Origin of the sequence: Photobacterium sagamiensis (assembly GCF_050337085.1) — a bacterium.
GTDB lineage: Bacteria > Pseudomonadota > Gammaproteobacteria > Enterobacterales > Vibrionaceae > Photobacterium > Photobacterium sagamiensis.
Genome location: NZ_JAKJSP010000016.1, coordinates 1 through 115,343 on the forward strand (window position 1 = coordinate 1; position 115,343 = coordinate 115,343).

At 46.1% G+C, this 115,343-nt stretch carries 108 protein-coding genes, 1 tRNA gene and 1 pseudogene (1 of these 110 running past the window's edge); 67 read left to right on the forward strand and 43 right to left on the reverse strand.

The genetic code is table 11. The features are described 5' to 3' along the window. Window positions 1-285 precede the first annotated feature (285 nt). The gene (locus tag L4D76_RS06610) at window positions 286-1,782 is read right to left on the reverse strand and encodes a tyrosine-type recombinase/integrase (protein ID WP_428440125.1); all 1,497 of its coding nucleotides are present in this window, start codon (window positions 1,780-1,782) and stop codon (window positions 286-288) included. A gap of 139 nt (window positions 1,783-1,921) precedes the next feature. Between L4D76_RS06610 and L4D76_RS06615 the strand changes: the two genes are divergently transcribed. Continuing rightward, complete coding sequence (locus L4D76_RS06615; RefSeq protein ID WP_428440126.1) at window positions 1,922-2,479, forward strand: 3'-5' exonuclease; 558 nt, start codon at window positions 1,922-1,924, stop codon at window positions 2,477-2,479. 55 nt (window positions 2,480-2,534) lie between these two features. Here L4D76_RS06615 and L4D76_RS06620 read toward each other — a convergent pair whose 3' ends face one another. After that, window positions 2,535-2,990, reverse strand: coding sequence for a hotdog fold domain-containing protein (locus L4D76_RS06620; RefSeq protein WP_428440127.1), 456 nt, complete (start codon window positions 2,988-2,990; stop codon window positions 2,535-2,537). A 346-nt stretch (window positions 2,991-3,336) separates the two neighbouring features. Between L4D76_RS06620 and L4D76_RS06625 the strand changes: the two genes are divergently transcribed. Beyond that, on the forward strand, window positions 3,337-4,224 hold the full coding sequence (locus L4D76_RS06625) for a DMT family transporter (protein ID WP_428440128.1): 888 nt from the start codon (window positions 3,337-3,339) through the stop codon (window positions 4,222-4,224). A gap of 399 nt (window positions 4,225-4,623) precedes the next feature. Here L4D76_RS06625 and L4D76_RS06630 read toward each other — a convergent pair whose 3' ends face one another. Beyond that, window positions 4,624-6,204: a DHA2 family efflux MFS transporter permease subunit gene (locus tag L4D76_RS06630; RefSeq protein WP_428440129.1), complete on the reverse strand. Its 1,581-nt coding sequence runs from the start codon at window positions 6,202-6,204 to the stop codon at window positions 4,624-4,626. A 3-nt stretch (window positions 6,205-6,207) separates the two neighbouring features. Next, entirely contained in the window at window positions 6,208-7,251 is a 1,044-nt protein-coding gene (locus L4D76_RS06635) for an HlyD family secretion protein (RefSeq protein ID WP_428440130.1), read from the reverse strand. Between the two features lie 127 nt (window positions 7,252-7,378). On the opposite strand from L4D76_RS06635, the gene L4D76_RS06640 reads away from it, so the two are divergent. After that, a complete protein-coding gene (locus L4D76_RS06640) occupies window positions 7,379-8,299 on the forward strand; it encodes a LysR family transcriptional regulator (RefSeq protein ID WP_428440131.1) in 921 nt (306 codons plus the stop codon). 98 nt (window positions 8,300-8,397) lie between these two features. Here the strand turns inward: L4D76_RS06640 and L4D76_RS06645 are convergent, their stop codons facing one another. Further along, complete coding sequence (locus L4D76_RS06645) at window positions 8,398-9,378, reverse strand: DUF3187 family protein (protein ID WP_428440132.1); 981 nt, start codon at window positions 9,376-9,378, stop codon at window positions 8,398-8,400. 847 nt (window positions 9,379-10,225) lie between these two features. On the opposite strand from L4D76_RS06645, the gene L4D76_RS06650 reads away from it, so the two are divergent. Continuing rightward, window positions 10,226-11,110: a radical SAM protein gene (locus L4D76_RS06650; RefSeq protein ID WP_428440133.1), complete on the forward strand. Its 885-nt coding sequence runs from the start codon at window positions 10,226-10,228 to the stop codon at window positions 11,108-11,110. 51 nt (window positions 11,111-11,161) lie between these two features. Here the strand turns inward: L4D76_RS06650 and L4D76_RS06655 are convergent, their stop codons facing one another. Further along, window positions 11,162-12,325 (reverse strand): glutathionylspermidine synthase family protein, encoded by a 1,164-nt coding sequence (locus tag L4D76_RS06655; protein WP_428440134.1) that lies wholly within the window; start codon window positions 12,323-12,325, stop codon window positions 11,162-11,164. Between the two features lie 102 nt (window positions 12,326-12,427). Next, on the reverse strand, window positions 12,428-13,033 hold the full coding sequence (locus L4D76_RS06660; protein WP_428440135.1) for a TetR/AcrR family transcriptional regulator: 606 nt from the start codon (window positions 13,031-13,033) through the stop codon (window positions 12,428-12,430). A 109-nt stretch (window positions 13,034-13,142) separates the two neighbouring features. Here L4D76_RS06660 and L4D76_RS06665 point away from each other — a divergent pair, with 109 nt between their 5' ends. Beyond that, entirely contained in the window at window positions 13,143-14,312 is a 1,170-nt protein-coding gene (locus L4D76_RS06665; RefSeq protein ID WP_428440136.1) for an MBL fold metallo-hydrolase, read from the forward strand. A gap of 97 nt (window positions 14,313-14,409) precedes the next feature. On the opposite strand, the gene L4D76_RS06670 is transcribed toward L4D76_RS06665, so the two are convergent. Then, window positions 14,410-15,315, reverse strand: a complete 906-nt coding sequence (locus L4D76_RS06670) for a LysR family transcriptional regulator (RefSeq protein ID WP_428440137.1) — start codon at window positions 15,313-15,315, stop codon at window positions 14,410-14,412. A 96-nt stretch (window positions 15,316-15,411) separates the two neighbouring features. On the opposite strand from L4D76_RS06670, the gene L4D76_RS06675 reads away from it, so the two are divergent. Together L4D76_RS06675 and vcdP are read left to right on the forward strand one after the other, a co-directional pair. Beyond that, window positions 15,412-16,011 carry a short chain dehydrogenase gene (locus L4D76_RS06675; protein ID WP_428440138.1) on the forward strand — a complete coding sequence of 200 codons (600 nt, stop codon included), beginning with the start codon at window positions 15,412-15,414 and terminating at the stop codon, window positions 16,009-16,011. A gap of 440 nt (window positions 16,012-16,451) precedes the next feature. Continuing rightward, window positions 16,452-16,538 (forward strand): small protein VcdP, encoded by an 87-nt coding sequence (vcdP, locus tag L4D76_RS28935; protein ID WP_483875141.1) that lies wholly within the window; start codon window positions 16,452-16,454, stop codon window positions 16,536-16,538. 96 nt (window positions 16,539-16,634) lie between these two features. Here the strand turns inward: vcdP and L4D76_RS06680 are convergent, their stop codons facing one another. Continuing rightward, window positions 16,635-16,967, reverse strand: coding sequence for a hypothetical protein (locus L4D76_RS06680; RefSeq protein ID WP_428440139.1), 333 nt, complete (start codon window positions 16,965-16,967; stop codon window positions 16,635-16,637). A 142-nt stretch (window positions 16,968-17,109) separates the two neighbouring features. Between L4D76_RS06680 and L4D76_RS06685 the strand changes: the two genes are divergently transcribed. After that, entirely contained in the window at window positions 17,110-17,667 is a 558-nt protein-coding gene (locus L4D76_RS06685; protein WP_428440140.1) for a TetR/AcrR family transcriptional regulator, read from the forward strand. A 94-nt stretch (window positions 17,668-17,761) separates the two neighbouring features. Here L4D76_RS06685 and L4D76_RS06690 read toward each other — a convergent pair whose 3' ends face one another. After that, window positions 17,762-19,882 (reverse strand): pyridoxamine 5'-phosphate oxidase family protein, encoded by a 2,121-nt coding sequence (locus L4D76_RS06690; protein ID WP_428440141.1) that lies wholly within the window; start codon window positions 19,880-19,882, stop codon window positions 17,762-17,764. 85 nt (window positions 19,883-19,967) lie between these two features. Beyond that, complete coding sequence (locus L4D76_RS06695) at window positions 19,968-20,591, reverse strand: glutathione S-transferase family protein (RefSeq protein WP_428440142.1); 624 nt, start codon at window positions 20,589-20,591, stop codon at window positions 19,968-19,970. Window positions 20,592-20,733: 142 nt separating this feature from the next. Between L4D76_RS06695 and L4D76_RS06700 the strand changes: the two genes are divergently transcribed. Then, window positions 20,734-21,603 (forward strand): LysR family transcriptional regulator, encoded by an 870-nt coding sequence (locus L4D76_RS06700; protein ID WP_428440143.1) that lies wholly within the window; start codon window positions 20,734-20,736, stop codon window positions 21,601-21,603. A 177-nt stretch (window positions 21,604-21,780) separates the two neighbouring features. After that, on the forward strand, window positions 21,781-22,437 hold the full coding sequence (locus L4D76_RS06705) for a cupin domain-containing protein (protein ID WP_428440144.1): 657 nt from the start codon (window positions 21,781-21,783) through the stop codon (window positions 22,435-22,437). 115 nt (window positions 22,438-22,552) lie between these two features. On the opposite strand, the gene L4D76_RS06710 is transcribed toward L4D76_RS06705, so the two are convergent. Further along, window positions 22,553-23,596, reverse strand: a complete 1,044-nt coding sequence (locus L4D76_RS06710; protein ID WP_428440145.1) for an alkene reductase — start codon at window positions 23,594-23,596, stop codon at window positions 22,553-22,555. 130 nt (window positions 23,597-23,726) lie between these two features. Between L4D76_RS06710 and L4D76_RS06715 the strand changes: the two genes are divergently transcribed. Both L4D76_RS06715 and L4D76_RS06720 read left to right on the forward strand, forming a co-directional pair. After that, window positions 23,727-24,308, forward strand: a complete 582-nt coding sequence (locus tag L4D76_RS06715) for a TetR/AcrR family transcriptional regulator (RefSeq protein ID WP_428440146.1) — start codon at window positions 23,727-23,729, stop codon at window positions 24,306-24,308. A gap of 125 nt (window positions 24,309-24,433) precedes the next feature. Next, window positions 24,434-25,054, forward strand: coding sequence for a LysE family translocator (locus L4D76_RS06720; RefSeq protein WP_428440147.1), 621 nt, complete (start codon window positions 24,434-24,436; stop codon window positions 25,052-25,054). A gap of 135 nt (window positions 25,055-25,189) precedes the next feature. Here the strand turns inward: L4D76_RS06720 and L4D76_RS06725 are convergent, their stop codons facing one another. Next, a complete protein-coding gene (locus L4D76_RS06725) occupies window positions 25,190-25,630 on the reverse strand; it encodes a hypothetical protein (protein ID WP_428440148.1) in 441 nt (146 codons plus the stop codon). 405 nt (window positions 25,631-26,035) lie between these two features. On the opposite strand from L4D76_RS06725, the gene yhfZ (L4D76_RS06730) reads away from it, so the two are divergent. From yhfZ (L4D76_RS06730) to L4D76_RS06770, 9 genes are all read left to right on the forward strand, one after another. After that, window positions 26,036-26,932: a GntR family transcriptional regulator YhfZ gene (gene yhfZ / locus L4D76_RS06730; protein ID WP_428440149.1), complete on the forward strand. Its 897-nt coding sequence runs from the start codon at window positions 26,036-26,038 to the stop codon at window positions 26,930-26,932. Between the two features lie 18 nt (window positions 26,933-26,950). Then, window positions 26,951-27,307 carry a hypothetical protein gene (locus L4D76_RS06735; protein WP_428440150.1) on the forward strand — a complete coding sequence of 119 codons (357 nt, stop codon included), beginning with the start codon at window positions 26,951-26,953 and terminating at the stop codon, window positions 27,305-27,307. Between the two features lie 24 nt (window positions 27,308-27,331). Continuing rightward, entirely contained in the window at window positions 27,332-28,207 is an 876-nt protein-coding gene (locus L4D76_RS06740) for a phosphotriesterase family protein (RefSeq protein ID WP_428440151.1), read from the forward strand. A 16-nt stretch (window positions 28,208-28,223) separates the two neighbouring features. Continuing rightward, on the forward strand, window positions 28,224-28,583 hold the full coding sequence (locus tag L4D76_RS06745) for a DUF2620 domain-containing protein (RefSeq protein ID WP_428440152.1): 360 nt from the start codon (window positions 28,224-28,226) through the stop codon (window positions 28,581-28,583). A 9-nt stretch (window positions 28,584-28,592) separates the two neighbouring features. Further along, window positions 28,593-29,894, forward strand: coding sequence for a YhfT family protein (locus L4D76_RS06750; RefSeq protein WP_428440153.1), 1,302 nt, complete (start codon window positions 28,593-28,595; stop codon window positions 29,892-29,894). 76 nt (window positions 29,895-29,970) lie between these two features. Next, the gene (locus tag L4D76_RS06755; RefSeq protein WP_428440154.1) at window positions 29,971-31,152 is read left to right on the forward strand and encodes a YhfX family PLP-dependent enzyme; all 1,182 of its coding nucleotides are present in this window, start codon (window positions 29,971-29,973) and stop codon (window positions 31,150-31,152) included. Further along, window positions 31,145-32,371: a phosphopentomutase gene (locus L4D76_RS06760; protein WP_428440155.1), complete on the forward strand. Its 1,227-nt coding sequence runs from the start codon at window positions 31,145-31,147 to the stop codon at window positions 32,369-32,371. Before L4D76_RS06755 ends, L4D76_RS06760 begins: the two co-directional genes overlap by 8 nt. 161 nt (window positions 32,372-32,532) lie before the next feature. Further along, complete coding sequence (locus tag L4D76_RS06765; RefSeq protein WP_428440156.1) at window positions 32,533-34,728, forward strand: carbohydrate-binding protein; 2,196 nt, start codon at window positions 32,533-32,535, stop codon at window positions 34,726-34,728. Between the two features lie 639 nt (window positions 34,729-35,367). Then, the gene (locus L4D76_RS06770) at window positions 35,368-35,562 is read left to right on the forward strand and encodes a YwbE family protein (protein WP_428440157.1); all 195 of its coding nucleotides are present in this window, start codon (window positions 35,368-35,370) and stop codon (window positions 35,560-35,562) included. Between the two features lie 181 nt (window positions 35,563-35,743). Here the strand turns inward: L4D76_RS06770 and L4D76_RS06775 are convergent, their stop codons facing one another. From L4D76_RS06775 to L4D76_RS06785, 3 genes are read right to left on the reverse strand one after another with little or no spacing between them, the layout of a single operon-like run. Then, window positions 35,744-36,082, reverse strand: coding sequence for a PTS lactose/cellobiose transporter subunit IIA (locus tag L4D76_RS06775; protein WP_428440158.1), 339 nt, complete (start codon window positions 36,080-36,082; stop codon window positions 35,744-35,746). Window positions 36,083-36,084: 2 nt separating this feature from the next. Further along, window positions 36,085-37,410: a PTS sugar transporter subunit IIC gene (locus L4D76_RS06780; protein ID WP_428440159.1), complete on the reverse strand. Its 1,326-nt coding sequence runs from the start codon at window positions 37,408-37,410 to the stop codon at window positions 36,085-36,087. A 14-nt stretch (window positions 37,411-37,424) separates the two neighbouring features. Then, window positions 37,425-37,742 (reverse strand): PTS sugar transporter subunit IIB, encoded by a 318-nt coding sequence (locus tag L4D76_RS06785; RefSeq protein WP_428440160.1) that lies wholly within the window; start codon window positions 37,740-37,742, stop codon window positions 37,425-37,427. A gap of 569 nt (window positions 37,743-38,311) precedes the next feature. On the opposite strand from L4D76_RS06785, the gene yhfZ (L4D76_RS06790) reads away from it, so the two are divergent. From yhfZ (L4D76_RS06790) to L4D76_RS06815, 6 genes are all read left to right on the forward strand, one after another. After that, window positions 38,312-39,208, forward strand: coding sequence for a GntR family transcriptional regulator YhfZ (yhfZ, locus tag L4D76_RS06790; RefSeq protein WP_428440161.1), 897 nt, complete (start codon window positions 38,312-38,314; stop codon window positions 39,206-39,208). A gap of 32 nt (window positions 39,209-39,240) precedes the next feature. Continuing rightward, entirely contained in the window at window positions 39,241-40,116 is an 876-nt protein-coding gene (locus L4D76_RS06795) for a phosphotriesterase family protein (protein ID WP_428440162.1), read from the forward strand. 17 nt (window positions 40,117-40,133) lie between these two features. Further along, on the forward strand, window positions 40,134-40,493 hold the full coding sequence (locus L4D76_RS06800) for a DUF2620 domain-containing protein (protein ID WP_428440163.1): 360 nt from the start codon (window positions 40,134-40,136) through the stop codon (window positions 40,491-40,493). 9 nt (window positions 40,494-40,502) lie between these two features. Beyond that, window positions 40,503-41,804 (forward strand): YhfT family protein, encoded by a 1,302-nt coding sequence (locus L4D76_RS06805; RefSeq protein ID WP_428440164.1) that lies wholly within the window; start codon window positions 40,503-40,505, stop codon window positions 41,802-41,804. A 132-nt stretch (window positions 41,805-41,936) separates the two neighbouring features. Beyond that, window positions 41,937-42,017: transfer RNA gene (locus tag L4D76_RS06810), tRNA-OTHER, on the forward strand. 143 nt (window positions 42,018-42,160) lie between these two features. Next, a complete protein-coding gene (locus tag L4D76_RS06815) occupies window positions 42,161-42,718 on the forward strand; it encodes an NnrU family protein (protein WP_428440165.1) in 558 nt (185 codons plus the stop codon). 70 nt (window positions 42,719-42,788) lie between these two features. On the opposite strand, the gene L4D76_RS06820 is transcribed toward L4D76_RS06815, so the two are convergent. After that, on the reverse strand, window positions 42,789-44,048 hold the full coding sequence (locus L4D76_RS06820) for a sensor domain-containing diguanylate cyclase (protein ID WP_428440166.1): 1,260 nt from the start codon (window positions 44,046-44,048) through the stop codon (window positions 42,789-42,791). Window positions 44,049-44,558: 510 nt separating this feature from the next. Here L4D76_RS06820 and L4D76_RS06825 point away from each other — a divergent pair. Both L4D76_RS06825 and L4D76_RS06830 read left to right on the forward strand, forming a co-directional pair. Then, window positions 44,559-44,747, forward strand: coding sequence for a hypothetical protein (locus L4D76_RS06825; protein WP_428440167.1), 189 nt, complete (start codon window positions 44,559-44,561; stop codon window positions 44,745-44,747). Between the two features lie 398 nt (window positions 44,748-45,145). Then, on the forward strand, window positions 45,146-45,925 hold the full coding sequence (locus L4D76_RS06830) for a TIGR01458 family HAD-type hydrolase (protein WP_428440168.1): 780 nt from the start codon (window positions 45,146-45,148) through the stop codon (window positions 45,923-45,925). A gap of 140 nt (window positions 45,926-46,065) precedes the next feature. On the opposite strand, the gene L4D76_RS06835 is transcribed toward L4D76_RS06830, so the two are convergent. From L4D76_RS06835 to L4D76_RS06860, 6 genes are read right to left on the reverse strand one after another with little or no spacing between them, the layout of a single operon-like run. Beyond that, complete coding sequence (locus L4D76_RS06835; protein ID WP_428440169.1) at window positions 46,066-46,689, reverse strand: DUF1190 family protein; 624 nt, start codon at window positions 46,687-46,689, stop codon at window positions 46,066-46,068. A gap of 11 nt (window positions 46,690-46,700) precedes the next feature. After that, complete coding sequence (locus L4D76_RS06840) at window positions 46,701-47,117, reverse strand: DUF350 domain-containing protein (RefSeq protein WP_428440170.1); 417 nt, start codon at window positions 47,115-47,117, stop codon at window positions 46,701-46,703. A gap of 30 nt (window positions 47,118-47,147) precedes the next feature. Then, window positions 47,148-47,783: a YjfK family protein gene (locus L4D76_RS06845; RefSeq protein ID WP_428440171.1), complete on the reverse strand. Its 636-nt coding sequence runs from the start codon at window positions 47,781-47,783 to the stop codon at window positions 47,148-47,150. A gap of 54 nt (window positions 47,784-47,837) precedes the next feature. Then, complete coding sequence (locus tag L4D76_RS06850) at window positions 47,838-48,860, reverse strand: potassium channel family protein (RefSeq protein WP_428440172.1); 1,023 nt, start codon at window positions 48,858-48,860, stop codon at window positions 47,838-47,840. A gap of 26 nt (window positions 48,861-48,886) precedes the next feature. Further along, window positions 48,887-49,573, reverse strand: a complete 687-nt coding sequence (locus L4D76_RS06855; protein WP_428440173.1) for a PspA/IM30 family protein — start codon at window positions 49,571-49,573, stop codon at window positions 48,887-48,889. Beyond that, entirely contained in the window at window positions 49,573-49,971 is a 399-nt protein-coding gene (locus L4D76_RS06860) for a DUF2170 family protein (protein ID WP_428440174.1), read from the reverse strand. Before L4D76_RS06860 ends, L4D76_RS06855 begins: the two co-directional genes overlap by 1 nt. A 306-nt stretch (window positions 49,972-50,277) precedes the next feature. Between L4D76_RS06860 and L4D76_RS06865 the strand changes: the two genes are divergently transcribed. Beyond that, window positions 50,278-50,475, forward strand: coding sequence for a DUF3734 domain-containing protein (locus L4D76_RS06865; protein ID WP_428440175.1), 198 nt, complete (start codon window positions 50,278-50,280; stop codon window positions 50,473-50,475). Window positions 50,476-50,548: 73 nt separating this feature from the next. On the opposite strand, the gene tkt is transcribed toward L4D76_RS06865, so the two are convergent. The 7 genes from tkt to L4D76_RS06900 form a co-directional block, all read right to left on the reverse strand. Then, the gene (gene tkt, locus L4D76_RS06870; RefSeq protein WP_428440176.1) at window positions 50,549-52,543 is read right to left on the reverse strand and encodes a transketolase; all 1,995 of its coding nucleotides are present in this window, start codon (window positions 52,541-52,543) and stop codon (window positions 50,549-50,551) included. A gap of 79 nt (window positions 52,544-52,622) precedes the next feature. After that, window positions 52,623-53,573 carry a transaldolase gene (gene tal / locus L4D76_RS06875; protein ID WP_428440177.1) on the reverse strand — a complete coding sequence of 317 codons (951 nt, stop codon included), beginning with the start codon at window positions 53,571-53,573 and terminating at the stop codon, window positions 52,623-52,625. A 312-nt stretch (window positions 53,574-53,885) separates the two neighbouring features. After that, complete coding sequence (locus L4D76_RS06880; RefSeq protein WP_428440178.1) at window positions 53,886-56,786, reverse strand: hybrid sensor histidine kinase/response regulator; 2,901 nt, start codon at window positions 56,784-56,786, stop codon at window positions 53,886-53,888. 301 nt (window positions 56,787-57,087) lie between these two features. Further along, window positions 57,088-58,578, reverse strand: a complete 1,491-nt coding sequence (locus L4D76_RS06885) for a transposase (protein WP_428440179.1) — start codon at window positions 58,576-58,578, stop codon at window positions 57,088-57,090. 437 nt (window positions 58,579-59,015) lie between these two features. Then, window positions 59,016-59,726 carry a purine-nucleoside phosphorylase gene (gene deoD, locus L4D76_RS06890; RefSeq protein WP_428440180.1) on the reverse strand — a complete coding sequence of 237 codons (711 nt, stop codon included), beginning with the start codon at window positions 59,724-59,726 and terminating at the stop codon, window positions 59,016-59,018. A gap of 41 nt (window positions 59,727-59,767) precedes the next feature. Continuing rightward, window positions 59,768-59,938: a XapX domain-containing protein gene (locus L4D76_RS06895; protein WP_107283883.1), complete on the reverse strand. Its 171-nt coding sequence runs from the start codon at window positions 59,936-59,938 to the stop codon at window positions 59,768-59,770. Between the two features lie 4 nt (window positions 59,939-59,942). Beyond that, on the reverse strand, window positions 59,943-60,140 hold the full coding sequence (locus tag L4D76_RS06900) for a hypothetical protein (protein WP_428440181.1): 198 nt from the start codon (window positions 60,138-60,140) through the stop codon (window positions 59,943-59,945). Window positions 60,141-60,728: 588 nt separating this feature from the next. Here L4D76_RS06900 and L4D76_RS06905 point away from each other — a divergent pair. The 5 genes and pseudogenes from L4D76_RS06905 to L4D76_RS06925 all read left to right on the forward strand — a co-directional run. Next, window positions 60,729-61,244, forward strand: coding sequence for a porin family protein (locus L4D76_RS06905; RefSeq protein WP_428440182.1), 516 nt, complete (start codon window positions 60,729-60,731; stop codon window positions 61,242-61,244). A 175-nt stretch (window positions 61,245-61,419) separates the two neighbouring features. After that, on the forward strand, window positions 61,420-62,202 hold the full coding sequence (locus tag L4D76_RS06910; RefSeq protein WP_428440183.1) for a hypothetical protein: 783 nt from the start codon (window positions 61,420-61,422) through the stop codon (window positions 62,200-62,202). Window positions 62,203-62,341: 139 nt separating this feature from the next. Beyond that, entirely contained in the window at window positions 62,342-62,548 is a 207-nt protein-coding gene (locus L4D76_RS06915) for a DUF3283 family protein (RefSeq protein WP_428440184.1), read from the forward strand. Between the two features lie 51 nt (window positions 62,549-62,599). Beyond that, window positions 62,600-65,443: a hypothetical protein gene (locus L4D76_RS06920; RefSeq protein WP_428440185.1), complete on the forward strand. Its 2,844-nt coding sequence runs from the start codon at window positions 62,600-62,602 to the stop codon at window positions 65,441-65,443. A 37-nt stretch (window positions 65,444-65,480) separates the two neighbouring features. Continuing rightward, a pseudogene (locus L4D76_RS06925) lies at window positions 65,481-65,591 on the forward strand (LpxL/LpxP family acyltransferase); the annotation flags it as partial. A 760-nt stretch (window positions 65,592-66,351) separates the two neighbouring features. Here the strand turns inward: L4D76_RS06925 and L4D76_RS06930 are convergent. Both L4D76_RS06930 and L4D76_RS06935 read right to left on the reverse strand, forming a co-directional pair. After that, the gene (locus L4D76_RS06930) at window positions 66,352-66,810 is read right to left on the reverse strand and encodes a tetratricopeptide repeat protein (RefSeq protein ID WP_428440186.1); all 459 of its coding nucleotides are present in this window, start codon (window positions 66,808-66,810) and stop codon (window positions 66,352-66,354) included. Window positions 66,811-67,167: 357 nt separating this feature from the next. Continuing rightward, entirely contained in the window at window positions 67,168-68,436 is a 1,269-nt protein-coding gene (locus L4D76_RS06935) for an O-acetylhomoserine aminocarboxypropyltransferase/cysteine synthase family protein (RefSeq protein WP_428440187.1), read from the reverse strand. Between the two features lie 441 nt (window positions 68,437-68,877). Here L4D76_RS06935 and L4D76_RS06940 point away from each other — a divergent pair, with 441 nt between their 5' ends. From L4D76_RS06940 to L4D76_RS06950, 3 genes are all read left to right on the forward strand, one after another. Next, window positions 68,878-69,228: a MerR family transcriptional regulator gene (locus tag L4D76_RS06940; RefSeq protein ID WP_428440188.1), complete on the forward strand. Its 351-nt coding sequence runs from the start codon at window positions 68,878-68,880 to the stop codon at window positions 69,226-69,228. Between the two features lie 54 nt (window positions 69,229-69,282). After that, on the forward strand, window positions 69,283-69,855 hold the full coding sequence (locus L4D76_RS06945) for an NAD(P)H-dependent oxidoreductase (protein WP_428440189.1): 573 nt from the start codon (window positions 69,283-69,285) through the stop codon (window positions 69,853-69,855). Window positions 69,856-69,956: 101 nt separating this feature from the next. After that, window positions 69,957-70,247, forward strand: a complete 291-nt coding sequence (locus L4D76_RS06950) for a YkgJ family cysteine cluster protein (RefSeq protein WP_428440190.1) — start codon at window positions 69,957-69,959, stop codon at window positions 70,245-70,247. 96 nt (window positions 70,248-70,343) lie between these two features. Here L4D76_RS06950 and L4D76_RS06955 read toward each other — a convergent pair whose 3' ends face one another. Beyond that, window positions 70,344-70,910 (reverse strand): hypothetical protein, encoded by a 567-nt coding sequence (locus tag L4D76_RS06955; RefSeq protein WP_428440191.1) that lies wholly within the window; start codon window positions 70,908-70,910, stop codon window positions 70,344-70,346. Window positions 70,911-71,095: 185 nt separating this feature from the next. On the opposite strand from L4D76_RS06955, the gene L4D76_RS06960 reads away from it, so the two are divergent. The 3 genes from L4D76_RS06960 to L4D76_RS06970 all read left to right on the forward strand — a co-directional run bounded on the left by L4D76_RS06960 (window position 71,096) and on the right by L4D76_RS06970 (window position 73,039). After that, window positions 71,096-71,878, forward strand: a complete 783-nt coding sequence (locus tag L4D76_RS06960; protein ID WP_428440192.1) for a Mut7-C RNAse domain-containing protein — start codon at window positions 71,096-71,098, stop codon at window positions 71,876-71,878. A 144-nt stretch (window positions 71,879-72,022) separates the two neighbouring features. Then, complete coding sequence (locus L4D76_RS06965; RefSeq protein WP_428440193.1) at window positions 72,023-72,688, forward strand: SDR family NAD(P)-dependent oxidoreductase; 666 nt, start codon at window positions 72,023-72,025, stop codon at window positions 72,686-72,688. A gap of 84 nt (window positions 72,689-72,772) precedes the next feature. Further along, a complete protein-coding gene (locus L4D76_RS06970) occupies window positions 72,773-73,039 on the forward strand; it encodes a hypothetical protein (RefSeq protein WP_428440194.1) in 267 nt (88 codons plus the stop codon). Window positions 73,040-73,137: 98 nt separating this feature from the next. On the opposite strand, the gene L4D76_RS06975 is transcribed toward L4D76_RS06970, so the two are convergent. Next, complete coding sequence (locus L4D76_RS06975; protein ID WP_428440195.1) at window positions 73,138-74,523, reverse strand: carbohydrate porin; 1,386 nt, start codon at window positions 74,521-74,523, stop codon at window positions 73,138-73,140. Between the two features lie 483 nt (window positions 74,524-75,006). On the opposite strand from L4D76_RS06975, the gene treB reads away from it, so the two are divergent. Next, window positions 75,007-76,437: a PTS trehalose transporter subunit IIBC gene (gene treB, locus L4D76_RS06980; protein ID WP_428440196.1), complete on the forward strand. Its 1,431-nt coding sequence runs from the start codon at window positions 75,007-75,009 to the stop codon at window positions 76,435-76,437. A gap of 100 nt (window positions 76,438-76,537) precedes the next feature. Continuing rightward, entirely contained in the window at window positions 76,538-77,446 is a 909-nt protein-coding gene (gene nagK, locus L4D76_RS06985; protein WP_428440197.1) for an N-acetylglucosamine kinase, read from the forward strand. Window positions 77,447-77,581: 135 nt separating this feature from the next. On the opposite strand, the gene L4D76_RS06990 is transcribed toward nagK, so the two are convergent. Next, on the reverse strand, window positions 77,582-78,463 hold the full coding sequence (locus tag L4D76_RS06990) for an AEC family transporter (RefSeq protein WP_428440198.1): 882 nt from the start codon (window positions 78,461-78,463) through the stop codon (window positions 77,582-77,584). Between the two features lie 228 nt (window positions 78,464-78,691). Here L4D76_RS06990 and L4D76_RS06995 point away from each other — a divergent pair, with 228 nt between their 5' ends. The 4 genes from L4D76_RS06995 to L4D76_RS07010 all read left to right on the forward strand — a co-directional run bounded on the left by L4D76_RS06995 (window position 78,692) and on the right by L4D76_RS07010 (window position 82,700). Further along, window positions 78,692-79,117 (forward strand): potassium channel family protein, encoded by a 426-nt coding sequence (locus L4D76_RS06995; protein ID WP_428440199.1) that lies wholly within the window; start codon window positions 78,692-78,694, stop codon window positions 79,115-79,117. 318 nt (window positions 79,118-79,435) lie between these two features. Beyond that, window positions 79,436-79,996, forward strand: a complete 561-nt coding sequence (locus L4D76_RS07000) for a DUF4136 domain-containing protein (RefSeq protein WP_428440200.1) — start codon at window positions 79,436-79,438, stop codon at window positions 79,994-79,996. 332 nt (window positions 79,997-80,328) lie between these two features. Then, window positions 80,329-81,267, forward strand: coding sequence for a LysR family transcriptional regulator (locus L4D76_RS07005; RefSeq protein ID WP_428440272.1), 939 nt, complete (start codon window positions 80,329-80,331; stop codon window positions 81,265-81,267). A gap of 227 nt (window positions 81,268-81,494) precedes the next feature. Next, window positions 81,495-82,700 (forward strand): NupC/NupG family nucleoside CNT transporter, encoded by a 1,206-nt coding sequence (locus L4D76_RS07010; protein WP_428440201.1) that lies wholly within the window; start codon window positions 81,495-81,497, stop codon window positions 82,698-82,700. Window positions 82,701-82,780: 80 nt separating this feature from the next. On the opposite strand, the gene L4D76_RS07015 is transcribed toward L4D76_RS07010, so the two are convergent. From L4D76_RS07015 to L4D76_RS07030, 4 genes are all read right to left on the reverse strand, one after another. After that, window positions 82,781-84,082: a GMC family oxidoreductase N-terminal domain-containing protein gene (locus L4D76_RS07015; protein WP_428440202.1), complete on the reverse strand. Its 1,302-nt coding sequence runs from the start codon at window positions 84,080-84,082 to the stop codon at window positions 82,781-82,783. A 76-nt stretch (window positions 84,083-84,158) separates the two neighbouring features. Next, window positions 84,159-84,464, reverse strand: a complete 306-nt coding sequence (locus tag L4D76_RS07020) for an AzlD domain-containing protein (protein WP_428440203.1) — start codon at window positions 84,462-84,464, stop codon at window positions 84,159-84,161. Next, window positions 84,461-85,192: an AzlC family ABC transporter permease gene (locus L4D76_RS07025; RefSeq protein WP_428440204.1), complete on the reverse strand. Its 732-nt coding sequence runs from the start codon at window positions 85,190-85,192 to the stop codon at window positions 84,461-84,463. Before L4D76_RS07025 ends, L4D76_RS07020 begins: the two co-directional genes overlap by 4 nt. A gap of 120 nt (window positions 85,193-85,312) precedes the next feature. Continuing rightward, the gene (locus L4D76_RS07030) at window positions 85,313-86,185 is read right to left on the reverse strand and encodes an AraC family transcriptional regulator (protein ID WP_428440205.1); all 873 of its coding nucleotides are present in this window, start codon (window positions 86,183-86,185) and stop codon (window positions 85,313-85,315) included. Between the two features lie 584 nt (window positions 86,186-86,769). On the opposite strand from L4D76_RS07030, the gene L4D76_RS07035 reads away from it, so the two are divergent. After that, window positions 86,770-89,877, forward strand: a complete 3,108-nt coding sequence (locus L4D76_RS07035) for a cadherin repeat domain-containing protein (RefSeq protein ID WP_428440206.1) — start codon at window positions 86,770-86,772, stop codon at window positions 89,875-89,877. A 357-nt stretch (window positions 89,878-90,234) separates the two neighbouring features. On the opposite strand, the gene L4D76_RS07040 is transcribed toward L4D76_RS07035, so the two are convergent. Further along, the gene (locus tag L4D76_RS07040) at window positions 90,235-90,435 is read right to left on the reverse strand and encodes a hypothetical protein (protein ID WP_428440207.1); all 201 of its coding nucleotides are present in this window, start codon (window positions 90,433-90,435) and stop codon (window positions 90,235-90,237) included. A gap of 779 nt (window positions 90,436-91,214) precedes the next feature. Here L4D76_RS07040 and L4D76_RS07045 point away from each other — a divergent pair. The 7 genes from L4D76_RS07045 (at window position 91,215) to L4D76_RS07075 (ending at window position 100,186) form a co-directional block, all read left to right on the forward strand. After that, a complete protein-coding gene (locus L4D76_RS07045) occupies window positions 91,215-91,910 on the forward strand; it encodes a DUF4336 domain-containing protein (RefSeq protein WP_428440208.1) in 696 nt (231 codons plus the stop codon). Between the two features lie 192 nt (window positions 91,911-92,102). Beyond that, on the forward strand, window positions 92,103-94,235 hold the full coding sequence (nosR, locus tag L4D76_RS07050; protein ID WP_428440209.1) for a transcriptional regulator NosR: 2,133 nt from the start codon (window positions 92,103-92,105) through the stop codon (window positions 94,233-94,235). 120 nt (window positions 94,236-94,355) lie between these two features. After that, window positions 94,356-96,260, forward strand: a complete 1,905-nt coding sequence (gene nosZ / locus L4D76_RS07055) for a TAT-dependent nitrous-oxide reductase (protein WP_428440210.1) — start codon at window positions 94,356-94,358, stop codon at window positions 96,258-96,260. 199 nt (window positions 96,261-96,459) lie between these two features. Continuing rightward, complete coding sequence (locus tag L4D76_RS07060; protein ID WP_428440211.1) at window positions 96,460-97,779, forward strand: nitrous oxide reductase family maturation protein NosD; 1,320 nt, start codon at window positions 96,460-96,462, stop codon at window positions 97,777-97,779. A 10-nt stretch (window positions 97,780-97,789) separates the two neighbouring features. Next, complete coding sequence (locus tag L4D76_RS07065) at window positions 97,790-98,809, forward strand: ABC transporter ATP-binding protein (protein WP_428440212.1); 1,020 nt, start codon at window positions 97,790-97,792, stop codon at window positions 98,807-98,809. Beyond that, on the forward strand, window positions 98,806-99,624 hold the full coding sequence (locus tag L4D76_RS07070) for an ABC transporter permease (protein ID WP_428440213.1): 819 nt from the start codon (window positions 98,806-98,808) through the stop codon (window positions 99,622-99,624). Before L4D76_RS07065 ends, L4D76_RS07070 begins: the two co-directional genes overlap by 4 nt. 64 nt (window positions 99,625-99,688) lie before the next feature. Next, complete coding sequence (locus L4D76_RS07075) at window positions 99,689-100,186, forward strand: nitrous oxide reductase accessory protein NosL (RefSeq protein WP_428440214.1); 498 nt, start codon at window positions 99,689-99,691, stop codon at window positions 100,184-100,186. Window positions 100,187-100,299: 113 nt separating this feature from the next. Here L4D76_RS07075 and L4D76_RS07080 read toward each other — a convergent pair whose 3' ends face one another. Further along, window positions 100,300-100,548 (reverse strand): hypothetical protein, encoded by a 249-nt coding sequence (locus tag L4D76_RS07080; RefSeq protein WP_428440215.1) that lies wholly within the window; start codon window positions 100,546-100,548, stop codon window positions 100,300-100,302. Window positions 100,549-101,308: 760 nt separating this feature from the next. On the opposite strand from L4D76_RS07080, the gene L4D76_RS07085 reads away from it, so the two are divergent. The 6 genes from L4D76_RS07085 to L4D76_RS07110 all read left to right on the forward strand — a co-directional run bounded on the left by L4D76_RS07085 (window position 101,309) and on the right by L4D76_RS07110 (window position 106,911). Next, a complete protein-coding gene (locus tag L4D76_RS07085; protein ID WP_428440216.1) occupies window positions 101,309-102,460 on the forward strand; it encodes a 4Fe-4S dicluster domain-containing protein in 1,152 nt (383 codons plus the stop codon). Next, window positions 102,457-103,275, forward strand: coding sequence for an FAD/NAD(P)-binding protein (locus L4D76_RS07090; protein ID WP_428440217.1), 819 nt, complete (start codon window positions 102,457-102,459; stop codon window positions 103,273-103,275). The genes L4D76_RS07085 and L4D76_RS07090 overlap by 4 nt, the downstream gene beginning before the upstream one ends. A 1-nt stretch (window position 103,276) precedes the next feature. Further along, window positions 103,277-104,074, forward strand: a complete 798-nt coding sequence (locus tag L4D76_RS07095) for an NADH-quinone oxidoreductase subunit B family protein (protein WP_428440218.1) — start codon at window positions 103,277-103,279, stop codon at window positions 104,072-104,074. A 9-nt stretch (window positions 104,075-104,083) separates the two neighbouring features. Then, window positions 104,084-105,379 carry a Ni/Fe hydrogenase subunit alpha gene (locus L4D76_RS07100; RefSeq protein WP_428440219.1) on the forward strand — a complete coding sequence of 432 codons (1,296 nt, stop codon included), beginning with the start codon at window positions 104,084-104,086 and terminating at the stop codon, window positions 105,377-105,379. Window positions 105,380-105,715: 336 nt separating this feature from the next. Further along, on the forward strand, window positions 105,716-106,216 hold the full coding sequence (locus L4D76_RS07105) for a hydrogenase maturation protease (RefSeq protein WP_428440220.1): 501 nt from the start codon (window positions 105,716-105,718) through the stop codon (window positions 106,214-106,216). Between the two features lie 200 nt (window positions 106,217-106,416). Beyond that, window positions 106,417-106,911, forward strand: a complete 495-nt coding sequence (locus L4D76_RS07110) for a GNAT family N-acetyltransferase (protein ID WP_428440221.1) — start codon at window positions 106,417-106,419, stop codon at window positions 106,909-106,911. A gap of 223 nt (window positions 106,912-107,134) precedes the next feature. Here the strand turns inward: L4D76_RS07110 and L4D76_RS07115 are convergent, their stop codons facing one another. Beyond that, window positions 107,135-108,715: a BCCT family transporter gene (locus L4D76_RS07115; RefSeq protein WP_428440222.1), complete on the reverse strand. Its 1,581-nt coding sequence runs from the start codon at window positions 108,713-108,715 to the stop codon at window positions 107,135-107,137. 371 nt (window positions 108,716-109,086) lie between these two features. Here L4D76_RS07115 and L4D76_RS07120 point away from each other — a divergent pair, with 371 nt between their 5' ends. Next, window positions 109,087-109,710 carry a DUF502 domain-containing protein gene (locus L4D76_RS07120; RefSeq protein WP_428440223.1) on the forward strand — a complete coding sequence of 208 codons (624 nt, stop codon included), beginning with the start codon at window positions 109,087-109,089 and terminating at the stop codon, window positions 109,708-109,710. Between the two features lie 77 nt (window positions 109,711-109,787). On the opposite strand, the gene L4D76_RS07125 is transcribed toward L4D76_RS07120, so the two are convergent. Then, window positions 109,788-110,108: a c-type cytochrome gene (locus L4D76_RS07125; RefSeq protein ID WP_428440224.1), complete on the reverse strand. Its 321-nt coding sequence runs from the start codon at window positions 110,106-110,108 to the stop codon at window positions 109,788-109,790. Between the two features lie 205 nt (window positions 110,109-110,313). Here L4D76_RS07125 and L4D76_RS07130 point away from each other — a divergent pair, with 205 nt between their 5' ends. The 5 genes from L4D76_RS07130 to L4D76_RS07150 form a co-directional block, all read left to right on the forward strand. After that, window positions 110,314-110,661, forward strand: a complete 348-nt coding sequence (locus L4D76_RS07130) for a RidA family protein (RefSeq protein WP_428440225.1) — start codon at window positions 110,314-110,316, stop codon at window positions 110,659-110,661. Window positions 110,662-111,220: 559 nt separating this feature from the next. Beyond that, window positions 111,221-111,856 carry a DUF3157 family protein gene (locus L4D76_RS07135; protein WP_428440226.1) on the forward strand — a complete coding sequence of 212 codons (636 nt, stop codon included), beginning with the start codon at window positions 111,221-111,223 and terminating at the stop codon, window positions 111,854-111,856. 689 nt (window positions 111,857-112,545) lie between these two features. Next, window positions 112,546-113,271, forward strand: a complete 726-nt coding sequence (locus L4D76_RS07140) for a response regulator (protein WP_428440227.1) — start codon at window positions 112,546-112,548, stop codon at window positions 113,269-113,271. A 21-nt stretch (window positions 113,272-113,292) separates the two neighbouring features. After that, window positions 113,293-114,738 (forward strand): ATP-binding protein, encoded by a 1,446-nt coding sequence (locus L4D76_RS07145; protein ID WP_428440228.1) that lies wholly within the window; start codon window positions 113,293-113,295, stop codon window positions 114,736-114,738. A 30-nt stretch (window positions 114,739-114,768) separates the two neighbouring features. Continuing rightward, window positions 114,769-115,343 carry the 5' portion of an ABC transporter substrate-binding protein gene (locus L4D76_RS07150; protein ID WP_428440273.1) on the forward strand. It continues 688 nt past the right edge of the window, so the window shows 575 of its 1,263 coding nt (coding positions 1-575); its start codon is at window positions 114,769-114,771; the stop codon falls past the right edge of the window.

The following is a 115,343-nucleotide window of genomic DNA, read 5'->3' on the forward strand; positions in this document are numbered from 1 at the left end:
TCATATGTGTACAGGTTTTTGGGGCAGCTCAAACTTCCGCTAATCAAGGTGTAATAAGTAGTACAAATCAACGTTTCCGATTCTTAAAATGACTGACGTTTCCGAGGCGGATTTGGTGAAGGAGCTGGGGGGGCTTTTGTCAGGGACATGCCCCGCATACCAAGAATCCGATAAATTAAGCATTACTTATCAAAGTTTCGGACTTTGAAAATCAGTTACGTCTTTGATGGACATATGTGAATGGGGGGAGGGGGTATTTTGCTGTGGTCCAGTCCCCCCCTAAGCCTAACAACTATTCATTTGGAACACTTTGCTTACTAGTTCTTCATGAAGTACGTCGACACTAACCCCTGCCGCACCATATAAACCATAAGTAATAGTTCCCCCCGCATGACCAAGAACAAGCTTGGTAAACGCTTCAGGCATACCTTTGTTGAGGCACAAGGTGCTGAGCGAGTGTCTGAACGAATGGAAGGATATCGAGTTGGTCAGTTTGCCTTTGAAGTGCTTCATAGCCAGGCTAAACCAGTTGCTCAGCGTGTTTCTTGCTTTTCCTTTGGTTCGGAACAAGTGATCCATACCATTATCAAGCGTCCCAACTACCTCAGAGATAAATGCCTTCAGGTAGAATCCGTAAGCACCGTCTACAAGCGGAGCATCTCGTATAGAATTCGAGTTTTTGACTGAGTTGCCCTCGAACTCTTCATGGATTGAGATATACCAGTTCCCAGCGTCAGTTTGCTTTACATCTGCCTTTCGTAGCTGGGTTAACTCTGCAATGCGACAACCCGTAATTGCAGCGACACGGGCTATCCAGCCCAGATAAGGTGAATGTGGCTTCTGTACTCTGCGACTCGAAGCAAATTCTTCAATGTGAGTTAGCAAAGCGGGGATGCTTTCTGTTGGTATCGATTTAGCATGTTCCTTTTTGTTTATTGGCTTATTTTCCCGAACTTTAAGCTTAATAGCGGGTGATTTCTCTATAAATTCGTTGATTTCCGCAAACTCGAACAGCGATACAAAGTCACCCATCCGAAGGTTGACGGTCGAAGCCTTGAAGCCATCATCAAGCATTGCCTGTCTTATTTGAATTAAGTCGTCGCGTTTAAAATCATTAAGCGGCTTATCCTGTAAGTTCAATTGCTTGATGAACTTTTCAAGTGTTGTGAATGAAGCTTTGCGGCAGTATTCGGTTGATGGTTTCCATGAACGGGATGAAACCTTATCTTCAATGAACTGTTCAATCAGCGGGCTGATTGTCATTAGTGGCCCACTTACAATCGATTCTACAGCCTGTGGCATTAACGGTGTGTGTTGGCGTGGTGATTCCATTTCGTTGCTATTATGGCGCACTGGCACAACTCGACGAACAATCTGGCGGCTATCTGTCGTGAACCAGTCAATCTGCTCACGTTGCAGCTCAGATTGCGCAATGGCTTTTGAAGCAAAACGGATATCCTCAAAATCACCGTAGTTACCTATTCCCTCCATGAGCCGCTGTTTCAGGTAATCGGCATTCCCAACCGCTCGATAACGCTGACTCGTTCTTAGTGACACCGTCACCGATTGTCGTTTCGGATCACCAGTGTAGTGAAGAATACGAAGATAGAAGGTATTAGCTTTTTTCAGTATAGAGAAATGCAGGGTGTCTTTTGATCCCTTTGGTGGACTTGTTGCATGACCTGTGTGATCGACCTCTTGAGTGACCTTATGTGTCACTTTATAACCATTCTGGATTGCAGTCTGAATCGGCGAGCCTGTTGAATCACCTTGCATGCGCATGGTGACAACTCCAATTTATTCAGCGAGTTATCTCTTTGTCATCAAACCTTATTCCATATCTCCCCACCATGAGCCTTTGGCGATAAGGGGGCAAAATGCTATGATGCCAGGCTGTTTTTGCGTCGTGCCCGGAAAGGTAATGAATTTTAATCGAATAGTCTGTTTTGATCTCGAAATGTGTTGTTGGAATGATGGCCGGGAACCGAATACCGGCGAAATAATAGAAATAGGATTGGCAGAGCTTGATTTAGAGACTGGTGAGATCATTCGTCGCGCCCAGCATTATGTGAAACCTGAGCATGATGAGGTTTCCCAGTTTTGCACCGAGCTGACAGGCATCAAGCCGGAAGTCATTGAGAAAAACGGTAAGCCGCTGGCTACAATTCTGAAATCGATCGAGCAGAAATTCGGTGGTCGCCATAAAATCTATGCTGCCTGGGGCCGCGATGATCTGATTTTGCGGGCAGAATGCAAAGCGAAAGGCTTAAAAGTGCCGTTTAACGAATATCTGAATCTGGCAACCATATTCAGGCTGCAACGCCATGTTACCAAGAAGCGTTGTGGACAGAGAACTGCGATGGAAATTGCCGGGATCGAGTGGGAAGGGCGACAACATTCGGGTTATGTTGATGCGTATAATCTGGCTCGCTTAGCCACAACGTTATTTTGTGATGCTAAGGATGACTTAAAAGAGTAAGAATCCCTGTCGGGAAAATAGCCGCAACATGCGGCTTTTTCCCGTGTGGTATCAATCAGCTCAGCCGCACATTCATGGTGATTTCAGCCGAAAACACCACATTGCCTTCAGTATCAGTGACTTCGACCGGGACTAATTTATCCCCTTCCGTATCCCATTCAATATTCTTTCCATTTGCGACGGCGACTAAATCGGTTTTTGCTTTTTTTAAGTACTGCACCGTCATGCCTGTTGGTAACCATTTGCTTTTCACCGGCACTGATACGTCTGTCATCATCCCTGCGGCCAGCTCTGCCATATTGCACATGGCGATGGCATGCACCGTGTTGATGTGGTTGTGAACCCTGCGTCGCTTCTTAATGCTGACTTCGGCATAACCGGGTTTCAGTTCGGTGATGAGGGGGTTGATGGAGGAAAAATAAGGAGCAACACGACAGACTATCAGGGAAAACAATTTATGGCCGAAAGGCAGCTTTATTAAGCGGCGATAGGTTTTGAGATTCTTACGCATTGGAAATTCCTTTTTCGAATTTATCCTGGTCAGACCACGCTACATTCTGTTCGATTAAAAATCAATCACCGAATATGTTCATTCCTCAATGATTTTACACTGTTTCTTATTAGGAAATATTACAGCTGCAATGTTTAAAGTTAAGTAATTTGCTTTCATATCAGTGGTTTGGGTTTGTCATCATTCTCTCTTTAGAAGCGAAACATCCTCAGCTAAGTGAATAAAAAGCTAAATGTCTGACAATAGAGTCACTATGTCTGATTAGAGATATTTATATCTTAAATGACCTGCCAGAATAGTTAAAAAGACAAACAGCCTATTCCTATAAACCGATGCAAGGAAAACAATGTTCTACTTATTTCCCTTATTAACCGTTTCTATCTGGGCAGGGAATGCCATCGTCAACAAACTTTCGTATAGCGTGATTGATCCGGGTGCGATCTCATTTTACCGCTGGTTATTTGCCATGCTGGTGCTAACACCTTTTGTTGCAAAATCCGTCTGGCGCCACAGAAAAACCATTCAGCCCCACTTGTCTAAACTGGCATTTCTGGCTTTACTGGGCATGGTACTGAACCAGTCATTGGGCTATTTCGCCGCGGTGACCACCACAGCAACCAATATGGCGTTAATTATCTCGCTGGTCCCGCTGATCAGTATGTTCATGAGCGTGCCTCTGTTAGGACAACGCTTATCCCCCCTTGCCATCGTGGGGGCGGTATTGTCTCTTGGCGGACTTGTGTTGATGTTGAGCCATGGTGATGTCCACATGCTGGCAGCACAAGGTATTACTCAGGGTGATGGTCTGTTATTGATCGCTGCATTTGTTTATGCGTTGTATTGTGTGTTGCTTAAACGCTGGCAGATGCCATTAACTAACTGGCAGTCTGTGTATGTGCAAGGTGTCTTTGCGGTAATGATGCTAACGCCATTGCTGTTAAGCAGCGAACGTATTGCGATCACGTCTGAGGTGTTGCCGCTAATTATGTATGCTGCGATCCCCGCTTCGGTAATTGCCCCATGGTGCTGGTTACAGGGTATTCAGCGTTTAGGAGCAGATCGTACCGCGATGTTTATGAACTTAATGCCGGTGATGACCGCTGCAATTGCCAGTGTGATCTTAAATGAGCAGTTAGCGTCTTATCACTATATTGGTGGTTTGATGGTATTGAGCGGCGTGGTGCTGGCGCAGATGAAAATCAAAGCACGCCAGCAGAACCTGGCGACGGCCTAATTCATTTTCCGTCATTGACTTTAAATCGAATCCAACAAAAAACGGCAATAACAGAAGTTATTGCCGTTTTTTTATATGCGTATCTAGTACCTTGACTCATTAATTATGATTGATTGAGCATATTAATTCTTTATCGATGAAGCCAAACAGTCGTCATCCTTGCTCTTTGTCATCCATTGAAGCGCTTAATGTTGATCTTTTCATTATCGATTGGATTTACAATAGCGATTATCGGGGATCCACAGTCCACTGAACCTTCCGTGCATGATGGATCCCTGATAACCGCCAGGTGAGTTTTGAGAAAGCCTGCAAGTTCAGTGTTTGACGGTTTCTGGGATGACGGACTTCGACTGTTTTAATCAATCATCTTCACTGTGTTTAGGTACTAGTTACTATCCTTTACTCCGTCCGGCTCGATAGCATCAATAATGCGGCGATACCCAAGAAAATGGTCATTACTAAAAACACATCGTTATAGGCCATGATGGCTGCATCGCGTTGCATGGTTGCCATGAGTGAGGCTTGTGCTTGTACCATAGCGGTGCCACTGTCACTGCCCGACTGGATAAAAAATCCGGCCTGTTGTTTGAGCTGATACCAGGCATCGCTACTGACACTCGGTAAACTGGCTTTTATGTGGGCCAGGTGCTCCCGGGTCTTGTTATCAAGCATGGTCGCGATAATCGCAATGCTGAATGCTCCGCCTAGGTTACGCATTACATTCGTCAGCGTCGATGCATCAGGGGTTTGCTGCTTGCTGATCCCCTGCATGGCCACCAATGAGAGCGGCACCATGATAAACGGGCTGCCGATAGCGCGTAACAGCATGGAAAATATCAGCTGCTGTCCGCCAAAATCGATGCTCATGTGGGTATTCACATAACAGCTCAAACCAAACATGGCAAAACCAAAGGTCACCAGATATTTAGGTTTGATAATCCGGGTCAGCTTGGGCACTAACGGGAAGATAAGCAGCTGGGGAAAGCCCATCCACATCAGTACTCCACCGATCTCCATCGCATTGTATTGCTGGATCTGGGCCAGATATAATGGCAGCACATAAATCGACCCCAGCAGTGCCATACCTAATATCAGATACGCTAAGCAAGATATCGCAAAGTGGCGATTTCCCAATAGCCGTAAGTTGACTAACGGGGTTTTGTGCTGCAGCTCGTTGATCACAAAATAAATAAGGCTGGCTGCAGAGATAGCCATCAGGGTGATAATAAAGTCAGAGCTGAACCACTCTTCCCGGCTCCCTTCTTCCAGTACCACTTCCAGGCACCCTAAGCCCACCGCCATTGTCACAATACCAAGCCAGTCAGCTTTAAGCAGGCTATTAATATTTAACGGCTCGTCATCTAAGCCATAGCGAACCATCATGATGAGCAAAATGGCGGGCGGCACATTGATATAGAAAATGTAGTGCCAGGATAAGTTCTCGGTCAGCCAGCCGCCAAAAGTTGGGCCAATTGAAGGCGCAAAGGTAGCAGTAATTCCAAACATTGCCATACCGACAGCCCGTTTGTTAATCGGGAGTAGCTGTACCACCAATGAGAAGGCCAGCGGAATTAATGCTCCCCCGCTGAAACCCTGCAGGGCACGGAACACGATCATCGATGTCATGTTCCACGATGTAGAACAGAGTAACGATGACACCGTGAAGAGCACTGTGGTCCAGGTTAGATAGCGGCGTTTGCCCAGAGCGACGGATAACCATCCGCTCAGCGGGATCGCAATCATTTCTGCGACCAGATATGAGGTCGAGATCCAGGAGCTTTCGTCTAATGTTGCAGACAACGCCCCCTGAATATCTTTCAGCGAAGAGTTGGTGATCTGAATATCTAAGATCGCCATGAATGCCCCAATCAGCCCCCCGATCAAGGCAATCCAGTGGCGGCGGGGGACTTCATTGTTGTGTTCTGTTGCTGTAGCTTGTTTTGATGCCAAATGGGTGTTGGTAATAGCTTGCTCACTCATGGCTTAGCCCCGGGTATCAACAGTCGCAATGACTGACAGCCCCGGGATCAGTTGCCCGGTTAATTGCTCCGGATGAGGGAGCACAATTTTCACAGGGACACGCTGGACAATTTTGGTGAAGTTACCGGTCGCATTTTCAGGCGGCAGCAAAGCAAACTTAGCGCCAGTCGCCGGAGAGAAACTGTCGACGATACCGTCAAGGGGTTGATCCGGAAAGGCATCCAGTTCAACGGTTACTTTTTGTCCGGGATGGATTTTAGCCAGCTGGGTTTCCTTGAAGTTTGCTTCTATCCAAACCGCTTTGGTCGGAACCAGGCTCATCAGGGGCATCCCCGGTTGTACATAGAGTCCGACGCGTAAGCTGCGCTTGCCAACAATGCCATCAACCGGAGCATAAATGTTGGTATAGCTCAGATTCAGATCGGCTTGTTCTAAGTGGGCTTTTGCTTCTGTGATTGCTGCCTGAGCCTGTGCGATTTGGCTGTTAATGACATTAAGCTGATCTTTAGATGCCTGAGAACGGGCGTTGGCTTCGTCTAATTGTGCTTTAGTCACTTTAAGATGTGAGGCTGCATCATCGACTTCATCTTGTGACGAGTAATTGCGTTTTAACAGGCTATGGGTACGGCTCATCTGTTGTTGGGCGCGTTCATGTTCAGCCTGTGCAGAAGCAATCTGGCTCTTTGCCTGGCGGATTAATGTTTGTTGCAGTTGATACTGAGCGTCCAGGTTATCAATGGCGGCAGCACTGACGGCCAGATTCGCATTGGCCTGATTTTTGGCTGTGGTGTAATCGCGATCATCAATTTTAGCCAGTAATTGTCCGGCTTTAACGTGTTGGTTATCGTCTACATAAGATTGAATGATATAGCCAGAGACTTTTGGGCTGATATTGGTGATATCACCTTGCAGGTAGGCATTATCGGTTGATTGAAAATACTGGCCGTGACCAAACCAGTAACCACCGGCAGCGATACCGAACGAAAGCATGATCAAGGTGGCAATGAGCGGGGCTTTTTTATTATTGGATTTTTTGGTTTCAGCCATAGTGTTCTCTTTTATCACGTTACTAAGTCAATAAATTTTGTGTTGCGAAGTGTAAAAGAAAAAGATTGGTTGATTGGATAGGAAAAAAGGGAAACACTGTTGCAGGAAAGATAATAATAGGCGCCTTATGGATCTGAATACGATAGCAATGTTTACCCAAGTGGTTGAATGTGGGAGCTTTACTCATGCTGCCGAGATGTTAGATCTCACGAAATCAACGATTAGCCGTAAAATTGCCGAGCTGGAATCTCACCTTGGTGTGCGTTTGCTCACACGTTCGACGCGTAATTTAGTTCTGACCCAGGAAGGGGAAGTGTTTTATCAGTCTTGTGTGCAGATGCTTGAAATTATGGAGCAGGCGGAGCTGGAAGTAACAGCCAATCAGGATTTGATCCGTGGTCGTCTGAATGTTGTCATGCCGGTGGAATTGGGCCACCTAGTACTGGGACAATATATTAATGATTTTTTGAAGCTGTATCCGAATGTCACTATTCATTTAGAGCTGACAAATCGTGAAGTCGACATTATCGGGGAAGGCATTGATTTATATGCTCAGATAGGCGATATCACCGATTCAAGCATGGTCGCGAGACCTTTCCATTCATCACAACGCGTGCTGGTGGCCTGTCCTGAGTACCTGTCCCAATACGGAGAGATCCACAGTCCCGCAGATCTCAAGCCGCCGCATCACCAAATTAAGATCTACAACGCCGCTGTGAAGATACCCAACTGGCATCTGAAGCAAGCCGATGAAGACGTACATGTCGATCTGCCGTATAGATTACGGGTAAATACAATAACGTCTTCATTAATGGCTTGTCTGGATGGGTTGGGTATTGCGATTTTGCCGGAATTTATCTGTCGGGAACATCTGGCAGAAGGGCGCTTGGTCGCCCTGCTACCTGATTGGAATATGTCTAACGCACCTGTGAGTTTTGTTTACCCGCAGCGTAAGTTGATGCCGAAAAGGTTACGGGTGTTTATTGATTATATGATCGAGCGTTTTGAACAGCGTGACAGGGCAATTAAAAAGAACATGTCTCCCTGAGCCCACGGGTATTGGCAAATCTTGCCGGTCATTTTACATTGTAAATTATACCAATCGGGATAAGTATCTGGTCATATACTTTTCCCGATTGGCATTATCTAGAAGCGGTGACGGTAGCCTAAAGTAAAGGCAATATCGGCACTGTTATCCATGTTAACGACATTTTCAATCATAGAGACTTCCAGCGCACCGTGGTTGAGGTGGTAGCGGTAGCCCAACAGCACCTCATTTGAGGGCTCTGACAGGTCTGAATTCGCATCGGATGCACCTTCATAGATGTGGTATTCCAATAACAAACGGTGCCGTTCGGTTATAATGAACTGATACCCCATTGCCGCCATAAAGGCGACTTTCTTATAGGGAAGATCAGCGAGTGCTTCGTCATCACGGCGATGTGATAGCCCCAATGTCGTATAGATTCGATGCCTGCCGGCGCGGTAACCATAGTTAGCTTGCAGTGATTGTTCAAAGCTGCTGTTTGCAAAAGGGCCGCTGGACACATAGTTATAATATAGCGATCCCCCCACCGATAGACCGTGCTGCCGAGTCTCAAATACCTGATAACCGGTATATAACGTGATGGCACTACTTAGGGTTTCTCCACTGAAATCATGGATTTCAACTCCATGTTCCGGATCTGAAATATCAAACGAATGATCATCAACACCCTCTCTGCCGTTCTGGCCGATACCAAACGCATCATGGAAATTCTTGGTTAAGTTATCCAGATGGTTATTCGCGGCAAAATGCCAGGTGTAATCGAGATCGAGTGTCCACCTTTCATTCACCTGCCACTGCCCGCCGACGGTCAGGGCATTCTGATAATAGTCGGCGGTGTAATCTTCAGTCTCGGCCCAGACACTGGCAATGGTGCCAGTAGCATATAGCTCGACTGATCCCGCTCTGTTACTGAAACCGGAACGTAATAGCGGGGTTAGGCTATTTGACTGAAGGGGTGACTGGGCATAGGTTTTCAGCGGACCATAATCGTCAAAGCTGGCCTTCGCACCAGCGGCGGTTGTTACCAAAGCGCCGAGTAAACTGGTTGTGATTAATGTTTTTGCTTTGCTGATTGTCATTCCGGTGCCACTTAATCCCGTCAGGTTAGATAGTAATGTGTTTATCTTTTTGCTGTGCCGCTATCTCAAATGTTTATGTGATGCGCTTGTTGCATATGCTTTATGTATGCATTTGAGGTGGAGTTTATAGCGCATGCAAGCTTTCTAAAGTCTGAATGAGATTGATATAGCGACCGGGTGAGCCGGTTACTTGCAAAGATGATATTCCTCCCGAGTATGTTGTCAGTATAGGAAAATATGTGAAGACACACGACTTAGACTTCGTGCAGTGTATTAATTTAAAGGCTCACAGAGTGTTATTGGAAAGCTGACGATAGGGGATGCCAAGAGCCGGTGATTGCTATTTCCCTGCTCGTGGCTCTATTTTTATGGGATGGCTAAGATTGGTATCAGGACTCAGGAACAGCGCTTCTAACATAGCTGCGTCATCAAAATGCCTTTCGCCAATAAAGCCAAAATACGCATAAAATGGATCCACAGAGTTATATACCCAAAGCACCTCAAGAGCTGAATCTCGTATCTTGAGGTGGTTTGGGTATATCTGTATTAGTTTAGACGTGATGTAGGGTTAGTTGGCTGAACTTAACCTTGAACGGCCTTCAGTGTTATTGGCGATGGGGTCGATTTCAAAACTAAATGTATATTTATTACCAGCTCGAACTGTATTGCAGAAGAGTAAGCTATATTGCGAATAGTGATAAGGCAGAAATAAAAAAACAGTGACCCAGGAAGCCACTGTATATTTTATAGGGAGAGAGGCCTTTAACTAGATGCGGTTGCTTGACTTCCTGATGAGAAAAATAGGATAACATTCAGGCAGAAATGGCCAACAACTGGGAGTGTCTTCATGCTCGACTATATAGAACCTGTATTTCGCCCGCCTTCGGAGTGGAAATCGCTTATTTTGCAAGTGACCAATGGGTGTAGTCATAACCGTTGCACTTTCTGTGACATGTACACCCAGCCACAGAAGAAGTTCCGCCCGAAAAAGCCGGATGTTATCGAACAGGAACTGCAAGCTATCGCGGAGTCTGGAGCGCGCGTGCATCGGGTTTTCCTTGCCGATGGTGATGCAATGACACTGCCTTTTCACCGCCTGAAACAAATTTGTGAGTTAATCAACCAGTACCTGCCCGGCGTACAGCGGATTTCCAGTTACTGCCTGCCGCGTAACCTGACCAATAAAACCACTGAGCAATTGGCTGAGCTTCGTCAATTGGGACTCAGCCTGATGTATGTCGGTTGTGAAAGCGGTGATGATGAGGTGCTGGCGAGGGTAGAGAAGGGCGAGACTTTTGAGTCTTCGCTGGTAGCCCTGAATAAGATCAAAGCGGCTGGTATGAAAAGCTCGGTAATGATCCTCAATGGTCTTGGCGGACCGACGCTAAGCCGGCAGCATGCACTGAACTCGGCAAAGTTGATGAATGCCGCACAGCCCGACTATCTATCGACGCTGGTGGTGTCGTTTCCGCTTGGAGAAGAGCGTTTTGCTGCGGGGTTCGACGGCCAGTTTCGTCAGTTGACGCAGCCGGAGCTGTTCCAGGAAATGCAGTGGTTGCTAGAACATCTAGAGCTGGAAAAGACGGTTTTTCGCTCCGATCATGCGTCGAACTATCTGGTATTGAAGGGAATACTGGGGCGGGACAAAGCTAAATTACTGCAGCAGGTTAATCTGGCTATCAGTCATCCTGGTGCTATGCCATTACGACAGGAGTGGCAGCGTGGCCTGTAGTATTTGAATTGAATTAAAGCCGATAGATATCGGCTTTTTAGTCGACAGAGTTTATAAAATAATATGCGGCAGATAGCGTGACATATCCTGCGTCACTTTTGAGGTATCTTCACGAATGGAAATGCCGCCCGGTTTATCATCGACCAGCCAACTACCGATCAGGGTGTAGTAATCGCCGAATTTAGGCAGTGGGTGATAGGCCTGATAAATGACCCCTTCATCGCCATAAGGGCCCTCGGTTCGCAGTGTCTGCCGTCCGTTCTGCACTATCTCAATATTGGCACCTTCACGGGCAAAAATCGGCTTGATGACATAGTCTTTTAGGTTGCCGAGCTTCCGGTCATCGGGGAAGTAGGCGGGTAGCAGGTTGGGGTGGCCTTCGAACTTTTGCCACAGCAAAGGCAGCAATGCCTTGTTGCTCAGGATTGATTTCCACATTGGCTCTAGCCAATTAACCTTACTATCAGCGAGATACTTCCCGTACTCTTCCCTGAACATGAACTCCCATGGATAGAGTTTGAACATCCAGCGGATCGGGCGATCTTTCTTATCGGTAAACTCATTTTTTCCATTGAGGCCGATATCTTCAACGTGGACAAAGGCGGTCGAGAGTCCGGCTTCTTTAGCGCAATCTTCCATATATTGCACGGTGCCACGGTCTTCTTCGGTGTCTTTGCAGCAGGAAAAGTGCAATGTCTGGCCTGGCTGTAAAATTGCCAACTCTTTAAAACGGTTAATTAGCAGCTCTTGCAACAGGTTAAATTGATCGGCATCACGTCTGAGCGTGCCGCTTTTAACCTGATCTTCCAGCCACAGCCATTGCCAGAAGCCGGTTTCATACAAAGAAGTGGGTGTATCGGCATTGTTTTCATACAGTTTGGCGTGGCCTGTGCCGTCATAGGCAAAATCCAGACGGGAATAGAGAGAAGGCTCTTTGCGCTGCCAGGATTCGAGCACGTTTTGCCACATCATTTCCGGGATTTGAAATTTTTGCAGCCAGTATTCATCGCGCACAACCGTATCGACGACATCCAGGCACATCTGGTGGATCTCTTCGGTCGGATCTTCCAGATCCCGCTCGATCTGCTCTAAAGTGAATTGATAATAAGCGGTTTCATCCCAGTAAGGATCGTCGTACATGGAATGAAAGCCGAATCCAAATTCTGCCGCGACCTTACGCCAATCTTTACGTTCTTTACAATCAATTCTGAGCATGGTTCTCTATCCTTATCGTGCTGCGATCCAAGAGGAAATATGACATTTTTTACGCCTATTAGGGTAAAAGATTGAGCATTGTGTGAGGTCGATAATGTTGTATTACTTCAAATAAGTACTGAGAAACTGAGTGACTGCTGTTTCAATCGCCACCAGGCGTGCTTCTTCACTTGCGACAGGTTGATGCATTAACATCTGAGGCCAGAAAACCACGGCTTTAAGCGCAGCGAAGAATTGTTCAGAGGCAATTTCAGGGTGCTCAACATCTAATTTGTCAGCGTCGATCCCTGCCTTGATCCATTGAGACAGGCCAAGACACCCTTCCAGGCTCTGGATTTTTTCCATCATGATAGCGGCGGAATCGCCAGAGCGGATACATTCAGCCAGCACCATGCGAGACAGCGACTGAAAACCTGGGCTACAGAGCAATTCGACTTCGGTTTTTGCAATAGCACTAAGCTGTGATTTAACCGACTGATTCTGATCAAATTGAATATTAGTGAGCTCATGGATATTCGATAAAAGGCGCTCGATAATGACGCTGAACAGGCTCTCTTTGGTCGGGTAATACTTGTACAAAGTACGCTTAGAGACTTCTGCCTTTTTTGAAATAGCTTCCATAGTGGCTTGTTCCAGCCCTTTTTCTGTGAAAATTTCTATCGCAGCAACAACAATATTTTCTTGTTTAATTTCAGCAAGTTTAGTCATGTTCCAACCAATGAGTAAAATAAAAGTAAACGACGCTGTTTACTTTTGTCTAATTATGAATATGATTAAAAGTATACACCGTCGTTTACTTTTGAGGCTAGCGAAAAATATGAGCACTATGGTGAAAACGTCTTTGATTTCTTTAATGGGAGTATTGGGACTGGCTGCGTGTGATACTCACGCTGTGAGTGGTGACCATGTACGCAGTGCAGATCTGCGTCAGGAGCGTATTGCTAATTCGCCACAGTTTCATGATGGCAAAGTGATTTCTCGTCTTCCGTTGGTAGAAACAGAAGAAAGCATGGTCAAAACCATGTGGAAGTTTTTCGCTCAACGTAGTCAGTATAAGCCAGCTGAAGCCTTACCTTATAGAGGTGTCGACACGCCGTTGTTGGCAAAGAGAAGCGATCAGTTGCGGGTTACCTGGCTGGGGCATTCGTCATTGTTTGTTGAAGTAGATCAAACGCGAGTGCTAATTGATCCTGTGTTTGAGTATGCTGCCCCTACAATGTTTGCGCGACTGTTTCAGCGTAACGTTGCAGCACCTGTCAGCCGTGAAGACTTACCAACGCCAGATGTGATTGTGATTTCTCATGACCATTATGACCACCTGGAAGAGAGTACCGCGCGTTTTTATGCCGATAAAAATGTGATGTTTTTTGTGCCTTTAGGTGTTGGTCGCCATTTAGAAGCATGGGGCGTTTCACCCAAGAACATTCAAGAATTTGATTGGTGGGAAAGTAGAAAAATCAACACGGTAACGATAACGGCTGCGCCTGCCAATCACAATTCTGGCCGGGGTGTGCTTGATACCAATAAAACGTTATGGGCATCCTGGGCGATTCAGGCTGAAGCTGGCAGTGTGTTTTACAGTGGTGATTCAGCCTACGGTGAACACTTCCAGCAAATTGGTGAGCGGTTAGGGCCGTTTGATATGTCATTTATTGAAGTTGCAGCCAATGTGAAAGAAGGCAGCGGTTATCCGGTTGAAGGCTGGGGCCACATGCAGGCAGCGCATACCATGCAAGCTCACCTCGATGTCAGGGCTGAAAAGTTATTCCCGGTGCACTGGTCAACTTATGAGCTGTTCCTGCACCGTTGGGATGAGCCAGTAAATGATCTGATTGAGGAAGCAAACTCTTACAATGTTGAGCTGGTGACACCGAAGGTTGGTGAGTCTCTCGACTTCTCGCAGCCAGTGAGAACGGCTTACTGGTGGCATATGAGTACAGAGCCGGAGTTCAATGACGTGGCTTTAGCCAGAAATGCAGCGAATTAAAAATCGTTAAGCTACACACAAGCCCTATCTGCTGGAGTAAGGTGTCCACTCGCCTAATGAGAGCTATGCCCTGTAATTTCAATGCAGGCTTACTCTCCTAATCTCTTACAGCGGGCTTATGATCTAACAGGTGGCTTATCAGCTCTCGCAGTGCAGGATTCATCATCCGGTTAGCCGGATAGACCAATGAAACTGGTATAGGAGGTAACTGGTACGGCTCAAGAATAGTGATTAGTTCTCCACTGTCCAAATAGTGCTGGATCAGAAAGTCCGGTAATTGAGCGATGCCATGGCCCGCAGCGGCAAACTGTGCCACCAGATCGCCCTGATTCACTTCAATCGTGGTATTAACACTAATGTGTTGTTCTTTATTAGCATCTTGATAAGGCCAGCGACCCGGCAAGCGGTTTGAGCTGTCAACAATACAGGTGTGTTGCACAAGTTCTTTAGGGTGGGTAGGTGTGCCATGCTCTGCCAGATAGTCAGGGCTTGCCACAAACCGTATTTGTAGCTCGGTATAGCGACGGGCAACAAAGCTTGAGTCTGGTAATTCTCCAACGCGGATTGCCAGATCGACACCTTCCTCAACTAAATTAACGTAGCGATTCACCAGCATCCAGGAAAGTTTTACTTCAGGGTGCAGTTTCAGAAAGTCGCTGATTAAATTTTGGATCCCAAGACTGCCGGAGTTGTGAGGAGCAGTGATCCGCAAGTGACCTGCGACTTTGTGCTGTCTTTCATTTGCATTCGCTTCAAGATTGTTGAGGCGGGTCAGCACATCTCTGAATTCATCCAGATAGTATTGCCCTTCGGCAGTTAAGTGCATGGCACGTGTTGTACGATACAGTAACTGACAGCCAAAATGCGTTTCCAAATCAGCGACCTGACGACTTACCGCAGAGACCACTAAGTTAAGCTGGCGCGAAGCGGCACTGAAGCTCTGTTGCTCAACCACCACTAAGAAGGTCCGCATTGCTTTGATCAGATCTATTTTTCTTTTCATGAGAAAAATCATTTCATACCAAGGTTATTTTTCTATTTTAAGCACAGAGCTAAGCTAATACCAACTTAACGAACAATAGAAAGATTGGAGAGAGTCATGAAAGTTCTTTTAATCGGTGCGACCGGTACAATTGGTAAAGCAGTAACTGAGCGTCTGGCTGGGGATCATCAGATCATTGCTGCAGGCTATTCAGATGGCGATGTGCAAGTCGATTTAGGCCAGGCTGATTCGATTCGTGCGATGTTTGAACAGGTCGGAAAGGTTGACGCCGTGATCTCTACCGCGGGTTTGGCGAACTTTGCTCCGCTAAGCAGTCATACAGATGCAGATTATCAGTTGGCTCTGAATAACAAGCTGATGGGACAGGTAAACCTGGTCCGAATCGGTCGTGAATATATCAATCAGTCTGGTTCAATCACGCTGACTTCTGGGGTGCTGTCTCGCCAGCCAATGCCGGGCAGTGCTTCAATCAGCATGGTTAACGGCGCGTTAGAAAGCTACGTTAAAGCAGCTGCGCTGGAGCTGGATCAACTGCGATTAAATGTTGTTGCGCCGGTTTTTGTGAAAGAAACGATGGCTATGATGGGCATGGATACTGCTGGTGGTGTATCGGCTGCTGATACGGCAAAAGCCTATGAAGCTGCGGTAACCGGTACGATGCATGGCGAAACCCTGGATGTGCCAGATTACATTTAGTTTTCACATTGGCTAATTAAAACCCGGTACTGATACCGGGTTTTCTTTGTTTTGGGATAAATCCAGATGTGAATACCAACCAACCTTTCTCGTTATCAGCTATGGTACTTGCCATTGGCGACATTCCCTCAAGGAAATGATCCCTTAAGAAATAAGTCGTGGAGAACGAGCGCCAGGCTATAGGTTATGGCTGGTGTACGATTGTGACGTTAGCTGTAACTGGTGAAAGTTAATTACACTTTTGTGGTGTTCTGCATCACGTTAACGCTAAAAGTGTGATCCACTTCAAATAATTATTGTAATTAAATTTCTCTCTGATATAGTAACCACATCTTCAGACGAAGAAAGAAAAATGCTCAAAGGATGAGCCCGTTAATCGCCTCCAGGGAACCGAGTTCAGCTTAATACTCAATAGTAAAATAATTTAGAAGGTGATCATTATGAAAGGTTTAATTTCAACAAATTTCTGGAATGTTCGTTCTGTTTACACAACGGATTTCCGCTACCCGACTTGTTTCGGTTATTGATTCTGATTGCTGCACACGCAGTGACAAAAACCGCCTGATGGCGGTTTTTTTGTTTTAAAAACCGTAACTAACGTCAAGACCATACGAGCGCTTCACTTACATCAATGAAGCTTGCTTGCGAAGTTGTGTTGCATGTAAGGTCGATACTTTTTCATCTCTATCTCGTGAGCTATAACTGGTTGCGTGATATGTCTTTTCCGATGCTGCCTGCTTGCGAAGCTCTGTTGCATGTAAGGTCGATGTATTTTCATCTCTATCAACAATTACATAAGAAGGAGCAGTTACGGTAGAAGGTTCTAATGCCTGAATGCGCAATTGTGTCGCATAAGCCATTCCATAACTTTCATCATGCTCTTTTTCTGGAGCGGCCATCACAGTTGATGCTGAAACCAACAATAATGTAGATAGTGCAATTGTTTTAATAGACATATTATAACCCCTTCCGAGTAAACTAAACTGTTTCGTTTCGCTTGTAATAAAGAATAGCTCACAGAAATGACATGTCAAGGCTTTCAATACGAAACTGTTTAGTTTATTTTTAAGGTATGGAGTTGTTGTCGAGGAAATGAAGATGAGTAAGAAAGAAGAGAAGAGGCTGAAGATAATTGAAGTGACGGCCGATCTTTGCATTAGAAATGGTTATCAAGGTACTAGCGTGGATGAGCTCACGTCGAAAACAGGGTTTTCTAAAGCGACTATTTATCGGTATTTCAATTCAAAAGAGTGCTTGATATCTGAAACACTTCGTTACTATGCCAATAAATACACTGATTCACTGAAAGACCTGATTAACAATCCGGAACTTTCGTTAGAACAAAAAGTGGAAGAGTTATTTGAACGGCTCCGTCAACTGGTGGTGAATGATCAGTTTTATGGCTGTTACTTCCAACTTGCCTATAGTGAATTTTGCAATAAAGATGAGGATATCGCTTCCACTTGTACGCAATACAAGCGAGGCAGAATTGACTTAATTACAGAAATGCTTGTTAAGCATCATGTCGATGATGCGCACCTTAAAGCCGTGAAAGCAGAGCTGATCTATAGTGGCCTGATTGCATCGTTACCGATAACTAAAAACATGGCACTTATCGACATAGCAAAAGAAATGTATCTCAGAGAGATCCTTTAGAGACCAAAATCATAACCCTGTAACGTTTGAGATCGTATTCAACCATACCCTGTGATAGTCGCCGTAATATAACAGCGACTATCACTTTGAACGGTCAGAGTTTTATGCTTAGTTTGATGATTTCCTCGCCTTCAATGGCTGCAGGTACTGCACAGCACAACAACACCTCATCTTCGTTGATTGATGAAGCGTGATCCGTTTGATAAGCCACCTTGCCGGATACAAGTTTGGTTTTACAGGCACCACACTGACCACTTCTGCAGCCAAACTCAGGTGTAAACCCGTGCGCTTCAGCAAAGTCGAGTAACGAACCATCGTCTTTTGACCACACTTGTTCCACGTTGGAATCTGTGAATTCAATGATGGCTTCTGTTGCCGCAGGTAGTGGCTTGAATTCGGCGGTGGCATGATCTGCGTCTCTTTTTAGTGAAGCAGGACCAAACTCCTCGGCGTATATTCTGGCATCACTCACCCCGAGCATACGCAGAATGTCGTAGGTGGATTGCATAAAACCGGTGGGGCCGCATAAGTAAAAGTCGTAGTCGTCCAGTGGTAATATAGCCTGTAAAAGCTCTCCCGAAATCCGTCCATGATGATGAAAGTCCCTACCGGGTCTTAGATGTTTATCCACCTGCCCCAGTGACCAAAAAGCTCTGAGCTGGCCGCCTGACGCCTCGGCTATTGTATTCAGCTCTTCAAAAAAAGCTCTTTGTTCCTGGTTTCTGGCCGCGCCAATAAAGGTGACGGGGCGGGCAGAACGGGTGCGGATCGCTTCATTAAGCGCATGACGTGCCATTGATACCATGGGGGTAATCCCTACGCCACCTGCCAGCAATACTGCGGGTCGTTCTTCAGCGGCATCAAAAGTAAAAGCACCACAGGGGGCCTTGGCATAAAGAATATCCCCGGTCTTGAAATGATCATGAATATAGTTAGAAAAAACGCCATCCGGGATGTTGTCGTCAGTCGAGGTTTCGCGTTTGACGCTAATACGATATTGTGGATCTGCCGGGGCGCTGGAGAGGGTGTAGGTACGGATCTGCTCCTGCCCTTCAATTTCGGTTTTAACGGTTAAGAACTGGCCCGGTTCGAATTTTGGCGGCTGGTGTCCCTGAGCTTCCAAGTAGAAGGACTTTATCACGCTGCTCTCTTCTACCACCTTGGTCACAGCATACGGTAACCACTCGTTCTTATGTGCTTCGGCCTGTTGCAGATTTACTGCAGCTTCCCAGGTTCCGGTTAGCAGGGTGTTTGGTGAGAATTGATCCAATTTCCAGCGCAGCGGCAAACCGTGGCGGATCCAGCGGCCATGATCGATATGAAACTTCCATAAGCGTTCGGCCCCTTCAAAGTATTTCGTTTCCGGACTATCCCATAGAATTTCAACAGTTCCGGTTAGCGTTAACAGATGACCATTTTCAAAATCAACAAACAATAAACCGGCCTTTGAATTTTCAATAAAATTACCAAAGGTATTGAAATGAGAATTACCGAGATAGTCTGGAATGGTTAAGGTCTTGTCATTGTCTACCCGAATAAAGCCAGGCCTGCCACCGCGGTGGGACACATCCGCACCTTCACTGGCCTGGTTGCTATTGTTATCGACAAAACTTGCTACGAAGAATGTATCGCTGTTGGCAATCAACGTACTGGCTTGTTCATCGAAGGCATGAATTTGTTCGACACATGGTTGGGGTGACAGGGCTGGGTCTAGCATTTCCAGTTCACGGGTTTGGATGTACTGCGGACAGTTGCCAAAGGCCTGATCAATTTGAACACGAAAGTGTTTTGTCGAACATTCGATAACATGCGCTGCCAAACGATTACGCCGCCGTGTGGTCAGTTCGATACCCAGCAAACCTAACCGGGTATCTTTCTGGATAGCATCTGCCAAAGGGTCCCCAACAACGGGTATGGATTTGATCTCTAAGGTTTTGTCATCAATGGAACTCATGAAGCCAGGATCGTTGAATAAGATAGATGCCCAGGGCCATCCATCTTTATCCGCATGTCCCACAAAAACAAACGGCAATTGGTTATAAAATTCACGGTGCTGATCAGGCATAAAGTCACGGATAACTTGGCGACCAAAACGCTCCATCTTTTCTCGCACCCCCAGGCGACTCTGCACTGCTTGCTCTCCGTGATGGAAAGGTGAGTGCTCAGCTTGAGATGAAGAGTCCTTTTTAGAGAATGAATCTGATGTCGTTTTCATGTCACGAATCCTGCCAATTAAAGGGGATGCCTGACAATTACCGGTGAGGGAGATTGTCAGGTTTAAACAGGGTTATGTTGCTGACTTAAGCGTTCAGACCAACGGCGCTTGAATGCATCGGAATGAAACCCGGCAGATCTTCAAAACGTGTTAGCCAAGCGCGGATATTGGGATACGCTTCAAGGGAAACATCCCCCTCGGGTGCATGTGCAATGTAGGTGTAATTGGCCACATCAGCAATCGTTGGGTTTGTTGTCACCAGCCAATCACGGCCTTCCAAATGGTTATCCAACTGGGCGAGGATCCCGTGAGCTGTGGCAATGGCAGCTTCTTTATCGAGACCCGCTCCAAACACATTGACTAGACGTGCTGCAGCTGGTCCGGAGTTAACTTTTCCTGCCGCAACAGAGAGAAAACGTTGTACTTGAGCAGCCTGAACAGCGTCTTGCGGTAGCCACGTGTTCTTGTCGTCATATTGAGTTGCTAAATATACAAGAATAGCGTTTGAATCAGAAAGCGTGATGTCTCCATCATCAACTACTGGTACCTGACCGAAACTGTTTTTCTGTAAAAACTCAGGTTGCTTATGGGCTCCCTTTGCCAGATCAACATCAATAATATCGGCATTCAATCCAAGAATGGACAAGAACACTTCTACTCGATGTGAGTGACCTGAAAGTGCGTGGCGGTATAGTTTAATTGTTGACATAACTTTCACTCCTGCGTGATATTTGATTGGTGTGGTCTGTTGCTGATGGGATAAGTATCGTTGTTAACGGATTGTTGATAAATAGGGTTTTCATTGAATAATTGTCAATGCTATATTGACAATTATGGATACTTTAGATGGCATGAGAACAATTGTTGCAGTGGTTGAAACGGGGTCGTTTACCGCTGCAAGCGAGCGGCAGGGCATATCAAAAGCACTGGTCAGCAAGTATGTGGGTGAAGTCGAAAATCGCCTGGGTGTGCGCTTATTTAACCGCTCAACCCGGCGTTTGGCACTTACTGAAGCGGGTCAGCGTTATTATGATCAGGTGATCCCTTTGTTGGAAGAATTTGCAGCATTGGTAGATAACGTAACCGGATCGCAATCCGCCCCGCGAGGCCAGTTACGGGTCAGTGTTCCACAAACCTTTGGTGAGATGAAATTGTCACCACTGATACCCAAGTTTCTGGATGCTTACCCAGATATGAGTATCGACTTGCAGTTATCGGATCGCATGATTGATATGTTGGAAGAGGGCATTGATGTCGTGATCCGAATTGGCAGCGTAGACGATTCGAGCCTGATCGCGAGGCATATCAAAACGCTGCCTTTATCATTGTATGCATCCCCTGCGTATATAGAGCGGAATGGGGCTCCGCAAAACGCTCAGCAAATTAGCCAGCATAACTGCATCATTGATAGTAATTTTCGGATCGGTAAACAGTGGCCGATTGTATCGCCGGATGGACAGACTGATTCAATTGAGGTCAGCTCGCGAATCGCGGTTAATAGCCCGCGAGCGGTGAAGGAAATTGCAATGGCTGATGGTGGGATTGGCATGATCCCATGTTTCATCGTGGAATCAGAGGTCGAGCAGGGACTGTTGCAAGAAATCTTGCGAGGTTATCACACACTGGAGTTTGGTTTATTTGCGATATACCCACACCGTCGTTATCTGTCGAAGAAAGTCCGCTGCTTTATCGATTTTCTAATTGCTGAGTTTTCAGGATAAAAATCAAATGATAAAGATGTACCAAAAAGTTCCTACCCGACCACATTGCACCTGCTTTTCAGTGGTCTGTAATCCGACCTAAGATTAAACCATCTAGTCAATATGAAGTGAAATACCAATCGGGATAATTAATCACGGAGAAACAAACGGTGAACTTTAATCAAACAGGCCCTAATTATGCTTAATCTAGATTTCAGCAAACGCGTTGTCATTGATACAAACCAGATAGACTGGATTCCCAGCCCTTCAGCGGGTGTTCTTCGTAAACCACTTGCTCGTTCAGATGAGGATGTCGGTCATGTAACGAGCATCGTGCAATATGAGAAAGGAGCCAGTTTTAGCGCTCACAAGCATCCAATGGGTGAAGAGATCTTTGTTTTAGATGGCGTATTTTCTGATGAAACGGGCGATTACAAAAAAGGAACCTATATTCGTAATCCACCCGGAAGCCATCATACGCCTTTTAGCAAACAAGGCTGTATCATCTTCGTCAAACTTAATCAATTTAGCGTGGGCGATGATAAACAGGTACGCATCGATACCTCAGCAACCCCCTGGCTTGCTGGGATTGGCGGACTACAAGTCATGCCGCTCCACGAATTTGAACACGAACATGTCGCGTTGGTGAAGTGGCCTGCAAACAAGAGGTTCCAACCTCACCGGCACTTTGGTGGCGAAGAAATCTTGGTTTTATCAGGGGAGTTTCAAGATGAGCATGGCCGCTATTCCGCTAAGACCTGGATACGAAGCCCACATATGAGCGAACATTATCCTTTCGTAACCCAAGAAACGGTCATTCTGGTTAAGACCGGACATCTGCCCATACCGAGCTAGCTCGACTGTCGTTTTTAAGGAATCAAAATATCACCAAGAGAGATAACCTCGTCATATTGTGGTAATACTATGAAGCCGTAGCCATAAGACTAATTCCTCTTATTATTTAGTTCTGCTAGACCAAACTGGCCAGCATCTCATCTGAATAGTTAACCAATTCAGCACCTTCACGTACTCTGGCAACATAATCCGGGTTTGCGATGAAAGGGCGACCTATCGCAATCAAGTCAAATTTCTCATCGGCAATCGCGGTGCTTGCGGCTTCAGCCGTATAGCTTCCGACACCGACTAGCGTTTTGCTGTAATTAGCGCGCACATAACTTGATGCTCGACCACCGAGATAATCAAACTCCATGCTGTCGTCAAAAATACCGATATGCAGGAATGCCAAGTCTCGGCGTTCAAGCTCAGCCAATAGATAATCAAAGACATCACGGTCACGGCTATCGCCCGCCATATTAACATAGGCTCCTGGGCTTACCCGAAGTGCCGTTCTTTCATTACCGATACGCTCAGTAACAGCATCAACCACAGCTAAGGCAAATCGAGACATATTCTCAGCGCTGCCGCCGTATTCATCGGTGCGGCGGTTACTGTCATGGTGCAAGAATTGATCGATAAGGTAACCATTAGCGCCATGTATCTCGACACCATCAAATCCGGCATCGATAGCATTGCTGGCGGCCTGAGCATAATCTTTCACAAGTTGCGCAATATCATCATGGGTGACAGCTTTAGGAACTTGATATGTTAACTCGCGCATTCTCGGCACACTGCCTTCAACAGCGACAGCAGAGGGTGCCATAACATCACCGCCACCAAAAAAGTGAGGGTGGGCAACACGGCCGGTATGCCACAACTGGGCAAAAATCTTACCGTCGTTGTGATGCACTGCATCAGTCACCTTGCGCCAGCCATTAATTTGTTCAGGTGAAAATAGGCCTGGTGTGTTTGGGTAACCCTGACCATCGGGACGAATAAGAACTGCTTCTGAAATGATCAAACCTGCTTCGGCGCGACGACCATAATATTCAGCCATAGCCTGTGTCGGTACGAGATCATCGTCGGCCATACAGCGGGTCAGTGGTGCCATCAAGATACGATTATTAAGGCTAATCGTACTATTTAGAGCAAAAGGTTGAAACAGGTTATCAGTCATAACGATTTCCTTTCTTGAATGTCCATTCAAGATGCCCTTTCTTGAGCGATCATTCAAGTGTTATTTTGAACAAATATTCAATTTTAAGTACAATCAAATTAGATAAGGTTAAATAGTGTGAAAAACAGCTATGAGAAATGCAGAGTTTGATAGAGAAAAAGTACTGCGATCTGCGATGATCGCTTTTATGCATAAAGGTTATGGCAAGACCAGTATGCAGGACTTGACCAAGGTGACTGGTTTACATCCAGGCTCAATCTATTGTGCTTTTGACAATAAACGTGGCCTGTTACTGGCCGCTTTAGAACAATATAGGCAAGACAGGAATGCTGAATTTCAAGGCTTTTTTTCAGGTTCACAACCGGTATTAGTAGAGCTAAAAAACTATCTGAATAATATCGTCCAACAGTGCCTAAGTTGTGACGCATCCCAATCTTGCCTTCTTACGAAAGCACTCAATGAGGTGGCCGATCAAGATGCTGAAGTCCAAAGCATGATCTCTGAAAGCCTCGCTAATTGGCAGCAAGCTTTAACCGATAAGTTTGAGCAAGCAAAATTAACCGGTGAGCTGACAACGCAGAGAGACAGCGCTCATTTGGCACGCTATTTTGTAATGGGGATATATGGCCTGAGAACGTTCGCTCATACCCACCCTCAAGCAGAAGTGTTACAACAATTGGCCGATCAGCTTTATCAAGATGTCTGTGCTTGAGCATAGGTAGTTGGCCCCCTAAGTTACTGCATTTTAGAGTGTTGATAGCCCGCAGCTAACTATTGCTTTGGTAATTGCCTTCAGGGTATGTAGACTGTTTTTTTTCCTATTTTAGAATAAGTCCTATGGATCCTTCTGTTTTAATAATATTTATACCAACCTTCTTCGCGGTGTCAGCCACGCCGGGACTTTGTATGACGCTGGCGATGACCTTGGGCATGACCATTGGCGTTCGTCGAAGCTTGTGGATGATGGCGGGTGAGCTAGTCGGTGTCGCGTTAGTTTCCATATCAGCATTGATCGGCGTCGCGACTATTTTGCTGGCCCATCCCAACATTTTTCTGGCGTTGAAATACTTAGGCGGAGCCTACTTGCTTTATCTGGGTATTCAGATGTGGCGCTCACGCGGGAAAATGGCTATTCCTACCGATTTGGAGAGTCAGGTAAACGTCACGCCGATTGCACTGGCCACTCAGGGATTTGTTACCGCTATTGCCAATCCGAAAGCGTGGGCGTTTATGATTTCGCTGTTGCCACCGTTTATCGATGCGAGTCTGCCGTTGCGTCCGCAGGCAACCATTCTGATCAGTGTGATCTTGTGTTTTGAATTGATCTGTATGCTGCTTTACGCAACTGGCGGTCGTACCCTGCGCGGCCTGTTGCAACAGCGAGGCAATGTCATGCTTATGAATAGGATTGCCGGAAGCCTAATGATGGGCGTGAGTGTATGGCTGGTATTAGGTTAACAACGCTAGAACTGAACGTGGTTCTGGGTACAGCGTGAAACTGTAACGTTCCGATACGACGAAGGCCGCCAGAGGCAACCTTAATACCAATCGGGATAATAATCTGGCCATTATTAAAACGCCATTTCTTGAAGATCAGCGGTGATTTTGATGATGACTGCCAATACCACTGGTTACAGAGTCAGATGAGAAATCATAGCCACCTGTTTGACCAACTTGCGTCATAGCAAAGGAATTATCTTCAAAGGCTTTCAGGCGTAACTCCGTGGCATGCAGTGTTGATACGGACTCGTCACGATCACGTTGTACGGATGACTCAACATTACGTACAGGCTTACTCAATGCTTGCTTACGTAATTCTGTGGCACGGAGTGTTGATACGTTCTCGTCATGGTCAACCAACAGCTGTGGATTAACGTTTACTTGATAAGCAGCCTCACCTTCAAAAGCTTTCAGGCGAAGTTCATTCGCATAGCGATCACTGACGTTATGATCATGGTCATTACCTGGAGCGGCCATCGTAGTTGATGCAGAAACCAATAATAATGTAGATAGTGCAATTGTTTTAACTGACATATTATAACCCCTTGCGAATGAACTAAACTGTTTCGTTTTGTTTTGCTTGTGATAGAGAATAGCTCACAGAAAGAATATGTCAAGACTTTTTGATACGAAACTGTTTAGTTTATTTTTGTCGGTTATTGTTGGGAGATGAAGGTGAGCAAGAAAGATGAGAACAGGCTGATGTTATCCCGATTGGTATTCATTGAGGTGACGGCAGAGCCCTGCATTCGAAGTGGTTATCAAGGCACTAGAATGGATGAGTTTATGTCGAAAACTGGGTTTTCTAACAAGAAAGCTTGATGTTAATAAGCTTCGAAAAATTTCTTTTTGACCAATATCTCATTTATGCCCAACACTAATTTACTTAGTTCACCATAAGCGTACCATTTAAACATTCAAAAAAATGAAGATTTAAATGTGACCAAGAAGTACATCAAAAAAGAAGGTGCCGCAGTCATTAATATCGCCCGATATCTGATGTCTCAAAAAGAAGGTGCTCGTTTACGTACTATTGATTCGCTGGCTGAAGAGTTCGAGCTGTCGGTTGGCTTAGTTCAAAAAGCCCTGAAAAAAATTGAAGAAGAAGGTGTGATAGCGCTTTCGAGACAAGGCCGCAATGGTACTTATATCTCTCGTTTGGACAGTGAAAAAATTGTTCGTTTGGCGGGACTTGGTAACGTCGTGTGTGCCATGCCGTTACCTTATACCAAGCATTCCGAGGGGTTGGCCAGCGGATTAAAAGCTCAGATGGGCAGCTTGCCACTGTATTTTGCCCACATGCGAGGGGCAGGGGTCAGAGCAAAATTGTTAAGCTCCGGCGTGCATGATATCGCCATTATGTCGAAGCTTGCAGCACAGAATTACTGCGACGGTTCAACCGTTGCCATTGAGTTGGGAGCAAACTCCTACTCACATGATCACAGGATGATTTACCGTAAGGGTGAATATGATGCCATCCGGCGTGTTGGCGTCGATCCGGATTCCCCCGACCAGCAGATCCTGACCGGACAGGCTTTCCCGGATCAAGACATTGAAATTGTCGAAATTAACTACGGTGACAGTTTGGCCCATTTGGCCTGTGGGGAAATAGATGCGGTGATTTGGCTGACGGAAGCCATAGATATGGATAAATTCGGTCTGGCTGAAAAGTCACTTAACCATATCCGCCACTGTGAAATGGCCTCTGAGGCGGTACTACTGGTTCGTAATAAGGCACTGCATATTAAAGCACTCTTGAGAAATCTGATCGACAAGGATGCTCTGAACACTCACCAGAAAAAAGTCGTGGCAGGCGAGATAACGCCGAGCTATTAGCGAAGATGCGGAGGAATAATGCAGCAAAGGTTAGCGTTACTTAAAGATGCGGGGGTGATATCCCAGATTGCTCATGACGGAACAGTAAAAGCCGTCGAACTGCTGGTTTCTAAATGGCAGCTGGACACATCAACAGAGCAATTACAGCTAGCCATGACCCACCTCGCACGCGCAACGGATCGTATTCTCTCCGGCGAGCCAATTGAACATGGGCTGGATGAGGAGCTTCTTGCCGAGATCACAAGCGATGATGACTTCCCGGTGATCGAGGCGACAAACAATACGATCCTTGACGGCTTTGGTATCGAGCAGGCTCCGGATACGGAAAACTCGTTCTTTCTTTGCAACCTGTTCTCGCTCTACTGTGCGAAATAAATTGTGACGGGAAAATAGACCAATATGATTGACGACAGCGGTTATACCTATGTTCACGAACACCTGCATATTGATTTATCGCCACAAAAAGGCGATGTCGACTGCAGGCTGGATCAGTACGATCTAATCAAAGAAGAGCTGTTGCAACTCAAATTACGCGGTGTATTTAACATCGTAGAAGTGACTAATCGTTTTATGGGCAGAAATCATCATTTTATTGAAGATTTAATGGCTGATACCGGAATGAATATCTTGCTCTCAACAGGTTACTACATCGATGGTTTTTTTCCACCCGAATTGCACTCTCGGTCAGCACGGGAGATCAGCCGCGAGATGGTGGGTGAAATCGAAAACGGCATTGCCGGAAGTGATTTGAAAGCCAGCTTAATCGGTGAAATCGGCAGCAGTGAGAACACGTTTACCGACATAGAGAAAAAAGTATTTGAAGCTGCCGCCTATGCCCACCTGGAAACAGGATGCCCAATCTCCACTCACCAGTCGATGAGTTCAATGGGCCGCCAGCAGGTAATGTGGCTGAAGCAGTACGGCGTCAACATGAACAATGTGACGATCGGCCACTGCGATCTGAAAGACAACCTTGATGACATTGTCTGGCTCATCGATCAGGGCTGCTACGTGCAGTTCGACACGATCGGAAAAAATGACTATTACCCAGATACCAAACGTTTAGACATGCTGGAAATGCTGTCTGAACGCGGCTATTTAGAGCGGGTCATGCTTTCAATGGACATCACTAGGCGGTCTCACCTGAAAGAAAATGGCGGTCTTGGTTTTTGCTATCTGATGGATACATTCATCCCCATGCTACGCGAGCGTGGCATTAGCCAGCAAGAGATAGACACCATGCTAAAACACAATCCCAGCCAGCTATTTGGCTAAATCAAGAGGTTAGCGTATGAAACGAATAGGTATTGCGGGTCTGCAGCGTGAACAGATAAAAGAGCAAATTGATGCTACCGCCCCAGGTCTTTTTAACTGCCACATCCTGAACGATATGGATGCAGCAATGCAAGTGAAATCCGGCCAGCTGGATTATTACATCGGTTGCTGCAACACGGGGGCAGGCGCGGCGCTATCCATGGCAATCGCCATCATTGGTTATCCGCAGAGCTGCACCATAGCCAAGCCATCCATTCAGGCCAAACCAGCCGAAGTCGAGCGTTTTGTCGATGAGGGCAAGGTGGCTTTCGGACTTTCCATTGAGCATGTCGAACACGCCATTCCCATGCTCATTTCTATCCTCTCTAAGAAGTAAGGACATAACATGGATGTTGTACATTTAGGGTTAGTTGCATCGCTCTGTGCCATGACGGCAATCATTGCTAACATGAGCGCGGCAGTATTCCACGATGGTATCCGTCCCATTCTTCCTCAGCTCGTTGAAGGTAACATGACAAGGCGAGATGCAGGCTCTGTTGCATTTGGCTTATCTATCGGCTTTGTTGCCTCGGTGGGGATTTCATTCACCCTTTCAACCGGTTTACTCAACCCCTGGTTACTCTTTTTACCTACAGATATTCTGGGTGTGATGATCGGCAGCCGCGTACTGGCCGGACTGGCTGGTGGCTTGTGGGGGATATTGGTAGTCACATCGCTCTCGGCAGTCAATACCGTATTAACCGGGTTGCCGATCGATGCCTTAGGTGCACTGGCCGAGCTGGGTACACCAGTGATGTCGGCATTCGCCTTGTTCCCGCTGCTTGCTATTTTCTATCAATTTGGTTGGCGAGCCGGGGCTGTGGCAGCCGTCGTTGTTATTATTTCCCGCCTGCTGGTCATGAAATACACTGCGATCTATCCTGAATCCATCCAGATCTTCATTGGTATGGTCATGTTGGTAGGCATCGCAATCCGCAAAGATCTGACTGACAGGAAAAACGGGATATCACCACCTGATATGTCAGGCATGCACAGCCTGTTTGACGAACGCACCAAGCGCATCGTCAAAAACCTGCCTTTCCTTGCCGTTACCGGCGCCCTGATTGCCGCGGTGACGAACGCAGGTATTTTTGCCGGCTCGGAAGTGTCCATCTATTCACTGGCCGAGGCGTACAAACTGACTGATCCTGTTGCTCAGGATGCCGCGATGAAGCAGGTCGCTCTGTCAGAGTTTATGCGTGGCCTCGGATTTATCCCTCTGATCGCGACCACGGCTCTCACGACTGGGGTTTACGGTGTCGTCGGTATGACCTTTGTATTCGTTGCTGGCTACCTTGCTCCAAGTGTTCCCGTTGCAGCAGCACTGGGTGCCGTCATTATCTGCGCTGAAGTCTTCTTATTACGGGGGATCGGTGGTTTCCTGGAGCAATTTCCGTCCATCCGTAATTCCTCAGATAATATTCGTAACTCAATGAATACATTGATGGAATTTGCATTGTTGATCGGTGGCGTACTGGCAGTAATGAAAATGGGTTCTACAACCGGATTCACCATCTTCGCCATTCTCTACTACCTCAACGAGGTCATGGGCCGACCAATACTCAAAATAGCAGCGCCTGCAGTTGCGGCCATCCTGACAGGTTTCATCCTGAACATACTGTATGTACTGGGACTATTCGCAATTTAACCCAATATAAGAGCTCGCTCACCTCCCCCTAAGCAACAACGGGCGGGCTCTTATCCTATATAAGAAGGTTCTCTTTATGTTTTTGAATGCCTTAAAAAAGCAGAACCAGGCACTAATAGATACGGCTGCCGACTACTTGAGTAAAGGCCGGCTATTACCTGATACCTATGTCATTGACGTTGATCAGTTCACGGCTAATGCCAACCGCATCAAAGCCAAAGCGGACGAACTGGGTATTAAGCTTTATGCGATGACCAAGCAGATCGGGCGCAACCCAGAACTTGCCCGGATATTGGTGGAAGAATGTCAGTACCAGGGTATCGTCTGCGTTGATTTTAAGGAGGCTCGTCAACTTGCTGGGGCCGGAATCAAGGTGGCCCACATCGGCCATCTGGTGCAGCCGCCAAGCAGTATGATTCCTTCGCTGGTTGCGGATACCAAGCCCGAGGTGATCACCGTCTACTCGCTGGATAAGGCCCGGGAAATATCTTCAGCGGCGGTAAAAGCGAACAGAACACAAGGGATTTTGCTGAAGTTTTACCGAGTGGATGATCACTTATACGTGAATCAAGAATCAGGTTTCCCTTTCGAACTGCTGGAACAGGTTCTGGCAGCGATAACAGCTTTACCCAATCTCAAGCTAGTTGGTCTGACGCATTTCCCTTGCTTTTTATACAACTCTGAAACCAACACGACACAGCCCACGGTGAATCTGATCACCTTGAGATTAGCAGCGAATAAGGCTAAAGCGTTGGGATATGCCGTTGAACAATTAAACGGTCCATCGTCGACAAGCTGTGAAACACTTCCCATGCTGGCGGAGTACGGGGGCACGCACGGTGAACCCGGACATGCGCTGACAGGTACGACACCCGCCAATCAGGACGGCAGCCAGCCTGAAAAGATTTCGATGCTCTATCTTAGTGAGGTTTCACATCATTATGGAGAGCACAGTTACTGCTACGGTGGCGGCTATTACCGCCGGGGTAATCTTGTTTCGGCATTGGTACGGCAAGATGAAAACGACCAAACGGGGCAGGAGGTGATCGTGCCCGTTAGCAACGATGACGATTCAAGTATTGATTACCACCTAAAGCTTGAGGGGAAATTTGCTATTGGCTCGCCGGTGGTTATGGCATTCCGCACTCAAATATTCGTCACCCGCAGCGATGTTGCACTGATCTCAGGTATTTCTCAGGGTGCTCCACAGTTAGTGGGCACTTATGACTCTTTAGGCAATGAGGTGTCTTATGGCTAGATTTATCGTGGTGGTATTAGATGGTTTCGGTGTCGGTGAAATGCCGGATGTTCCGGTGGTGCGCCCTCAGGACACCGGTGCCAGTACCGCAGAAAAATTACTCAACCACTTCCCGCTAAAAACGCTTCCAACGCTTGAAAAGCTTGGGCTAATCAATGTCGTGGGCGAAACAAAATCGGTTATGAAGGCAAACCCCGGTGCGAACTGGGGCCTGGCATGGCTTGCACATGAAGGCGGAGACACTTTCATGGGCCACCAGGAGATCATGGGTACCCTTCCCAAACCGCCGGTTGTCATGCCATTTCAGCAGTCGATTGATGCCATAGAACAGGCATTACTGAAAAATAACCATCAGGTTAGGCGGTTGGGAAAACCCGGATTGCAGGTTCTTATCGTGAATGATTGCGTCGTGGTGGGTGACAATCTTGAAGCTGACTTGGGACAGGTATACAACCTGACAGCAAATTTTTCTCAGATCAGTTTCGAGCAGGTCAGGCAGATTGGCCAGGTGGTGCGTTCAGCCAATGGTGTAGGCCGCAATATTGCCTTTGGTGGTCTTGTGAATTCAATGAAGCAAATACTCGATGCCATCGAAACCAAGGCTGATCCAAAGGGCGAAGTTAAATACATAGGCGTCAACGCGCCAGATTCCGGTACTTATGACAACGGATTTCAGGTGGTCCATTTGGGCTATGGCGTCGATGCTGCCGCACAGGTTCCTCAAAAACTGAACGAAGTGGGCATACACACATACTTGTACGGCAAAGTCGCAGATATTGTCCAGAATGAAACCGGAACCTCTTACCTTTCAGTAGTCGATACTGAGAGAGTTTTTGAGCTTCTGCATCAGGATTTACAGCAACATACAACAGGTTTTTTCTGCGCCAATATCCAGGAAACAGATTTATCCGGACATCTTCAGGATCCGCGTCAGTACTGGAAAATACTTGAGAAATCAGACAAGGGGTTAGAACAGGTCATCGCGCAGATGGAAAGCGATGATCTGCTGGTGGTAATGGCTGATCACGGCAATGACCCATTTATCGGCCATACCCGGCACACCCGGGAACAGGTGCCCCTGTTGGTGTATCAAAACCATACCCGCGGCGTCGAGCTGGGGACAAGAACCACACTTGCCGATGTGGGAGCCAGTGCCACGGCATTTTTTGGTGCGGGGTTGCCCGTAAGCGGAAGCTCGTTCTTATCTCTTATTAAATAGAATTATGCAACAGCACAAGGTCAGAGAACGTTGTTCAGCCCACAAGCGCTACCGGCTGCAGCACCTTTGCCAAGCTAAAAAATTAGTTCCCAATAATTGTTATTGGGAATGACACCTGGGCCTATGCCCTATTTAAATGTACCAATGACAAGGATAGAACATTGAAAACACATATTAAAGCAGTATCAGCTGCCGTTATTTTAGGATTGTCTTCTCCTGCGTTTGCCGCAGAGGGCGGGATGCAAGCTTTTCTTGATGCGCTGCGCGATTTTGAATCGGGGATTAATCCGGCGCTTGCTGATTTCTACCTGGAGAATTTAGATAACCCAGTCTACACCTATTCCAAAGTGACCAAGCCTGGCCGCCTGGTGCGAGATTGTTCTACCGGAATTATGGTCTCAGAGCCAACAACCATCAACGGCTTTTTCACTAAGCTGGGGATAGACACCATTTACAACCCGCTGACCCCTAACGACAGCGCCATGTTCCGTTCTATGCAATTTAATTCAATGAACGCATGGGGATTTGTCGGATATCAACTCGGTGAGGCCGTGCTGATCGATGCGGGTTACTATAGCCCGAAAGAAGTCACCATCGACGGAACAAATTATGACAGTTTCTACATGTTCGTTCCTGATTCCACCTGGATCGGCTGTAAAACTGAAGCTCTGGCTGAAATTGAAGGATCTGGCGGCAATAAAGTTTATGTCACAGATACCAACTTATGGGAGGGAACCTTTGTTGGTAAAAACGGCGTGAACTCGTTTAATGACTTGCTCCTACCGGAAAATCAAGAGCTGGTAATACGTGATGCGATGCATTTCAACTACAAAGTGATGTCCAAGTTGCTAGCCGATGCCAACATGACATGGGCGCAGGCGCTGGCAAAAAGCTGGCCAGATCTAGATGAAAACGGCCAGCCAATCCAAGTGCAAGCGACAATGTCAGGGCTTCTGGCTGCCGCCCACCTTCGCGGGGCATGGGGAACTGCCACTTTGCTAACCAAGGACCAAATTACCTGTGATGAACTGGGTACCTGCATTACGAAATACGTGCACAAGTTCGGTCGTTACGACACCTTGTTTGATGTCCCTGGAAACAGCATAACGCACGGCTCCACGTATAACGAAGTTATGACAGCCGGATGGGGCAGTGATACTGTGATCACCGGTGGCGGCAAAGACCAAATTCTACTCAATGAAGAAAAAGGCTCTGTCACAACGGTTGCTGATTTCACCGTAGGTGATGATCTGATTGTACTTCGAGGCTGGCAGACACCTGATCCGCTGGCATCACTGACAATTTCAGACATGGCCGGTGATACCGAGCTGCAATTTGCCGGACAGAGTGTTGTGCTGAAAGGCGTATCTGCCGCTGCAGTTTCTGCAAATCCAGCAGCTGTGCTATCCAAGTCAGATACTTATGTTCTTGCATGGAATACTGGTAAGCAAGTGGTACAGGGCTTTGACCCGGCCGTTGACAAAATCGAAGGCAGTGCCGGTATCGGATTTAAACACCTTAAGGCTTACGAGACTCCAACATCGATCATCGTTGGTCCACAAGCAGAAGATGGCGGGATATATGCCTCTTACGAGTTAGTTGGCCTTACTCTTGCTGACATTACTTCTGAGATGTTTAGCAACATCACTGGTGGATACGATCGTCTTGGCTTCATTGTTCCCCTCAACCACATTAACTGGGGTTGGAACATGGAATTGGTCGCCAACACTTTCGACACGGCCAAAACTGTTCTGACAGTACCAAGCAATCAGCCAGTACCATTTTCTGCCGTCAAACTGACACAAGAAGGGGCTGACACGGTACTCACGTTGATCGAACCGTATGCAAAAGGCGACAAGAAAAGAATCGTACTGAAAAATACTGATGTTAAAACTTTGAGTGCATCAAATTTTGCAGGCTTTAGCGGAAACTTCTCTGAAGTTACCACGGATATTTCTGTGATGTTTGAAATCAGTGCCACGGTCAACGGCGTTGGCGGTGTTATTTCCCCGACACCAGATGCAAATGGTCTTCTACAAGCCAAAGGCGGAACAGATTTTACCGTCAATTTCATTGCCGACAGTGGATTCAAAGTGAAATCTATTGTGGTAGACGGTGTTACACAGCCTGTCGCTAACAGCTATACCTTTACGGCGGTCAGTGCTTCATCTGTATTGGTGGTCAGCTTTGAAGCTGGGGCATCGACAACATGTCCAGCACCATGGGTATCAGGTACTGTCTACACCGGCGGTGATGAGGTGACTTACCAGGGTAATGTCTATAAGGCAAAATGGTGGACAAATAACAACCAGCCTGATGCGGGTGGTCCATGGGCGCTCGTTAAGGCTTGCAGCTAAATAGATAATTAATAAAAATGGCAGCAGAGATGCTGCCTCTAAATATAAGTCCTCAATCGAAAGGTTGAGGACTTTTTTTTGCTTCAGCATCACATCAATATTTGTATCACTGCTCACAACCGGGAAACTGCTGTCGTACAGATATTCCCGATCCCATTAAATATCTAACCATTCAGAACACTACTGGAGTCAAGTTCAAGGATAGTGATTAATAGAAGAGTGTGTCTCTTTTGAACTCTGCATTTTGAAGTGGTTTGGGTATAAAGCTAGTACCTAAACACAGTGAAGATGATTGAAACGGTTTAAGTCCGTCATCCCAGAAACCGCCAAACACTGAACTTGTAGGCTTTCTCAAAACTTACCTGGCGGTTATCAGGGATCCATCATGCACGGAAGGTTCAGTGGACTGTGGATCCCCGATAATCGCTACTGTAAATCCAATCGATAATGAAAAAATCAACATTAAGCTCTTTAATTGATGACAAAGAGCGAGGATGACGACGGTTTGGCTTCATAGATAAAAAACTAATCTGTTCAATCAATCATAATTTATGAGTCAAGGTACTAGCTAATGTATTGCAAGTGAGTGATATTACGACCTACAGATATCAAAGAACTCGATTAAGCAGAGATAAACTTATGAATGGCACCAACCGCTCAGATATACAAGCAGGACTAGAGGTTCAAATTGTATTGAAAAAAGATCAGCGCACAGGAAACCTTACTAAGGGAATAGTGAAAGATATTCTAACTAAATCACCGACACACCCCCATGGTATTAAGGTTAGGTTAGAAAGCGGTGATGTCGGTCGAGTGAAAGAAATTTTAGATTAAGAATAAATGAAAACAGGCCATCAAACGATGGCCTGTTTTTCTGACATTGACACACTCATTATTACTCTTGACCATTTGATGAGCGACTGAGTGATGAGCGCACAAAAAAATAAGGAGGCCAGTTAAAAGGCCTCCTTAATAGTTAGTTAGAGCTATTTACTCAGCGTTATCGCCGCTTACTCTATGCGTTGTCTAGCCGACGGTGAATAGCAATGATCTCATTCGCCATATCGCGACATAACATAGCAGTCATAATGTGGTCCTGAATGTGAGTAAGAATAAGAGTCATCGTGACCTTACCTTCACCCTCATCGAAACCAATTAAGCCTGTTTGCGTTTTGTGTACTTCGGTAAGCGCCTCTTCAGCAGCGACCAGCATCGCCTCAGAACGCTCAAACTCACCATTACGAGCTTCACCCATCGCTTGCATAACAGCTGAACGTGCTTCACCTGCTTTGCAAAGTAGCGTCATTAAAAACTCTTCAGTAATATCTTCTTGAGTATTAATTTCGAAAGTCATGATTAAGCCTTTACAGGTTCTGCATTCGGTGCATCTTCAGTATTAGCATGCTCTTCGAGAAGCAATTGCTTTTCATGTACCTTGAAGAACGGATAGAAAATAACCATGCTCACCAGTACGCAGACTACAACCAAAATGGCCGCTGTACCTGAGTTTGTCGCGATAACCGCACCAAAAGGCGCTGGCATCGTCCACGGTGGAAGTGCAATAATCTTAGACACTATCTCAGTCTTAAAGGCAAACCACACAATACATGTATTAATCATTGGTGAAAGCATCCAAGGGATGAAGTAGTTCGGGTTCATTACGATAGGCGTACCAAAAATAACTGGTTCGTTGATATTGAAGGTGCCAGGAATGATTGACATCTTTCCGATTACGTTCAGGTGGGTAGCCTTCGAGCGCATCATCAGAACAACGAGGCCCCAAGTACCACCGGCACCACCAACAAAGATAAAGAAGTCAAGTATCGGGTTAACGAAAATCTTCGGTAACTCAAGACCAGCTGCAAGTGCGTCTTGGTTTGTACCAAGGTTGACCAATAGGATTGGAGCCAAGATACCACTAACAACAACGGCTGAACCGTGAATACCAGCAAACCAAAGTAGCTGAATCATAACAACGGCAAGTAGACATGCCAAGAACGAGTCTGATGCCGATACTAATGGCATGAATAATTCCATAACAGCAGCTGGAATCGTTAGGTCGTAGCCACCAAGAATAGAGTTAAGGCCCGGAACCAATATTGCGAGAATGACGATTGGAATTAGCAGGTCAAATGACGCTGCGATTTTTTCAGGCACAGCTTCTGGTAATTTGAGGCTGATCTTCTTATCACGCAAGAAGCGCTGTAGTTCCGGAACAAACAAACCAGCCATGATTGCGGTAAATGCGCCAGTACCACCCAGATAAGCCGCTGGTATCACACCACCAACACCTTCAACGGATTGAAGAGGAGCTGCCGCCAAAAGGAAGGTGAATAATGATAGTAAACCAGAGTTTTGTGCGCGTAGCCCATATGATTCAGCCAAACTAAAGCCTATACCAAATGCGGCATAAACAGCAAAAATTCCCATACTGATCTGGAACGGTGTAAGTATATTATCTCGACCAATCATCTCCGTAAGGGAGGACCAGCCGTTAAGGAAAAAGTTATCTCCCGGTGGTGGGAAAGCTAATACCAAAAGTAAAGAGCCCACAATCAAAAACGGCATTGTTGCCACGAAACCATCTTTTATTGCATTGATATGGCGCTGAGTTGAAACCTTCGCGGCAACAGGAGCCACGACATTTTCAACGAAGCCCATAACACCATTAAGTACAGACATGAATTAACTCCTAATTACTTGTTATTCATCGATTGATAAAGATTTACTGCTTGTTCAAGAACTACGTCACCTTTCATCATGCCGTAGGTCATCATGTCGATAAGGCCACAAGCTTTACCGCTATCTTCAGCACGTTTCTTGAAATCTTCAAATTGGAACTTAACTTGCGGTGCTACCAGACAAACATCGTTCTGAGCTAATGACGCTTCAAATTCAGAAACTGAATAAGCATTAATAGTGCAATCAATGTTTTGTTTATCAGCGGATTCCCGCATTTTTTTTACAAGCATACTGGTTGACATTCCAGCAGCACAGCATAGAAAAACTTTCATACTCTTTCCTTTGAACTTATTTTTCCCCGAAAATTTATGAGCAGATATTAATCTGCATTGAAAATAAATGGGCTGCTCAAACTCACAGAATTTAAATCTTCATTTTTTTGATGATAAGAAAGACACTTATTTGCGACGCAATTAGAATTATCAATGGTTCTGTTGCAAACCAAAAGGGTCAGTTATGAACTTCGTCACTTTCCCTTAAAGACCTTTTTCAATATATTCGTGATTATTCTTCTTGCAAACTAAGCCAGCGTGAAGTGAAGGATATTTTCAGAGCACGGTATCGATGGGCTATCAATTACCTCCCTTATTGGAATGTCGCTCTCATAAAATGAAAAAGACGTCACCTCTTCATGGCAAATTAATAAGACTTACAGTAATGTCAAATATAAATGGAAATCATGCGACAGAGGCGAGGGTTAATTTGATAATGGGCCTGGAAGGTATATTATGCCCTCATAGCCTATTTCTTATTGATAGGCATCTCATTTATGGTCGGCACTAATTTACTTGGCCTAACATAGGCGTATCATTTAAACATTCATAATAATGAAGGTTTTGATATGCCTAAAACATATATAAAAAAAGAAGGTGCCGCAGTCATCAATATCGCGCGATATTTGATGTCTCAAAAAGAAGGCGCTCGTTTGCGTACTATTGATTCGCTGGCTGAAGAGTTCGAGCTGTCGGTTGGCTTAGTTCAAAAAGCCTTAAAAAAAATTGAAGCTAAGGGTGTGATAGCACTTTCGAGACAGGGCCGTAATGGTACTTATATATCTCGCTTAGACAGTGAAGAAATTGTCCGTCTGGCAGGGCTTGGTAACGTTGTGTGTGCTATGCCGCTGCCTTACACCAAGCAATACGAAGGATTGGCTAGCGGATTGAAAGCCCAGATGGGTAGCTTGCCGTTGTACTTCGCTCACATGCGAGGTGCCGGGATCAGAGCAAAATTGTTAAGCTCCGGCGTGCATGACATCGCCATGATGTCGAAGCTTGCAGCACAGAGTTACAGTGACGGTTTGACGGTTGCCGTTAATTTGGGAAAGAACTCCTATTCGCATGATCACAGGGTGATTTACCGTAAGGGCGAATATGGTGCCATCCGCCGTGTTGGCGTCGATCCGGATTCTCCCGACCAGCAGATCCTGACCAAACTGGCTTTCCCGGATCAAGATATTGACATTGTCGAAATCAATTACGGTGACAGTTTGGCCCATTTGGCCAGCAGGGATATAGATGCGGTGATTTGGCTGACGGAAGCCATAGACATGGATAAGTTCGGTCTGGCAGAAAAGTCACTTAACCATATCCCCGAGTGTGAAATGGCCTCTGAGGCGGTACTATTGGTCCGAAATGAGGCAGTGTATATTAAAACACTCTTGAGAAATCTAATCGACAGGGATGCCCTGATCACTCACCAGAAAAAAGTCGTGGCAGGCGAGATAACGCCGAGTTATTAGCGAATTAAACGGTGATGGAAAAATAGAGCAATATGATTGACGACAGCGGTTATACCTATGTTCACGAACACCTGCATATTGATTTGTCGCCGCAAAAAGGTGATATCGACTGCAGGTTGGATCAGTACGATCTGATCAAAGAAGAACTGTTGCAACTCAAGTTACGCGGTGTATCCAACATCGTAGAAGTGACCAATCGTTTTATGGGTAGAAATCATCATTTTATTGAAGATTTAACGCGTGATACCGGGATGAATGTCTTACTTTCTACGGGCTACTACATCAATGGCTTTTTCCCGCCTGAGCTGTATACCAAGTCGGCACGGGAAATTGGTCGCGAGATGGTCGGTGAAATCGAGAACGGCATTGCCGGAAGCGATTTGAAAGCCAGTTTAATCGGTGAAATCGGCAGCAGTGAGAACAGGTTTACCGACATCGAGAAAAGAGTATTTCAAGCTGCCGCCTATGCCCACCTGGAAACAGGCTGCCCAATATCTACTCACCAGTCGATGAGTACGATGGGTCGCCAACAGGTAAAGTGGCTGAAGCAGTACGGCGTCAACATGAACAAAGTGACGATTGGCCACTGTGATCTGAAAGACAACCTTGATGACATTATCTGGCTCATTGATCAGGGCTGCTACGTGCAGTTCGATACGATCGGAAAAAACAGCTATTACCCCGATACCAAGCGCTTAGACATGTTGGAAGCCCTGTCTGAACGCGGTTATTTAGAGCGAGTCATGCTTTCCATGGACATCACTCGCCGGTCTCACCTGAAAGAAAATGGCGGTCTGGGTTTTTGCTACCTGATAGATACATTCATCCCAATGCTGCGCGAGCGTGGGATCAGCCAGCAAGAGATAGACACCATGCTGAAACACAATCCAACCCAGCTATTTGGCTAAATAAAAGAGGTTACTGTATGAAACGAATAGGTATTGCTGGTCTGCAGCGTGAACAGATAAAAGAGCAAATTGACGCCACGGCCCCCGGTATCTTTGACTGCCACATCCTGAACGACATGGATGCAGCCATGAAAGTGAAAACTGGCCAGCTTGATTATTACATCGGCTGCTGTAACACGGGTGCAGGTGCGGCATTGTCTATGGCAATCGCTATTATTGGCTACCCGCAGAGCTGCACCATCGCCAAGCCATCCATTCAGGCTAAACCAGACGAAGTAAAGCGTTTTGTCGATGAGGGTAAGGTGGCTTTCGGACTTTCTATTGAGCATGTTGAACACGCCATTCCTATGCTCATTTCTATCCTCACCAAGAAGTAAGGACAAAACATGGATGTTATGCATATTGGATTAGTCGCACTGCTCTGCGCCATGACCGCGGTTATCGCCAACATGAGCGCCGCAGTATTCCACGATGGGATCCGCCCCATGCTTCCTCAGGTTGCGGATGGGAATATGACAAGGCGCGATGCGGGCTCTACCGCATTTGGCTTATCTATTGGTTTTGTTGTCTCTGTGGGGATTTCATTCACTCTTTCAACCGGCTTACTCAACCCTTGGTTGCTGTTTTTACCCACTGATGTTCTGGGCGTGATGATCGGCAGCCGCGTACTGGCCGGACTGGCTGGTGGCTTGTGGGGGATCTTGGTGGTCACATCGCTCACGGCAGTCAATACCGTATTAACCGGGTTGCCGATCGATGCATTAGGTGCCCTGGCCGAGCTGGGTACGCCGGTGATGTCGGCGTTTGCTCTGTTCCCGCTGCTTGCGATTTTCTATCAGTTTGGCTGGCGAGCCGGGGTGGTGGCAGCCGTTGTTGTTATCATTTCCCGCCTGCTGGTCATCAAATTCACCGCGATCTATCCTGAACCGATTCAGATCTTCATTGGTATGGTCATGTTAGTGGCTAGTGCTATCCGCAAAGATCTGACTGACAGGAAAAACGGGATATCACCACCCGATATGTCAGGTATGCACAGCCTGTTTGACGAGCGTAAAAGACGTATCGTCAAAAACCTGCCTTTCCTTGCTGTCACCGGCGCCCTGATTGCCGCAGTAGCGAACGCAGGTATTTTTGCCGGCTCGGAAGTGTCCATCTACACACTGGGCGAAGTGTACAAACAGACCGATCCTGTTGCTTATGATGCAGCGATGAAGCGGGTAGCACTGTCGGAGTTTATGCGCGGTCTCGCATTTCTCCCGCTGATCGCGACCACGGCTCTCACGACAGGGATTTACGGTGTCGTAGGAATGTCTTTTGTGTTTGTTGCCGGCTACCTTGCTCCTAGTATCCCGATCGCAGCGGCATTGGGTGCCGTTATTATTTGTGTTGAAGTCTTCCTGTTGCGAGGGATAGGCGGCTTCTTGGAGCAATTCCCGTCCATCCGCAATTCGTCAGATAACATTCGCAACTCAATGAATACCCTAATGGAGTTTGCATTGTTGATTGGTGGCGTACTGGCAGTGATGAAAATGGGCTCCACAACCGGATTCACTATCTTCGCTATCCTCTATTACTTTAACGAGGTTATGGGCCGGCCTGTACTTAAAATAGCAGTCCCGGTAGTTGCGGCCATCCTGACAGGTTTCATCCTGAACATATTGTATGTACTGGGACTTTTCACAATTTAACCCAAAAAAATTAGCATTAATATATTCATTGACCTACAAATAATAAGTGTATTGACACTGATGATTTTTGAAAGGATGTAAAAATATTATGGGGAGGGATCAGTTTGATTCCTCCCTGAGGCACCATACAATTCCCCCTTAGTTCAGTTGGTAGAACGGCGGATTGTTACGTTAATCCGTATGTCGCTGGTTCAAGTCCAGCAGGGAGACCCAGATTTAAGAAAACCACTCGTATGAGTGGTTTTTTTATACCTGCTGCTAACTCAATCACGATTCAGTAATGCCAACGATGTACAATTAGTAATAATTCGTTATGCGGATAAATAGCTAATAATATAATTTATAAGGAAATAGTAATGGAATTTTTATTGCTGGGGTTGATCCTGTTTATCGCCATCCATCTCTTGCCCACGATGCCAGGACCAAGGCAGCAGCTGATCGATAGGTTGGGCAGAATGCCCTATTTGGCGTTATTTTCCATTATTTCGGTGATTGCCTTACTGCTGATCTTCCACGGTTTTGCTCTGGCTCCCAAAGATCAGTTGTGGGCACCGCTGTCTTTTTCCCGGCCGCTGGCCCACGCCCTGATGCCCGTTGTTTTTATTTTATTGACTGCAGCCTATTTAGATACTCATATTCGCGCCAAGCTAAAACACCCTATGTTAATCGCCACCTGTCTCTGGGCCTTCGTTCACTTGCTGGCTAACGGTGATCTGGCTTCCACTGTGCTCTTTAGCGGTTTCTTTGCTTATGCTCTGATAGATATTTTTCTGGCTAAGCCGAGAACCAGCCTGGTGCCGAAGGGAAAACCGAAAGTGTTGTTTGATGTCATCGCCGTGGTGGTCGGATTGATCCTCTTTGGCCTGGTATTACGTGGCCATCAGACCCTGTTCGGTGTTGCTGTTATCGGTTGAGCATCTTGAGGTTACTTGGGTATACAACAAAGGCCGCATGATAGCGGCCTTTCGATTGTGAAGTCCGCAATTATGATGCGATAACGACACGGTTCTTTCCCTGATGCTTGGCTTGATATAGCGCATTGTCGGCTTTTGATAACAAAAGATCGACATTGGACGTGTTGTTCGACAGTGATGACACGCCCATACTGGCTGAAAAGCTCACATGTCCGCTACTTGTTGCCACCCTAAGCTTGGTTATGGCATCACAAAGACGCTCGGCTATGAATTCAGCTTGTTCAATATCGGTGTTAGGCAAAATTAACACAAACTCTTCTCCTCCCCAACGGCAGATAATGTCACTTTCCCTGATATTCTTTTTACTGATAGAGGCGAATACTTTAAGAATTATGTCACCGACATGATGACCATATTGATCATTGATAGCTTTAAAGTTGTCTAAATCAATCAGGACGCAACACAAAGGATTTGAATGAGTTTGATGATAAGCAAACTGTTTTGTCAGTAACTCCGATAATGCACGGCGATTGAGCAGATTGGTTAACCCATCGTAGTTAGCGCGATGCTCAAGCTGTTCACTTAGCAAGTGCTGCTCAGTGATATCCATCGCGGTGACCTGAACGACTCGCTCGCCATCCCATTGCACTGGCCTTGACAATATGCTTAGCCACACCGTTGAACCATCAGCACGCAGCCCTTTTACTTCGGTCTTAATTGCGTCTTTCTCTCCAGAAAGTAGCGCATGATTATCCTGATGGGCTTGTTGATGGTATCTCGAAGAGATTAACGGGAGAATAGAGTTTATATCCATCAAAGCTTGATCATCTTCAAATCCAAGCATCTGTGCATATGCCTGATTGCAAAACAAAGGTTTGAAATTTTGATGAACAACAATGCCTTGAATTGATCCATCAATCAGCTCGCGGTAGCGCTCTTCACTGGCTTGCAGTTTGCGGTGTGTTTCAACATGAGTGCTTAAATCAATAATCGTGATTTGCATGGCTTTCTCGCCTTGCCACTCAATAACATGATCAACCGTCAATACGATAAATTCATTTTCATTTTTGTCGATATTTTTGTAAGAGCGTACGCCGGGTTGTTCCTTCCCTGCCATGACAGCATTGTAGGTGTGAATAGCATTTTGACGTTCATGCGGAGCAATCAGTTGCAATAAGCTAGTCAGGGAGAGAATATCCTGACCAGATTGATACCCAAAGTAACGTGCGTAGTTATCATCAGCATACAGCGCCTTAAAATCCCGATGGATCACGACACCATAGTGGGACTTTATAAATTGTTGTTCATTGATCGCGGGGCTAAGGTTCACAAGCACATCATCTTATTCGTGTTGGGTTTATTGCAAAAAATCGGTGTGGTAAATTTGTACCTATTCGTAATCGCCCGCCCTCCAGCCTAGTGTCTTTACTCTAATTTCGACTGAAAAAAAAGCAGTCCATCCCGCTGAATCATCAACAAACCCAATGGTTAGCATCTGCTGACTAAACTGTTTTCAGAAAAAGGTTACAAGATAAAAACGTCATATTCCCCCCTGCGAACAGCACGAGGGGAGTATGACGGTAGCGCATATTAAGCCCAAAAATAATGATCTTGCTCCCAAAAATTGATACGGCTTATGTCAATGATACTAAATCTATCAGTTAGCCCTGATTTATCCTTCCCTGTATCCTAAGTACCCTAGAAATCATCTATCTGACCTTTGGTCGATATTCTTATAAATGCGTCTGAAAGGTTGTGATGGTTTCAGAGATGAACGATGATAAATCACGAAGAAGGTCGTACTTTGATCCAGCTTTATATAAATTAATTAGGAAACATCATGAAAATTATGAAGATCAGCTGGGCTGACTTGTGTGGCTACGGCGATTGGCTAACCCCAGCCGCGGCACTGAAATTCGCAAACGGCGATTACACGCATGTTGAGTCTCAGGGCGAGATCATGAAGTGCGAGCTGAGTTATGACGATGACGGCGCTCCGTTGGTGGGGTTGGGAAAACAGATCCACTAAACGGACAGAAATAACCGAGAGCACAGAAATAATATATTCAGAAAGGGATCTGCCAAGATCACGAACTTGTAACTGCCGGGATCCGTTTAATCTCCCCACACCCAATACCCAAACAACTTCAAGATGCAGGATTCAGAGTGATATCAGCATGTCCAGTTCAAGGAAAATGACGGTAGGAATGGCGGGCCCCTTTCAACGTCATTTGACAACGAAATGGGCCTGCTGAATCACTCCCGAAGGGCGAGTTGACTGGGCTGGTATGCTGTGTTGCTGCTTTTTAACGTAGAGCTACTATGTCTTCAAATCAGCGCCTTGCCTACCAGTCCAGTCATTCTCGCTGAAACGAGTATCTTGAAGTCGTTTGGGTATATACTCAACAATACAGATGGGGGATAAGGATGTACAAAGCACTGTTTTTTGATCTCAGCGGGGTATTGTATGTTGGCACCCAGGCAATACCCGGTGCCGTAGAAGCAATAAACCGCGCCCAAGCCAGTGATCTTGAGGTCCGCTTTGTCACCAATACCTCCCGCAAGACCTGCGTCCAGATCTATGAAGATCTTATTGCCCTGGGATTTGACATCGATCTGCGGCAGATCTACACCGCTCCCGCCGCTGTCAAGGCACTGCTACAGCAACATCAGTGGCGCCCCTACTGCCTGATCCACAAAAATATCCAGCCTGAATTTGCCGATCTTGATCAAACTCGGCCAAATGTAGTGCTTATCGGCGATGCCGAAGATGGTTTTTGCTATGAGTCACTGGATCATGCTTTTCAGCTCTGTCAAAACGGCGCAACGCTGATCGGCATTGGTCGTAACCGCTATTTTAAGCTCGGTGGTCAGCTGCATCTGGATGCCGGCCCTTTTATCCAGGCCATTGAGTACGCTGCCAGTACCGAAGCGATTATTGTCGGTAAGCCGTCCGCTGAATTTTTTAACCAGATTGTGGCTGCGACAACCGCTCCTGCTGACGCGATTTTGATGGTGGGTGATGATGTTTTCGGTGACGTTGAAGGAGCCCTGAATGCCGGGCTACAAGCTTGCCTGGTCAAAACAGGCAAGTACCAGCCGGGCGATGAAAATTTGCTTGCCAGACAATTCCTCTGTGTTGACTCTGTGGTGGAGGCAGTAGATGTAGCCCTGAACGACTCTGGCGATACAAGCCAGGTGAAGTGAGCCAGAGAGGCTCACAATACATACGGTTGTGTTGCTGCGATGAAAATAGCAGTGGAGATGAGGGCGCTGGTAGCGTTGTTGAAAAAAGAAAGCCAGCAACAATGCTGGCTTTATATCTCGTGATCTGTAAAGCTGAAAAATTATCCTCCCCAGCTTTTACTGCCGCTGGATGATTTACTGCTACTCCAGCTCGATTTTGCTGACACCGTTGAGCCAAACCCACCCCGAGAAATAGTACGGCTTACCGTTGGCTTAGGCTTCATTTGATCTTTTGAAACCCGAACCTTGCTTTTCTTATAGCTGCTTTTACCGTAATCGTAACCGTCAGCCGTCGTCCAGCGATCATAGAAAATACTGCCCGGATAATAAGAGCGGAACATAGGTTGGGAATAATAACCCCGGTTATTGTCCATCATCCGACCAAACATAAAGCCCGCCATCGCCGGCATAAACCAGTTGTTGTTGGACGATTGCATACACGCATTAGCCCCGAACTCGGCCACGCAATCATTTTGGGTCTGATACTTCGGTGCCGTGCGCTCGGCTTCTTCTAATGCATTCTGGTAGGCGGCTTGACATTCACTGCTGTAATTTGGGTTGTCATCAATACAGTCGTCTAAGCCCTGATAAATAGATGCATCACTACTATTGTCACTGCATCCTGAGAGTACAGCACCTGCAAACGCTACGGTGATCGGCGTAACAGAGAATGTACGCCAATTTTTACGCATACTTGCCAGTACAACCTGCTTACTTCGTTTCATCGCGGCGGCTCCTAGTAAGTCATGCAAGCGGCATTAAGTAGGCCAACCGAGACAGAAGTGGCAGCCATCACGATACCCGCGGGTACTTCCCCTGCTTCAATACGTTCTACAATCTTCGGCATGAAACCAAAGCGAATGATGATGAAAGCGATAAGTTGAGCGATAAGTGCCACGACACCCCAAACCGCAAAGTCGACTAAGTTGACTGAGTTACTGGCAGCGCCAGCAACAGCCAGACAGTAGCCAATGATGGAGCCAGACAGGGCAATGGCTGCGGAGATATTTTTCTCGTCTTTCACCAGTTTCCATTCGTCGTGCGGGGTAAAGCGCACGTAGACAAATTTAAACAGTAACAAGAAAACCAGTGACAGTGAGAAATACAGTAAAAAGGCACCAAGGCCCGCTAAAGAGTTCGCTAAAACATCCATGTGAGTTCCTAATTATTAGAGAGTTACAAACTAGCCAATCAGCTTAAAGTCTGTCGGTGAAAGGTTGATGCCAGTACTGGTAGCCAGACTGTGTTCGGCACGGTTATGGATTATTTTTTCTTCGCCAGCAACTAATAGGCATTCGAAGATATCGTTGCCGATCTCTCGCTCGTAAATCATGACGAATTGATCGGTTTCGCTAATAGAGCCATTTTCTAGCCAGGTTTTTTCTGTCATCGCGACAGGACGGCTGTTATCCCATACCTTTTCAAAAGTATGGCCTTCCAGTTCCCAGGCGGGTTGCACAATTTGATTGTGAAGTAAGTGCTTCCACTCAGATTCTGTATCAATCGGTTTAGTGTCGTAAAAATAATAAAGTTTTACTTCGCTGACATCGGCTTCAGTCTGGCCATGAGTAAGTACCTGAATAAAACCATCATCATCGGTATAATAGCGGAGCAGGCGAGTTTGCTCATCAAGCTGAACCTCGCCAACGGCCTTAATGAGCTGAGTGCGCGAAGCCCCTTCAATGATAAGGTCGGGTTCGATAAGACGCAGTTTAAGATCATCTAATTCGAATGCTCCACCAAGCCGTAAACCTAGTATTTCAGGCGCTTGTTGAATGGGTTTTTCAGCTGTTGTTTTCTTCTTAAACCAATCAAACATTGTTATTCCTGATCAGATGTCGATGAGTATTTAGGGTTGGAAACAGCGTCTTTTTTACCACGCAAACGTCTGAATACGTTCGTCCGCAATATAAAAAAGCGTAGCACCCGGGGGAACTTCACGGCTAAGTATTGGATTGAGTTCAATGCCTGCGCCGGTATCAATTGCAATCAGTGTAGCTTCATATTGTTGCTTAAAACGAGTGAACAATGCATCGATGCTGGTGGCAGAACAATGGTCAGGGTAGGTAACAGAATATTGAGTCATCCCTCGATGGCTGCTGAGCAGTTCATGGTGTAGTCCACTTGAACCTGGATCGATTGCGGCTTTAGCCAGCATTTCGACGGCGACGGATGGAATACATTCCGCATTCGGGCAGTGTTGTTTTAACAGTTGGCTTAGCGCTTCGTCATTGAAATAGGCGAGCAAATGCGCTTCTGGATTTTTGCTGGCGCAATACAGAGCTGCCGACAGCGTTATATCGTCTTCCGGGTTGTCGATAATGATACAGCTAGCATTCGTGACACCGGCTCTTGCCATGCCATCATTGTCGGTAAAACTGGTGACCCGGACAAACTCGACCTCTCCCGGCAGGGGGTTCTCGATTTCAGGGCGAACACACAGCACGATAGGGCGGTGACCTTTCTCTTCGTGTTGCAACATCTTGATCAGATGCAGGGTGCGCTGTTCATTCCAGCCCAACACCAGGATATGGTTGTTCACTTTAAGACTCCGTTTTCCTAATAGCCCGCTTTTCCAGTAGTGAATAAATACGGTAGCGATACGGCCGACACAAATGGCGAAAAGACCCAATCCGCCCGGTATAACGAATAAGGCGGCGACCCATTTACCTGCTGCCGTCGTCGGTGACATATCGCCGTAGCCGACTGTCGATGCCGTAACGAACAGGTAATAAATAAAATCGGTAAAAGTGCGAGTGAGTACATGCTCACTCGCAATGGTTAGTAATACCCAGCTGATCGCGATATATCCAAGCAGCGATAGCAATAGGTTGCGTCCATTCAGTTGGCCAAATTGAAATAGTGCCCACCGACGAACTAGCAACCATACAGACATGTATACCTCCAGGTTTTAGAATTCTGTTATTTGCCTAAGATCCGTGCTAACTCATCTTCTGCAGATGATTTTCCACCCGGGGTAATACCCGCTTCGGCCAGTTTTTTATCCAGGCTGCTACCTGATTGCTCTTCGGCCATTTCAGCTGCTGCTTCAAGTTGCGCTGATTTTTCTGCTTGGCGTTGCTTAATGCGCTCAAGAGATTCAACGGCGGTGTGCATTTTTGCATTAGCACCCACGTTGGTAGCAGATACCGCGGCTTGTGCTTTCTGCACCGCTTCATTGGCCTTAACAACATCAACCTGTTGTTCCAGCTGGCGTAGTTTGTCTTTCGCTTGGGCAATATTGGTACGCATACTTTGTTCTGATTTCACAAACTGGTCTAAGTATATTTGCTCAGCCTGTTGTTCGGTGCGCAGGTTCGCGACTTTCTGGGCACATTCAAGAGCAAGATCTTGCTGACCATTTTCCATGGCACCACGCGCATGGCCTTCATATTCATTAATGCCATTGGTGAAGGCATCCACTTTCTGCTGTGACATTTTACGCTTAGCGACAATGCTGACCAATGCTTCATCAGAGCGGCGAAGCTCTTGTTTGGCCTCACGGATTTCCTGATCAAGAATACGCAGTGCCTGGCTATCAGCAACGTTTTCGGCTGCTTCATTGGCACCACCTTTAATGGCAGTAAATAATTTTTTCCAGACACTCATTATGCAATCTCCGCGAGGTGGTCTTGGTATAGTTCAATAAAGGCTTCAACATTACGAAATAGCGTTGCCACTTCAATGACGATACTTTCAGCTTTGGATTGAGAAGACAACGAACCAAAAGCGACATAGTAACTGTCTCCCTGGATCTCATTGATACCAATCGTAGAGAGCGGGAACATCTTATGAGTCCGTAATATGTCGTTGTTTAGCGCATTGATGTCTTTAACTTGTTGCTGAGGGAAAAGCAGTACTTCAACTAAGATCTGCTCACCAGAAACTGCCAGAAACGCCTCGATACTATCTTCGTTGCGGATAACGAGGGTTTGTTCACTTGCTTCTACTTGCCAACCTTCATGTTCGGTCAGAACGGGGAGAAGATCTGATAATTGCCATGTCATTAATATTACCTTCTTTCTCATTAAGTGAGTATTCGATTTGCTTTCCATATGACAGCAGAAATACAACAAAATTCATTTGCTACCGGAGGCATATAAGCCAATTTTCTCTCAGACGTCAACTGAGTGCCTCTGATTTTCTGAGTTACTGGATCTATACAGTAAATATTATGAGTTTGCTAATACATAATTAAAGTGATGAAACGCACGCTTGCCATTGTTTTTGTGACGATTCTGTTAATGCTGGTTGATTTGCTCTGGTTATGACATTGAGGGGTACGGTCTGATTATGATTTAGAGCAAAGTCTGATGAAGATCGATAGCGAGGCGGTAGGCGATATTTCGGCACTGAAAGCGGGCAATAATATTGATATTGTCCATATTACGTATGATGCCGTTGCGGGTCATATTTCATCAAGTGACACTGAATTTTCTCGTCGCTCAATTCAACTTCAGCGTAGGAAATCAGAGAATCTGTCGCAAGATCAAAAAAGCCAAACTGTGTAAAACACAGTTTGGCGATAATAGCTAAAGGGAAGAGCAAGTGTGCTCTTCTCTTATTATTTTGTGAAACAGACGCTTAGTTCAGCAGTTCTTTCGCAGTGTTAACCACGTTTTCAACCGTGAAGCCAAACATCTTGAATAGCTCGCCTGCTGGTGCAGATTCACCGAAGGTAGTCATACCGATGATACGGCCGTCCAAACCTACGTACTTGTACCAGAAGTCAGCAATACCGGCTTCAACAGCAACACGTGCTGTTACGTCAGCGGGCAGTACCGCTTCACGGTAAGCTGCATCTTGCTTGTCGAATAGGTCTGTAGCTGGCATAGAAACGACGCGAACCTTACGGCCTTCAGCTGTTAGCTGTGCGTAAGCTTCTGTTGCGAGCTCAACTTCAGAACCTGTTGCGATAAAGATAAGCTCAGGCTTGCCTTCACAATCTTTCAGGATGTAACCACCCTTCGCGATATCAGCAACTTGTGCTTCAGTACGATCTTGCTGTGCAAGGTTCTGACGCGAGAAGATCAATGATGTCGGGCCATCTTTGCGCTCGATAGCGTATTTCCAAGCAACTGCAGATTCAACCTGATCACATGGACGCCATGTGCTCATGTTTGGTGTCAGGCGTAGAGAAGAAACTTGCTCTACCGGCTGGTGGGTAGGACCATCTTCACCCAGACCGATTGAGTCGTGAGTGTAAACCTGGATGTTCTGCACTTTCATCAGTGCCGCCATACGCAATGCGTTACGTGCGTATTCCATAAACATCAGGAATGTTGCGCCGTAAGGAACAAAACCGCCGTGAAGGGCGATACCGTTCATGATCGCTGTCATACCGAATTCACGTACACCGTAGTGGATGTAGTTACCCGAGAAATCATTCGTTTCTAGCGACTTAGAACCAGACCACATAGTCAGGTTAGAAGGCGCAAGGTCAGCAGAGCCGCCCATAAACTCAGGTAGCATTGCACCAAACGCTTCTAGTGCGTTTTGAGACGCTTTACGTGATGCGATGTTTGCTGGGTTTGCCTGAAGATCAGCAATGATAGCGTTAGCTTTTTCTTCCCACTGTGCAGGAAGGTCACCAGCGGTACGGCGTTTGAATTCCGCTGCTAGCTCAGGGTGTGCTGCTGCGTATGCGGCAAACTTCTCGTCCCATGCTGCTTCTTTTACTGCACCAGCTTCTTTCGCGTTCCACTCAGAAGCTACGTCTGCAGGGATTTCGAAAGGACCGTGGTTCCAACCCAGGAATTCACGTGCTGCTGCGATTTCTTCTGCACCTAGTGGCGCACCGTGACAGTCATGAGAGCCTGCTTTGTTTGGAGAACCAAAACCGATGATAGTTTTGCAGCAGATAAGCGTCGGCTTGCCTGTTTCAGCTTTAGCGGCTTCGATAGCTGCGTTGATTGCGTCAGCATCGTGACCGTCAACAGCTGGGATTACGTGCCAGCCGTATGCTTCGAAACGCTTAGGTGTGTCGTCAGTGAACCAACCTTCAACTTCACCATCGATAGAGATACCGTTGTCATCCCAGAAAGCAACCAGCTTACCAAGACCTAGTGTACCCGCTAGAGAACATGCTTCGTGAGAGATACCTTCCATCATACAACCGTCACCTAGGAACGAGTATGTGAAGTGATCAACGATGTCATGGCCTTCGCGGTTGAACTGTGCAGCAAGCGCTTTTTCAGCCATTGCCATACCTACCGCGTTAGTAATCCCCTGGCCTAGTGGGCCAGTTGTTGTTTCGATACCTGGCGCATAACCGTATTCTGGGTGACCCGGTGTTTTAGAATGCAACTGACGGAAGTTCTTCAGATCATCGATAGACAGTTCGTAACCTGTCAGGTGAAGTAAAGAGTAGATCAACATTGAACCATGACCGTTTGATAGGATAAAACGGTCGCGATCAGCCCACTCTGGGTTTTGTGGGTTGTGGTTCATGTGGCTGCGCCATAGAACTTCAGCGATATCAGCCATACCCATTGGCGCACCAGGGTGGCCAGAGTTAGCTTGTTGAACACCGTCCATGCTCAGGGCACGGATTGCATTTGCGAGGACTTTACGTTCCATACTTATGTCACCAAAAATTAAATCAATTCAAAATAGTAAGAAAGCGGCTAAAGGCCGCTTTCTGAAATTATGTTAAGGCTTATAGACGCTCAGCAATCATGACTTCAAGCTTGCCTTGGTCAACCGCAAAGTTGCGGATGCCGTCAGCTAGCTTCTCAACAGCCATTGGATCTTGGTTGTGCTCCCATAGGAAGTCTGCGTGAGTCATTGCAGCTGGACGTTCTTTGATTTCAACGTCAGAGAATAGCTTCTGAACCACATCACCTTCAGCATCGCTTAGTGCTTGAAGTAAGTCAGGGCTGATTGTCAGACGGTCACAACCTGCTAGTTCAAGGATCTCACCCATGTTACGGAAGCTTGCGCCCATAACCACTGTGTTGTAGCCGTGTTCTTTGTAGTAATTGTAGATACCCGCTACAGAAACAACACCTGGATCTTCTGATGCTTCGAACTCACGACCTTCTTTCGCTTTGTACCAGTCCATGATACGACCAACGAAAGGAGAAATCAGGAAAACGCCTGCTTCTGCACATGCACGAGCCTGAGCAAAAGAGAACAGTAGAGTAAGGTTACAGTTGATGCCTTCTTTCTCTAGTACTTCAGCAGCACGGATGCCTTCCCAGGTAGAAGCCAGTTTGATCAGGATGCGATCGTTAGTGATGCCAGCATCGTTATACATTTTAATAAGCTGACGAGCTTTTGTGATGCTGCCTTCTGTGTCGTAAGAAAGACGAGCGTCTACTTCAGTCGAGATACGGCCTGGTACCACTTTCAGGATTTCTTTACCGATGTTAACGGCAAGCATGTCGCAAGTGTCTTGAACCTGCTGGGCTTTGTCGTCGCTCTGAGCTTTAGCGTAAGCAATTGATGCGTCGATAAGAGGAGCGTATTCAGCAATCTGGGCTGCTTTCAGGATCAATGACGGGTTGGTCGTTGCATCTTCAGGCTGATATTTGCTGATTGCTTCGATGTCGCCAGTGTCAGCAACAACAGTAGTTAGCGCGCGCAGTTGTTCCAGTTTTGTGCTCATATCTTTCGACCCTTAACGTGATAGGACATTGTTTCAATGCTAGCTTAAATTAAAGCTAGACAAAGTATATTTACGTGCTCTTAACTTAAATATCGCAAACCATAAATACACCAAGTGAGCGGATGTATTGGTTAGGAGCAATTGATGTGATGATAATTGTCTTTTTACTGCAAGTTGTCAATTGTTAGCCATGCTAAATCGTGTTTGGATCTCATTTTTTCATGGTTAATATATTCCAGCCCAAGTTATTACTGAATTTGTTGATGGTTGGTTTTTGGACTGACATGTAATGAGTGAGCAAATGATCTGTAGTTAAATCATTTGCTCATTTTCTGGCTGGCCGGTAACCATAACTTGCTGCTGAATTTCTTGGATCAGTCGATCTAATGCTGAGATTAATGCCGTCATTTCGCAATCGGTTGGTATTTCGCTGGCTTTGACGCGTTTTTCGACGACTTGAGCGGCTTCGCTTAGTTGATAAGCACAGATACTGCCGGACACCCCTTTTAGGGTATGGCTGATCAAGATAGCGGCATCGAAATCCTGCTCGTCCAGAGCCTGCTCAAACCTCTCAACATCGTTGCGATGCTCTTCGGTAAACATGATCAGAAATTGCACAACACTATCGTGGTCGTGATCCATCATTTCCAGTAGGCTATTCAAGTCAACCTGTCGAAACTGCTCCGGTTGCAGCTGAACACCGCTTGTCAGTGGTGATGTCTCAGCCGGCTCAATCTTGCTATCGTCGAGGTAGTCGAGAGTCATACTGATTGATGGCAAGCTTTCTGGCGGCAGGCTTTCCCAGCCTGATGCGGTTATGCAGGTATCCATTTCGGGGAGTGGTTCAGACTGAGATCTGCGCACCGTCGCCATGCTGGTAATTTGGCCTTTAAATCGTTGCAGGGCATCAAGTAGTTTACGCTCGTCCAGAGGTTTGGTGATCACGCAATCAGCTCCGGCATCTATCATGGTCTTCTGGGTTTCTTCAAATACATCGGCCGTACAGGCAAAAATAGGTATCTGGTGAATGGGTGATAACAGTGCCCGGATACGTTTTGTGGCTTCAATCCCATCCATGACCGGCATGTGGTTGTCCATCAGAATCATATCGAAGTATTCATCATCGAGTATTCTCAAAGCCTCCTCACCATTTTCAACCACTTGGGTTTGAAAACCGTGTTGCTTCAGGAAGGAATCGATGATTAAGACATTGAGGTGATTATCTTCAACGATGAGCACTTTGAGATCAATAAAGGCACTTTGATCAAACTCGACTTCCGATTGCTCTTCTTGTTCATAGTGACCTGGATTGACCGTTAAGGTCACAATAAAGGTTGAACCTTCTCCGGGCTGGCTCTCTAGTTGAATATCGCCACCCATTAGCTCGGTGAGTTGTTTAACAATACTTAAGCCTAAGCCTGTACCGCCAAAGCGTCGGCTGGTTGATACCTCAGCCTGAGCAAACGGATCAAAGATCATTGGTATGCGGTCTTGCGCGATGCCAATACCGGTATCCTGAGTAATGATGGTGAGCACACTTTCATTGGGTTGATGGCCAGCCTGTTGTTTCAGGGTGACACGCACTTCCCCTTTATCGGTAAATTTAATCGCATTGCTGGTGAGATTGAATAATATCTGGCGAATGCGGGCTTTGTCTGCATAGAACCAGTTTGATGGTTCAAATTCACAATCAATGTAGAAGCCGATCCCTTTCTCTTTAGCAAGAGAGTAGTAGGTGCTTTCAATGGTGCCGATCAAATCGGTAAAACAAAAGTGCGTTTTATCAAGCTTTAGCTGGCCTTGTTCGATTTTAGAGAAATCCAGAATATCATTGAGCAGTGACATCATATGTTTGCCCGAATCAAGCAATGTTCGCAAATGATGTTCTTGCTCTGTTGTCAGATCGGTTTTCAGCAGTAACTGGGAAAGCCCCAGCATGCCATTCATCGGGGTACGAATTTCATGAGATAAGTTTGCCAGAAAGGCCGACTTGGCTCTGTCTGCATCTTCGGCCTTGTGCAGTGCCTGATTCAGACGCTGGGTATCGGAAGATATTTTATCCGCCCCCTGGTTTAAGGCAGCATGAAGTACCTGAAACTCATGAGGGCCTGTAAATGTTTCATTACGAGAATAGTTCCCCAGTTTAAACTGGGCGGCAAAGCGCGACAGTTTTGTTAATGGCACCGTGATACGTTTGGTTAAAGTAATCGATAAGACAATCACCATACAGGCGGTAAACAATAGCGCCAGCATAAAGTAGCTATGCAGGTAATCGATCACTTTTGTTGCGGTATGCTGTGGGGTTATGGTCACTAACGACCACAGAGGCTGGTTGTTATTATCAAGGGTGTTCAATTTGGAAATAGTGGTAATGAGTTCATCACCATAGCGGTTAGTGTAGTGAGTCACTCCTCCCCGCTCATTGTCGGTCTGGAACGTTCCTTGATCATAGTTCTGTTTAAAGTTACTGAGAGCCTGCAGGACGCGCCCCTGATACTTACCTGAGAGTATGGCGTCACCTTGTTGATTTATAAGGAAGACATAGTCGGCATTACTAATATGATCGCCTAGGTAGTTCAGCCGTTCATTAATTTCACTCAGTCGGTATTCCACCAATAACAGGCGCTCTTTTTCGCTGCGGGGATTAGGCGAATGGGAGTTGCTGACTTTGGTGATAAACAACAGGCAGGGGACCGAGGTGACATTTTGTGGCACTGCGATATAAGTCTTATTCGGCGTTGAGTTTATCTTGCCCATAATGCCGGTGAAATCATTTAAGCCAAATTTTTTCAGCTCGTTTGCCAGGTTAACCGGTTGACCTGCAAGGGATGATTCAGCGATCTTGAAGTGTTCGCCCTCTTTCTCAACCAGGTGAATGGCGTTAAAGGCTTGATCAACAGCGCTCAGCTCGGCCAAGTAATGGCTGATAAAACTTTTGTTATTAGAAGATGCGCTAAGGGTGATCGATGCGTCTAATTCAAAAACGGGTGAGTTAGCCAGTGTTTTCAGGCTAAGCAGGCGTTTGGCAAAAATATCATCAATGTTTTGCGCTGCAATCTCTGTACGGTTGTGAATACCCTGAGATATTTGCTCAAGTGCAACCGTCGACCATTTCTCGCTGCTTATCCAGCTATAAATGAACGCAGGAATAATACCTACCGAAAGCATACTGGCCAGTAAAATAGGTTTGATTTTATGTGGGAATAATCGCATCACTATCCCTAACATCCTTGTTTGTCGCGAAAAGCCCGCTACTTCTTTAACATCTTAAGAACAAATATAACAATAATATTAATTAGAGGCTTTGCAAGATAGAAGAAAGTCGATCCAGACAGCAAAGTTTAATACCCAAACCACTTCAAGATGTATGATTCAGAGTTTCCAGAGGAGTTTCCAAGGAGCGAGTTTCAGTGGTTTTTATACTGCGTTAGCCATCTTCCAAATAGAACTTCTATTCGCTCATATGGCTGCTTTGCCTAAAAGCCACTGAATTCTCGCTGAACATGTTCTCTGACTAACTTAATAGCTGCTCTAAGGTAAGCGGTGCAGCGGTTAAGCCAACTTGCTGCGCTGGGGTCAGGCCAGAACGATCCTGGCGGCATAGGTTATGCCATGCACGGTAAATATCCAGTAATGGCAATAGCCCTGCCGGTCGCAGTTTGCGACGGGGCTCATCGACTAATTGCGAAAACTGGTCGTGGAAGCGGGTTTGGTATTCACTGATAGTTCGATGAGACGCGATTTCCATCCATTTCTTTTCATTGTCTTTTTCACCGCCGATATGGCATATACCTTTGCCGATGTCACCATGGCGGGTGAAGGCCCAGCGATCACGCCACCAGCTCATTAACACGATATCAATACGTCCAGCAGGCTGACCATGTCGCCAGTCTTTATCTTCGATGACATAAAGCGGATGAATACTTTTATCTTTAATACGGTTAAGGAAAACAGAGATACATGCCGAACGCAATAAAGTTTCCTGAGGCATAAAAAGAGACAGTGACTCATTATATTCAAGCATTTGTGACAAATGCAGGTAGTGCGCGTAAACAGTGTACTGTGGACGGACTAAGCACCCTTTGGTCGGATAATTAATTCGCGGAAGATGGCTGAGCGGATCTTCCATATTAGGGCGGGCCAGTACTTCGCGGTATGTTGCATCCACGCGAGCCAGAATACCTTGAGGAGCCGGCAACGGTACTTCAACCAACTGCGCGTTGGGTGCTGCCATAAAACGGGTATCGTCTTGGTAAGGGTCGTGATCATTGCTGGGATTATCGACATCGGACGGGTGATAATTCACATGCTGGCCAACGACATAGCCTGATGTTGCTTCACCTGTGGCAATCCATAACACACCGTTACCACTGTTTGGTTGCAATGGCTTTAAATCTGATGCGAGCGATAAGGTTTGCGCATGTTTAAACAAGCGGGCATCAAACATCGATAGCTGACGGCGGCAGCGGCTGGCAATATGCGAGAGCTGATCATAAAAGGTTTTCGGGTTCATTCCCAGGCGACGGCAAATGTCTCGTACTGAATAGCCAGTAAATAACATAGCTAACAGTTTTTGCTGAACCATATGCTTGCCATTAAAACCTGACCAGCGATCGACAAAAGTGGCCTGGCAGCATTTGCAACGGTATCGTTGGCGATCACCGCTGTAGCCAAAGGCATGATAAAGATGGCGATGGGTCAGTACCGGAAGGCCGAGATTTCTACAGTCAGGATTATTACAAGCAGGCAGGCCACTGCTTTGTGCGATTTTAAGACGAGAAACTTCAGCCACGACATCGTGGTTATTGAGAACCGGGGGAAACGCACCACATTCACGACAGATCATTGTTGGTCTGCGGGGATTAGAGTGTTGCACTACGTAGTTATGTTCATCCATTGAACCAAAATTACGGCAGCTGACTGTTTTACAGTGATTAAGCTGTAAATGCCCGTAAGCTGGTGGCAACAGGGTTGCAGAGGATACTGGGTGAAGTTTTTTCATCATGGCAGCCTAACCTTATCCTTGTGCATAAGCCAGGAGAAGAGAAGGGGACTGAATAAGAGGTAGCCCTCTTATTCAGTGCAGTATTAGCCGCCCACAAGTCAGCTGATATTGAACATAGATCGCCTGAAAAAAGCATCAATGTATGATGATGTTTTTCTCAATTCAAATTGTGCAAGACGCCACATATTACAAAATGTTGAGCTGCGATTATGCTCAAGAACAGCCTCCCTGTGGACACTAATTTCCCTTTTTCCACATTACTCATTACGTAACGTTAAAAACGTTGCCGTTAAGAGCTATGCCATTAGAACTGATGACATAATAATTATGCAATCAATTAGAATAATGGCATAGGTCTTAACTCTGTCTGAGACAGAGGTAGCGGCCAGAGAATCGGGGAAAACCCTGACCGCTAAATACTTTTTACTCAAACGGGATTAGATGCTGATCGCTGTTTCCAGTGCGACGTTCATCATCTCGTTGAAAGACTTCTGACGGTCTTCCGAACTTAGTTTCTCACCACGAGTGATGTGGTCAGATACGGTCAGGATAGTCAGTGCTTTTGCACCAAGCTCAGCCGCCACACCGTAGATACCGGCAGCTTCCATATCGATACCCAGAATGCCAAGCTTTTCCATTTTTTCGAATAAGTCAGCTTCAGGGCTGTAGAACAGATCCGCAGAGAATACGTTACCGACACGAACAGGTACTTTTTGTTCGCGCGCTTTGCCCACAGCAGTTTCTAGCAGGTGGAAATCAGCAATAGCAGCGAAATCATGGTCGTTGAAACGGATACGGTTAACTTTGGAATCGGTGGATGCACCCATACCAATGATGACATCCATCAGTTTTACGTCATCACTTACGGTGCCACAGCTACCAACACGGATAACATTTTTAACACCGAAATCTTTGATCAGCTCATGAACATAGATAGAGCATGATGGGATGCCCATACCGTGGCCCATTACAGAAACACGCTTACCTTTGTAAGTGCCTGTGAAACCAAGCATGCTGCGTACGTCACACACTTGCTTTACATCTTCCAGGAAGTTTTCAGCAATAAACTTTGCGCGTAACGGATCACCTGGCATTAGGACTGTTTCAGCAAAATCACCAAGTTCAGCATTGATATGTGGGGTAGCCATGGCTCACTCCTAGGAATTTGTTATTAAAAGGGTTTAAGTATTTAAGAGAAAAAACGTTCAACAATAGTTTGGTATGCCATACCGCCAAGGTAAACACCAACGATGCCCATAATGCCTGGTAATACTGGTGGCGCAGGCAGTGGTAGCTTAACCGCACTAAAAAATAAGCCAACAATTAAGCCTGCAAAAATAGCCAGCAGAATCTCGTTCATGTGTTTACCCTCTATTGTCTTGCATATTCAATGTATGACGGCTTGATTCAGGCTTGCTCTTTCTATCTTCTTCATTGAAGTCCAGTTCGTTACAAATCAACTGCTCTTCACAAGTCACTCGCGCTTCAGAGAGAAATAGATAAGGTGCCTTTGCGTTGTTGCCGTTCGATGTGGAGAAGTTTATGGAATTCGCGGCCTTCATCTAGCGATCATGATCACATTTTAGTTTCTAATGATGAAAAAAAAACGCATTGATTACCAAAAGTGTTGAAAATGTGATGAAGATCGTTTGCTCGTCAGTCGTTGTGGTTTGGTTGAAAAGTGAACTTATCAATAAGAATCGTACGTTATTTGTTGAAAGTGAAAGGTTTTATATTGATATTTATTGATAACTTACATTATGAAATGGATTTCACAGAAATGTGATCTTGTAATGGATTTCATCGTTTTAGTACACAGAAATAGGATAAAAGGTTTAGTTTGCCTTATAACGGTGGGTTTATATGTATGGCTATTTTTTTGGTAAATCCGTAAATATCATGCGGATGGAGATGTACTGGTGTGATCATTGTATTGCACCTTGTAATGCAGAAGCAAGGTAGCCAATAGATTCTAGATGATAAAATGCAGGAGTTTGTATCCGGTTCGCTGGAATAATCAAAGGTTGAGCACGAAAAAAAGTAACAAAATTGGCGTATAAGTAAAAATAGGCTAAAGATAAAACATATCAAATAACAATAACTTGATTACATTTGATTCTATTTTAATTGTTAAGCGAGGGAATGTAGCGATGAAAAAGATTTTACTTGCCGCAACACTGGCATTGATTTGTATGCCTGCCAGCGCTGATATTTTGGGGCTCTCGGTGGGGGCCAGCGTTGGGGCTGCCAGCATTGAATATGACGGCAACAGTGAATATGGCTTTGAATACGGCATTAATGCGACTTATCAGATCAATGATATTTTCAGTGTTAATGCTGGCGTGGTGCAAGGAAGTGCAGAAGTCGACGCCAGTGGAAATGCGACAAAAAACGATATTGATTATACCGCTTTTCCGCTTACTCTTCGTGGTGACTTCCCCTTGCTTATCGGTAGCTTGTACGCCAAAGCGGGTACTAACTATTACGACGTTGACAGGGAATTATCCGGCATCACAGTGACTGATGATGGTTGGGGGTTTACCGGTGGAGCCGGTGTCGTTCTGACGCTGATCCCGTTGGTGGATTTCACCTTAGGGTATGAATACCGCGATATGGGCGATGTGACCAATAATGCAGTCATTTTTGGTGTCGGTATAGGGCTGTAATACTCACCGCCCGAGCCGTAACAGGAAACCAACGAAAAGCCGCAATTGCGGCTTTATACCCAAAGATCATGCAACTAAAATAGTCTAAAAATTCATCAAAGTCGGAATTGAGTCAAAGTAAAGCGCGGCAGGGAGCCCTACCATATGAAGAATAGAACAATAGGGTGAGTACATCATGACTAATTATGAACACTACCTTACGACCGTTGAGCAAATCTATCCGGTGGTTCTTCGCAAACTGACCACTCCTTGGCGAATTGAATACCGGGATGCATTGCAGGAACAAAATCCGAAAGGTTGTGTGGATATCAATCTTGTCGCCGAGGATGCTACCGTATTCCACCGGTTAAAAATTTCGGCCAATAAAACAGAGATGTGGCCCGACAAGCAAGCGGTTAATGACGCACTGGTTGAATACATTATTCGTGGTGCTGCGCGAATGGCACCGCTGCGTCAGGCAGCGTACCGCAAAAATGTCGCCTACTGGCTGGAAAGTTGCCTGCAGGTGGTACATTCAGTCATGATCAGCAAAGCAGAACTTCAGCAAGCGGTTAGTGATAACGCTTATCCGTATCCGAGCAAAGTTAAATTGAATGGTGATTACCTTCCATGCTGGGTGTTGTGTGAAAAAGAGCAACTGCTGGTGGTGTCTGTTATTGATAGCCGATCCGGCCAGTTCGGCCTTACCCAAAATGTAGACGCAAGCCAATTGGTTGATTTTGAGCGCTGGTTTGAGGCGCAGGTGATCGATTCTGCTGAAGAGTCGATTGATACAGCCACTGAACATGTCAAAGATTTAGTGAAATCGACTGAGAAGCATGACGACAGCGAGCCTGATCTGGTGGATGCGGTGAAACATCCTAGTGCATCAACATTGAGTCCGGTGGTGAGTGTGATGCTGATGATGGGGATTGTGGTTGCGTTCTTTGTTATTTTTAAATTCCAGCTAGGTTTTTAGGTATTGCGGTGGCTGATTGAATTACTGCAAGACCAAGATTCGCGATGACTGAGGTTTTCACGTTAGGTATTATTATCGTTGGTCTTAGGCGTGAAATCTTATAAGATTCACGCCATTATTCTCGTTGTCGAGGTAGGTTATGTATAACCTGGCACTGTTATCCCAAGCTGAAAAAAACCGCATTGAATTAGATAAGCAAGCTGCTTACACCGTATGGAAAGTCAAAAATTCCAAAGCGGGATATGAGGCGTTTACTGAACAAAGTAATAATATTGAAGACGATGACGATCGTGATTTTTTCAATCAGGCTGTCAGCAAATATAAAACCAAAATGGGTATCAAATAATACCAATTCCAGATATTTTATGTATTTGTTATTTATAGCAATGGACGCGAAATGGCACGGAATAAATTATCTTGGACGCTGGTGGCAGCCTTATCCTGCTTTGGGGTGTCGGCACAACCGGTACTAGCAAAACCGGTTGCCTGGGATCAGCAAGATCAAACCTGGCTGAGTCAGCAATCAGAACATTTTTCCATTCACTTCTTAGATGGTCACCAGCAAAATGCGGCGAAAGCGCTGGATATTGCCGAACGTGTCCACCGCGAACTACTGCCATTTTTTAAATTCCCCCCACAGGCACGAACTGAAATCGTGCTGGTTGATGACTTTGATTTTTCTAACGGTTGGGCAACGCCATTACCGTTTGCTCAGATCAGGTTAATCATGAGTCCGCCTGAAGATGTGAACAGCCTGGAAGCCAATGATGACTGGCTCCATATGCTTATCCGCCATGAATATGCCCATATTATGCACATGGAGCTGGCATCAGGTTCGGTCAAAGCTTTGCGAAAGGTGTTTGGCCGCAATGTGTTTTTATTCCCGCATGCTCTGACGCCGTCGGTGCTGCTGGAGGGGCTGGCTGTTTATCTCGAAACCAACAAAGAGCTGGGTTATGGCCGCTTGCAAGGCAGCCTGTACGACATGGAAATGCGTATGGAGGTGGCAAGTGGCGAGCTAAAAGATCTGGAACAAGTTGCCGTGGCTTCACGTGAGTGGCCGCTGGGTTCTCAGTATCTTTATGGGGCTTACTTTATTGAATATCTTTCCGCGACGTATGGTGAAGATAACGTTCAGCTGTTTTTACAGGATTACAGCCGCAAATTATTGCCTTATTTTTTGTTAAACAGCTCCGCTAAAAAGGCCTTTGGTAAAGACTTTCAGATGCTGTGGAGCGATTACCAACAGTATTTGACGACCCGATTTGACTCTGAGATCACCATACTCAACCAACAGGCTGTTGTTGGTCGTGAGTTAGACAACAATCCGTTTCTTCAAGTCACCGCGACAGGTACAGATGGCCTGCTGGTTAACCGTAATAACGGCGAAGATCGCGCCGTGATTGCGATGCTGAATGCTAAGGATCTGAAAAAAGACGATCTCAACTGGCAAGAGGTTGTTAACACCAAAGGTGTGACAGCCATTGATCAGCACCCGCATGCGGGTTTGGCCGTTTCCCGGATAGTGAGTTATGCCGATGGCCGGCAGTTAAACGATATATTTCTGTATCAAAATAGCGGTTGGATCCAACTGACTGAGCGACAGCGTTTTCGTAAAGTTCGCTGGATGCCTGATGGCTCTCAGTTACTTGCCAGCCGTAAAGTCGATGGCCTCAGTGAACTGTGGCTGCTGGGTATTCAGTCGGGGGATCAGCCAACGCAGGTGTGGCAAGGTGAACAAGATGTCGTGCTGGGCGCGTTCGATGTTGCTCCGTCCGGTGACTATCTGATCGCTGCAGTTAAACGTCCGCTGCAAGGCTGGAATCTGGAACGGCTGGATCTGAATAAACATCAGTGGCAGCCATTGACCGATAGCAGAGCCACAGAAAATAGTCCGGTATTTTTACCCGACGGCCGAATAGCGTTCAGTGCCGATTATGATGGCATCTACAATATTTATGTGATGGAAGAAGAGACCCGCGAAATCACCCAATGGACACGGGAAATAGGCGGCGCGTTTCAACCGGAATGGCAGCCGGATTTAGGTCTTGTTTATCAGGCATATGGCACCGATGGTTATATGTTGCGCTACATTGAGCAGCCACAGGCGTTATCTGTCTTTGCGATTAATCGTCAGCAAGGACGTTATGACTATCCGCCAGCGATAACTGAAAACGTCGAAAAATCAGAGCCGGAAGCATACAGCCCATGGCCGACGGTACGTCCGCATAGCTGGTTTCCGCTCATACAAGTGGATGATGTCAGTACTCAGGCGGGAGTGATCACTTCTGGCTCTGATGCGTTAGGCCGGCATAACTACTTGCTGGCAGCGGCCTGGGATTTCAAGAATGATCTGGCCAATTTCAATCTGGTATATGGTTATGATAATCGCTGGGTGGTGGCTGTAGAGAGCAGCCACAGCTTTGATAAATTCACTCAGGATAACAGCGAAGGTTATCGTATTATCCGAGATGATTTTGCCCTGCTCCAGCGCAACCACCTCTTTACGGCGTGGGAAGATCAACTCAGCCTGCATGCCGGTATTGTTTGGGATAAAGAAAGCTTAGTGTCTCAGCCAGACTTTACCAATATCGGAAAATATCGGGAAACCCATGAAGCCTTAACGGGGCTGGCCTTAACCTTTGACAACCGTGAAGCGTACCTGAATGTACCGGGCATTGGTTGGGGTCATTATGTTGATCTGATAGCCGAAACCAATGATGTGTTTAATGCTGATTACAGCGGTGAAAAATATCAGGCTCAGTGGTCAGGAACCTGGGATCTACCCGGCCGTACGACCCTGACAGCGCGACTGGGCTTGGGCTATGCGGATGATAGCGCAAAAGCCTTCCGGCTGGGCGGTTATGATACCTCAGAGGAAACGCAGTTATTTGGCCGTGATACTCAGGCGCTGAGGGGCTACGATGAGTCGGCTCAGCGCGGCCATCAGTATGCGACTCAACGGCTGGAGCTGGAAACCTGGCTGGCACGTGCAGAGCGTAACTGGTCACTATATCCGATTGGTTTGGGTGATATTTCAGGTTCCCTGTATGTTGATTCAGGAGCAGCCTGGGATACGAGGAAAGATGCCAAGCAACTCACTGGCGTAGGCACTCAGATCACGGTTGAAACCAAGTTGGGATATAACCTCACCTTGCCGGTGACGTTTGGATATGCCAAAGGGCTCGATAACGACAAAGGTAAAAATCAGTTTTTTGTGCGCATAGCGTCTTTTTTCTAACCGCGAGTCCCGGTTAACGACCTGAGTTAGCCGGGGCTTTATTAAAAAAGCTGTTGAACGGTCAATTATGCAGGCTCCTGAACAATATATGTGGTTACATCGCCGGTTTAAAACTCGTCCGGAAGGTGAGCCTTCTTTATATAATTGAGTGAGGCTGGGGTTCAAAGTAAAAACGGGTTAAATTGTATTGATATTTGAGTTGAATGAAAATATAAGAAATGCGCATTGTTTATTCATTTTACGGCGAGCTATTTGTATATAAATATAAAAAAGCCCCCGCTTTAAGCGGGGGCGAAAAATTACCGAGATTACCACACACATTAGAGCACTTACTTTAAAGATTGATCATAGAGCGTTATATTTCAATCTTTAAATGAAGGTAGCGTCTACCTTGTGCATAGGTCCAGTATACACATTCACACCATCAATGTAACCCTTAAGAGGTATGACCATGTTGTCCCTCTTAAGACTCTGATTAAAGTTAATGTTTTTTATTTAAATTCATAAATGATCTGATTAAAAAAAGATACATACTGTAAGAATCTGACACTTAACGGTTATATTTTTTACAACTCAACCAGGCTATTTACTTTATATTCGATTGTTATTTTGCTGGTTAAAAATGAACAGCGCAATGTATAGAACAGGTCAGTCATTGGATTACGCCCGGATAAAGTTGGGTAAACTACAGAGAATGATCAAGGCGTGACTTCAGCAACGAGAACTCCCCTATCAAGAAAGCCTGGCTTAGTTGTCGGGCTATGGTAGTGGTAATATTGCGGTATTCCCCCATTTTATATAGAGGACAAAACTGTCTCGTATATAAAACGGGTCAAAATAGCAGAAAGGTTAAACAATCTGCCTTTAAATTGCACTAGTGGTTAAACGATGCTGTACTCTTGATGAGGTTAGCTATTTAAACTGTCTAACAGTATTTTTGAATCATCATTTCCATTTAAGAAAGATTCATTCAACCAATAAACACTTTGCTCAAAATCATCATTGCTACCACTAAGCAGCAAGCTTAACCCTAATTCATATTGTGCTTCTGGCTCACCGTTATGCGCTGCTTTTTGAAACAGTGCCAAAGAGCGCTTGTTATCTTTAAGGCAGTGTTTACCTTGTTGGTACAGTGATGCTAAATGAAGCTGGGCGTAGCCATCATTGAATTTATCGCCGAGTTCTAAAAAATAAATCGCATTATTATAGTCATTAGAGCCAAGGTAATATTGATACATTAACTCGGCAATATCAGCACTGTCTATAGAAGATTCTTTTAACGTAAATAAAAAATCGTCAGAGACTGGAGTATTTAATAATTTATCTTCAAGCTCATTTAAGCATAAGTCAGTAGTCTCGTTTTTCATAAACAGCTCTATCAATTAGATGAAAAAACAAAATAACAGATTTAAGAAATTAATTGCACTAATGCTAAATTTTAGAAAATCACGTTAAATCAATATACTGCTTTTGACGGGATGTAATTTATTTGTCATTTCAGTTGCTTAATGAATGAAAGAAATGGAACGGAAATCACAAGAAATTAATTTGGATGGTGGTTTTTTGAACGAAGGGGTGTGGTTGATAACAATATGTCACCAAAAGGATGATGGAAAAACTCAAAACCATCGTATGCGACCGCGCTTGTGCGGTGGTGTGATAGGAGAGAGGCCTAGAGGCCTCCTCCTACTTGATTAGCGCTAAATCGATTAAGCTAAGCTCTATTAAGCGTTTAACGCCTGCTCAAGATCAGCCAGAATATCGTCGATATGTTCGATACCCACAGACAGGCGGATCATTTCAGGGCTGACACCTGCATCATGCTGTTCCTGTGCATTCATCTGACGGTGAGTCGTCGAAGCCGGGTGACAAGCCAGTGATTTCGCATCACCAATGTTCACCAAACGTTTAAAGATTTGTAGTGCATCATAGAAGCGAACTCCCGCGTCATACCCCTCTTTCAGGCCAAAAGAAAGGATAGCAGAAGGCTTGCCGCCCATGTATTTCTGCGCCAGTTCATAATGGGGCGAATCTTTCAGGCCGGCATAATTCACCCAGCTCACTTTGTCGTGTTGTTTCAGGTATTCCGCTACTTTCAGCGCGTTCTCCGTGTGTCTTTCCATACGCAAAGGCAGGGTTTCTAATCCTTGCAGTAATAGGAACGCATTCATCGGCGATAACGCCGCGCCGGTATTACGCAATGGTACGGTACGGCAGCGACCAATGAACGCTGCATCACCGAAGGCTTCGGTATAAACCACACCGTGATAAGACGGCTCTGGCTGGTTAAATACCGGGAAGCGATCTTTATGTTGCGCCCAGGGGAATTTACCGGAATCGATAACAATTCCACCCAGCGAAGTTCCGTGGCCACCGACATATTTCGTCAGCGAGTGCACCACAATATCGGCACCGAACTCGATAGGCTTGCATAGCACTGGTGTTGCCACCGTATTATCAACCACCACAGGTACGCCCTGCGCATGAGCGAGATTGGCTATCGTTTCGATATCTACAATATTACCCGCCGGGTTCCCGATTGTTTCGCAATAAACCGCCTTGGTGTTTTCGTCGATTAGCTCAGCCAGACTTTCAGGCTTATCGTCTTTGGCAAAGCGAACCTCAATGCCCTGTTTTGGCAGCATATGGGCAAACAGGGTGTACGTACCGCCATACAGTTGCGGGGTTGAAACAATGTTGTCACCAGCTTCAGCCAGCGTCAGTATGGCATAGTTAATTGCCGCGCTGCCTGCACTCACAACCAGTCCGGCAATGCCGCCTTCCAATGCCGCCATGCGCTTTTCAAGTACATCGTTGGTCGGGTTCATGATACGGGTGTAGATATTGCCCGGAACTTCCAGGTTAAACAGATCGGCACCGTGCTGGGCGCTATCAAACTCGTACGCGACGGTCTGGTAAATTGGGGTGGCGACCGATTTTGTCGTGGGATCGGTTTGATAGCCGTGATGGATTGATAACGTTTCGTCTTTCATCTCTTCTTCCTTGATTAAGTAGACTAACTAGTGTTTCTTTGTACCATGAAAAACAAGCTTCGCGCTAATGGCTTTGCCTGTGTGATCGAGGATATTTTCTGCACAATGGTTAGAATACGTTCCTGAGTTTTTAACCTATCCCCATCTGTAATACTAAATATACCCAAGTTACCTCAAGATGCAGGATTCAGAGTGATACCAGCCAGTTCAATTCAAGGAAAATGTGCGAAGGAATGACGGGTCCTTTCGAGTGCATTTGACACAGAAGTGGGCTGGCTGGAACACTCCCGAAGGGCGAGTTTTCCAGGCACTAATGTTGCGTTGCTGATTTTTGATGTAGAGCGACTATATCTGCAAATCAGCGTCTGACCTTAGCGCCTGGAAATTCTCGCTGAAACGAGCATCTTGAGGTTACTTGGGTATAAATAAAAGGAGTTGCGGTTGTATATTGGTGAAGTTGTCAAACGTTCCGGCGCGTCAGCGAAAGCGATAAGGCTTTATGAGGCATTAGGGTTATTGTCCGGTATTAAAAGGCAGGGGCGTTATCGTGTTTATGAAGAGCACGATGTTGAGTTTATCCAGCTTATCAAACAAGCACAAAAATTAGGTGTCACGCTGTCAGAGCTTAAAAGCCTTCTTGTTAGTCGTAACACGCTTGATTGGCTTGCGGTGATGGAACTTCTGGCGCACAAACAACAAGCCATTGATGCTCAGATAGCAGCGTTGCTCTCAACCCAAAAACAAGTTGAAGACTACCGGTGCGAAATTCAGAAATGTTTCGATAACGGTTGACTCTTCCCCAAGGGGTAAAGTTTAGACTGCTTGTTTTCACAAGGAGTCAACCGAATGAGCAAGCGTATTTTAGTGCTAAATGGAAATCCGAAACAAACCAGTTACAGCGCTGAACTGGCCGAAGCCTATCTGTCTACAAGCCAGCAACACAATGATGTCCGTTTGATGTCACTTCATGATATGGATTTTGATAGCAATCTGATCAATGGCTATGATCAGATCCAGCCACTGGAGGCCGATCTGGAGTCTTTTCAAAAGGCGCTAACATGGGCCGAGCATGTCGTCATCATTTCCCCAGTCTGGTGGGGAGGAATTCCCGCCAAGCTGAAAGGATTATTCGACAGGACTATTTTACCGGGTTTCGCGTTTAAGTATCATGAAGGGAAATCTATTCCTGAAAAGCTACTGGCAGGGCGAACCGCTGATATCATTTTAACCATGGACACGCCGCCCTTATTTTATCGATGGTTTCAAGGTAACCCGGCCTATAAACAACTGAAAAATACCACTCTGGCTTTTTGTGGTTTCAAGAAGATATCAGCGACATATATTGGGCCTGTGATAAATTCATCAGAAAAACAGCGCGCCAAATGGCAAGATGCCGTCACCAAAATGGGGGCTAAGTAGCGGACAAAGACGGTAGGTAAATTTCGCCTTCATCATGAGATCGCGCACAAACGGTCTGATTGCGATATGCTAGCGACAAAATGACGTTACAGTAGTAATTTATGACAATCGAAATTACCACCCTGCCTGAAGCTGAGATAACCTGTGCCAACTGCAAGGCTTGTTGTTGCCGGTTAGAAGTTATGCTCATTACTGAGACTGGCGTTCCTGAGCGCTATATTGATACTGACTCGTGGGGCGGAAGGGTAATGGCACGTCTTGAGGATGGTTGGTGCGCAGCCTTAGACCGCGATACATTGATGTGTTCGATTTACGAAAATCGACCGCTGATTTGCCGAGAGTTTGAGATGGGAGAATATGAGTGTATCGCCGAGCGAAACGATAACATGTAAACGTAGAATCAACGAGATTGATGATTTTCATTAATGTTGAAAATCATCAATCTTGCCTTTTGTCTTGCGGCTTACACCTTAAACCGGTGTGAAAGCTTAATGTATTGTTAATTCACCTTCGAGATCAGTCAGGATCATTTTCTGAATATCCAAACCAAGCAGCATCAAAATAAGGCACCAATTTAAAAAGGGAATGTTACTTTTTTCTAAATTATCGTTGAAATGGGTGCTGTTCCAATCAAACGATGCCGATAAATCACTGATTGTTAACCCTGTAAATGCATTGTCACCGATAATTTCTCGCAGTTGATCGGCGGAAGGAGTCACAAATTTATTGGCAGGGCGAAAAGCACTGGCATTGAATGTGCCCAAAATTTTACGGATATCTGCCGGTAACGGTCGACCATGATTCTGAATATTCGGTCTGCCTACTAAAGCAGCTAAGAAGCACCAGCAAGCATACGGGATCGTCGATACTTCAAACGGCTCTTTTTTATACCTTGCGCTCCAATCGCGGAACTTACGCTCTGGTATTGCCGTTATTTTTACCAAGGTCGCTGAGTCGTAATCGTACTCACGCAACAAATTTAAAATTTCTGCGACTTCTGAAACGAAAGGCTTCGTCCATACATTGGATGGTGCAAAGGTGTTTTCTCTTATCACGGACTAATCTCTTCTTCAAAAGTGAGCCTACGTACGTAAGCGTAGTCTCTTAATTGTATTTTAATCTGTCAGCCACTTTCATTATTTGCACTGCTGTCATGCTAAATAGCGACTTTTTAAGCGAACTGGCCAAATCTGATGATGTCGGCTATTTTGATGAGAGATAATACTGATATACCCAAAGAATGCAAAAAATAGACCCAAAGGCTCAACAACACGCTCCCATCATACGCAGCGCATGCTTTCGTTTTTATGAAGAGCTCAATGACTTCTTACTCCAAAAACAGCGCAAGATAACGTTTCCTTATGAATTCACAGGAAATCCATCCATTAAAGACACGATTGAAGCGATTGGGGTGCCACATACCGAAATCGATTTAATCGTGGTCGATGGCGAGTCGGTGGGTTTCGAGTACCAGATGCAGGGCGGTGAGCATGTCTCTGTTTATCCCGAATTTGAATCTTTTAATATCACTCCTCTTGTTCACCTCCGTTCACAGCCACTACGGATAACAAAATTTGTCGTGGATGTTAATTTGGGGAAATTAGCACTGAAGCTCCGACTACTCGGATTTGATACCTTATACAATAAAGATTTCAGCGATAGTGAAATTGTCCAACTGTCTCTGAATGAGAAACGCATCATTTTGACGCGTGACAAGGGTATTTTTAAATACAGGGCAGTCACTCATGGGTACTGGGTTCGCAGTGATGATCCAAAACAGCAGTTAAGGGAAGTAGTTACCCGCTTACAGCTGGAGAACAGTTTCAGACCATTTACGCGTTGCTCAAATTGTAATGAACAATTGCACCCGGTTGATAGTAAACGATTAAAAGGTCGCGTACCTGATGATGTCTTGTTATTTTCTGATGGTTTTATGGAGTGTCAGGGGTGTAAAAAAATCTATTGGCGAGGGTCCCATTATGACCGCATCTGTAAATGGATTAGCAAATTAAACGTCAATTAACTCTGCATCTTGAGGTAGTTTTGGGGGGGATGATTAAAGACAGGCCGAGTTTTGTATTATTCACATAAAGAATACAAAACTGGTATAAAATGCCAAGCATTGCATGCGGACTGCCGCACTTATTAGTTTAAATGAAGGGATCGTATGATTGTAATTACTGGTGCCAGTAGTGGCCTGGGTGCCGCGCTGGCAAATTTGTATGGTAACGACGGACAAGCGCTGTTACTTACCGGACGCAGTGAGCAACGTCTATCACAGGTGGCGAAAACGATTTCTGGCGACGTTCAGACAAAACCGGCCGACCTGTGTGATCCGCCGGCTATTTCAGCCTTGCTCGATTCGCTGGAACAAGCACCAGATACCGTGATCCACTGCGCTGGCAGCGGTTATTTTGGCCCCATTGAAGATCAGCAGCCTGAGTTGATTGGCGAACTGATCCACAACAACGTGACATCGGCGATCTTATTACTGCGAGAGTTGGTGAAGCGCTATCGTCATGAGAAGGTCAATGTCGTTGTTGTAATGTCGACGGCGGCGCAGGTAGCTAAAGCCGGGGAGTCGACCTACTGTGCAGCTAAATGGGCAGTGCGGGGGTTGATCGAATCTGTTCGTCTTGAGCTGAAAGGCAGCCCGATGAAACTAATCGCAGTGTATCCCGGTGGAATGGCTACGGATTTCTGGCAAACCAGTGGCAAAGATCTTGATACCTCGGGCTTTATGACCGCAGAGGAAGCAGCGACTATGCTGAAGCAGGCGCTGGTCAGCGCCGAGCACGGTTATGTTTCTGATATTACAATCAATCGCTCTTAGTCGTTAAATTCGAAAGCTTTGGGATGAATTCGCTTTCGTTATGTGAATATTGGAAATCTGATAGTCAAAATAAAAGGAATTAATATGCTTCTCAGAGTTACTGCTGCATTCATTCATCTGTTGCTCTGGCTTGGCGTCGCTATTTCGCCAGCCTTAGTTGGCGCAGCTATTGCTGTGATCTCGTGCATTATTCTTGATGACATGAATATGGTTCTGATCGCGGCATTGATGGGCACTGGGCTGGTGATCGGTATTGTGTGTGCTGAAAAAATCAGAACAACAATGGGTCTGGTAAATTTTTGGGGCAGGCTAAACGGTCAACCTGAACTCAATGAGTCAAATAAAGGGTAAGCGGGTTATTTAACTCAGCTAGCTATGATGAGCGAAGGTAATAACACTAGATATGATCACCACGCCCACAGGGCGTGGTTTTTAGTTGCTAATTATAGTTAGAACCAAGTTTCCATTTGCAGTGCAAACATTGCTTCGCCGCCTTCGCCCATAGTGCTTGCATCGTCAGCCAAGCTCACAGAGTAGTTATTCAGATCTTCGCTCCAGTCAACATACGAAGCCGCAAAACGAATTTCCGGACGCTGGAAGAAACCACCAGAAGTATCTAGCTTAAAGGTTGGTGCAATAGTGGCTTTGTAGAAGCTACCGTCAGCTTGTTCCGTGCCGTTATCCAAATCCATGTACTGGTAAGAGCCTTCATACACCATTTCAAAGTTTTTGGTCAGCTCTTGCGCCAAACGAACATTCACCGTTGCCCACATGAACTCATCACCGTCTTTAACACGATCCTGGCTATATTCACCCAAGAATGCAGGTGCGATACGCCAGTTATCAGCAAAGCGAGTGACACCGTAACTGAATAGTCGTACAGCCTTGGCATCTTCATTTAGATCACCATTAGAACCAATCCCTTTCAGTTCAGCACCTAAACCCTGGCCCATTATCACACCCGTTTTTGAGAAACCTTCGCCGCCACCGTAGAAATTGTCACCATGATAGGCCAGCAATGCGTGGAAGCCATTTTCAGCACGTTTGGTTGGAGATATGTCAGTTACATCTCTACCTTCATTGTCTGCAGCTGTCATTGCGTTCAGCATCAACTGCCACTGGCCGATGTAGTTGTTCATCGTAACAATGTAGTTTTCCACTTCCAGGCTTTCGCTGTCGATGGCCCCAAAATCACGGCCGTAAATTGAGACGTTGCTCTGCCAGTCATCACTGAACTGAACATCATAAATACCTGCACCGGTTCCCGACAGGAAGACAATATCAGTATCCATAAAGTGAATATCGAAGTTATCACGGTCAAAACGCTTACCCGCCCAAATGGAGGCATACGACAGGGCACCATCAAAAGAATCCAACCCTCCTAGCTCAGCAAAGATTTGTCGAACATTGAGCGTTGAATCATCGGAAGTCCATTCATTGTTGGTTTCTGTACTGTCGGCCAGCATTACACGGTACTTCGACCAAGAACCATCATCTTGGCTGATATTATGATCAAGTATTACTTCAACATAGTTGTCATCTTCAACACCCAGACGACCGACAGCACCACCTAGTGCGCCAGCCGCTGTCATGTATGGTCCTGTAATGGCAGATTCACCATTCAAGTTGTCATCAATCAGCAAACCTGCTCGTGCATAGCCATGAAACTCAAAAGCAGACGCTTTGCTTTCGGCATCTCCAGCCACTTGTTCAGCTTTTTCCAGGCGCTGCTCTAGATTGGTAATTCTGGCCTCAAGTTCAGTAACTTGATCTTGCGCTAAGACTGAACCTGAACAGCCTAAAGCAATAGCGAGAGATAAAAGACCTTTTTTCATAATTGTTATTCCCTTCAAGATGTAATAAGGAACGCACCCATATAGACGAGCCAAATATATAGCCCGTGCTAATGTTTGGAGTTGATGGGATTGTTCCCATTCATTATTACAAGGGGCCGCACCAGAAAGAAATGGGAACAGTCCCAAAAGGTGAGGGCTCTCACAGGTTTTTTAAAAACGGGTTGGATTAGAAAAGGGTGAAAAGGCCAAATTACTCCTGATTGGTTCAATTTTTAAATGTTATTTTTGCTTCTGGCGACACGAGAAATGAAGGCAATAAATCCTGTTGCTATAACACTTTAAAGCAATTTTCAGGATTCTTATGGAGCAGAGTAAGGCGTTGATAGAAACACCTAAGGTGTGAGGACTTTCACAGTTTGGGAATGTTCCCATTTCCATCTTGGAAATATGTTGTAACAATAATTGGGAACAGTTCCATGGCGAAAGCCTGTACCACCACACAACATATGAATGGATATCAACATGAGTACGATAAAACGACAAGAGATAGAGCGTCTGGTCGAGCTGATAGGCGGACGGGATAATATTGCCAGCGTCAGTCACTGCTTAACCCGCCTGCGCTTTGTGTTAAACAACCCTGCACAGGCAGACAGCAAGGCGATAGAACAGATCGCCATGGTAAAAGGTTGCTTTACCAACGCCGGGCAATATCAGGTAGTTATTGGTACCGAAGTGGACCAGGTCTATAAAGTTCTCAATGAAATGACCGGCATGAGCGGGGCGTCAAAAGATGAAGCCAAAGTCGCAGCACGCCAGAATATGAATTTGCTGGAGCGGGGAATTTCCCACCTTGCCGAAATCTTTGTTCCGCTGCTTCCAGCTATTATTACCGGTGGTTTGATCCTTGGCTTTCGTAATGTGATTGGCGACATTCGCATGTTCGATGGCAAAACCTTGGTTGAAATCAGCCAGTTTTGGTCGACGGTACACTCCTTCTTATGGTTGATCGGCGAAGCGATTTTCTTCTTCCTGCCTGTCGGGGTCTGCTGGGCAACCGTGAAAAAACTGGGCGGCACACCGATCCTCGGTATTGTGCTGGGTGTTACCTTGGTTTCTCCGCAGTTAATGAACGCCTATCTGATCGGTAAGCAGGCACCGGAAGTCTGGGACTTTGGCCTGTTTGTGATTGAAAAAGTCGGTTATCAGGCTCAGGTCATTCCTGCCATGCTGGCGGGTATTGCACTGGCAATGATAGAAACCAACCTGAAACGTATTATTCCCTCCTACCTGTATCTTGTTGTGGTGCCGTTTATTTCATTGTTAACGGCCGTCGTGCTGGCGCACTCGTTGATTGGTCCGTTTGGCCGTGTTATCGGTGATGGTGTTGCGTTTGCGGCGAAAGCGGCAATGACGGGTGATTTCGCAGTTCTTGGTTCGATGGTTTTTGGCTTCCTGTATGCACCATTAGTGATTACCGGTATTCACCATACAACCAATGCCGTTGATCTGCAGTTAATGCAAGATATGGGTGGCACGCCTATCTGGCCGTTGATTGCGCTGTCAAATATTGCCCAGGCTTCTGCTGTGGTCGGTATTATCTGGATCAGCAAAAAACATAACGAGCGTGAAATTTCAGTACCTGCCGCCATTTCGGCTTTCCTCGGTGTGACTGAGCCTGCGATGTACGGTATCAACCTGAAATATAAATTCCCTATGCTGAGCGCCATGATTGGTTCTGCTATTGCCGCGGCGATTTGTGGTAGTGCCGGCGTGATGGCGAACGGTATCGGTGTCGGCGGCCTGCCGGGCATCCTTTCTATCCAGCCTGCATACTGGATGGTCTATCTGCTGGCAATGGCGGTTGCCATCGCAGTGCCTATTACTCTGACCTTGGTGATGTATAAGCGCAAGCTGGCCAAAGGTGAGATTGAGCTAGTCCCTCAATCAGCATAATTTCTTTCGGGGCAGGCGCAGCTTGCCCTTTTCTCTTCCAATGCACCACCTTGTATGAATAGATGGGAATTTGGTATTAACCTTTTTTGGGGGAAACAGGATGTACTATGGTTTTGATGTCGGCGGTACCAAAATTGAATTTGGCGCATTTAATGAACAATTAGAGCGTGTTGCCACTGAGCGTGTACCGACACCTGTTGATGATTACGATAAGCTGGTGAACACCATTGCCGATATGGTGCGAACAGCAGATCAGGAATTTGATTGTGAAGGTCATATTGGTATCGGTATTCCAGGGATGGAAGATGCTCGTGACGGTACCGTGTTGACGGTAAATGTACCGGCAGCGAAAGGGCGAACGTTACGAAAAGATCTGGAAGCGGCACTTGGGCGTAGTGTGGCGATTGAAAATGATGCTAACTGCTTTGCCCTTTCCGAAGCCTGGGACGAAGAGCTGCAAGGTGAGGAATCTGTTATCGGTCTGATTTTGGGCACGGGTTTTGGCGGTGGTTTGATCTACGATGGAAAAGTATTTTCAGGTTTTAACCATGTTGCGGGTGAACTGGGCCATATACGTCTGCCGATTGATGCCTGGTTCCACCTTGGCGAAAAACCACCTTTATTCGACTGTGGCTGCAACAATAAAGCATGTATGGATAGTTACCTCTCCGGTCGTGGCTTCGAACTGCTATACGAGCATTATTATGGTGAAAAGCTAAAAGCGATTAAAATTATCGAAAGCTACCATGCTGGTGAAGCTAATGCGGTTGAGCATGTTGATCGTTTTATGGAACTGCTGGCTATCTGCTTTGCTAATATTTTTACTGGCTTGGATCCTCATGTTGTCGTGCTGGGCGGCGGTTTGTCTAATTTCGATCTGATTTACGACGAATTGCCAAAACGTATGCAGAAACATCTGCTGTCTGTCGCGGTTCCTCCGCGTATTATCAAAGCCAAACACGGTGATTCTGGTGGCGTACGTGGCGCAGCTTTCCTGAAAATTAAATAATTCAATATCGAGTAGGGTGCGGCTTATGCCTCATCCCTCGATGTTGTCGTAAAGAGACTTTAATTATTGCCATTCCATTACTCTTCTTATTATTCCTGCACTTGCGATGATTACTTTTATTACCCCTGCAGAGTTCTAAATTGCCAGTGCCGCCCACAATAAAATAGGCAGTGTGATAATCGCGAAAAAGTTACCGAATAGCACCATTGATGCCACGTTGGTCGGTTCGACATTAAATCGTTCAGCAAACAGGTAGTTCATTACTGCTGGCGGTAACATGGTGAACAGCACCATCATTTGAAGCTGTTGGTGAGGCAGTGGGATAAAAATATAAATCATGGCGAAGGTGATGGCACCCGTGCCAAGGCTGAACAAGGTGGTCATTAACCCGGTGCGTAAGCCCGTCAGGCGCAGGTTGATCATCTGCGCGCCTAACGACAGTAACATTACCGGGATTGAAGCCTGGCCTAACAAATGGGTGGCTTCGTAAAGTGGCTTCCAGACCGAAATGTCCAGTAAGTTAACAGCGAGAGCGGCAAGGGTTGCCAGCAACAGCGGGGTTTTAAAGAGTTGCTTAATCGACAGGGTTCCTTTGTTGCTCAGCAGTGCCATGCCGACGGTGATATGTAAAGTGGTCGATACTACAAACAGCAACACGGCTGCACCCATGGCGGTTTCACCAAAGGTGTAGCTGAACAGTGGAATAGCGAGATTGCCACTGTTGCGAAACATCTGTGGCGGTGCCCAGGCTTTAAAGGTTATTTTATTAATTCGGCATAGGGCGATCATCAGTAGCCCCGGCATAATCACCGCACAAACGGCAGCGGTCAGCAAGGAAACCTGAGAGGTGTCGAGCTTCATATTCACTAATGACGAGAAGATAAGTGCAGGCACAAACACATCCATGTTGATGCGGTTGATCGGCTTAAAATCTGGTTTCAGCCGTTTGCTGATCGCATAGCCGACGAGCACAATCGCAAAAACAGGGAACAGAATACCGACGACTTTCTCAAACACCTTAGCTTCCTTGCTCAGTTATTATTGGTTCAGGATTATGGAATATCTGTTTAAGGTTTCACCATAGCGGTTTATCGTACAAATTGTAATATTATTATATGGTTAATAGGAATGATTTGGTCGTGCATGAGTGGCAGTGGTTATTGCCCTTTTCGATGACTTTTTGAGCTTACAGACAGTCAGTGCATATAATGTAAGAGACAGAATGTAACCATAAGCAGGTTCGATGTGATAACTGTATCTTTAGTTAATAGCGCAGTTGCTGCGATTGCCGTGATGATCCATTACGAATTCTTATATCAACTCACAGCTCTTATGCCAAAGATGAATATCTTTCATCGTCTGAGAATCGTGTTTGGCGTCTTCGGTGCTTTAATTGCTCATACGGTTGAGGTATGGCTCTTTGGATTGGCTTATTATTATATGCATCGTTCTGAAGATTGGGGAAGCTTAGAAGGAAATTTTGATGGCAGTTTATTGGATTGTGTCTATTTTTCGTTCACGACATTCACGACCTTAGGTTTTGGTGATATAGAACCATCCGGAGATCTGAGATATTTAACCGGAGTTGAATCATTAACGGGTTTGGTATTGATCACCTGGACAGCTTCTTTTCTCTATCTTGAAATGCGACGTTACTGGAACTTGAAATAAAGGGCTAATAAATAAATGTAAGGTGGGTTTTCTGTTATTTACCGTTTGGGAAGGATCTTAGGTGCATTAGCCAGAATATCGCTTTTCCTCTTAATTTATTGTTGTGCAATTTACCTTTTACCTCGACGCAAGCTTCATTAACCTAACCGTTAGTACTTCGATAAACTTGTGTTAGTTATTTTTAGATGATGAAACATAAGACTGTGCACACATTGTCAGTGATCTGCATGCCTACATCAACTTTGCGACAACACCCAAAGAACTCCATGTAAGAGTAAGGTATTTTCGTAATGAAAAAGGCTGGAGCCCTATATTATTATGAAACTACGAATTTGCTCACTATTGCTTCTATTCTTGACGGGCTGCGTTACAGTCGCCGAACCAGAGCTTCAGGTGACGAGAATAAACATGGTGAAGACGGGGAATTTAAGCCTTCTACCTACAGAATCAAAACGATTTTCTTGGCATCCGACCTTGCTTAAAGTCTATGTATCAGATGATGCGGATGCAGAGAAGCTTGTAAAGCATATGCAAAATTCCATTACCAAGCTAATGGAAAGTAGAGGCTACCAATTGGTTCCGATTACCGATTCTCCTTCCGTTTTAGTGGGCTTTGGCTTAGCACTAGAGTCTGAGATGAGTGATAAAGAGATCCTTAATAGAGCCGGTCTAATGGTTGGATTGTCGACCGTCGGAGTTGACAGAAATCAATATGAGAAAGGTTCTGTACTGGTTGCTATTTTTTCACCTGAACAAGTACTTCCACTGTGGCGGGTTTTAGCTCAGGGGTTGACAGATTTGAAGCGATCAGATGAAGAACGTGAACAGCGTATTGATCAAATTATGGCAAGAATACTGAAGTCAATACCACGTGCTTAAGTTGATGTGTCCATCCATTAATTATCTGAATGGTTAGATAATTAATGGATTTGGTATCAACGCGAACCTCAACTGTAGATCCCCTGACATGGCCAACTTAGTCACCCCTTTCCCAAAGCCAGGACAGGTAGGGTCGTGTACGATTCTTGTGAGTGCTTGAAGCGGGCCTGTTGTGATCATGCTATGACGTAAAATATCGCTCAATACATCATCAGGGATGCATTTGTCGTTTAATTGAGTAAACTGAGCGCCCTTTTCGCAGGGAGTGACAATATGACACCATACTGATGTCCGTACTCCCTGAGTTTTCGACTGCAGAGGTATTACTTAAATTGATGCAAGATCGTGCCGGCCAAATGGTCATCTTTCACACTCTGGTTCAGGCTGGTAGTTTTACGGCCGCTGGACAAAAACTAGGGGTTTCGACTTCTCATATCAGCAAACAACTGGGTGCACTGGAGGCTGAGCTGGGCGTGAAGCTGGTACAGCGAACAACGCGGAGTTTTACCCTGACGGAGGCTGGTCAGCAGTTTGTTGAATTTTGTCAGCAGGTTGTATGTAACGTTCAGGATGCTGATGCAATGATGAATGATGTACGGGACGAAGTGGCCGGTATTCTGCGTTTGGGGTTGTCACAATCTTTTGGCACCATGCACATTATTCCTGCTATTGAGCAATTGCGTCGTCAGTATCCGGAGCTGCAGGTTGAAGTGAGCCTGTTTGATCACAAAGCCAATATGGTGGAAGAGGGGTTTGATCTCTGGATCACCAATTTCGAAAATATTCCTGATGGCTATGTTGCCCAGCGCCTGGCGGATACCCGTTTTGTAGTTGCTGCATCACCTGATTACCTGATGAAAAATTCGGCGCCTCAGCATCCGAATGATTTGCAACAGCACAATTGCCTGACTTACCAAAGCCGCCAGCGTAGTTATGGCACCTGGTCATTTAAAAAAGATAAAGAGGGGCTGTGTGTGACAGTGTCAGGTAACTATCGGGTCGATTTAGCCGAGGCGGTGCGTGATGCTACGGTCTCAGGGTGGGGGATTGCCTATCTGGCTACGTATTTGCTGACTGATGAGTTTAGAGAAGGCAAGCTGATCCAATTGCTTCCGGATTGGGTGGCAAACCAGTCGATGCCTTTCTATGCGGTTTACCCAAGCCGAAAGCACCTACCGAAAAAAATCAGTGCAGCGATTAACTTTTTTAAGAACTACATCGGTGAACCACCCTACTGGGATAAGGCGCTGAAGCCATTGGTGAAGCTGTAAATTTAATCGATCCTGAAAGCACATCATTTGTCGTGGCCAAAACATCTTTTCCATACAGCAATAATAGAGAGTGGTTTTGATAAAAGTCGATTTTAATCATAATGTTAAGGTTTGTCGTTTTGATGCCATTTTTTCTGGTTACAAACAGTTAACCAGAACGAGTTGCCGATAATAAACGACTGTTTAGAATGCGCGCCTCTACTTCATTAAGAACATAGGCCCGATTCATGACTTCGTTGCTAGGTATTGCCGCTATATTGCTTTTTGCATGGCTGTTATCAACAAATCGCCGCAATATTCCCCTTAAAACCGTTTCTCTTGCATTTGGTTTACAGGTGACATTTGCTCTGCTCGTGTTGTATGTGCCGGCAGGTAAAATGGCGCTGAATGCTGTCACCGGGGGCGTGTCGAGTATTATCAATTATGGCCAGGAAGGCATTGTATTTCTGTTTGGTGGCCTGGCTACCGGCAGTGTAGGGTTTGTGTTTGCGATTAATGTACTCGGCATCATTATTTTCTTCTCGGCGCTGATTTCTGCGCTCTACCATATTGGCCTGATGCCCAAAGTGATTAATGTCATCGGCGGTGGCTTACAGAAGTTTCTGGGTACCGGCCGGGCAGAATCTCTTTCTGCGACCGCGAATATTTTTGTCGGTATGATTGAAGCCCCGTTGGTTGTTAAACCGTATTTGAAAAACATGAGTGATTCTCAGTTTTTTGCGGTAATGACTTGTGGTTTGGCCTCTGTTGCTGGTGGTACGTTAGTCGGGTACGCGTCGTTAGGGGTTGAGCTGAACTTCCTGATTGCGGCTGCATTTATGTCGGCACCGGCCGGTTTATTAATGGCGAAAATATTGGTGCCACCGTCAGATACGACTCATGATGAAGATGAAATTACCTCGGTGGAACTGCCTCGTGCGACGAACGTAGTTGAAGCTTTAGCTGATGGCGCAATGTCCGGTTTACGTATTGCAGTTGCAGTGGGTGCGACTTTATTAGCCTTTATCAGTGTTATTGCATTGCTTAATGGTCTGCTGGGCTCTTTTGGTGACTTATTTGGCATCGAGTTAAGCTTTGAATTAATTCTTGGCTATATTTTTGCGCCAGTAGCATGGCTGATAGGTGTACCCTGGAATGAAGCGATCACTGCTGGTTCGTTAATTGGCAACAAAGTGGTGGTTAATGAGTTCGTGGCATTTATTCAACTGATGGAGGTCAAAGATCAGTTAAGTGAACATTCACAAGCTATCGTGACATTTGCTCTTTGTGGCTTCGCTAATATTTCGACGATGGCGATGCTGATTGGCGGGTTAGGCTCTCTGGTACCGGAACGCCGCCAGTTTATTTCTCGCAATGGTTTCCGTGCGATTGCTGCTGGTGTATTGGCCAACCTGATGAGTGCAGCAATTGCTGGTGTTATTCTGTCGATGTAAGTCTTCAGAATCATCATCACAGCTATTGTTAGTGCAAATTTGACCATAGTGATAAGGGAGCCGATTCGGCTCCCTTTTGGTTAGTGCTTATCAAGGTGCTTAGCCAGGCGCTTGCCGAGGCAAATAAGGGTATATGTTGGTGGCATCCCCCAGGCTTCTGGAATGACAGAGGCATCACAAACATACAGCCCCGAAATATCTGACTGCAGATCCGAATCAACAACCTCGCCAATTTTGGCGCTGCCGCCCTGGTGTGCGGCAAAGTGGTGGGTACTGTAAATAGAACGGGCTCCGGCCTGATGAAGGATCTCTTCGGCAATGTCGGCACCTGTTTTGAGCCTGTTTTTATCTTCATCGCTAAGGCTCTTATTGAGCCATTTAGGACCAATGCTGCCGCTGAGTCCATCCTTAACCTTCACCATAATTGACAAGGTATTACTGGGCGAAAACATTCGGTTAAATTTCCCTGCCTGAGCGGTGAAAAGGTGAAAAAATGGCTTGGGTAAACTTAAATCTGACAACATGATCCCGTCTTCCGGCAGGTGTAGTCCTGCAGCCATCGGTATTTCACCGCCACTGTATTTTTCTTTGACAGCACCCATCACGGCAACGACCGGATCGATAAAATAGTCCTGACCTGCGCTGTTGATACCCGTGGCTTGTAAAATTCGGGCTGAGCCAATTCCTCCTGCCGCCAGAACAATATTTTTTGCATAAGCGACTTCAGGTTTACCCTTATGGTTATATTCGACACCAATAGCGCGGTTATTCTCGGTTAATACTCGCGTTACCCTGGCATTGACGACCAGCTTACCGCCTTGTTCAACGGCTTCATCAAGAAACATTCTGGCATTCCATTTCGCGTCATAGGGGCAGCCGTATGAACAGAGATGGCAAGCAGAACGACATTTATCCATATGAATGAATTTATCTAATTTCTGCCAGTTCAATCCCAGAGTCTGAGCACTATTCTTGATTCTGTGTGCGATGGGACCGATAAGATGATCAGGCAATACATCAATTGGGAGGTTTCGCTCAACGTCAGCGATTTCCTCACTGAGATCAATGCCATATTGATTAAATAACGTGGTGGGGGGAGCCATTGCCGTGGCATAGTTGATTGCCGAGCTTCCCCCGGCAGTAATACCACGGATCAATAAAGAAAAATCTGAAGTAACAAAAGCGCTTTTACCCGGAATTGCGGCAATGCCCGCCATCTGCATAAAAGTGCCTTTCAGCGGAGCTGCGCTACCCCATTCTAGTACCAAAACGTTTTGGCCTTGTTGTACCAGCTCTTTTGCAACCGTGGCACCACCGGGGCCGCTACCGACAATGATGGCGTCAAACATTGCGTTCAGTGATGAATTACGACTAACTGGCATGGTGTTGTTACCTCAAGACATTTGCTCAAAAGCTGAGCTCAAATAACTTGGTTACTATACTGGATTCATCACAGTATTATAAAGAGAGCAGGAAGAAAACAGTCATGCTGATCACAGCTGTTAGCAACACATTTTTCAGTTTCCAGGCAACCAGGGCGGCGACGGTCGCGGCGATCAGGTAAGGGTTGCTGATTGAGAATCCCGGTTCGCCACCGGGCAAGAACACAATCGGAGCCCAGATAGAGGTCAGTACCGCGGGGCTGGAATAGCTCAGTAGCTTCTGAGTCTGAGGATTCAGGCGAAGCGGCAACTTTGGTTCCAGAAACAGATAACGACTGGCGAAAACCAATAGGGTCATAGCCACAATTGTCAGCCAGATCATACTTGGTCTCCTTTCATTTTTTCGACGGTATAGCCGCATACCATGGCAGTGATACTTGCCAGCATTAACCCGCCATCTATGTCATACCACTGGAACAGCACAGAGAGCACCATCGCCACGACAACGCTGATCAGAACTGAAAGTCGCTTAATTGTTGGAATGACAATGGCAATGAAAGTGGCTGCGATGGCAAAATCGAGCCCCAATTTATCAAGATTAGGTAAGTACTGACCTGCAATAATGCCTGTCAGGGTCGACAGGTTCCAGCTCAGGTAAAACCACAGCCCAGTTCCCAGTGCATACCAGCGGTTAAACTGCTTCTGCGTTTGATGACCACAAATTGCGAATAATTCATCGGTCAGTAAAAAGCCTAAACCTAAACGCCATCGCAATGGTAGCGGGCTGATTTTATCCCGCATCGTGACGCTGTACAGTAAGTGACGTGAGGTAATAAACAGCGTGGTTAGAAGCAAGGTACCTAAACCTGCACCAACCTTCAGCATGCCCATCGCAACCAGCTGAGCAGAGCCTGCGAATACAATGGCTGACAGCGCCTGGCCCTCAAGAGGCTCCAAACCAATATCAATGGCGAACGAACCTGCCAGTAACCCCCACGGGATCACGGCAATACATAACGGCGTGACTGCCAGTGCACCTTGCCAGAACAAACTGCGTTTTTCTTGCGTGCTAGATGCGTCAGCGGGGCTATTTATTGTGTCTGTTTGCATGATCCCTCATTGGTGAATTGTCGTGTTTACATCGGTTGTTGTTTCAAATTATGTCATCCATTTTAGAGTCACAGCTTGCAAGAAGCTTGTACAACCTTGCTGTTCTTATTTAGAGCCTGGTTATTTCTGCTTTAGCTGGCGGGCAAACTGCCCCGGAGTGATCCCCATGGCTTTTTTGAAATGACGATGAAGGTGACTTTGATCGTGAAAACCTGCTTCTTGTGCAGCATCAGAGATCTTATGACCCCGGCGGAGCAGTCTCTTCACCAGATGTAACCGCGCCTGGATCTGGTAGGCATGAGGGGGAAGACCATATTCTTTCTGGAATGCCCGAACCAGATGGAATGGGCTCAGGGCTGCCAGTTGCGCCAGTTCTTGCAATGAGATATCGGCAGTGGGAAAGTCATCAAGAAACTCTTTGACCAGTTTCAGCTGACGCTGACTTTTCGGGGGATCAGCAGGGGTGACGCGATTGCGGCCGTGCTTGCACATCAGCTTCGTCAGCACGCTGTAGACTAAGGTTTCGCGCAGCAGTCGATTGGGCGATTTATCCAGAGTGTCGAATACCAGCCGGAGCTGGCTGACCAGTTCAGGGTCGTAAACTACAGGGTCGGGAAAATACGGAGCTCCTGTGATCGGTGAACGAAGTTCGTGACTGATCGCTTCAAACTGTTCTGGTAACGGATACATGGCTTTGTATGACCAGCCACCTTCTGTAGCTGAATGGCCATTATGGATCTCATCGGCATTTACCAGAATGATGCTGCTTTCCGGAGCGATGTGGTTACCACCTGTACGGTAAAAGCGTTGAGCACCCTGTTCAATAACGCCGACTGTGTAACCTTCATGGCTGTGACGCGAGAAGTTCTGATGGTGGTATTTGGCTTCCAATACCTCTAAACCGCCCAGTTCATCAGCATAGCTGTATTTTGCTTGCTCTTTGGCTGTTTTGTTACTGGCGGGATTGTCATTGCTAGCTTGCTTCTCTGACATGTTTTGTCGCCTGGGTATTGGTGAGCACGGGATAAGTTGCGCATTATTGTAGCGCAGGCACAAATTATTTTTTTGTATAAAATTGCGCATTATCTAGGCCTTGATGAATGTTGAGAGATTAATATTCACCATGGATATGAAGCTACATGCATTTTGGCGTGCTTTCTTATCACATAGGAAATATTCCTAAGAATATATTGTCATTAATGAAATGAAGGGGGGGGGTATTTATATTCTGTTCGCATTCTATTTACATTCTATTTGTATTCTATTTGTATTGTTTCGATGTAATGTTACCTGTCATTAATTTGGAAAGTGTTATTGTATCATTTCCATTAACATGGTTTCATTTATAACTCCTTTAATATCAATGCGTTAAATTCGATCTATTTCTTCACCCCAGCGTTGTTTATGCTGCTCTATTTATTACTTACGAATAAAACACTATTCTTTTTTTGATTTATTCTATTAAAAACATTTAATATTCAGTATTATCTCACCCAATAAAACACCGATTTATTAAACTGACATATATAAAGCATCTTTATCTGCCAGACAGATAGTTAAGATCACAGGTTGAAACCATGAGAAAAATAATAACGACGTTTTTGTTCATACTAACCGTTGCGCTTGTTGGGTGTGGCGGAGGTGGCGGCTCGTCATCGTCCCCAGCTCCATCTCAGCCGATAAAAGCGGCTAAGCAATCTCGTGTGCCACTGACTGTGAGTGATGTATATGAGGTTTATTCAGCTTCTGAGACAAAGTCGCCAAGTGTTTATAATCGGATGGGAACACTGGCGTTCAGCCTTGTGGAAGGTGAACCTTTGGATGTCGTCTCGGTCGATAAGCAGACGGGGATACTGACGTTTATCAATCCAGGCGATGCACGCATTCAGGTGGTGGATACCAGCTCCGTCTATGAAACATCGACGGCAACGTTTCGTGTTCATATTGAACAAGGGGTGAACTATTCACTTTCAGCGGCTCCTAAAATCATCCCTGCAATTGAGCAAACACCCCAGTATATTGTAGCTAGTGAGACCAAAGGTGAAGTGACCTATGAGGTTACGGCTGGCGATGCAATTGTTGCTGTGGATCTTTATAGCGGCAGGCTGACGCCTTTAGGTCCCAGCGGTAGAGCGACCATCCAGGTGTCGGATAGCGGCAACCGTCAGTATAAGCCAACCACGAAAGATGTTGACGTTGTGGTAAAAGCCGTAAATCCGGATAAGTTAGCTTATGCACCTATCACCCGTGAGTATGAAGAGGGGCTGACACTGGATCCGCGACAGCTAAGTGGTGGCGATCAAGGCACATTCCGTTATTCGCTGGCAGAGGGCTTTCAGGATGATGGTATTGTCAGTGTCAATGAGCATACTGGCCAGTTGACGGTACTTAAAGCTGGTAAAGAAGGTGATCTCCCGACCAAAATAAAGGTCATGAATGCGCTGGATGATAGTTTTACGGTGGATCAGCGCGAAGCCTACTTTGACGTGACGATTAAGGTTGCTAAGCGCACTCAACAAATTCAGGTCAGTAATGCGACCGATATCTTTTCACCGAACAAAATTATTCAACCTGTGGTGAATTACGTAAAGGGTAACCTGGTTTACGCCGTCGATGAAAGCGATCGGGATGTGATTGATATCGATCCGGCAACGAAACTGCCGCGTATTGTCGGTGTGGGTGACGCATCTTTAACCGTGACTGATGACGGCAATGGCAATTATCAAACCTCTGAAACCACGTTTACCTATAGTGTTACAAAAGCCGCGCATCCGGGGCTGGCTGATAAAACGATTGAGCAGGCCTATTCGGCCGATCCGCAGCAGAATAAAATGACGCCGGCAATGCCCGGGCAGATGGGTACGATCTCTTTTTCTCTTGAAGGGAGTAGCGATGTAGTCTCTTTTTCTGGTGGGGTCTTAACCGTTAACAAAGTGGGCAGTGTGGTGCTGACGGCGACCGATTCCGGCGGTGATAACTATTCTGAGGGATCGGCGAAGCTGACGGTGAAAGTTAACCCGGGTACCCATCCTGATTTCACTGTTAAGTCAATTAATCAGGTTTATCAATCCGGCTTGTGTATCGAGCTGGATACTAACCTGATTTCTGGCAACTTAGGCGACCTGAGCGTCTTGCCTCATGCGGGTGCCGATCAGCAGGTGGCAACTTACGATAAGGCGAATAACTGTATCAAGGTGGTCAAAGACGGCAGCACCGTCTTTGATGTCATCAGCGGTGCAAGCGAGAACTACCTGGCTTCGACAGCGAAGCTTCTGGATGTCACCATTACCAAGGCGAATTCAACCCTTGCCGTTGCCGGGAATGTCCGTGCGGTTTATTCGCCAACAGGCACCCAGTTGGATTCGCCGACAGTGACAGGGGCGGGTGGAGCACTGACCTATAGCCTGCGATCGGGTTCACCTACCGATGTCGTCGCCGTTGAACCGTCAACGGGCGCGTTGGAAATTAAAAATGCAGGTGCTACAACCGTTGTGGTCACTGATGCGGGCGGTAATGGCGTCAACCCCGGTACAGCAACGTTCTCTGTTCTTATCGACAGGGCGGAAAACCCGGCCACCGTGACGTACCCGGAAACGGTTTATAAGCAGGGTCAGCAGTTTGTACCGGTAATAAAGAACAACGTTACCAGTGTCTCGTTCAGTCAGTATGATGAGAAGAATGCGCCGGTGAAACTGCTTGATACGGCAACAGGTGAGCTGGAGGTTAAAACCGCCGGTAACTATCACCTTTCGGTGGTTGCCGGTAACACGAGAAATTATAACGAGCATAGATTTACCGTCGAAGGTACGGTGAAAAAAGCGCCGCATCCGGGGTTAGCTAAGACATTAATAACGGTAGAATATGCGCCGTTGAAAAAGGTCGCATTACAATCACAATTACCGAAGGCTAAGGGAACACGTAGCTACAGCCTTGGTGATAAAAAAACCAAGGCCTATGTCAAGGTTGATCCGAATTCCGGTGAGCTGACTTTGCTCGATTATGAAAGCTTGGGTAAAACAACGGCAACGATACTGGTTTCAGAAGCGGAAAGTGAAAACTATCTGGCTATGCCGCCAACCTCGATCCTTTCTGCTCCGTCGGTTACGATCACGCCGCCGGAACCTGAGCATGCAACTCGGGATGCGGAATTAGCGCCAACAGGCTCAATACTGGAAAGCAATCTTAACGGTAATGCTCAGTTCAGTAACCTTAAAGAGACAGCGGTACATTTTGCCGGTGTCGGTAATGTACTGAAGTTAACCGATGATGAGCTGCAAAAGTACGGACCGGGCGTTAAATTTTTTGTCAGCATGCAAAAAGTTGGCGAAACTGATATTACGAAAAGAAAAGCCGTTATGTTTTATGCGCTTCGTTTTGACGGTTGTCCATCGGAAGTCAAGTTCTCGACGTTACCAACCTTATTGAAAAATAAGCAGTCTATTGCGATGGATGCGCCGGGGTTCTGTGAGTACGGCGCAACAAATCGTTACCTGACGCTTATTGCCATCGATGACACCCTAACTGAGGGCAACTGGCAACTGGCGAGTCCGTTTGTGATCTACCGCAGTTCCGATCGGTTCTTCTCACCGTCAAGTTTCGGTGGGATCTATGGCGGTGGCGTACCTGGCGTGACCCCGTCCCAGCTTCACGAGTGGGATCGCATGGAATATAACATCAGTAAATAAATCAACATAAAAGAAAGACAAAAGTTTAAGCCCCGGCCATCGCGCCGGGATTTTTTGTATTATCATCTTTGTGCCTTCATCTATTCAGCTTTGCCGGATTGCGTCCGTGTAGCAGAACGCGGTGGCCCAAACATATTCCCGTGATACAGCAAAAGGTCTGCCAGTGGCAGACCTTCATTCATTGTTAGCTCGGTTTACGAGGGGGATGGTAAATACATAGCTTCCAACTCTATTTGGGAATGCTCAAGTAACATCATTAACGTATATATATCGCTATATTTACCAAAAAGCATGGCTTGTCGTAATTAAATTTGAATCCATTATTTAATAAAGGAAATCACCTAATAACCCATCAATTTATAAATTCATAAGATTGTCTAACATAGATTCTTGATTACTAAACCAGAATGTAAACTCTTCTTGTGATTCCAACACTCTAATGTAAGCTGAAAAAAAACCTTTATCTACATTCCTATCAATAAATCCGATAGCTGAGTCTACAGAATCAAAATCTTGAACCATAGATCTAGATAAAATAGTGCAACTAATAAATTTCATATTACCAACCTTTATTTGGGGTGGAGAATATAACTTACAACTACAAACAAATTTATGATCTCAGTCTGATTTTAAAATTTAATTATTAGTGTTTACGACCAACTCATAATTAAATAAAATCAATAGCAGTCTTACATACTCTATTTTTATATTACAAACATAAAAGACATCAAAAAAACGAAAGGCTTATTTGTACGGTGAATGCCAATAAGATTTATATTTGAATAAATGATCCACAAAAGTCAGCTCTATCACTATATTATGTAGCTACGATCATCCATAGTGTAGCTATAAATATGTCAGCTTTGATCTGTTTGTCACGCAAGAAGGCCGCCAAATGCGACCTTTCTGCGATTCGGTTTACGATATTGATGGTTAATCAAGCTATCTATATTTAAGAAGCTTCTTATCCAGCTTATATATTTTGGAACTCACCACAGGTTGTAGAATACACACAGCACCATATATACTTAAAAGTACAAAGAGAAATGTATTTACAACAACGCTGGTAGTTAAAAAAATCGTACACTGGTAGCAAAAGCTCAAAAAATGCCTATATATCCAAGTGAATCCTGCATCTTGAGGTCACTTGGGTATAAGGACATCTTAACGCAGTCGTGGTTCTGTTTTTTGTACAATATTGCGCAATGGGGAAGATATTTTTTGGACCATGTCCCTGTTTAACGAATATTAACTTTCTGTACAACGCACTATAAGTATTTGGTGGTTATTATTTACCAACAGGCGCTAGTCACGCTTTATCATTCAAGGAGCAAGGAATGCAACAGTTAGCTGAAAACATATGGATCGTCGATGGCAAAACAGTTCCGTTTTTGACCCTGCCATTTACCACTAGAATGACCATTATCCGATTACTAAACGGGGATTTATGGCTGCATAGCCCGATAAACTATTCTGAACCCCTTGCTGCACAGATAGCCTGTCTCGGCACGGTTAAATATCTGATAGCACCCAATCATCTTCACCATCTTTTTATTCCCGACTGGCAGGATGCATTTCCTGATGCGCAAACTTTCGGTACCGACGAGCTGATAGAAAAACGCGATGATATTTCGTTTGATGGTTCGCTGAATGAACAGCAGACATTCCCGTGGCAGGATGAAATCTGCCAAGTGATGTTTACGGGTTCACGTTTAATGGAAGAGTGTGTCTTTTTCCACAATTCATCCCGAACCCTTATCGTGACTGACTTGATCGAGAACTTCCCGAAAGAAGGCTTTACTCGTGTACAGCAGTTACTCGCCAAAGGGACGGGCATACTCGCGCCGCATGGAAAAATGCCGATCGACTGGCGGTTAAGTTTTTACTTTGGCAAGGCTAAGGCCAGAGAACACCTGCGGACGATTAAAGCCTGGCAGCCAGAGACTATTGTGATGGCCCATGGTTGCATGATCGAACAAGATGCTCAGAGGTTTCTTGATAAATCATTTAGTTGGCTGGAAAAGGTGAGATAAGTAACGACAGCTTTTTCGCTCGATTGAAAGCAAAAATAAATGATGCCTCTGTTATACATGTCACAGTTCGATTAGGTGAATGTAATAAGATGTGAATTAATTGATCTCAATCATGAGTGCGTCTAAAGATGCATTTAAGATGCCTCATTAAGTGTGGTAACTTAGGTAAAAGCCTGACCTGGGAGTTCATTGGTGGAAAAATTCAGCATATTCAGAACGATGATTTTTCGTGTGTTCTTATTTGTTTTGCTTTCTGTCGGGGGTATCGCACCTGCGAGTGCGTTATTTGTAAGCCCGCCAAAGGATCCTATTCCCCTCATCAAAGAAACATTTCCTGATGCAACAAAAATTGCCGATAAGCAGGGGGAGATCCCCGCCTGGAGCATCTATAAAGATCAAGACATCATAGGTTATGCCTTTGAAACCAATGATATCGCTAAAATCCCCGCCTATTCTGGCGAGCCGGTCAATATGCTGGTCGCCATCGATCCACAAGGAAACTACCTGACCGCCAAAGTGCTGGAGCACCATGAACCGATTATCCTGGCGGGTATCCCGGAAACGAAGTTGTGGGCGTTTGTTGATCAGTACAACGGACTATCGGTGAAAGACAGAATCAAAGTTGGCGGTAACAAGAGTCAGGGATATGTCGCTGTTGATGGTCTGTCAGGCGCAACCGTGACGGTCATGGTGATGAATGTCGCGATTACCAAAGCGGCAAAAAAAGTGGCTCAGTCACTGGGAATTGTTAAGAAGCAGCAAACGGTTATCCAGCCGCCATCGACCATCCATCAAGAAGAATTTACAAAAGCTGACTGGCATCAGTTAACGGGTGACGGTTCGATACGAAAAGTCTACCTGACCAATGAAAAAATCGATGAAGCCTTTGTTGGAACCGAGGCTGAATATATTGATAGTGCGCCTGCTGAACAAAAGCAGGATATGTTTGCTGAAATCTATTTTGCGCTTGCTGACGTACCAACAATCGGGCGAAATCTGTTCGGCGATGCCGACTATGAATGGTTAGTGAAATCACTGAAACCGGGTGAGCATCTGGTGGCAGTATTGGGTAATGGCTACTCGTTTAAGGGATCGGGTTATGTGCGGGGCGGGATCTTCGATCGTATCCAGATCCATCAGAACGAGAATGCAATTTCATTTCGTGATCTCGACCACAACCGTATTACGGATCTGTATATTGCAGGGGCACCGAAGTTCAAAGAAATGTCGGTGTTCCGGATTCAGGCGCATCATGAACTTGACCCCGGTGCAAGCTGGCAGTTTGAACTGTTAGTGCGACGCCAGACTGGCCCGGTTGATAGTCTGTTTACCAGCTTTAAAGGTAGCTACGACATGTTGGGAAAATATGTCGATACGCCGCCAGCGATTGTGCCCGAGCCGGAGTTATCCCTGACCCAGCAGGTATGGAAAGAGCGCCAGCTTGAGGTGGTTATACTCCTGGTTTTACTGGGTGTCTTGCTGTTGATTCTGTTCTTCCAGGATGTGCTGGTTCGTCATCCCACCTTTATGCATAACTTGCGTCATGGCTTCCTGGCGGTAACGGTGGTGTTTATCGGCTGGTCATGGGGCGGGCAGTTGTCGGTGGTGAATGTCTTCACCTTTTTACAGGCCTTGATGAGTGACTTTTCCTGGGATCTTTTCCTGCTCGATCCGATTATTTTTATCCTGTGGTGTGCAGCAGCGGTCACCATTATACTCTGGGGACGTGCGGTTTATTGTGGCTGGTTATGCCCGTTTGGTGCCTTGCAGGAGCTGGTCAATCAATTTGCCCGGCATTTCAAAATCCCTCAATATGAATTGCCGTATGCCGTGCATGAACGTTTGTGGGCAATCAAATATCTTATCTTATTAGGCCTGTTCGGGATCTCTCTTGATTCGTTAGCAATGGCTGAGCAGTTTGCCGAAATCGAACCGTTTAAAACCACCTTCCTGTTGAAATTTGATCGTGAATGGCCATTTGTCGCCTGGGCCGCCTTCCTGATCTTGCTGAATCTGTTTAACCGAAAAACCTTCTGTCGTTACCTGTGTCCATTAGGCGCCGCACTGTCGGTCAGCAACAGTGTCCGTTTATTTAATTGGTTAAAACGTCGCCCTGACTGCGGCACACCCTGTAAGACATGTGCGAAAGAGTGTGAGATCCAGGCAATCCAGCCCGATGGTGTGATCAACATGCGTGAATGCCATTACTGCCTAGACTGCCAGGTTACCTATTACAACGAAGAAAAATGTCCGCCACTGAAGAAACTGGCGCGAAAGAAACGTAAGAATACTGAGCTGGAAATTCCAGTGGTTGTTACCGAATAAATACCGAGTAGTTACTGAATAACAAGGAAAATAATCAGAAATATAATGCAGTTTTCGTAAATAACCCTACTAGTATAAATATCGTGGTCGCGTAAATAATAACGGTATGGAGAGCCAACTATGAGTGATAACAAGAACAATGATCAGATAGAACACCATAACGACGATACATTGCCAAACAAAGAACGACGTAAATTTTTCGGTAAAACAGCAGCGGTAGGTATTGGCGCGGCAGTCGCCCCAATGTCAGCCGCGATGTTTGCCTCAATGGCGCAAGCCAAGGCAGCAGAAGCGGGTAACAGCCCGTTTGTTCATCCTGGGGATCTGGATGAATACTATGGTTTCTGGAGCGGTGGCCATTCTGGTGAAGTGCGTATCATGGGCTTGCCATCCATGCGTGAATTAATGCGTATCCCTGTATTTAACATTGATAGTGCAACGGGATGGGGTATCACCAACGAAAGTAAGCGTATCAAAGGCGACAGTGCCCATCTGCTGACGGGAGATTCTCACCATCCCCATATGAGTATGACGGACGGCAGATACAATGGTAAATACGTTTTCATTAATGACAAAGCTAATACACGTGTCGCACGTATTCGCTGTGATGTAATGAAAACGGACAAGATGATCACCATTCCGAATGTTCAGGCTATTCACGGATTACGGGTACAAAAAGTACCAGAGACTAAGTACGTGATCTGTAACGGCGAATTTGAAATTCCGATGAACAATGACGGCAAATCATCATTGGAAGATGTCAGCACATACCGTTCATTGTTTAACGTGATTGATGCCGAGAAGATGGAAGTGGCATTCCAGGTGATGGTTGATGGCAACCTTGATAACACCGATGCCGACTTCGATGGTAAATACTTCGCGTCGACCTGCTACAACTCTGAAATGGGGATGACGCTGGGTGAAATGATCACGGCTGAGCGAGATCACGTTGTTGTTTTCAATCTGGCGCGCTGTGAAGCAGCATTGAAAGCGGGTGAATTCAAAACTTACAATGACAATGATGTTCCTGTTTTAGATGGCCGTAAAGGTTCTGAACTCACTCGTTACATCCCTGTACCAAAATCACCGCACGGACTGAATACATCTCCAAACGGCAAGTACTTTGTTGCTAACGGTAAACTTTCGCCAACAGTTTCTGTTATTGCAATCGATAAGCTAGACGCTCTGTTCGACGACAAAATCAAACCACGTGACACTATCGTTGCAGAGCCTGAGCTAGGCCTCGGTCCTCTGCATACTGCCTTTGATAACCGTGGTAATGCCTATACGACTTTGTTCCTTGATAGCCAGATTGCGAAGTGGAACGTAGAAGATGCAATCAAAGCTTACAATGGCGAGAAGGTAAACTACATCCGCCAGAAGCTGGATGTGCATTATCAACCAGGACATAACCATACCTCCCAGGGTGAAAGCCGTGATGTCGATGGTAAATGGCTCGTTTCTCTTTGTAAGTTCTCTAAAGACCGTTTCTTGCCTGTCGGTCCGTTACGCCCTGAGAATGATCAGCTGATTGATATTTCTGGTGATGAGATGAAGCTGGTTCATGATGGCCCGACGTTTGCGGAACCCCATGACTGTATGATTGTTCACCGTAGCAAGGTGAAGCCTAAGAAACTCTGGACACGTGATGATCCGATGTTTGCCGAAACAGTTGCTATGGCGAAAAAAGACGGTGTTGACGTGATGACTCAAAACAAAGTGATCCGTGATGGTAATAAGGTGCGTGTTTACATGACATCGGTTGCACCTAATTTCGGGATGAATGAGTTTAAAGTTAAGTTAGGTGATGAAGTGACGATGGTAATCACCAACTTAGACATGGTCGAAGACGTCACACATGGCTTCTGTATGACTAACCATGGTGTTCAGATGGAAATTAGCCCACAGGAAACGTCGTCCGTTACCTTTATTGCCAATAAGCCCGGGGTTCAGTGGTACTACTGTAACTGGTTCTGTCATGCGCTACACATGGAAATGCGAGGCCGTATGCTGGTTGAGGCTTGACGTTCTGCTTCGGTATAGCCTGAGTCGGTAACCTGACCGACAAAGTGCCAGCCAGACTGGCACTTTGTCACCTTTCTCTATTTAGTCTGGTCATTATGTCGCTTATTTATCATGAAGCAAAATCATCATGACTGGCCCTTTGTATCATCATCTTTGTGCCTTCATCTTTTAAGTCGTAGCAGGGAAGTTAAAACAATCGATGATTAAACCATTAATTACACTACTTATTCTTTTTTGTCTGCAGCCGGTGGTGTTTGCCAAAACCTACCAGGTGACGGTTGACGACAACTTGCAAGTGATGCTGGATGCGGCATCGGATGGCGATGTGGTGTCACTGGCCTCCGGTGAGTATTTGGGTAACTTTGTTCTTCGCCAAGCCATCACCCTGACAGGTAATAATAAGGCCACCATCAATGCGGGAGGGCAGGGGCATGCCCTGTTGCTGAAAAGCTCAGATATCCTGATTGAGGATCTGAACATCATTAATTGGGGCAGTGATCTAACCGAGCAAAATGCCGGTATCTATTCCGACAAGCAAGCCAATAACCTGACCATTCGCAACAATAAACTGCAGGGTGACGGTTTCGGTATCTGGTTACAAGGCGGGAAACATATCAAAGTTGAGGGTAACCAGGTTGAAGGCAATCCCACGTTGCGTTCGGCCGACAGAGGCAACGGTATTCAGTTGTCAAAAGTCGAGGACGTTGAGGTCACCGGTAATACGATCAGCAAAACCCGGGATGGCTTGTATATTATCGCCAGCCAGAATAATATCTTGAAAAACAATACCATGCACGATCTGCGATATGGTATCCATTATATGTATTCCCATAGTAACCAAGTGCTCAACAATCTGGCGTATAACACGCGGGCGGGATATGCATTGATGAGTTCTCGAAAACTGACGGTATCCGGTAATGAAAGCCGAGACAGTGAAGACTACGGTTTTTTGATGAATTTTATTACCTATTCCGATATCAGCCATAACCGGATAAAGAATGTCTGGACCAAGCCTGAAAACAAAGTCCTGGGGCGTGACGGTAAGGGGTTGTTTGTCTATAACTCAGGTTACAACACCATCAGCTACAACAGCATCGATACCGCTGAAATTGGTATTCACCTTACGGCGGGATCGGAAAATGTCAAAGTCTTCGGCAATAGCTTTATCAATAACCCGGTGCAGGTGAAATATGTCTCTAACCGGGAGCAGGAGTGGAGCCAGGACGGCATTGGCAATTTCTGGAGTAACTACCTTGGCTGGGATCTGAACAACGATGGCCGCGGGGATACCCCCTTTGAGCCCAATGACGGGATCGATAAGTTGATGTGGAAGTATCCGGAGGTCAGAGTCCTGCTCGATAGTCCGGCAATCCTGATGTTGCGTTGGATACAAAAACAATTTCCGGTACTAAAACCCGCAGGGGTAAGAGACAGCTTTCCACTAATGACAGTACCGTCTGCACCGGAAAAACATTTATCTGTAAATCAGCCACCTATAAACAACCAGGCTGCGGGGTAACAGCATTACTATGACCTCTTCAAAAAAAGCGACCTCTCCAATTGTTTCATTACACAATACGAGCAAACACTATCAGCAGGTTGAAGCGTTGAAAAATATCAACCTTCACCTGGCTGCCGGTGAAGTGCTTGGCCTGTTTGGCCATAACGGGGCCGGCAAAACGACGATGATGAAACTTATCCTCGGCGTTATCGGAGCCAGCCAGGGAGAAGTGACGATCTTTGGTGTTGATCCACAGTCAAAGCAAGCCTGGCACAGCCGTCGGAAAATTGGTTATCTGCCGGAAAATGTTAGTTTTTATGATCACCTTACCGGACTGGAAGTACTGACTTATTTTTCTCGATTAAAATCGGTGAACAAAAACCAGGTAATTGCATTACTGGAACAGGTCGGGTTGACGGCAGCCATGAACCGCAAGGTGAAGACCTATTCAAAAGGCATGCGGCAACGACTGGGTTTAGCCCAGGCCTTTTTGGGTGATCCTAAATTATTGTTGCTTGATGAACCCACTGTGGGTCTTGATCCCATTGCGACCAAAGAGTTTTACCAGACGGTTGATCGCCTTAAGAGTAACGGTGCCAGTATTATCCTGTGCTCCCATATCCTGTCGGGCGTGGAGCAGCACATAGACAGGGCGATGATTTTATCGGGTGGTAAGTCGCGGGCAATAGGAACCCTGGCACAACTGCGCGAACAGGCCCGCTTGCCTGTGGCTATTCATACCAAGGGGCTTAACGGCGAACTTCGGGGTGATCCGGCCCTTAATGAATTGCTGGTTAATGACAATCAGTTACTGGTTCCGGAAACCGATAAACTGGCTGTTATGCGTAAACTGCTCAGTTATGATCATATCAGTGATCTTCACGTGGAACCGGCCAACCTGGATCAGCTCTACCAGTATTATCTCAATAATTACGGAGCCTCCCTCTCAAATAAACAAGAAGCAGCTAATAAACAAGAAGAGTCAAATAAACCAGAAGCCTTAAGTAAACCTGAAGCATTCGATAAATCGGAGGCATTAAGATCATGAATCCAGTTTTTGCTGTTGCGATAAAAGAGTTTCAGGATGGGCTCAGAAACCGCTGGCTGATTTCCATTACCCTTATTTTTGCGGTGCTCTCTTTGGGACTGAGTTATTACGGCTCGGTCGCATCCGGGCAACTGGGTGTGGCGTCTTTATCATCGACGATTGCCAGTCTGTCTAGTCTCGCGGTATTTCTTATTCCGCTTATTGCGCTTCTTCTAAGTTACGACAGCTTTGTCGGCGAGCAGGAATCCGGCACCTTGCTGCTGTTATTAACCTACCCGATCAGCCATAGCCAGCTGTTATTCGGTAAATTTTTAGGACAGGGTGCTATCATTACCCTGGCAACCTGCCTCGGTTTTGGCAGTGCCGCTTTCTTGCTGGCGATACAGTCTGATTTCGTTAATGTCGTACCGGCATTCAGCCTGTTTATTCTCACCGCAACCCTGCTGGGGCTCTGTTTTATCGCGATTGCCTATGTGATCAGCTTGTCAGTGTCAGAGAAGTCCAAAGCGGCAGGTATTGCATTAATGATCTGGTTCTTCTTTGTTCTGGTCTTTGATTTGGCGTTGCTGGCCATTCTTGTCGGGGTTGAAGAGGGATTAACGCAACAGCACTTGGTACAGCTGATGATGTTCAATCCGGCCGATTTGTTCCGGTTGATTAATCTGGCGGCGTTAGATACCGGTGATGTTAGCGGTGTGCTGGCTGTTGCCATCGACGAAAGCCGTTCGCCAGCGACCTTGTTGCTGATGATGGGTGGCTGGGTTGTGGCACCGTTGGCGGTCGCCTCTTTAGTATTTAAATACAAAAAACTGTAGAAACAAGAAACTTTACCAATAAAAACAACCAATTAGTTTGTAACCATTTAGTAAGGAAACCATAATGCAAAGATTACATTCACTAAGGATTATCAGTGTTGCCATGATGCTGGTACTGGGCGTTGCCTGCAGCGAGGAATCATCAGAAAAAGCCATGGTGCGCCAGGCCGTTGCCATAGAGCAGGCTGATGAATGTCACCTGTGTGGCATGATCATCAGCAATTACCCGGGCCCTAAAGGCGAGACCTATAACAAATCATCTGACTCGGTCAGTAAGTTCTGCTCAACCCGTGATTTATTCAGTTTTGTCCTGCAACCGGAAAACACCCGTCAGGTTAAGGAAATCTATGTTCATGATATGAGCAAAACGCCCTGGCAACGTCCGGAAGACGAGTATTTCATTGATGCCCGAGAGGCCTGGTATGTGATCGGCTCTGAGAAAACAGGTGCGATGGGTAAAACCCTGGCCAGTTTTGGCCAAAAAGCCGATGCCGAAGTCTTTATTAAAGAGTTCGGAGGCAAGCTATATAGCTTTGAAGAAATAACGATTGATGTGCTGTAAAGACGATAAGTGATGCTTCACTAATAAAAAAACGCCATCAGTAGTTAACTGACGGCGTTTATAGCAAGAAGACTATGCGTTGCTAGTGTTCTCGGTGCAAAGGCAAAAAAGCCTTAGTGCATACGTCTTGGGCCATTACGGACAAGATCTTTACCATTATCGTAAACGTCTTGAGTAACCCAACGTGCCAGAATAAGTTGCTGTTTATTATCGAATACTGCAACGAAATGGCGGCCATCTGAATTATTGGTTGCCATGCCTACACCTGCAACGTCTTTTAAACCCAGACCACCATTTTCAATAGACAATAGAAAACGCTCTAGTTCTTCCAGGTTACCTATTACATCAAGCTCATTATTCATAACTTCAACACTCTTTCTTACTTAGCAAGTCCACCCGCTTTTTGCAGCATACGGTGCTGTCTCACCATTTAATGGCGGATAAAGCTGGCGGCTTAAAATTTTTTGAATCACTACCGTTTACCAAGGGACATTAAAGCCTTTAGAGGTAATGTATTGCGTACTTTACAGGTGATAGAAGATGATTGGAACCATGTTTGTGGCGACTGCTGTAAAACTATCAATGCATCAAGGAGCTCTTCTGGCTGCATTATGCTTACTACTCTTGCACGATGAAAAAAGGGCATGTCAACTAGGACTAGCCCCTGTTATGGCGCTAGCAAATTGAACAAAGCTTAAGCCGCCGTGGAAACTGCAGGGACTCGACGGAACTGAAATCGCACAGTTTAGGAGCATTTCAAAAGAAACTGTTCGAAGCCAAATAAAACAGATTTTGCGAAAGACCCGTTCTCGCCATCAAAATCAATTAATTGCGAAATATTATCAGGGCGAACTATCAAAATAACTAACACCTATTGATTCTTCATTACGTTATAGCATGATACTTAAGAAGGCTCGGTTTCAAAGTTAGTTTGATTAAGGTTAGATGTGAATTGATTTTTCGATCTCTCAATTTACTTTTCCTAATACCAAACAGCTTAGTTAGAGTGTTAGATCTAACATTGAAAATGTGTCAGCAAAAAAATACATCCAAATCCAATTTAGCCGTCCGGCCAACGGTCTATGTTCTATACTGATAAAAAATAACACAGTGGATTAGTGTTTGAAAAACATCTCAAAAATGCATAAAAAAACGTTAGGCAGGGATGATTTCCACGCCCTGTTTGATGTGTTGCATGCACTTGATTACAAGATTGTCGGGCCGGTGGTTAAAGATGGCGCGATCGTCTTTGAGCGCGTCACTTCTCCCCGGCAGCTTGCCGCAGGCCTGATTGATGAACAATCCCCCGGTAGCTACCAGCTGACAGCAAGTGATTCACCGCGCTATTTTGACTGGAATACCGGCCCTCAGGCGTTAAAGCCATTTCTTTTCAAGCCCCGGCAGACACTATGGATCTGTGATGTCGATGACCGCAACCTGGTTTTTAACCAATGCACGGTTGAAGCCGAAAAGTTGGCGTTTATTGGTGTAAGAGCCTGTGATTTAGCTGCGCTGGCCCTCCAGGACAAACACTTTTTGCAAGGCCCTTATCAGGACGGATTTTACCAGGCACAACGAGAACACATGCTGATCGTGGCGGTCAATTGCAGCCGGAGCGGCAATCAGTGCTTTTGTGTTTCGACCGGAGACGGCCCCGAGGCCAGCTTTTATTATGACATTGTGCTCGATGAACTCGATGAAGGTTTTTTGCTCGACGGCGGCAGCGAAAAAGGCCAGCAAGTGATGGCGCAACTTCCATTGACACTTGCTACCGCCGCTCAGCAGAGCAGAGCCGAACAGCAAGTGAAATTAGCGGCAGAGGCCCAGAAAAAAAAGATGCCGAGAAAATCCCTGCTGGCCGGTTTGGTTAAGGTTTTGGACAGCGAGCGTTGGCAGGCGGTGGCTGAGCGCTGTTTGGCTTGTGGTAACTGTACCCTGGTTTGTCCTACGTGTTTTTGCAGCAAGCAGGAGTCAGAAAGCGACATCAGCTTAGCGAGTGCTTCGCAAGTCAGGTTATGGGATTCCTGCTTCAGCGAGGATCACAGCTATATTTTTGGCAAAACAGTTCGTCCGACAATTGCTTCACGCTATAAGCAGTGGCTAATCCATAAGTTGGTGGCCTGGCAGCAGCAATACGGGCGTTCAGGGTGTGTCGGCTGCGGCCGCTGTGTCACCTGGTGCCCGGCTGCCATTGATTTGGTTGAAGAAGCACAGTTGTTGGTTAACGAAGTTAATGGGAGCGAAGAAAAGACTGATAACGGAGGACACGGATGACCAAGGCGATGCCCATACCGGCCACCCTGATAAACATGACAGAAGAAATTCCTGGCATTGTGACGTTGTCACTAAAGCTTGAAACGGATGCCCCGTTTGAGTGCCATTACGGCCAGTTCAACATGCTGTATCTGTTCGGCGTCGGCGAGGTGGCAATTTCAATTATGGGGTGGAAGGAGGGTGTGCTGCTGCATACCGTCCGTGCCGTCGGGCGAGTGACGCAGGCACTCACGGCCATCAAGATCGGGCAGCAAATTGGCCTTCGAGGCCCCTTTGGCAATGGCTGGCCGCTGACGGAAGCCATTGCCAAAGATTTGGTGTTTATTACTGCCGGGCTGGGGTGTGCTCCTGCTGTTGCGGCGATAAACCATGCGATCACGCATCGTCAGAATTATCGTAAAATCGTGATCCTGCAAGGGGTTAAACATCGTGAGGATTTGTTGTGGAAACAACAGTATGACACCTGGCGTGATCATCATAACTGCCAGGTATTGCTGGCCGCCAGCGAGGAGAAAAAAGGCAAAATGCACTGGCGGCTGGGTTTGGTTACCGAGCTGCTTAAAAATGCGGATTTTGATATCGACAACTGTGTCGTCATGATGTGCGGTCCTGAAATTATGATGAAGGCGGCGATCAAGCAGCTCGCCGGGCTTGGTGTTGCCGATGATGCTTACTATTTAAGCATGGAACGTAACTTTCAATGCGGTCAGGGATTTTGCGGACACTGTCAGATTGGCCCGTATTTTGTGTGTAAGGACGGGCCGGTATTTCATTTCCCTGCCATCAAGCCCTGGTTTGGACTGGACGGATTTTGATATGTCGAAGTTGACGGTTGCCATTCATAAACTGACTTCCTGCTCCGGTTGCCAGCTGGCCTTTCTCAATCAGGGGGAGGGCTTATTAAGTTTGCTCGAGCGGGCTGAGATCCTTCATTTTGTTGAAGGGGGTATTTATAACCCGGAGTGCCCGGTCGACATCGCCTTTGTCGAAGGCAGCATATCTACGCCCCATGATCTGGTACGGGTAAATGCGATCCGAAGTCACAGTAAGCTTGTGGTTACTATCGGCGCCTGTGCGACTTCAGGCGGGGTGCAGGCCCTGCGCAACTTTTCGCAATTGTATGGCACGGCGTCTTCAATGAAATTGCAGGTCTATGCCCGGCCCGATTTTATTGAAACACTGGAAAATTCTGAACCTGTTGCCAGCGCAATTAAAGTTGATTATGAATTGTGGGGCTGTCCGGTTTCAGCGGCGCAGGTTAATCGATTTTTGGTCCAGTTGCTTCTCGGAACAAAAGCCAAAGCCGAGAAAGAAAAGCTCTGCATGCAGTGCAAGCGACAGCAGATTGTTTGTGTGCTGGTCACCAAGCAGGCGCCATGCCTCGGCCCCACCACGCGTACCGGATGCGGGGCAATGTGTCCTGCTTACGGCAAAGCTTGTTACAGCTGCTATGGGCCTTCAGAGCAGCCCAATTGTCGCAGTCTTGCCAACCGGCTGAAGGGGATTGGCCTGGTGGATCAGGAGGTGGTAAACCGTTTTGCGCAAATTCATTGCCATTCCCCGGAATACCGTAAAGAGATCGAGCATTGGGCACCGGACAGCAAAAAAGAATAAGGAGCGGATATGGCCAGACGGAAAATCAAAATCAAGGTGCCTTTTATTACCCGCATCGAGGGGGAAGCGTCACTGGAGTTTGATGCCGGTGATGATCAGATAGATCAGTTGCATTTGAAGATCTTTGAGCCGCCCCGATTATTTGAACAATTCCTGATAGGCAAAAATTATATCGATGCCCCCGAATTAAGTGCCCGTATTTGCGGGATCTGCCCCATGGCCTATCAGCTGACGTCAATTTTGGCCTTTGAGAAATTATTCCAGGTAGAGATCCCCGATCCTATCGCACAGTTAAGACGGGTGATGAACCTGGGGGAGTGGCTCCAAAGCCATGCCCTGCATATTCACTTTCTTGCCTTGCCGGATTTCCTTGGTTTTGACAATGCGCTTGAGATGGCAAAGCATCATCCCGATGTCTTTAAGCGCGGTGTCAGGATCCAGGCACTCGGCAACGATGTCATGGCGCTGCTCGGCGGCCGCAGTGTCCATCCTATCGGGTTGAAAGTCGGCGGCTTTGAACGCTTGCTTACTCATGATGAACTCAATGCACTTAAATCCAAGGCAGAAGATACCCGTCAGCTGGCGCATGATTTGGTTGTTTTCTGCGCTTCGCTAAAGCGCCCCGATTATTCATACGGTTTTGATTATGTGAGCTTAAAGTCAGAGACCTGCTACCCCATCAATGGGGGCAGGATTGCCAGCGCGTCGGATCTGATTATTGATGTCGAAGATTATCAGGATTATTTCAAGGAGCATCAGGAGCCTCACTCGACGGCACTTTATTCTATGTTGCATGGCCAGGATTACCTGGTGGGACCGCTGGCACGGTTTAATAACAATTTTGCTCAGTTAGACGATGAAACCCGACAGCTGGCTGTACAGGTGGGGCTGGCCGGTGCGAGCCTGAATATGTTTGACAGTATTGTGATCCGGGCGCTGGAACTTCACTATGCCATCAATGAAATCTGTCGCCTCCTCGATAGCCTCTGTTTGCCCGACGAGCCTAGCGTGGTCGTCACGCCAAGGGCAGGGGATTGCTGCCATGCAACCGAAGCGCCCAGGGGCCTGATTTATCATCGTTATAAGCTCGATGAGAAAGGCAGGATAATAAACTGCACCATAATACCGCCAACAAGTCAGAATCAGGCCCGGATTGAGCACGATCTGAAACACTCGGTGCAGGTATATGGGCTTGAACACAGTGACGAAGAGCTGAAGCTGTTCTGTGAGCAGGTGATCCGCAACTATGATCCCTGTATTTCCTGCTCAACTCACTTCCTGAAGTTGAAAGTCAACAGAGTCTGATATATACCCAAGTAACCTCAAGATGCAGGACTCAGAGTGATACCAGCCAGCTCAATTCTAGGAAAATGTGCAAAGGAATGACTGGTCCTTTCGAGTGCATTTGACATGGAAGTGGGCTGGCTGGATCACTCCCGAAGGGCGAGTTTTCCAGGCACTAATGTTGCGTTGCTGATTTTTGATGTAGAGCACTATATCTGCAAATCAGCGCCTGACCTTAGCGCCTGGAAATTCTCGCTGAAACGAGCATCTTGAGGTTACTTGGGTATAGACCATTTGCGGCAATGCTCACCAGTAACAGGGTTTGGGGAAATCACATGTGCGGTACAACGAAATAAGATGATCAATATCATTTGCTTTGGCAACCAACTTTGCAGTGATGATGGTGTGGGTTATGCCGTATTTGAACGGTTACAAACAGAACTGGCCTTAAGGCCAGCACCCGAGTCCGCCATTCAACTGTTTTACGCTGCAAACTCGGGACAGCGGGCATTGCCATTTTTTTTCAATTGCACCCATACCATTGTGGTTGATGCGCTTGAAAGCCAGTCATTCGGACACCCAGGCAAGCTTTACTGCTTTGACGGGAATGACCTACAGTCAATGACTGACACAGACAGAGAAACTCACCTCAGCAGCCACATGATGGCGTTGCCGCAAATCTGGCAGTTGTTAAATACGCTGATGGAAACGCCGCCTAAAATGACAGTTTTTGCAATAGAAGTGGCTGATGTAACTGTATTTAATCAGACAATCAGCTCTGAGGTCGCCAAAGCGGTGCCGGAAGTTACCCGCCGGATAATCCAGTTCAGTGATCAAGTGTCAATGACCAATCGATAATATTGCATTCTGTTTACTGAAAATTTTAATTCTTTGATCTGTTATGCAAATCGATGTTTATAAAATCAATAGAATACATTGCCGGGGCAGATGTCTTGTTAAGGCCGATGTCTCGTTAAGGCTTATACCCAAGTGAATCCTGCACCTTGAAGCCACTTGGGTATATACAGTAAATGTTGTTGTTGGCTTGAGCATATTCAATGGAAGCATTAGAAAACAAAATCATGAATTTACGATTAGCGACAGAAAAGGATTTAGACGAAATCTGCCTTCTATCACAGCAGATCAATACACAACATTACCATGGCGCGCCGCAGGTTTTTGCTGAGCCCAAAAGTGTTCACAGAGACAGATCATACTGGCGCGACAACTTTAATGCAGAAGGAGCCGTGTTCATTGTGGCTGAAATCGACGATAAGGTTGTTGGTTTCATCCTTGCGTTCATCACTGAAAACACAACTGTCAGCTTCATACAAAAAAAGAAACTGTGCCGGGTAAAAACTATCGTCGTTTCAGAGCATTTTCAAGGTCAGGGAATTGGTAAAAAATTGATGGAGGCTGTCGAACTGTGGTCAATCGGTGAAGGCATTGATGAAGTCCGGCTGGAAGTCATGGAGTTTAATGACAAAGCACAAGAGTTCTATGATTCCATTGGCTTTCAAACCCAGTCACGGATATTGTCAAAATCAATCTGATGCGCAATATGAGTATGTTGGCTGATGTTCACGGAATTAGCTTTTGCAATCTATTGGAAGGATTTGTTCATGTCTTCAAAGACATGTTCGGAGTCCGGAAATGTCGAGCGTCGGTAATTAAATAATCAGTCTCAACCATTGATTGAGACTGATTAGGAAACACCCCATGATCATTCAAATTAGCTCAAACGATCAACATAACGATAGGGTTTACGGTTAATCATTATCGGTATAAAGCCCGTTCGGTGTTTAAGCCCTTAATCAGGCTGACGCACATCAGTAACAGGACAAAAGTAAATGGCAGGGCCGTCATAACCACGCCAGACTGCAATGCCTGAAGTGCTTCTTTCCCACCAATCCAAAGCATGACTGCTGCGATGGCACCCTCTACCGTTGCCCAGAAAATTCGCTGTGGAATCGGTGCATCCACCTTACCACCAGCAGTGATACTGTCGATCACCAGCGAGCCTGAATCAGACGAGGTGACGAAGAAGATCAGTACCAACACAATCGAAAGGACAGAAATTACAGAGCCAAACGGTAATGCATCGTATACGTGGAACAAAGAAAGTGAAATATCAGTCAAACCATTCGCACCCAGCTCGCCGACCTTATTGGCCACCTGATCGATGGCAATTCCGCCGAAAACCGCCATCCAAATAATGGTCATCAGAGTAGGAATAAAGGTCACTGCAAACAGGAATTCGCGTACTGTACGACCTTTAGAGATACGCGCAATAAACATACCAACAAATGGGGACCATGAAATCCACCATGCCCAGTAGAATACTGTCCAGCCATGCATCCATGTCGTGTCTTCACGGCCATGAGGGTTGCTCAGGCCAATGATATTTTCCACGTAAGCCATGAATGTTTCTGGAATCGAAATCATCACAACATCAAAGCCGACGTAAGTAACGAACATCAGCAGGGCTAATGCAAACAGCATATTGATATTACTTAGTACTTTAACGCCGCCATCGATACCACGAACAACAGAGAAAATGGCAATCAACGTCACGAACGCAATGACGACAAGCTGCATACCAATGCCGCCATCCGTACCAAATACGTGGTTGATACCGCTGGTGGCCTGCTGTGCCCCCAACCCAAGGGAGGTTGCCAAACCAAACAGGGTCGCCAGTACTGCCATAATATCGACGACATGACCTAGCCAGCCCCAGGCTCTATCGCCAAAGATCGGGTAGAACACAGAACGCATCGATAGCGGCAGCCCCTTGTTAAAGGCAAAAAATGCCAGCGCGAGTGCGACAATCGCATAGATAGACCAGCCGTGGAGACCCCAGTGGAAGATAGTCGCTCCCATGGCGAGTGATTTTGCTTCAGCCGTGTACGGCTCTACGTTATACGGCGTGCCCCACCAGTCAGTAAAGTAAGCAGTAGGTTCAGCTACGCCCCAAAACAGAAGGCCGATCCCCATACCTGCAGCAAAGAGCATCGCCAGCCATGAAGCAGTTGAGTGCTCTGGTGCGGTATCTTTGCCGCCAATACGGATCTTACCAAACGGTGACAGCATCAATACCAAAGTGAAGAGCACGAAAAAGTTGGTTGACCACATGAAGAAGACGTCAAAATCTTCAATGATGCCGTTCTTAAGGTTGTTTAGCACTTCTTTAGAGGTATTGGGGTCGACGATTAGCAGCGTTGAAAGGAATAGGAGAATAAGACCTGCGCTGATTCCGAATACGGAGTTATGAATATCAAAACCCCACTTTTGAATGTTGTCCTGACCAACCTGGTAGTCGGTTGTTTCGATACTGTATTTATTTAATATGTTATCCATAAATGATACTCAAACGTTTCGTTTTCGATCCTTTTATTATGAAAAAAGTAAAAGTGAAATGACCTTTAGAAATAAAGATAATTAGACCACTAAATAATAATCTGGCGAAATATTAACAAATATGTCATTAAAATTCAAGTTGTGACAGATTGTACAGGTTATCCTGCTGGGTCGGCGGTGGTTTTATGCGATTTTATGTTATGTGTTCTAAACGTTTTTTTGTGAGGTAGTTAGGCCAGAAATGCTGGCAACGATTCAGATTTAGATGTTGAGTTATGGGGGAGAGAGTCGCTACCAGCACTTTGAAAGTGTATACCCGTCGAAGGGTGCCCTATGCTTTATATCAGCACCCTTGCATGGAGAGCGCCATAATGTTTGGATTTATCAGTAAAAATATTATTACCGGGCTGGTGACAATATTGCCTGTCGTACTCACACTCTACCTCCTCTACTGGTTTGCAGTATCAGTAGAGTCATTATTAGGAGGTCTAATTCAAGCACTCCTCCCGGGTGAATGGTACTGGCCGGGCATGGGGTTTGCTGCGGGACTGCTGGTCTTTTTTATCGCCGGACTGATGATGAATGCCTACCTGGTGCAGCGCCTGTTTGCCAAAAGCGAACAGGTTTTCTACCACATGCCGTTAGTCAGAACCTTATATCCTACTATCCGCGACTTTTTTGACTATTTCTCACCAACTACTCGCAAGGAATTTGAGCAGGTTGTCGCCGTGACTTTGGGTGAAACCGGGATGCAAGTGATAGGTTTTGTTACCCAACCGCTCCCAGAGCGAATGCCGGAGTCTTTTCGCGATGAGGACTGTGTCTTAGTCTATCTGCCCTTAAGCTATATGATAGGTGGCTACGCAGTGCTAATCCCCCGCAGCGCAGTACGTCCCCTTGATATGAAAATTGAAGAAGCGATGCGGTTTACCCTAACCGCCGGGATGGCCGGAACCGGTTTTAAGCCCAGTCCCCCTGATCATAAGGATGACTAACTCATTTCGTTTCGCTCGGCTGTAGCAAACCTGAAGGTGATGCCAAGCTTGATTCAACCCACCTTCTGATATTTAAATCAATCCATCTTCGCATAGTAGGCTGCGATATCAGCAATATCTTGATCGTTCAGGCTTGATAGCTGCTGTTTCATCATCGCGCCCATGGGCCCGGCGCGCTCACCGTTCTGATAAGCCTTCATTGAACTGTTTAGATACATCTCATTTTGACCACTGATATTCGGGTAGTCCGGCTTTAGCGCTTTGCCATTGATGCCGTGGCAAAACTGACAGGTATATGCCTTCATTTTACCCGCCTTGGCATCAGGGCCTTGTTCTGATGCAGAAGCGGAAACTGATATGGACAGGGTGGCTAGGGTAAGAATCAGTATTTTGTTCATCTTTATTGAAGTTACTGGAAGCGGTGTGATCAGTTTGCCTGTTGTTTTTGGTTAAGCAAATGGTTGGGATCAATTTTATGTAAAGTTGCTATTTATTATTGTGTTAGCTTTTGATAATACCGTTACACTATGTGTCTTATGCCCTTTTGTACCGATTGATGTTGGTGAGAGCATTGTTTATTAATTATAAAGAAGGCTGATAATAATGATTGAACGTCTGGAAACCAAGCAACGCATGAGCCGTATTGTTAAGCATAACGGCACTATTTATCTGTGTGGCCAGGTATGTAAAGACGCAACTCAGGGGATCAAAGAGCAGACAGCAACCATGCTGGAAAAGGTTGAAGATCTTCTTGAGCAGGCAGGCAGTGATAAAGAGCATATGCTGTCAGCAACTATCTATATCAAAGATATGAAAGATTTTGCTGAAATGAATGAAGTTTGGGACAACTGGGTGCCGGAAGGTCATGCTCCTGCTCGCGCTTGCGTTGAAGCAAGTATGGCGCGCGACGTATTACTGGTTGAAATCTCAGTTGTTGCAGCTGAAAAGTAAACGGCTGTACCTTTGCTCAGGGCCATTCGTTGCCTAGAATCATCCGTTATTTAGCCTTACTTGTATGACAGTAGCGAAAGCTCCGTTCTGGAGCTTTTTTTATGAAGATTGAATACTCATATGTCATAAATTCTGATGTCGTTACGACTGTTTATTAATACCGATATTCATAAATATGCCTATATACCCAAACTACCTCAAGATGCGAGATTCAGAGTCTCCTCTGGGAACTCAATTCGAATGAAATGTATGTAGGAATGGCATTCCCTTTCAAACACATTTTGTGAAGAAGTGATTTTCCAGAGGAGCTCCCAAAGGGCGAGTTTCATTGGCTTTTATTCTGTGTTAGCCATTCTCTAAATAGAACCACTATTCACTCAAATGGCTGCCTTGCCTAAAAGCCCATGAATTCTCGCTGAACTCTGCATCTTGAGGTAGCTTGGGTATACACTATCTACGTTTTAATGGGGCAGGCCTCTTTAGGCTATCATTAAATCTGTTACTATTTGCTGTAGTATCAGGTGATTGTGCTGATTGGTATAAGTAATAAGGAATAAAAATGAAAACAATGACCCGGTTATGTGGGGTATTGGTGGCATTGGCAACGACAGGCAACGCTTGGGCCGCCGATCAAATCGTCACTCTGCAAGATGGCAGACAGGTCGTGTTGCATGATGATTTTACTTGGCAATACGCAGCGCCGGTTATTGAAAGCCCCAAAGCTGTCGAGAAGACACAGGCTGACGTTAAGATAAGTACCGATAGTGCCAAGCCTGCGGTTACGGCAATTCCAGTAGTAGCGGTAAGCCCGGCGGGGATCCCGGTGGCGACTGCGCAAAAAGGCGTTCGGGTTGAATTGGGTGCGAGTAAAAACATCCAGCAGCTCAGTAAAAGCGGTATTGATGTGTTATTGCAATCAGCACGGTATGAAAATGGCGAGCTGGTCATTCCAACCATGTTAACTAATCAGGGCACGGGAGCCGTTGTTTCGGTGGTCCTGAAGGTAAAACTGATGAGTGAAAACGGTAGGGAGCTAGCCAGTGAAGAGGTGCCAATCTGGTCATCGATCAAGCGGGTGCCAGAGACTTATTTCCGCCCGAAAACCCAGCAGGAAGGCAAGCCAGTGAAACTCCCGGTTCCTGAAGCTTCGGCATATTTCATCAGTGCTGAAATTATTGAAGTCGAACACTGGTAACAACGGCTTAACGACAACGTTAGTCATTGAATAGACAACAGGCATGTCACCACATGCCTGTTACTGTTTTTATACCCAACCACTTCAAGATACGTGATTCAGCAAAGGCCGGACAGCCACCACAGCGGTAATCACCGGGGTAAATGATCCTAATGGGCACTCATTTCGGCCCCTAGTCGTGAAATGGCATATCCATTGCTGAAACTGGCGATCAATAACAGCATATGCCTCGTGGCGGTCTGACTATTGCCACTCAGCAGTATCGCCTTGCGTCCGGAGGCTCAAGAAGCTAACCCTTTACCGCTGTGAACTTCCTGCCCACTGTCGATGAGTGAACAAAAAACATCGGGGGGCAGGTATTCTTAATGAAAAGTAGCAGCTAAAGCGGGAATTCAGCGGCGCGAAGAAACGATTGGTCAGGTTAGCTGAAATAGAGCGATGGAATAAAACAGATATGCAGCGGGTTGTGTCATACCGACCTGACAATTGTGCTGTGTTAATATACTTGACCGCCCGAATATTTATGAGGTGAATAATGCGTAGCCTGTGGTGCATGAAAATGCCCTCAAAATCCTGCAGGCTTCAAATTTTCAACCAAATATCAGTGATTTCAGTTAAACATTGATTAACACTATGCTGATAGTATAAATAGTCTGGTTTTTTAGTAACCAGTATTAAAGGAAGACCGGATGATTGCGAACAAAAAGGTCCTCGTAGTTGATGATGATCAGGAGATTCGTGAACTCTTAGATGAATATCTGACAAAAGCGGGTTTTGACGTTACCACAGCGGCTGAAGGCGAGGAAATGAAGCGTCGGTTGTTGATGGGGTATCCTGATCTCATCCTGCTGGATGTGATGATGCCGGGTGATGATGGCTTTACCCTGTGTCAACATATACGTAAAACCTCTGATGTGCCGATCATCATGCTCACTGCAGTATCAGATGAAATGGATCAGATCATTGGATTAGAGCTGGGTGCTGATGATTATATCGCTAAGCCATTTAGCCCGAGACAGCTAATGGCGCGGATTAAAGCGTTAATGCGCAGGGTGCGTCCGACTGAGACGCAACAGCCTGCTGCAGTCCCGAAAGTGATTTGTTTTTCTCACTGGCGGTTAGAAACCCTGTCTCACCGTTTGTATGACTTGGAAAATAATGAAGATTACGAGCTGTCAGGCAGTGATTTTTCGTTGTTAATGTTATTTCTATCCCGCCCCAATGAAATCTTGGATCGAGACACTATTTCTTGTGCGACCCGAGGCCGTGAAGCCTTGCCCCTAGAACGCGGCATTGACGTGCAGCTGAGCCGTTTACGCCAGCGTTTAGGTGATAAAGGTAAACATCCTAGGCTGATCAAAACGATGCGTGGTAATGGTTATATTTTTACCGCAGATGTGACATACGAAAACTAGCCTTGTCTGGGTAATGATTTAATGAACTTGAAAAAATTATGGCCACAATCGCTGGTGGCGCGCACCTTGTGGCTGACTCTACTTGCGGTGTTTCTGGCGCAGTTGATCGCTACCTTGATTTGGTATGGTCAATCGAAACAGCGGGATCTGGAAGGGCTTGAATCGACGTCTGCCAGCATGGCGACCATGTTTGCTTCCACTGTGAATTTTTTCCAGTCGTTACCCCTGCAATACCGGCACATCGTGCTCGATCAGTTGCGTAATATGGGGGGGACTCGTTTCTTCGTTTCGTTCAACGAAGAAGAGATCCTGATTACCCCCATTCCAGCATCCAAACTGAAAAACACGGCAGTGAATGTCATTCAAAACGTGCTAAATGAAAAGTTGCCGAGGCTTGATGTTATCAAGGTGGAATTCTCGCGCCCTGAAACACTGCATGTGTTAAGAAATGATATTTTGCTCAGTGACTTACCTCCATCTTGGGCGGATCATACTCTGAGTTTGGAACCGCTGAATCCCCCGATCCTGGTTGTTCAGCTTGAACTGGCAACCAACGAGTGGCTGTATATTGCCGCATTGCTTCCCGCGCCATATGTCATGCTGGAAGATGAAATTATTACCCGGCAACAGGTTATTTTTCTTGCATTTATTACCGCTTTGTTACTGGTCTTTACTTACTTTATGGTTCGCCGCCAGACGAAACCGCTTAAGCGGTTAGCCAATGCCGCGAATGCGTTAAGCCTGGATATCTACCAGCCTCCGCTGAAAGAAGAGGGGGCCAGCGAGTTAGTGACCGCAACTCAGGCTTTTAACCGAATGCAGATGCGATTACGGCGCTACATCGATGACAGAGAACATTTGTTCTCAGCTATTTCCCATGATTTGAAAACCCCCATTACCCGTCTCAGATTACGCGCAGAACTGATAGACGATGAAGCGAAAATCGAGAAGTTCAACCGGGATCTGGATGAATTGGAGATGATGGTAAAAGGGGCGCTGCAAACAGTTCGCGATACAGATCTGCATGAAAATTTAGTGCAGGTTGATCTCTCTGAAATGCTGCAGAGTATCGCCGAGAGTCATAATAACGGTCTGGAGAAAGTAACCCTTCCTGATACACCGATAGCACCGTTGATGGGTAAGCCTTTAGCGCTTAAACGTTGTCTGACCAACCTGATCGATAACGGCGTGAAATACGGTGAGAAGGTCGAAGTTATCGTGGCAGATGAACCTGATGTACTGGTGTTAATTATCAAAGATCAGGGAGAGGGTATTCCGGAAGAATCAATGGAAGCGGTGTTTGAACCCTACTTCCGTGTAGCAATTGATGATGAAGGTCATGGCTTAGGGATGGGGATCGCCCGTAATATTCTTCATGCCCATGGCGGCGATCTTACTATTCACAATTCAGAACAGGGCGGCTTAGAAGTTAAAGTCGTTATCCCGCGGCTGGTTGAAAATGTATGACGCGGCACTGAAATACAGAAGAACGAGATGATGAAAATAACCCGAACGCTGGTTGCAATGACACTCGCAATGACTTTCGCCGGTACGGCGGCCACCGCTCATGCCGGTGAAGTGGAAGTACTTCACTGGTGGACATCCGGTGGCGAAGCCAAATCGGTTGCCGTTCTGAAAAGTATGATGGAGCAACAAGGCAATAGCTGGAAAGATTTTGCGGTTGCCGGTGGTGGCGGTCAAAGTGCGATGAGGGTGTTAAAAACTCGCGCCGTATCTGGTAATCCGCCATCGGCAGCTCAGATCAAAGGGCATGATATTCAGGAGTGGGGCCGGTTAGGGTTTCTGACCAATCTCAATGATGTTGCCACCGCCGAAAAATGGGGCGAGGTCATACCGGAAGTTGTTGCGAACGTGATGAAGTACAACGGTGAGTATGTTGCGGTTCCCGTGAATGTTCACCGTGTTAACTGGTTGTGGGCAAACCCGGAAGTGTTCAGAAAATCCGGAGCACAAGTGCCGACAACACTTGATGAGTTCTTTATCGCCGCCGATAAAATAAAAGCCGCGGGATTTATTCCTTTGGCTCATGGCGGACAGCCATGGCAGGACGT

Coding starts and splice junctions, on each gene's coding strand:
- tkt (WP_428440176.1), bottom strand. CDS start 52,543: ATGGAACGTAAAGTCCTCGCAAATGCAATCCGTGCCCTGAGCATGGAC.
- nagK (WP_428440197.1), top strand. CDS start 76,538: ATGTACTATGGTTTTGATGTCGGCGGTACCAAAATTGAATTTGGCGCA.
- L4D76_RS06815 (WP_428440165.1), top strand. CDS start 42,161: ATGGAATTTTTATTGCTGGGGTTGATCCTGTTTATCGCCATCCATCTC.
- L4D76_RS06740 (WP_428440151.1), top strand. CDS start 27,332: ATGATTGACGACAGCGGTTATACCTATGTTCACGAACACCTGCATATT.
- L4D76_RS06920 (WP_428440185.1), top strand. CDS start 62,600: ATGGCACGGAATAAATTATCTTGGACGCTGGTGGCAGCCTTATCCTGC.
- L4D76_RS06795 (WP_428440162.1), top strand. CDS start 39,241: ATGATTGACGACAGCGGTTATACCTATGTTCACGAACACCTGCATATT.
- L4D76_RS07130 (WP_428440225.1), top strand. CDS start 110,314: ATGATTGAACGTCTGGAAACCAAGCAACGCATGAGCCGTATTGTTAAG.
- yhfZ (WP_428440161.1), top strand. CDS start 38,312: ATGCCTAAAACATATATAAAAAAAGAAGGTGCCGCAGTCATCAATATC.
- L4D76_RS06945 (WP_428440189.1), top strand. CDS start 69,283: ATGAGCAAGCGTATTTTAGTGCTAAATGGAAATCCGAAACAAACCAGT.
- vcdP (WP_483875141.1), top strand. CDS start 16,452: ATGAAAGGTTTAATTTCAACAAATTTCTGGAATGTTCGTTCTGTTTAC.
- L4D76_RS07035 (WP_428440206.1), top strand. CDS start 86,770: ATGAGAAAAATAATAACGACGTTTTTGTTCATACTAACCGTTGCGCTT.
- L4D76_RS07010 (WP_428440201.1), top strand. CDS start 81,495: ATGACTTCGTTGCTAGGTATTGCCGCTATATTGCTTTTTGCATGGCTG.
- L4D76_RS06760 (WP_428440155.1), top strand. CDS start 31,145: ATGGCTAGATTTATCGTGGTGGTATTAGATGGTTTCGGTGTCGGTGAA.
- L4D76_RS07115 (WP_428440222.1), bottom strand. CDS start 108,715: ATGGATAACATATTAAATAAATACAGTATCGAAACAACCGACTACCAG.
- L4D76_RS06690 (WP_428440141.1), bottom strand. CDS start 19,882: ATGAAAACGACATCAGATTCATTCTCTAAAAAGGACTCTTCATCTCAA.
- L4D76_RS06915 (WP_428440184.1), top strand. CDS start 62,342: ATGTATAACCTGGCACTGTTATCCCAAGCTGAAAAAAACCGCATTGAA.
- L4D76_RS06900 (WP_428440181.1), bottom strand. CDS start 60,140: ATGAAGGCCGCGAATTCCATAAACTTCTCCACATCGAACGGCAACAAC.
- L4D76_RS06860 (WP_428440174.1), bottom strand. CDS start 49,971: ATGACATGGCAATTATCAGATCTTCTCCCCGTTCTGACCGAACATGAA.
- L4D76_RS07140 (WP_428440227.1), top strand. CDS start 112,546: ATGATTGCGAACAAAAAGGTCCTCGTAGTTGATGATGATCAGGAGATT.
- L4D76_RS06970 (WP_428440194.1), top strand. CDS start 72,773: ATGCTTCTCAGAGTTACTGCTGCATTCATTCATCTGTTGCTCTGGCTT.
- L4D76_RS06625 (WP_428440128.1), top strand. CDS start 3,337: ATGTTCTACTTATTTCCCTTATTAACCGTTTCTATCTGGGCAGGGAAT.
- L4D76_RS06735 (WP_428440150.1), top strand. CDS start 26,951: ATGCAGCAAAGGTTAGCGTTACTTAAAGATGCGGGGGTGATATCCCAG.
- L4D76_RS07100 (WP_428440219.1), top strand. CDS start 104,084: ATGGCCAGACGGAAAATCAAAATCAAGGTGCCTTTTATTACCCGCATC.
- treB (WP_428440196.1), top strand. CDS start 75,007: ATGAGTACGATAAAACGACAAGAGATAGAGCGTCTGGTCGAGCTGATA.
- L4D76_RS07015 (WP_428440202.1), bottom strand. CDS start 84,082: ATGCCAGTTAGTCGTAATTCATCACTGAACGCAATGTTTGACGCCATC.
- L4D76_RS07120 (WP_428440223.1), top strand. CDS start 109,087: ATGTTTGGATTTATCAGTAAAAATATTATTACCGGGCTGGTGACAATA.
- L4D76_RS06755 (WP_428440154.1), top strand. CDS start 29,971: ATGTTTTTGAATGCCTTAAAAAAGCAGAACCAGGCACTAATAGATACG.
- L4D76_RS06635 (WP_428440130.1), bottom strand. CDS start 7,251: ATGGCTGAAACCAAAAAATCCAATAATAAAAAAGCCCCGCTCATTGCC.
- L4D76_RS06850 (WP_428440172.1), bottom strand. CDS start 48,860: ATGTCTGTATGGTTGCTAGTTCGTCGGTGGGCACTATTTCAATTTGGC.
- L4D76_RS06775 (WP_428440158.1), bottom strand. CDS start 36,082: ATGACTTTCGAAATTAATACTCAAGAAGATATTACTGAAGAGTTTTTA.
- L4D76_RS06710 (WP_428440145.1), bottom strand. CDS start 23,596: ATGACTGATAACCTGTTTCAACCTTTTGCTCTAAATAGTACGATTAGC.
- L4D76_RS06725 (WP_428440148.1), bottom strand. CDS start 25,630: ATGTCAGTTAAAACAATTGCACTATCTACATTATTATTGGTTTCTGCA.
- L4D76_RS06750 (WP_428440153.1), top strand. CDS start 28,593: ATGGATGTTGTACATTTAGGGTTAGTTGCATCGCTCTGTGCCATGACG.
- L4D76_RS06680 (WP_428440139.1), bottom strand. CDS start 16,967: ATGTCTATTAAAACAATTGCACTATCTACATTATTGTTGGTTTCAGCA.
- L4D76_RS07135 (WP_428440226.1), top strand. CDS start 111,221: ATGAAAACAATGACCCGGTTATGTGGGGTATTGGTGGCATTGGCAACG.
- L4D76_RS07145 (WP_428440228.1), top strand. CDS start 113,293: ATGAACTTGAAAAAATTATGGCCACAATCGCTGGTGGCGCGCACCTTG.
- L4D76_RS06865 (WP_428440175.1), top strand. CDS start 50,278: ATGAAGATCGATAGCGAGGCGGTAGGCGATATTTCGGCACTGAAAGCG.
- L4D76_RS06935 (WP_428440187.1), bottom strand. CDS start 68,436: ATGAAAGACGAAACGTTATCAATCCATCACGGCTATCAAACCGATCCC.
- L4D76_RS06615 (WP_428440126.1), top strand. CDS start 1,922: ATGAATTTTAATCGAATAGTCTGTTTTGATCTCGAAATGTGTTGTTGG.
- L4D76_RS06645 (WP_428440132.1), bottom strand. CDS start 9,378: ATGACAATCAGCAAAGCAAAAACATTAATCACAACCAGTTTACTCGGC.
- nosZ (WP_428440210.1), top strand. CDS start 94,356: ATGAGTGATAACAAGAACAATGATCAGATAGAACACCATAACGACGAT.
- L4D76_RS06655 (WP_428440134.1), bottom strand. CDS start 12,325: ATGCTCAGAATTGATTGTAAAGAACGTAAAGATTGGCGTAAGGTCGCG.
- L4D76_RS06825 (WP_428440167.1), top strand. CDS start 44,559: ATGAAAATTATGAAGATCAGCTGGGCTGACTTGTGTGGCTACGGCGAT.
- L4D76_RS07030 (WP_428440205.1), bottom strand. CDS start 86,185: ATGTCAGAGAAGCAAGCTAGCAATGACAATCCCGCCAGTAACAAAACA.
- L4D76_RS07125 (WP_428440224.1), bottom strand. CDS start 110,108: ATGAACAAAATACTGATTCTTACCCTAGCCACCCTGTCCATATCAGTT.
- L4D76_RS06650 (WP_428440133.1), top strand. CDS start 10,226: ATGCTCGACTATATAGAACCTGTATTTCGCCCGCCTTCGGAGTGGAAA.
- L4D76_RS06780 (WP_428440159.1), bottom strand. CDS start 37,410: ATGTCTGTACTTAATGGTGTTATGGGCTTCGTTGAAAATGTCGTGGCT.
- L4D76_RS07105 (WP_428440220.1), top strand. CDS start 105,716: ATGATCAATATCATTTGCTTTGGCAACCAACTTTGCAGTGATGATGGT.
- L4D76_RS06620 (WP_428440127.1), bottom strand. CDS start 2,990: ATGCGTAAGAATCTCAAAACCTATCGCCGCTTAATAAAGCTGCCTTTC.
- L4D76_RS06715 (WP_428440146.1), top strand. CDS start 23,727: ATGAGAAATGCAGAGTTTGATAGAGAAAAAGTACTGCGATCTGCGATG.
- L4D76_RS07070 (WP_428440213.1), top strand. CDS start 98,806: ATGAATCCAGTTTTTGCTGTTGCGATAAAAGAGTTTCAGGATGGGCTC.
- L4D76_RS06695 (WP_428440142.1), bottom strand. CDS start 20,591: ATGTCAACAATTAAACTATACCGCCACGCACTTTCAGGTCACTCACAT.
- L4D76_RS07065 (WP_428440212.1), top strand. CDS start 97,790: ATGACCTCTTCAAAAAAAGCGACCTCTCCAATTGTTTCATTACACAAT.
- L4D76_RS06905 (WP_428440182.1), top strand. CDS start 60,729: ATGAAAAAGATTTTACTTGCCGCAACACTGGCATTGATTTGTATGCCT.
- L4D76_RS06630 (WP_428440129.1), bottom strand. CDS start 6,204: ATGAGTGAGCAAGCTATTACCAACACCCATTTGGCATCAAAACAAGCT.
- L4D76_RS06685 (WP_428440140.1), top strand. CDS start 17,110: ATGAGTAAGAAAGAAGAGAAGAGGCTGAAGATAATTGAAGTGACGGCC.
- L4D76_RS07060 (WP_428440211.1), top strand. CDS start 96,460: ATGATTAAACCATTAATTACACTACTTATTCTTTTTTGTCTGCAGCCG.
- deoD (WP_428440180.1), bottom strand. CDS start 59,726: ATGGCTACCCCACATATCAATGCTGAACTTGGTGATTTTGCTGAAACA.
- L4D76_RS06880 (WP_428440178.1), bottom strand. CDS start 56,786: ATGCGATTATTCCCACATAAAATCAAACCTATTTTACTGGCCAGTATG.
- tal (WP_428440177.1), bottom strand. CDS start 53,573: ATGAGCACAAAACTGGAACAACTGCGCGCGCTAACTACTGTTGTTGCT.
- L4D76_RS06855 (WP_428440173.1), bottom strand. CDS start 49,573: ATGAGTGTCTGGAAAAAATTATTTACTGCCATTAAAGGTGGTGCCAAT.
- L4D76_RS06835 (WP_428440169.1), bottom strand. CDS start 46,689: ATGAAACGAAGTAAGCAGGTTGTACTGGCAAGTATGCGTAAAAATTGG.
- L4D76_RS07075 (WP_428440214.1), top strand. CDS start 99,689: ATGCAAAGATTACATTCACTAAGGATTATCAGTGTTGCCATGATGCTG.
- L4D76_RS07110 (WP_428440221.1), top strand. CDS start 106,417: ATGGAAGCATTAGAAAACAAAATCATGAATTTACGATTAGCGACAGAA.
- L4D76_RS06845 (WP_428440171.1), bottom strand. CDS start 47,783: ATGTTTGATTGGTTTAAGAAGAAAACAACAGCTGAAAAACCCATTCAA.
- L4D76_RS06960 (WP_428440192.1), top strand. CDS start 71,096: ATGCAAAAAATAGACCCAAAGGCTCAACAACACGCTCCCATCATACGC.
- L4D76_RS06885 (WP_428440179.1), bottom strand. CDS start 58,578: ATGATGAAAAAACTTCACCCAGTATCCTCTGCAACCCTGTTGCCACCA.
- L4D76_RS06720 (WP_428440147.1), top strand. CDS start 24,434: ATGGATCCTTCTGTTTTAATAATATTTATACCAACCTTCTTCGCGGTG.
- L4D76_RS06705 (WP_428440144.1), top strand. CDS start 21,781: ATGCTTAATCTAGATTTCAGCAAACGCGTTGTCATTGATACAAACCAG.
- L4D76_RS06895 (WP_107283883.1), bottom strand. CDS start 59,938: ATGAACGAGATTCTGCTGGCTATTTTTGCAGGCTTAATTGTTGGCTTA.
- L4D76_RS07000 (WP_428440200.1), top strand. CDS start 79,436: ATGAAACTACGAATTTGCTCACTATTGCTTCTATTCTTGACGGGCTGC.
- L4D76_RS06700 (WP_428440143.1), top strand. CDS start 20,734: ATGAGAACAATTGTTGCAGTGGTTGAAACGGGGTCGTTTACCGCTGCA.
- L4D76_RS07045 (WP_428440208.1), top strand. CDS start 91,215: ATGCAACAGTTAGCTGAAAACATATGGATCGTCGATGGCAAAACAGTT.
- L4D76_RS07095 (WP_428440218.1), top strand. CDS start 103,277: ATGTCGAAGTTGACGGTTGCCATTCATAAACTGACTTCCTGCTCCGGT.
- L4D76_RS07040 (WP_428440207.1), bottom strand. CDS start 90,435: ATGAAATTTATTAGTTGCACTATTTTATCTAGATCTATGGTTCAAGAT.
- L4D76_RS06830 (WP_428440168.1), top strand. CDS start 45,146: ATGTACAAAGCACTGTTTTTTGATCTCAGCGGGGTATTGTATGTTGGC.
- L4D76_RS06930 (WP_428440186.1), bottom strand. CDS start 66,810: ATGAAAAACGAGACTACTGACTTATGCTTAAATGAGCTTGAAGATAAA.
- L4D76_RS06675 (WP_428440138.1), top strand. CDS start 15,412: ATGAAAGTTCTTTTAATCGGTGCGACCGGTACAATTGGTAAAGCAGTA.
- L4D76_RS07025 (WP_428440204.1), bottom strand. CDS start 85,192: ATGCAAACAGACACAATAAATAGCCCCGCTGACGCATCTAGCACGCAA.
- L4D76_RS06770 (WP_428440157.1), top strand. CDS start 35,368: ATGAATGGCACCAACCGCTCAGATATACAAGCAGGACTAGAGGTTCAA.
- L4D76_RS06975 (WP_428440195.1), bottom strand. CDS start 74,523: ATGAAAAAAGGTCTTTTATCTCTCGCTATTGCTTTAGGCTGTTCAGGT.
- L4D76_RS06785 (WP_428440160.1), bottom strand. CDS start 37,742: ATGAAAGTTTTTCTATGCTGTGCTGCTGGAATGTCAACCAGTATGCTT.
- L4D76_RS06910 (WP_428440183.1), top strand. CDS start 61,420: ATGACTAATTATGAACACTACCTTACGACCGTTGAGCAAATCTATCCG.
- L4D76_RS06800 (WP_428440163.1), top strand. CDS start 40,134: ATGAAACGAATAGGTATTGCTGGTCTGCAGCGTGAACAGATAAAAGAG.
- L4D76_RS06660 (WP_428440135.1), bottom strand. CDS start 13,033: ATGACTAAACTTGCTGAAATTAAACAAGAAAATATTGTTGTTGCTGCG.
- L4D76_RS06965 (WP_428440193.1), top strand. CDS start 72,023: ATGATTGTAATTACTGGTGCCAGTAGTGGCCTGGGTGCCGCGCTGGCA.
- L4D76_RS06665 (WP_428440136.1), top strand. CDS start 13,143: ATGAGCACTATGGTGAAAACGTCTTTGATTTCTTTAATGGGAGTATTG.
- L4D76_RS06950 (WP_428440190.1), top strand. CDS start 69,957: ATGACAATCGAAATTACCACCCTGCCTGAAGCTGAGATAACCTGTGCC.
- L4D76_RS06670 (WP_428440137.1), bottom strand. CDS start 15,315: ATGAAAAGAAAAATAGATCTGATCAAAGCAATGCGGACCTTCTTAGTG.
- L4D76_RS06840 (WP_428440170.1), bottom strand. CDS start 47,117: ATGGATGTTTTAGCGAACTCTTTAGCGGGCCTTGGTGCCTTTTTACTG.
- L4D76_RS06745 (WP_428440152.1), top strand. CDS start 28,224: ATGAAACGAATAGGTATTGCGGGTCTGCAGCGTGAACAGATAAAAGAG.
- L4D76_RS06805 (WP_428440164.1), top strand. CDS start 40,503: ATGGATGTTATGCATATTGGATTAGTCGCACTGCTCTGCGCCATGACC.
- L4D76_RS07020 (WP_428440203.1), bottom strand. CDS start 84,464: ATGATCTGGCTGACAATTGTGGCTATGACCCTATTGGTTTTCGCCAGT.
- L4D76_RS07080 (WP_428440215.1), bottom strand. CDS start 100,548: ATGAATAATGAGCTTGATGTAATAGGTAACCTGGAAGAACTAGAGCGT.
- L4D76_RS06610 (WP_428440125.1), bottom strand. CDS start 1,782: ATGCGCATGCAAGGTGATTCAACAGGCTCGCCGATTCAGACTGCAATC.
- L4D76_RS06640 (WP_428440131.1), top strand. CDS start 7,379: ATGGATCTGAATACGATAGCAATGTTTACCCAAGTGGTTGAATGTGGG.
- L4D76_RS07090 (WP_428440217.1), top strand. CDS start 102,457: ATGACCAAGGCGATGCCCATACCGGCCACCCTGATAAACATGACAGAA.